The sequence below is a fragment of the Sphingomonas kyungheensis genome (assembly GCF_037120395.1).
Taxonomy (GTDB): Bacteria; Pseudomonadota; Alphaproteobacteria; order Sphingomonadales; family Sphingomonadaceae; genus Sphingomonas; species Sphingomonas kyungheensis.
In genome coordinates this window covers 510,677-626,019 of the sequence record NZ_JBBBDM010000003.1, presented here as the reverse complement: position 1 = coordinate 626,019, position 115,343 = coordinate 510,677, and the positions used below count along the sequence as shown (strand labels likewise).

Genomic DNA, 115,343 nt, shown 5'->3' with positions numbered 1-115,343 from the left:
GCCGCCCTATGTCCATGCCTATGGCCCGTGCGGTCAGCCGTTCGGCACCGCGTCGTTCCACCATCACTGGCTGCGGGCGGCGCGGGCGGGAACGGCGGCGCCGTTCGAGGCGCACGCGCCCGCGGCGGCACTGGCGCGCGCCGGGCGGATGCCGGTCCCGCCGGCCGGGCCGATGGCGGAGGTGCAGGCGGCGCTGGTGCTCGACGTGCCGCGCTATCGGGGGATGCTCGAGGCGTTCGGACGGCATCTCGGCGTCGTGGTGCGCGACGGCACGGTCGCATCGGTGCGGTTGCGCGGCGACGACGGCTTCGTCGCTGCGCTGGCGCTGGCCGATGGCGGCGAGGTGACGGCCGATGTCTTCGTCGATGCCTCCGGTCCGCGCGCATTCGTGCGGACCGCGATCGACGCGCAATGGGAGGATTGGCAGCCATGGCTGCGCTGCGACCGTCTCGTCACCGGAGAGGGCGCAGCCGCACCGCTGACCGCCCTCGATACGGTGTCGGCGCTGCCCGCCGGCTGGCGCTGGCGATCGGCAGCGGTGGGGCGGACGCTGCATGGGCTGTGCTATGCGGCGGAGTTCCTTTCCGAGGCGGAGGCGCAGCAGGCGCTGACCGCGGCGGGCGCGGCCATGGTGACTCCGGCGGCGTCTTTCCGGCAGGGGACGCGGCCTGCGCCGTGGGCCCGCAATTGCGTTGCGATCGGCGATGCGGCGACGGTGATCGAACCGCTCGACTTCACCCATCTCCACTCGGCGCAGAGCGCGATCGACCGGATCATCTCGATGCTGCCGGGGCGCGCCTGTCATCCGCTGGAAATCGCCGACTATAACCGCCAGGCCTCGGCCGAGGTGATGCGGGTGCGCGACTTCGTGCTCGCTCATTATGCCACGGCGCGGCGGCCCGAGCCCTTCTGGCGCGAGCCGGTCGCCTTGCCGCCGAGCCTCGCCGAGACGCTGGCGCTGTTCGGCGCGCGCGGGCGGCTGCCGTTCTTCGAGGAGGAGACCTTCTCGCGCGACGACTGGCTGGCGGTGCTGATCGGGCAGGGTGCGCTGCCGCGGCGGATCGACCCGTTGATCGACGGAACCGATGCGGCGGACAGCGACCGTGCGATGGCGTCCTATCGCGGCGCGATCGCAGAGGCGGTGATGCGCTGTCCGACGCTCGACGACTATTATCACTCACAGCGGAAACGGCTGAGCAGATGAACGAACATACGATCCGCAGCGTGGTGATCCTCGGCGGGGGAACGGCAGGCTGGATGGCGGCGGCGGCGTTGTCGCGCTTCCTCAACAATGGCGTCACGCGGGTGACGCTGATCGAATCGGAGGAGATCGGCACCGTCGGCGTCGGCGAGGCGACGATCCCGCCGCTGCGGACCTTCAACACCATGCTCGGCATCGACGAGCATGAGTTCATCCGCCAGACCGGCGGCACCTACAAATTGGGGATCGAGTTCGTCGACTGGGGCGGCCTCGGCGAACGCTATTTCCACCCGTTCGGCGCCCATGGTCACGACCTTGCCGGCGTGCATTTCCACCAGCTCTACCTGCGCGAGCGGCAGCGGCGGGTGATGCCCGACATCTCCGCCTGGTCGATGAGCGCGGTCGCGGCGCAGGCCGGCAAGTTCGCACCCCCGGCGGCGCAGGCGCAGTCGGCGGTCAAGGACCTGTTCTACGCCTATCATTTCGATGCGGCCCGCTATGCCGCCTTCCTGCGCCGCTTCGCCGAGCAGAATGGCGTGCAGCGGATCGAGGGCAAGGTGACGGCGGTGGCGCAGCGGCCCGAGGACGGTCACGTCACCGCGCTCAAGCTGGAGGACGGGCAGGTCGTCGGCGGCGACCTGTTCATCGACTGTTCCGGCTTCCGCGGCGTGCTGATCGAGGAGACGCTGGAGACCGGATACGAGGATTGGCGCCACTGGCTGCCGTGCGACCGCGCGGTCGCGGTGCCGAGTGCCTATCCCGGCGATCCCGATCCCTTCACCCGCGCGACTGCACGCGGCTCTGGCTGGCAATGGCGCATTCCGTTGCAGCAGCGGATGGGCAACGGCCTCGTCTATTGCAGCGACTTCCAGCAGCCCGAGCAGGCCGAGCGCGAGCTGCTCGCCAACCTGGAGGGCGAGGCGCTCGCCGCGCCGCGTCACCTGTCCTTCACCACGGGACGGCGCAAGCGGAGCTGGCATCGCAACGTCGTCGCGCTCGGGCTGGCGAGCGGCTTCATCGAACCGCTCGAATCGACTTCGATCCACCTCGTCCAGTCCGGCATCGCGCGGCTGATCGCGCTGTTCCCGGACCGCCGCTTCAACCCGGTCGAGCGCGACGAATATAATGCGCAGATGGACGAGCTCTATGCCGACGTCCGCGACTTCGTCATCCTCCACTATAAGGCGACGCGGCGCAGCGACACGCCGTTCTGGGATCGCTGCCGGACGATGAGCGTGCCCGACAGCCTCGCCCGCAAGATCGAGCTGTTCCGCGCCAAGGGCCGCGTTTTCCGCGAAAACCGCGAGCTGTTCGCGACGACCAGCTGGGTCAGCGTCTGCCTCGGCCAGCATATCGTGCCGGACGATCACGAACCCGCGGTCGATGCGCTCGACGAGGAGAAGGTGGCCGGCGCGCTGGAAGAGATGCGTCGCGGCTATCTCGACGTCGCCGCGCGGTTGCCGAGCCATGGCGACTTCCTGCGCCACATCGCCGGCCGGCCGGCCGCGCCGCCGCCGCCGCCGCCCACCTCGCCGGAGACGCCGACCTTCTCCTTCGCCTCCGAATCGCCCTTCGATTTCTCGGCCGATCCGCTGTGAGGCAGGACGCGATCCGCCGCGTCGTGATCGTCGGCGGCGGGACCGCCGGCTGGATGGCGGCAGCGGGGGTCTCCCGCATCCTCGGCGACATGCCGGGGCTGAGCATCGAGCTGGTCGAATCGGAGGAGATCGGCACCGTCGGCGTCGGCGAGGCGACGATCCCGCAGATCGTGCTGTTCAACACGATGCTCGGCCTCGACGAGGCGATGTTCATGCGCGAGACGCGGGCGACCTACAAGCTCGGCATCGAGTTCGTCGACTGGGTCCGTCCCGGCCATCGCTACGTCCATCCCTTCGGCAGCTACGGGCTCGACATGAAGGGGATCGAGTTCCACCATTTCTGGCTCAAGGGGCGTGAGCTCGGCGACACGACGCCGCTCGACGCCTATTCACTGGCGATCGTTGCCGGCCTGCAGGGGCGGTTCGGCCACCCGCGACCCGATCAGCCGGGATCGCCGCTGTCGAAGCTAGGCTATGCCTTCCAGTTCGACGCCGGTCTCTATGCACGGCTGCTCCGCCGGCTGGCGGAGGCGAACGGCGTGCGCCGGACCGAGGGGCGGATCGTCGGCGTCGACCGTGACGGCGAAAGCGGCCATGTCGCCGCGGTGACGCTCGCGTCCGGCGCGCGCGTCGAGGGCGATCTGTTCATCGACTGCTCGGGGTTTCGCGGGCTGTTGATCGAGGGCGAGATGCAGGCGGGGTTCGAGGACTGGCGCGACTGGCTGCCCTGCGACCGCGCGGTCGCGGTGCCGTGCGCCAATGGCGGCGAGCGGCAGCCGCTCACCCGGTCGACCGCGCGCGCGGCGGGCTGGCAGTGGCGCATCCCGCTCCAGCATCGCATCGGCAACGGCTATGTCTATGCGAGCGAGCATCTGTCCGACGACGAGGCCGCCGCGACCCTGCTGGCCAATCTCGACGGCGCGCCGCTGGCGGAGCCGCGCTTCCTGCGCTTCACCGCCGGGCATCGCCGCCGCGCCTGGGTCGGCAATGTCGTCGCGCTCGGGCTTGCCGGCGGGTTCCTCGAGCCGCTCGAATCGACCAGCATCCACCTCGTCCAGTCGGCGATCGCGCGGCTGCTGACCTATTGGCCGACGCGCGCGTTCGACCAGCGCGAGATCGACCGGTTCAATGCCGCGCATGTCGAGGACTATCGCGACATCCGCGACTTTCTGGTCCTCCACTATAAGGCGACCGAGCGCGACGACACCGCCTTCTGGGACTATTGCCGCACGCTGCCGCCGCCGCCCGGTCTCGCCGACAAGCTGGCGATCTTCGCCGCCAATGGCCGTATCTTCCGCGAGCATGAGGAATTGTTCACCGAGACGAGCTGGCTGTCGGTGATGGTCGGGCAGGGGGTGAGGGCGGGCGGCTATCATCCCGCCGCCGACCTGCTATCGGACGCGGAGACGCTGGCGCGGCTCGGCCATATTCGCACCGTCGTCGCGGAGACGGCGCACCTGCTGGCGCGGCAGGACGATATCCTCGCGCATTATGGCTGCACACTGACCGGAGCCGCCGCATGACCGCGCACCCCCTTCCCGAAATCACCGGCATCGACCGGCGTACCTTCGATACGGAGATCCGGCCGGCCGGGCGCCCCGTCGTGCTGCGCGGAATCGCGCGGGACTGGCCCGCGGTGCAGGCGGCGCAACGCTCGGCGGAGGAGGGCATCGGCTATCTGCGCCAGTTCAGCCATGCGGAGCCGGTCGCGGCGATCCTCGGCGAACCGTCGATCGGCGGGCGCTTCTTCTACACGCCCGACCTCGGCGCGATGAACTTCATGCGCGGCCAGACGCCGCTCGACCCGTTCCTCGAACGCCTGCTGCGCGATCGCGACCGCGCCGAGCCGTTTGCGATGGCGATCCAGTCGGTGCCGCTGCCGCAGCTGCTGCCGGGCTTCACCCAGGCCAATGCCACCGATCTGGTCGCGGCGGAGGTGGTGCCGCGCATCTGGCTGGGCAATGCGATCCGCGTCGCGACGCATTACGATCTGATGGAGAATGTCGGCGTCGTCGTGATGGGGCGGCGGCGGTTCACGCTGTTCCCGCCCGATCAGGTCGGCAACCTCTATATGGGGCCGCTCGAGCTGACACCCGCGGGCACGCCGGTCAGCCTCGTCGATCCGGACGCGCCCGATCTGGCGCGCTTCCCGCGCTTCGCCGAGGCCGCCAAGGTCGCGCAGACGGCGACGCTGATGCCGGGCGATGCGATCTACATCCCGTTCCACTGGTGGCATGCCGTCGAATCGCTCGATCCGGTCAACGCCTTCGTCAATTACTGGTGGAATCCGGCGCGCGCCGATCTCGGCAATCCCTATGATGCGCTGCTCCACGCGCTGCTGACGATTGCGCCCCTGCCGGCGGACCAGCGCGACGCCTTTCGCGCGATGTTCGAGCATCTCGTCTTCCGCGGCGAAGGCGATCCCGCCGCGCATCTGCCGGAGGCGGCGAAGGGCGTGCTCGGCACGATCCATCCCGCCGCCGCGGCGCGGATCCGCGCGACGCTGCGCGACAGTCTCGCGCGGAGCTAACGCCCGCCGCCGAGCAACCGGATGAGGAAGCCGCGCAGCCGTTCGGTGCGCGCCGGGCTCGCGGGCGAGAGGATGCCGCGCGCCGGCTCGGGCAGGTGGGCGGCGGCGTCCTGCGCGTCGTCGGCGAAGATGTAATGATCGAACCAGCCGCGCCACGCGGCGCGCTGCGCCGGCGGCAGGTCGCGCACCGCCAGCAGGCCGTGGACCAGCGCCCCGAACGGCGAGGGCGCCGCCGCATCCGCCCACCAGTAATTGACCAGCACGTTGAGCGGATCGAGCGCGGCGACATGATGCCACCAGAGCGCCGGCATGAAGATCGCGTCGCCGGGTTCGAGCTCGGCGACCTGCGCGTGGCGGAGCGCCTCGGCGAAGCGCGGATAGCGGGCGAGATCGGGCCGTTCGGGATCGACCATGCTCGACGGCGGGCCGGCCATCGTCTGGTCGAGCGGCCCGACATAGAGGTTGGCGATCTGGTCGGGCGGGAAGAGCGTGAACCGGCGGCGGCCGTGGACGACGCAGGCGACGTTGCTCGATTCGTCGTAATGCGTCGCGACGCGGGTCGCATTGCCGATCCACAGGCGCGCCGGAGCGTCGCCCGTCGGCAGGTCGAGCCAATTGTCCTCATCCCATCCCGGCAGATGCTCGGGCGCGGTCGCGGCATTGGCGTAGAGCGCATGCGCATCGGCCGCCGCCGCCTCGCTGTAGCGGACGAGCTGGCCAAGAAACTGGCCGAGCGCGACCTTCTGTTTGTGGAAGTTGAAGCCGCTGAGATCGTCGTTGTAGAAGAAGCGGCCGCCGATTTCCGGCGGGCCGATCATCACGTCGAGCGGCTGACCGCCGCCGAACCGGGCGAGATAGGTCGCCATCGCGCGGTCGCCACCGCGGCCGGCGCGCACCGCCGCCCAGTCGCGGACCTGCCCGCGCAGCACGACGGGGACGTAGCCGTTCGCGATCTCGCCGGCGAAGGTCGCGGCGTCGACGGCGGGCCGGTCGATGACGGCGGGCGTCATCGGCCGGAACGCTCGGCCAAAGCCGCCGTGCGTGGCTCTGTTCTCATGCAAAATGCGTAGGTTAGTCGGGTGGTCTGGTCAAAGTCATTCACTGGCGAAGCCACGATCCCGACCGCTGCCTTCCAATGCCGCAGCGCGACGAGCGGCAGGGCAGCAATCGACCGGGGCGCCGCTGTACCGACGCCCCTTCGGCGTCGGAAACGATTGTAGCGCTGTCGATTCCATCCGAACGTACCCGGATGTTGCAGCATCGCAAAACCGGCGACACAGACGCCGGTCAGCCTTAGACATGCTTCCCATCGCCGATCCCGTCTGGACCCCTGATCCCATGGCCGCTGACACCCGCCTGCTCATTGTCGATGACGATCCGGGCATCCGCGAACTGACCGCGGAATTTCTCACCACGCACGGCTATATCGTCGATACCGCGGCGGACGGCGCGGCGATGCGGGCGGCGCTCGATCGGCAGAGCTATGCGCTCGTCGTGCTCGACGTGATGATGCCGGGGGAGGACGGGCTCACCATCCTGCGCTCGCTCGACCGCAGCAGCGCGCCGCCGGTCATCATCCTGTCGGTGATCGGCGAGGAGGTCGACCGGATCGTCGGGCTGGAGATGGGCGCCGACGATTATCTCGCCAAGCCCGCCAACCCGCGCGAGTTGCTCGCCCGCATCCGATCGGTGCTGCGAAGGCAGGCGGGTCCCGCCGCGGTGGAAGCGGTGGCGGCGCGGCCGCTCAAGCGTTTCGCCGGCTGGCGGCTCGATCCGCTCGGGCGGTTGCTGTTCGATCCCGATGGCGTCGCGATCAACCTGTCCGACGGCGAGTTGCGGCTGATGATGACGCTGGTCGATCATCCCCGCCGCGTGCTGACCCGCGACTTCCTGCTCGACCACGCGCGCGGCCCGAATGCCGAGCATTTCGATCGCGCCATCGACGTCCAGATCAGCCGCCTGCGCCGCAAGCTCAGCCGGACCGACGGCAATGGCGGTGACGATCTGATCCGCACCGTGCGCAACGAAGGCTATATGTTCGTCGCCGATGTCGAGCAGCGCTGACCGCGCGGCGCCGGCGCGGTCGATCGCCCAATCGATCTTCGCGCTGGTCATCGCCTCGGTGCTGGTCGCCACGGCGGTGTTCTTCGTCGTCACCTTCAACGGGCCGCCGCCGCGCGACGCGCCGCAGTCGCTGTCGTCGATCGCCCGCACGCTGCGCACCGGCCGGTTGCCCCGTGACGGCGACAGGCCCTGGCGGCTGAGCATTGCCACGACCCCGCCGGTCGCGGACGAGCGATGGCATGCCGACCCGCGGCTGGCCGCGGCGCTCGCCGGTGAACTCGGCGTGGCGCGGGCCGATGTCGTCGCGCTGGCGCGGGCGGAGGGACAGGCCCCCGGACCGGGCGACGCGCTGTTCGGCGATTATCGCCTCGCTTCGCGGATAGGCGACCGCTGGCGACGGCTCGACAGCGTCGAACCGCCGCTGCTGCGCCGCTGGCATTGGGTCACGCTCGCGTCGATGCTGGTCGCGATCCTGCTGCTGGCGATCCCCGCCTGGTGGCTGGCGAACGCGATCTCGCAGCCGCTCCGCCGCCTCGCCGCCGCTGCCGATCAGGCGCGGGCAGGGGCACATCTGCCGGCATTGCCCGACAGCGGATCGCGCGAGGTGCGCGAGCTGGCGCGCGCCGTCGCGACGATGCACGCGCGGCTCGCCGGTCATGCCGAGGGGCGGACGACGATGCTCGCGGCGATCGCGCACGATCTCGGCACGCCGCTCGCCCGGCTCGCCTTCTGGATCGAGCAACTGCCCGATCACGCCCGCAACCGGGCCGCCGCCGATATCGACGAGATGCGCGCGATGATCCGCACCGCCCTGGTCTTCGCGCGCGACGACAGCGAGGCGCAGGCGCAGGACCGGCTCGATCTCGGCAGCCTGCTCGACAGCCTCGCCGACGACATGCAGGTGGCGGGCATGCCGGTGACGCTCGATCCCGGTCCGCGTGCGGTGATCCGCGGTGATTCGGCGGCGTTGCGCCGCCTGTTCGGCAATCTGATCGACAATGCGATCCGCTATGGCGGCTCCGCGGCGATCGGCTGGCGAGTCGATCCCGGCATGGTCGAGGTGACGATCGACGATCGCGGCGCGGGCATCGACGCGGCGACGGTCGAGCGGTTGTTCGAGCCGTTCGTTCGCGGCGATCCCTCGCGCAACCGTGCCACCGGCGGCACGGGCCTCGGCCTCGCGATCGTCCGCGCGATCGCGGCACGGCACGGCGGCGGCGCGACGCTGGAGAACGGCCCTACCGGCGGCCGCGCGCGGGTGACGCTGCCGCTCGCCTGACCGGCGCAACATCCTGCAACACTGCTACGATCGATGACATACGGCGGTGCGGTAGCGCGGTCATCCTGCTGCCACGCCAACAGGACAGCGGATGCCATGACCTTCCAGCACGACCAAGATCACGACCACGGCCACAGCCTCGCCGAAGACCTCGAACGGATGGAGGCGCTCGTCGCCCGGCGGCGCGCGCTCAAATGGTTCGCGGGGGTCGGCACCGCCGCGCTCGTCGCCGGCTGCGGCGGCAGCGACGGCAGTTCGAGCGACACCGTCGCCGTCACCACCGGCAGTACCGCCACGCCGACGCCGACCGCCACCGCAACGGCGACGCCGACACCGACCGCCACGTCGACCAGCACCGCCTGTATCGCCGATCCCACCGAAACCTCCGGTCCCTATCCCGCCGACGGGACCAACACGTCGGGAGGATCGACCTCGAACATCCTCACCGTCAGCGGCGTCGTGCGCAGCGACATCCGGCCGAGCTTCATTTCGAGCACCACGGTCGCGACCGGCGTGCAGCTGACGATCACGCTGACCCTGGTCAACGTCAATGCGAGCTGCGCCCCGCTCGTCGGCTATGCGATCTATCTGTGGCATTGCGACCGCAACGGCAATTATTCGCTCTATTCGGGCGCGACCGCGGAAAGCTATCTGCGCGGCGTGCAGGTGACCGACGCCAACGGGCAGGTGACGTTCACGACGATCTTCCCCGCCTGCTATTCGGGCCGCTGGCCGCATATGCATTTCGAGGTGTTCTCGAGCCTCAGCAACGCGCTCGGCGGCAAATATGCGGTGCTGACCTCACAGCTGGCGATGCCGGCGGCGACGTGCACGACCATCTTCGCGGACACCAGCGTCTATCCGACGAGCAAGACCAATTTCGGGCAGGTGACGCTCGCCAGCGACAATGTCTTCGGAGACAACAGCAGCGCGCAGCTCGCGGTGCAGACGCCGACGATCACCGGTTCGGCATCGGCCGGTCTGGTCGGGACCGCGACGATCGGCATTGCCACCTGAGTGCCACCATCGCCCGCCGCCGGCCGCCGGCGGCGGGTGATACCGGGTCGCGCCGGTCGGCGGCAGGCACCCTGAACGCTAGTGACGAAATCAGCCGGGAGCGCGGCTGGCCGGGCTGATGCAGGATAAGTTTCGAGGATCGGGACACAAAAAGTCACACACGCCGTTATGCGCTTGGGTCGACATTGGGTCGTTCCCGGCAAGGGATGACACCCTATGGACCAGACTGCCTTTCTCCTCGGATTCGCCATCATGTCGCTCGCCTCGCTGGCGATTTATGCGACGGGCAAGAAGACCCCGCCGTCGGGTCATCATACGTTGCTGCATTCGAGCGTGCCGTTCATCGCCGCGACCGCCTATCTGGCGATGGCGTTCGGCATCGGCACATTGCTCAAGGTCGACGGCTCGGCGGTCTATGTCGCGCGCTATCTCGACTGGTCGGTGACGACGCCGATCCTGCTCGCCGGGCTGGTGCTGCTCGCCTTCCACGAACAGGGGCGTACCGGCGAAGTCGGCGGCCACCTGACCGCGATCATCGTGCTCGACGTGCTGATGATCGTCACCGGCCTCGTCTCGGCGCTTGCCGGACCGCCGCTGATCAAATGGGTCTGGTATGCCTGGTCGTGCGTCGCCTTCCTGGGCGTGCTCTACCTACTGTGGGGACCGTTGCGGGCCAAGGCGGTGGAACGCGGCGCGGCGCTGGGTGGCGCCTATAACAAGAACCTCGCCTTCCTGACGGTGATCTGGTTCCTCTATCCGATCGTCTTCCTCGTCGGGCCGGAGGGGCTGAAGATCATCAGCGATCCCGCCTCGGTCTGGGCGATCCTCATCATGGATGTGCTCGCCAAGGTGGTTTACGCCTTCTACGCGGCGAGCAATCTCGAAAAGGCGCTGGCACAGCACGCCGACTCGCGCGGCGACCGGTGGTGAGCGGGCGCGCTCCGGCGATCGGCTGGAGCGCGCTCACCGTCGCGGCGGTGGTCGCCGCATGCGGACCGCTGCTGCTGCAACTCGCCTTTGCGGGCGTCGCGATCGGCGTCATCGGCATGGCGCACGGGGCTAGCGATCTGGCGATCGTCGCACCGCGGCGGCGCCCGCTGTTTCTCGCCTGTTATGGCCTGGTCTGCCTGATCTGCCTCGGCTGGTGGATCGCCGATCCGGCGGTGGCCCTGCCGGCCTTCCTGCTCGCCTCGGCGATCCACTTCGCGATGGAGGACGCACCGGAGGGGACGTGGGTGGAGCGGGTGGCGCGCGGCGTGTGCCTGATCGCCACCCCGGCGACGCTGCACGCCCATTCGCTGACGGTGATCCTGCAGCATGGCGGCATTACGCCGGCAATGCTGCCCGGTCTGGTCACCGGGTTGACGTGGCTCGGCGGGATCGCCGCGGCCGGATTGCTGGCGCTCGCCATCGTGCGGCGCCACCCCCGGCTGTTCGCGGGAACGGCGGCGCTGCTGCTGCTGCCGCCGCTGATCGGCTTTTCGCTCGGCTTCCTGATCCTGCATGCGCTGCCGCAGACGTGGCAACGGTGCGAGCGGATCGGATGCATGACGGCGCAATCCTATCTCCGCGCGATCGCGCCGGTGCTCGGCGCGGCGATGCTGCTGGTGCTGCTGATCGGCGGGATCGTCTGGCGGTGGGATGATAGCGGTGTCCGGCCGCTGTTCGCAGCCATCGCGGCGCTGGCGATGCCGCACCTGCTGGTGACGCCGTGGTTCGAGGCGGAGGCGGCGGATCCCGTGACGACCCCGGCGCGATCCGTCCCGGTCTGATGCAGCCGGGGCTGACCGGACATGCCGGTCATCCCTCCCAGTCTTTCGCATTGAGGCGGATCAAGTCGGCGGCGGAATCCCGGAACGCTGCCCTCCGCCGGGTCGTTTCCTACCCATGCTACCCTCGAAATCGATGTTCAATTGGGCGGATCCGCATGAGGACGAGGCCAAGACGATGCTGTCGGATTATATCGCCGACCACGGCTTTCCCTGCGTCGGGGCCAAGGCCGCGCTGGCCAAGGGGACGCTCGACGTGCTTGGCGCACGCGATATCGCCAGCGCCTGGGATGATCTGCGTATCCATGAGCGGCTGCGCTGCTTCGCCGCGCGCTATCGCGCCGAACCGTCGCTGTTCCGCAGTTTCGCGGTCGTCTTCTCGGGACCTGACGACCTCAGCGAAGAGGCGTTCGAACAGGCGATCTGGCAGCGTATCCAGTCGCTGTCCGACAAGGACGTCTGGCTGGGGCAGGAATGGGACGAGCGCGTCAGTCCCGATCCCGCCAATCCGCATTTCTCGCTGTCGTTCGGTGGCGAGGCCTTCTTCGTTGTCGGGCTGCATCCGCATGCCAGCCGCCCGGCCCGCCGCTTTGCGCGCCCGACGATGATCTTCAACCTCCACGACCAGTTCGAGACGCTGCGCGCGCAGGGACGCTATGAGACGATGCGCGAGAAGATCATGGTCCGTGACGAGACGCTCGCCGGTTCGCGCAATCCGATGCTGTCGCGCCACGGCGAGATGAGCGAGGCGCGGCAATATAGCGGCCGCGCCGTCGACGGTGACTGGCGCTGCCCGTTCCGGTATGCCGGCGAATGAGCGGCGCGGTGCACGAGATCGCCGAGCGCAGCGGCGTCGGTTTTCCGCTCAAGGCGGGGCAGCGGCTGACCGTGATCGACCCGCGCGGTTGTCAGGTCGCCGATCTGCTCGCGTTCAACGCAGCCGATCTCGGCGAGGTGCTGTCGTCGGGACGGACGCTCGATTATGCCGAGACGATCCGGCTGACCACCGGGCACAAGCTCTACTCAAACCGATCGAACGTGATGCTGGAGATCGTCGAGGATAGCGTCGGCGTGCACGACTTCCTGCTGACGCCCTGCTCCTATGCGACCTTCGACCATTTCTATCCGGACCTGCCGCGGCATCGCGGCTGTTTCGGCAACCTTGCCGAGGCGCTGGCACCCTATGGCGTGGTGCCCGACCAGATACCGGTCGCCTTCAACTGCTTCATGAACGTGCCCGTCGACGCCGGCGGGCGGCTGTCGGTGCTGCCGCCGGTCAGCCGCGCCGGCGACCGGATCGTCTTCGTCGCGGCGATGGATCTGGTGATCGGCCTCACCGCCTGTTCGGCGCCGGCATCGAACGGCGGATCGTTCAAGCCGATCCACTATCGCGTCGAGGACGCCGCAGCTTAGGCCGCCACCTCGACGAGATAGGGATGGGCGAGAACGCGGGCGGCGTTGCGGGCGCCGATCGCGGTATCGTTGACGAGCCGGCTACCCGGCACGGTACGATAGAGCGCTACACAGGCGTCGATGCGGACGAAGCGCGCGCCCGCCGCCGCGGCGCGGGTGTAGAAGTCCCAGTCGTTGCAATTGTGGAAGCTCGGGTCGAAGCCGTCGACCCGCTCGACGATCGCGCGGCGGACGATCGACCAGCTCGGTCCGATCACCCCGCCGCTGGCGAGGCCATCGCGGATGCTCGCCCCGTCCCAGCCGCATTCGGGCGGCTGCGGCGCGCCGTCGCCTTCGATCCGCGCGAAATGCCCGACGACGATATCATGGCCTCCGGCCGCGCCGCTCAGCAGCGACCGTGCCGCGCCCGGCAGCCAGATGTCGTCGCTGTCGAGGAAGGCGATCCAGTCGGCGCGCGCCAGCGCCGCGCCGCTGTTGCGCGCCTGCGATGCGCCGACGTTGCGCGGCAGGATCATCGCCACCACCGCATCATGCTGCGCCGCGAGCGCGCGGATCATCGTGGCGCTGTCGTCCGACGAGCCGTCGTCGACGACGATGACGCGCTGCGGCGGGTGATCCTGCGCGAGGACGCTGGCGACCGCGTCGGCCACGACATGCGCGCGATTGTGGCACGGGATAACGACGTCATACGCCGCGAACGGCGCGAAACACGATGAAGCATGGAGCATCGCCGCCCCATGCCCGATTTCACCGCCGCGGCAAAGGGGCCGGTCCGCGTCAGCGGCCGCCGAATCGGACCTTGGCGCCCGCGTAGAAATAGCGGCCGACCGGCGAGATCGGCACGTTGGTCTCGAAGCCGATATCGGGCTTCTGGTCGGTGACATTGTTGACGCCGCCGTAGAAGGCGAAATCGCGCCCGACCTCGACCTGCCCCTGGATATCGTGCTGCCACAGCGCCGCATGGCGGAAGTAGCGCGGATCGACATAGGTCGGATTGCCGTCGGTCTCGAAGCGGGTGAAGCGGCGGACGGCGTCCTGCCAGCGCAGATTGTAGCTCAGGGTGAACGCGCCGTTGATCCAGGTCGGCGACAGCGTCGCATTCCACTGCGGGCGGAAGGGCTGGTCGACATTGTCCTCCGCCTGCGCGCCCGGCGTGGCGATCTGTTCGAGCTTATGAAGATAGCCGCCGACCAGGCGCAGGTCGAAGGTGCCGGCGCTCGCCGTGGTGACGCGATAGGCAATGTTGAGCTCGGCGCCCGAGGTGCGGAACGCCGAGACGTTCTGCGGGCTGATCGTATAGCCGTTGATGAAGCCCGTGCCGGTCTGCCGGCTGATCTGGCCACAGAAGGCGTTGTCGAGCGACGGCTGGTCGACGCAGAGCGCGGCGATGCTGTTGGCGGCGCCGCCGTCCGGGTTGTTGATCGCATCGCGCAGGCGGATGTCGTACCAGTCGACGCCGATCGACAGATTGGGGATGAAATCGGGGCGGAGCACGATGCCCGCGGTCCATGTCCGCGCGATCTCCGCCTTCAGATTGGCGTTGCCCGAGACCGTGCCGGGGATGAAGATCGTCGCATTGGGATTGTTCTGCGCGGTGAAGGTCGCCGGATTGCCGCCCAGACCGTTGATCAGCGCGGCGCAATTGGCGGCACGGCTGCTGCTGCCGGCATTGCGGTTGCCGATATAGCAGGGATCGGAGAAGAAGGCGCTCGACCCGGTTGCCGGGCGGAACAGCTCGCCGATATTGGGCGCGCGGACCGATTGGCCGTAGGAGCCGCGGAAGCTGATCGCGCGGATCGGCGCCCAGATGCCGTTGAACTGATAGGCGCGCGTCGAGCCGACCGTCGAATAGTCCGAATAGCGCCCTGCCGCCCCGACCGACAGCAGGTGAAAGAACGGCTTGTCCTTGATCAGCGGCGCGTTGAGCTCGCCGAACGCCTCCCACACGTCGAATTTGCCCGACGACAGCGTCGGGATGATATATTCGTCGTATTGATAATAGAGATTGTCGACCAGCGATTGCGACGGCGTGAAGCGGCTCGTCTCGCGCCGGTATTCGCCCCCGACGGCGAAGGCGACCGGCCCGCCGGGCAGTTCGAACAACTGGCCGAAGTCGCCGGTGACCGAGGCGTTGGCGACCTGCTGGGTGATCCGCGCGTCGCTGACCGGATTGTCGAGATAATAGGCGTAGGACGCCGGATCGACGGTGTTGCCGCCGAAGGTGTTGACCGGCACGCAGCCCGCCGCCTGCGCCGCGGCCGAGCGGCAGACGATCGTGTTGTTCGGCCCGCGCACCGCGTCGAGCGCTTCAAGGAAGCGGCTGTTGAGCCGGTCGTTGAGCTTGGTCGCGCGGACGTCGGTCTGACCATAAGTGTACGACACGTCGTAGCTGCTATGATCGTTGATCCGGCCGGTGACCGCGACGACACCGCGATAGGTCCGGCGCCGGTCGGTCTCGCCGCGGCGCGGGATGTCGAAATTGTTGCGGTTGACGTCGACCGAGGTCAGCCCCGCCGCCTGTGCCGCGGCAAGGATGCTCGCCGGGATATAGGGGTTGTCGAGCGCGATCGTCGCCGGATAATTGCCGCCATAGCCGCTGAAGCTGGTGATCGTCGACTGGACGAACTTGCCCTCCAGGCTGATCTTGAACGCGTCGGAGGCATCGTAATGCGCCAGCGCGTTCACCGCATGGCGGCGGGTGCGGGGATAGATGTCGCCGATATAGCCGGCGACCGGAGTGTCGTCGCCGCCGATGCTATAACCGTCGTTTTGCAAATACCGGCCCGGCGTGTAGACCGCGCCGTCGCCCCGGAACGTCTGGTCGCCGATGTAGACGATACCCTGGTTCGAGCTGTACGGATAGCGAAGGTCGCCGAGCGGCGCCTTCTGGTAGCTGCCCGCGACCCCCGGTGTATAATTGTCGACATTGACGAAATAGCGGCGCTGACCGGCGGCGAGATAGCTGCGGCTGTCGTTGGCGAGCGGCTGGTCGGCGTTATATTCGTAGGCGAGGGTGACGTTGGCGCGACCGTCGGCGAAGTTGCGCCCGGCGACGATCGAGGCGAAGCGGTTGGCGGCGTCGCCGCGCTGCGAGATGCCGAATTGCGAACGCGCGGCGATGCCGTCGAAATCGCGCTTCATCACGAAATTGACGACGCCCGACACGCCATCGGCGCCATAGACGGCGGAGGCGGCGCCGGTGAGCACGTCAACGCGGTCGATCAGGTCGGTCGGGATCGCGTTGATGTCGACCGCGGCGGTGTCCGGCTGACCGGCGACATGCCGGCGGCCGTTGACCAGCACCAGCGTCCGGTTGGGGCCGAGCCCGCGCAGGTCGAGCAGGTTGAGGCCGACCTGTCCGAAGCTGCCGTCCGCCTGATTGCTGCCGGCGGTACGCGTGTTGTCGAGCGAGTTGGTGAGCGCCGGAACCCGCTGGAGGAAGGTGGTGACGTTGGTATTGCCCGATTGCTGCAGATCGGCGGCGCCGAACGAGACGATCGGATTGGGCGCGGCATAATCGGGCCGCTGGATGCGTGACCCGGTGACGACGATATCCGCCGCCGGGGCGTCTGCCTCCGCCGGGGTCGTCTGTGCGGGTTCGGCAGCGGGAGCGGCCTGCTGCGCCTGGGCGAGCGGGGCGACGAGCATGGCCGCGCCGGACAGCAGCCAGCGGCTGCGATGGAAACGCGACATACTCTTCTCCCTGTGTGCCGGCTCGGGCCCCCGCCGGCGTCTCGTCACCTATGTTGTACGGCCATGTTACAGGCCGACACAATCGGACATGCCGCCGCTAGTAGAAAAAACAGTCATGATCCTAGCGCTTTACCCGCTTGTACGGGTGGTGCGGCGGCGATGGATGCGCCATCGTCGCGGGGATGGCAGCGGGGATCAGCGAGGGCGGGTGGACGCGCAGGGCGATGCTCTCGGCGGTTCCGGTGATCGGCCTCGCCGGCTGTCAGGCCCGCGCCGACCACCGGCCGCTGTCCTTATGGGCGATGAGTTACGAAGGCGATTATTCGCCGCTGCTGATCCCCGCCTTCACCGCCGCGACCGGGCTCGATGTCGAGGTCCAGTCGCTGCCGACCACGGCGAGCCATGAAAAGCTGCTCACCGCCTTCGCAGGCGGCGCGCTCCCCGACGTGCTGATGCTGTTCAACAGCTGGGTGCATGAATTCGCGACGATCGGTGCGATCGCGCCGGTGACGCGGCCGGCGCTGCTCGCGCAGATGGTGCCGGGTATCCTCGCGTCGACACGCGTCGCCGGACGGGACTTCGCGGTGCCCTGGTCGGTCGCGCCGCAGGTGCAATTCTACCGCCGCGACATCCTTGCCGCGGCGGGATGGGACGCGGCGCCGAGCGACTGGGCGGGCTGGCGGGCGATGGCCAAAGCGGTCAAGCGCCGGCGGCCCGACGACTACGTCTTCCTGATGCTGCTCAACTGGCCGACCGCGCTGATCACCATGCTGGTGCAGGCGGGCGCGACGATGCTGCGCGACCGCGATACGCGCGGCGCCTTCCAGACGCCGGAGGCGCGCGCAGCCTTCGCTTATTATGTCTCGCTCTACACCGACGGCTATGCGCCGATGGCCTTGTCCACCGAGATACAGGACCCGGTCGCCGCCTTTGCCGCCGGCTATTGCGCTGTCTGGCCGAGCGGGCCGACGACGCTGGTCGATTTCACCCGCCGTGCCGATATCCTGCCGCGCGAGCGCTGGTCGACCGCGCGCCTGCCGGCCCCCGACGGCCCCGGCGCGGTGTCGGGCCTCGCCTCCAGCCTGTGCGTCTCGACGCAGACGCGCCGGCCGGATGCGGCCTGGGCGCTGGTCCGCCACCTCACCTCGATCCCGAGCGAGCTGCGGTATCAGCGGCTGATCGGCAACCTGCCGGCGCGGATCGACGCCTACCAGTCGCCACAACTCGCGACGGCGGTGCTGCGACCCTTTGCCGAACAGATGCACCAGCCCGCCGCGCTGCCGCCGGTGATCGAATGGGAGCGTATCCAGATCGAGATCCAATATGCCGCCGAACGCATCGTCCGCGGGGTGCAGACGATGGACGCCGCGCTCGCCGCACTCGACGACCGGGTCGACCGGCTGCTCGCCAAGCGCCGCGCGCTGCTCGACGCCGGTGCGATCGCATGACGCGGCAGGAGCGCGCCGCCTGGCTGTTCACCGCGCCGGTGCTGGCGATCATCGCGCTCGTCTTCGTGCTGCCGACCAGTCTGGCGCTGGCCCTGTCGGTGACCGATTATTCGATCTACGCGCTCGCCGACTGGTCGAACCTGCGCTTCGTCGGGCTGGGCAATTTCACCGAATTGCTCTCGACGCCTTTGTTCTGGCGCGCGCTGGGCAATACAATGCTGTTCGCCGGGATCGGCGTGCCGATGGCGATCGGCACCTCGTTGTTCACCGCCCTGCTGCTCGACGACGTCACGGTGCGGTGGAAACCATTGTGGCGCGTGCTGCTGTTCGCACCCTATGTCACCAGCGTCGTCGCCACCGCGGTGGTCTGGCGCATCCTGTTCAACGAGCGCTTCGGGCTGATCAACCGCGCGCTCGGCGCGATCGGCATCGCGCCCGTCGACTGGCTCGGCGGTCCGCATCTGTCGATCCCGGCGATCCTGATCTTCGTGACGTGGAAGATCTTCGGCTACAATATGATCGTCTTCACCGCGGCGCTGTCGGCGGTGCCGGGCGAGCTGATCGAGGCGGCGCGGCTCGACGGGGCAGGGCGGTGGGGGCGGTTCCGCCACGTCACGCTGCCGGCGATCGGGCCGACATTGCTGCTCGCCACGGTGATGAGCGTCGCCGGTTTCCTGCAGATCTTCGCCGAACCCTATGTGATGACGCAGGGCGGCCCGGCGCAGAGCACGACGACGGTGCTGTATTTCATGTTCGACGAGGGCTTCAAATGGTGGAACCTCGGCCAGGCGAGCGCGGTCGCCTTCATCCTGTTCCTGATGATCCTTGCGGTGACATTGGTGCAGACGCGGATCGGCAGGCGCTACGAATGGCTGTGAGACGCCTGCGCCCGCTTCTTTCGACCGCGCTCGTCGCGGCGATCACCGCGCTGACGATCGCGCCCCTGCTCTACATGGTCGTCGTCTCGTTCATGCCGCGCGGCGAGTCGACGACGCTGCCGACGCCGCTGTGGCCGTCGCGCTGGTCGGGCGAGAATTATTACGAGCTGCTGGTGCGGCGATCGATCGACGGCGCGTGGTTCGACTATCGCATCGTGCCCGCGCTGGTGAACAGCCTCGCCATCGCCGCGATCGCCACCGCGCTGGGGCTGCTGCTCACCGTCCCGGCGGGCTATGCCTTCGCCAAGCTGCGCTTCCGCGGGCGGGCGCGGCTGCTCCAGATCCTGATCGCCTCGCTGATCGTGCCAGGGCAGGTGGCGATGCTGCCGCTGTTCCTGATCTTCAAGGAGCTGGGGCTGGTCAACAGCTATGCCGGCGTCATCCTGCCGAGCCTCGCCGGGATCTTCGCGATCCTGTTCGTCCGCCAGGCGACGCTCGCCATTCCCGACGAGATGATCGACGCGGCGCGGATCGACGGCGCGGGCGAGGTGCGGATCTTCGTCAGCATCGTGCTGCCGCTGCTCACCCCGATCGTGGTGACGCTGGCGCTGTTCCTGTTCCTCGGCAGCTGGAACGACTTCCTCTGGCCGCTGATCGTGCTGGCCGACCAGCATCTCTATACGCTGCCGGTGGCGATCGCCGCGATCGGACGCGAACATGCCGCGGACGGCGAGCTGATGATGGCGGCGGCGGTGGTGACGACGATGCCGGTGCTGCTGCTCTTTCTTGCGCTGCAGCGTTATTACCTGACCGGGCTGCTCGGCGGCAGCATCAAGGGATAGGCGCGGCCGTCGCCGTCGAACAGATGCGTGTCGACCGGCGCGACGGTGAAGCGCAGCGTCTCGCCGAGGGCGACGGCGCGGTCGCCGGGCAGTTGCGCGACGATCGTGCCGACCGCGCCCTGCGCGCCGAGATGCGCGAAGGATAACGGCCCGAGCCGCTCGAACAGCTCGACCGCCCCGGCGAACGGGCCGTCCGCCGCGGCGACGAGATGCTCCGGGCGGACACCGAGCGTCGCCGTCGCGCCGGTCGCGGCGGCGGGAACTTGCGCATCGGTCTGCACCACGCCGCCATCGGGCAGGCGGACGCGCGCGCCCGCGTCGCTGGCCTCGACGATCGTCACCGGCAGCAGGTTCATGCCCGGCGAGCCGATCGCCGCGGCGACCGCGAGGCTGGCGGGCCGGCGGTAGACGTCGATCGGCGCGCCGACCTGCTCGACCCGGCCTGCGCTCATCACGACGATGCGGTTGGCGAGCGTCATCGCCTCGAGCTGGTCGTGGGTGACGTAGATCATCGTCGCGCCGAGCTGCTGGTGGAGCCGGGCGAATTCGTGCCGCATCCGCGCGCGCAGCGCGGTGTCGAGGTTGGAGAGCGGCTCGTCGAGCAGCAGCACGCGCGGCCTGCGGACGATCGCGCGCGCGATCGAGACGCGCTGCCGCTGGCCGCCGGACAGCGCGCGCGGCTTGCGATCGAGCAGCGCGACGAGGTCGAGCATCTCGGCGACCGCGGCGACGCGCGTCGCGATCTCCGCCTTGGCGACGCCCGCGACCTTGAGCGGGAAGCCGATATTCTGCGCGACGGTCATCTGCGGGTAGAGCGCATAGGATTGGAACACCATCGCGACGCCGCGGTCGGACGGCGCGGCATCGGTGACGTCGCGGCCGCCGATCGCGATCCGCCCGGCGCTCGGCTGTTCGAGACCTGCAATCATCCGCAGCAGCGTCGACTTGCCGCAGCCCGATGGTCCGACGAGGACGAGAAACTCGCCCTGTTCGACGTGCAGGTCGGTGGGGTGAAGCGCGACCGACTGGTCGAACCTTTTGGTCAGTCCGGCGATGTCGACCGTGCCCATGTCCTCTCCCTCACGCGCTCGCGTGGCGGGGGACTAAACCTATGTCAAACCTTAGTTATGCCGCGACCGGTCAGGCCGGGTCCTCGAGCGAGAACTGATCCTCGTCATCGTCGAAGGCGAACAATTCGGCATAGCGGCCCCATTCGATCACCGCGCGCAAGGTGGTCGCGGCGAAGTCCGGCGACATATGATCCTCCAGTTCGTCGCGGAAGCGCCGCGCCGGGGCCTGATGCGAGCGGCGCTCGTCGAGCACCTTGCGGATATGGCTGGCGAGGCGGACGTGCTGCTCCAGCGTGCGGCGGAAATTGGCCTTGCGCTGATCGACGCCCTGCTGCGCGAAGGCCGCACCGCGCTCGGTCAGCACGGCATCGCCGTCATCGACGTCGAGGAAGTGGAGCATCTGCAACGTTTCGATGATCGGGAACAGCTCGTCGATCTCAAGCTGCAACGTGTCGGCGAGCGTCGACAGCGGCGCGCGGCCCGAGAAGGGCGGCGCCTCGACCTCTTCGATCAACCCGGCGAGGCTGTTGACCGACACCTCGGGCAGCGGCCGGTCGAGGCCATGATCGACCGGCAGCGCCGGCGCCGCAGCGCGCTGCGTCATCCGCGCATAGATCTGCTCGACGAGATCGCGGAAGCGCGGATCGAGCCGGTCGCGCGGCTGCGGCAGGTCGACCCGGAACTCCGCCGCGATCCGGCCGGGGTTGGAGGAGAGGACGAGGATACGGTCGCACATCAGCACCGCTTCCTCGATATTGTGCGTGACGATCAGGATCGAGGCGATGCCGAGCTGTCCTTCGCCCCACAATTCGATCAGGTCGCTGCGCAGCGTTTCGGCGGTGAGCACGTCGAGCGCGGAAAAGGGTTCGTCCATCAGCAACAGCGACGGCTCGACCACCAGCGCGCGGGCGAGGCCGACGCGCTGGCGCATGCCGCCCGACAGCTCCTTGGGAAATGCATTCTCGAAGCCGTCGAGGCCGATCAGGTCGATCGCGGCGATCGCGCGGCGGCGGCGTTCGTCGGCGGGGACGTGCTGCGCCTCCAGCCCGAGCTCGACGTTCTGCAGCACGGTCAGCCAGGGCATCAGCGCGAAGGACTGGAAGACCATCGCGACCGAGCGCGGCTTGCCCGCGGCGTCGGGAACGAAGCGGAGCTCGCCGCGGCTGGGCTCGACCAGCCCGGCGATCGAGCGGAGCAGCGTCGACTTGCCCGAACCCGAGCGGCCGAGCAGGCCGACCACCTCGCCCTCGCGCACCTCGAGCGCGACATCGTCGAGGATCGGCGCGCCACCCTCGGCGCCGCCATAGCTGTGACCGAGTCCGGAGATGGTGACGACGGGATTCATGCGCAGGGGCTCCTTCACGACAGGCGCAGCCGGCGTTCGGCGATACGGTAGAGCGGTCGGAACAGCAGGCGGTTGATTGCGATGACGAACACCGACATCACCATGATGCCGAGGAGGACGCGCGCACCGTCCCCCGCCGCGGTCGCATCGGCGATATAGCTGCCGAGGCCGCGCGCGCGCAGGTGGGTGTCGCCCCACGATACCGCCTCGGCGACGATGCTGGCGTTCCACGATCCGCCCGACGCGGTGAGCGCGCCGGTGATGTAATAGGGGAAGATGCCCGGCAGGATCAGCCGCCGCCACCAGAGCAGCCCGCGCACCCCGAACATCCGGTGCGCCTCGAGCAGGTCGTTGGGGATCGCGCTCGCGCCGGCGATGACGTTGAACAGGATGTACCATTGCGTGCCGAGCACCATCAGCGGCGACAGCCAGACGTCGGGATCGGCATGCCAGCGGACGATCGCCACCACCGCGATCGGGAAGAGCACGTTGGCGGGGAAGGCGGCGAGGAATTGCGCGATCGGCTGGACGCGCGCGGTCCAGCGCGGGCGCAGGCCGATCCAGACGCCGACCGGCACCCAGATCAGGCTGGCGATGGCGATCAGCACGACGACGCGCAGCAGCGTCAGCAGACCCGATCCGAAGGCGGTCCAGGCATCGGCGGGCGTCAGCGTCGTGCCGAGGAAGCGCACCGCATAGACGGCGGCGGCGGATGCCGCGATCAGCACCAGCCCCGTCCATAGCCGCAGCCCGAGCGGACGCGCCGCGGCGCTGGTGGTGAAGCGACGATGCTGGACCATCAGCCGCGGCGCCGGCTCGGCGAGCGCGACGAGCGCGGCGACGCCGCGGAACGGCGCGGTCAGCGCGGGGAGCAGCCGCGCGCGGCGGAACAGGTCGAACACCCAGGAGCGCGGCGGATCGCCGCTTGCGGTCTGTTCGACGCGGAAGCGGTCCGCCCAGGCGATCACCGGGCGGAAAACGAGCTGATCGTAGAGCAGGATGACGATCGCCATCGCCGCCACCGCCAGCGCCACCGCGCCGAGATCGCGCCGGTCGATCGCCACCGCGAGCCACGATCCGATGCCGGGCAGCATCACCTGCGTATGGCCGACGCTGATCGCCTCCGACGCGACGACGAAGAACCAGCCGCCCGACATCGACATCATCGCATTCCAGACGAGGCCGGGCGCGGCGAAGGGCCATTCGATGCGCAGCAGCTTGCGCAGCGGCGACAGGCCGAAGCCGCGCGCCACTTCCTCCAGGTCGCCCGGCACCTGGCGCAGCGACTGGTAGAGGCTGAACGCCATGTTCCACGCCTGGCTGGTGAAGATCGCGAAGATCGCCGCGCACTCGACGCCGACGCGGCTGCCGGGGAAGAGCCCCATGAAGGCGGTGACGGTGAAGGTCATGAAGCCGAGCACCGGCACCGATTGCAGGATGTCGAGCGCGGGGATGATGACCAGCTCGGCACGGCGGCTCTTGGCGGCGGCGGTGGCGGCGACGAGCGTGAAGACGAACGAGGCGGCGAGCGCGGCGAACAGCCGCAGCGTGGTCAGCAGCGCGTAGCGCGGCAGCGCGGCGGCATCGAGCGTGATCGGTTCGACGCGCAGCCGGCTGAGCGGCTCGACCGCATCGCGCACGCCCGATACCGTTCCGACCGCCACCGCCGCGAGGATCGCGAAGACCGCAAGATCGGACCAGCCGAGCGTCGCCCCCAGCCGTCGTGGGCTGAAGCCGAGGAAACCGATGCGATGGAGCGCGCGTGCCTCAGACCCGGCCACGGCCGCACCCGATCGGCAGCGCCCCGGCGGGGGCGTCGGTTGACGAAACGCGCGCAGGCGCGCGAGCGAAAGCGAGTGTCATGCGACCTCCAAGGCGGTTCGGGCCCGGTGGATCGCTGGCGGTCAGCGTGTCGCTGGCGCGTGCGCCCCGTCAGGCCCGGGGAAGACGATCGGATGCAGAGACGCTGCAGCGTCTACTGTCTCCGTCGCCGGTGGTGGGGCTGGATCGGGGCATTGTCGTCCTGTGTCCGCCGGGCGATCCGCTCGCCCGGCTGTCGCGCCCATACACCCGGGCCGAAATGGATCAAGCTGGAATATGGACGTCGGCGACCGGCATCGGCACGGCGACGCCGAGGTCGGCCAGCGCGAGATCGAGATAGCGCCGCGCCGCCTCGCGCCACCGGAATCGCGCGGCGCGGGCGCGGCCTGCGGCCGACAGCGCGGCGCGTGCCTCCGGATCGGCGAGCAGGCGGCGGATCGCGGCGCGCCACGCCGCCGCATCGAGCGCGGGGACGAGCATCGCGCCGTCCGCGCACACCTCCGGCATCGCGCCGGCGTGCGAGGCGATCGTCGGGCAGCCGAGTGCCATCGCCTCGAGCGGCGGCAGGCCGAAACCTTCGGTGGTCGAGGGGAACAGGAACAGCGCGGCGTGGCGCATCAGGGCGGCGAGGTCGGCATCGTCGACGCGGCCGGTGAAGCGGACGCCGTCCGGGACGCGCAGCCCGCGCTCGCTCAGCGTTCCGCGATCGGGACCGCCGAACAGCACCAGCCGGCCGGCGAGATCCGCGTCGGGCGCGACCGCGTCGAAGATCGTCTGTACGTTCTTATGCGCATGGAAGCTCGAATTGGTCAGCACATAGCCGCCGGGCGTCAGGCCGAAGCGTGCGAGCACCGCATCCGACACCGGCTGGGTCAGGACGTGATCGATGCCGTTCGGTACCACCTCGATATCCGCGCGGTCGCAGACAGCATAGCGGACGAGCTGCTCGCGCGAGAAGTGCGAGACGGTGACGAGCCGCTGATAGTGCCGCGCGACATAGGGGGTGATCATCCCGTACAGCACCTTGCTGCGCAGCCCGTGCGAGGCGGGGCTCGACCGGAATTGCGCATCGTGGACGACGACGCAGCCGCTGCGGCGCACGACCGGCGCGGTATTGGTGAAGTTGATGCAATAGCGGCCGCGCAGCGCGCGCGGCAGGTCGAGCTGTTCCCACAGCAGGCCGGTATGACGGCCGACCTCTTCGACCGCGATCCTTTGAAGCGTGATCCGTTCTGCCCCGCCGGGCGGCGCGAGCAAGGTGACGGTGACGCCGCGATAGTCCGGCGTGGCGAGCAGCGTATCGATCGCGCCCGTCACCTCGCGCGCGACGCGCGGCATGCCCTCCAGCGTCGCGAGTAGGAATTTGCCGTTGATGACGATCTCGGCGGCGGTACGCCGGATGGGATCGTAGAACATGCCGCAGGCCCTCGCCAATGATCGTAGCGGCGTTCCTGTAGCGGCGGCGTTGTTAAGATTACGCTTCGGTCCCCATCACGTAGCGACGAGGGCGCTGGCGTCGAGCCGATCGATCGTGGTGCGACCGGTCAGCGCCATCGCGACGCGCATCTCGGCCTCGACCAGTTGCAGCATCTGCGTGACCGCCGCTTCGCCCCCGGCGGCGAGCGCATAGACCCAGGCGCGGCCGAGCAGCACGCCATGCGCGCCCAGCGCCAGCATCCGCACCACGTCGAGCCCCGATCGCACGCCGCCGTCGGCGAGCACGGTCAGGCGGTCGCGCACCCGCGCCGCGATTGCCGGCAGCGCCGCCGCGGTCGAGGGCACGCCGTCGAGCTGGCGGCCGCCATGGTTGGAGACGACGATGCCGTCCGCGCCGAGGCTGGCCGCCGCTTCGGCATCCTCGACGTCGAGGATGCCCTTGATGATCAGCGGCCCGGTCCAGCTCTCGCGGATGAATTCGAGATCGCGCCAGCTTACCGTCGGATCGAAATTGTTGCGCATCCAGGCGAAGAAATCCTCCAGCCCGGTGTTCTTGCCGAGCACCGGCGCGACGTTGCCGAGCTGATGCGGTCGGCCGCGCACGCCGACGTCATAGGCCCAGCCGGGCCGGCGCATCGCCTGCCACGTCCGCCGCGCCGCGCCGCGCAGCCCCGCCGCCCCCGCGAGACCGGACCGGTAATCGCGATAGCGCGATCCGGGCACCGGCATATCGACGGTGAAGACGAGCGCGCTGCACCCCGCGTCGCGCGCCTGCGCCATCAGCTCGCGCATGAAGCCGCGGTCGCGGATCATGTAGAGCTGGAACCAGAAGGGCGCGTCGGCGGCGGCGGCGACCTCCGGGATCGGGCAGGCGGAGACGGTCGACAGGCAGAAGGGGATGCCGGCCTTGTGCGCCGCGCGCGCCGCCTGCACCTCGCCCCGCCGCGCGTTGAGCCCGGCAAGGCCGATCGGGGCGAGGGCGAGCGGCAGCCGCTGAGTCGTGCCGAACAGGCGGGTCGAGAGATCGAGTGAGGAGACGTCGGTCAGCACCCGCTGGCGCAGCGCAATCGCTTCAAGATCTTCGATATTCCGGCGGAGCGTCACCTCCGCATAGGAACCGCCGTCGATATATTCGAACAGGAAATGGGGCAGGCGGCGGCGGGCAATCTCGCGAAAATCGAGCGTAGAGGCGGCTTTCATGCCGCGCGTTATGCCAGAGCACCGCCGCCGCGGCGAGCATCAACCGTCGTTCGCCTCGCGGATCCGCTCGCTGAGCACGGTCGCGAAGCCGAGCCAGGCGACGAGCGGCACCGCCGTCGCGGCGGCGGGGCGATCGATCTTCGCCGCGGTGGCGGCGAACCCTGCGCTGGTTACCAGCATCGCGCCGGCGGCGGCGGTGCTGCCGGCGAGCGCGTGGCGGCGGAAGAAGATCTCCGTCCATCCGCCGATCATCGCGCTGGTGCCGAGCCACAGCGCCACCGCCGCGGTGCGTGTGGGGCCCGCGGGCTGACGCAGGACCCGATAGCCGCCGATCGCCATGCCGGTCTCGAGCACCGGCCAGACCGCGCCGAACACCGCATCGGGCGGTGTGAAGCCGGGTTTGTCGAGGCGGCGATACCAGCGCCGGATCGCGGGATGGTCGCCGGCGGGCGAATTGCGGCGGCCGAGCCATGCGCTGGCGCCGAGCACGCCGGCGACGATCCCCAGAGCGGCGAGGCGCGGCAAGGCGGGCGGGCGGGGGGCGTCGGTCATGGCGGGTCCTCGTGGCGCGGCGCGGTAGGCGTCGTCATCGACATAGCGACGGGGCGGCGGCGAGGTTCCGGTATGAGGATGCTTGCCCGGCGCGCACCGGTCGCTACCAGCGCGGCGATGGACCTCGACGATCAGATCCGCCATTATTTCGGCAGCGACACGCTCAATGCCGTGCCGCCGCCGGCGCTCGCCGCCGGAATCGAGCGGATGACGGTCGACCTCTGGCTGGAGCGCGACCGCGCCCGCCGGTTCGCATTGTGGACACTGCTTTACATGTTCGACGCGGCGCCGCCGCTCGATGAGGTCTTCGCCGAGGCGGCGGATCGCGACGCGGCGCGAAACTGGATGGACCTGTCGGCGCGGCTGCTCCCGGAGGACTGAGCCTCAGCTGCGGGTGAGGGCGACGCCGAGCGCCACCATCCCCGCCATCGCGACGGCGAGGCAGACGATCGCCAGCAGGATGATGCGGCGCACGGCGGCGGCGTTGCGGTCGTCGGGCATCAGGGCGTCTCCTTGGCGGGGCTCAGCAGCTCGGCGAGCGTGACGGGGGCGAAGCCGCGCGGATCGACGCCGACATCGAACTGGCGCGGCATGGGCTTGAGGCGGCCATGGCTGTGGCCGTGCAGGTTGAGCGCACCACGATGCTGGCCGTTCCAGCTGCGGAAGGGATAATGGCAGAGGACGAGTGACTGGCCGTCGAGCGTCAGTTCGGCATAGTCGCCGACGCTCGCCCAGCCGGCGGCGGCGCGCGTCGCGTCGGGATCGTTGTTGCCGGCGAGCAGATGCTTGGTGCCGTTGAGTTGGGCGAGTAATGCGGCGACATCACCGGCGCGGCGCGCGACGTCGCCGAGATGCCAGACGGTGTCGTCGGGGGCGACGCGGGCGTTCCAGCGTGCGATCAGGCCTGCGTCCATCGCCGCGGTATCGGCGAAGGGGCGGCGCTGGATGTTGATCGTACGGTGATCGCCGAAATGGGTGTCGGCGGTGAAGAAGACGGCCATCAGCCGCCAACGCGCGCATCGTAACGGCGTTGCGCCGCCTGCACCTCGGGCATGCGCGTTTCCGCCCAATCGATCATCAGCCGCAGCGCCGTGCGCAGGTCGCTGCCGAGCGGGGTGGCGCGATAGCGGACGGTGACCGGCACCGTCGCCTCGGCATGACGCGTCACCAGCCCGTCGCGCTCGAGTGCCCGCAGCGTCTGGCTCAGCATCTTCTGCGAGATGCCGCCGATCCGCTGCCTGAGCTGGCCGAAGCGCAGCTCGCCATCGCCGAGCAGCAGCAGGATGAGCACGCTCCATTTGTCGCCGATCCGGTCGAGCAGCCGGCGCGTCGGACAATCGGCGGCATAGGCATCGCCGCGCAGGACAGCCGAGGTTACCTGCGGGATACCAACTATGGTCGAAGTGCCGTCTTGCGTCATCGGTCACCCATAGCGACGTTGGTCACCAACGGAAACCATGAGGTGAGTCGACATGACGGTGACGGTGCTGGGGGCGAGCGGGCGCGCAGGCGCGGCGATCACGCGGGAGCTTGCGCGCGGGGGCATCGCGTGCGCGGTGTCGCGCGCAGGCCGGAGGCGATCCCGGTCGCCGACGGGGTGGCGCCGGTGGCGGGCGATGCGCAGGATGCCGGGGCGCTCGCCGAGCTGGTGCGCGGCAGCGATGCGGTGATCAGCGCCCTGCATTTCGACGTGACCGCGGACACCTTGCTCGCCGCCTTGCGCAAGGCGGGGGTGCAGCGCCTGCTCGTCACCGGCGGGGCGGCGAGCCTGGAGGTCGCGCCGGGCCAGCGGCTGTTCGACACGCCCGACTTTCCGCCCGAATGGAAGCCGATCGCCGCCGGCGGCATCGCCTTCCTCGAATCATTGCGGCAGGAGCGCGCGATCGACTGGACCTTCCTGTCGCCACCCGCATGGATCGAAGAGGGGCCGCGCACCGGCTCCTATCGCACCGGCGGCGATCGCCTGCTTACCGATGCGCAGGGGCAAAGCCGGATCAGCTTCGCCGATTATGCCATCGCGATGGTCGATGAATATGAACGGCCGCAGCACAGCCGCAGCCGCTTCACCGTCGCTTATTGAGCGGCGCGCAGCGGCGCGAGGCGGCCGCGCAGCATCGTCGCGAAGCGGGCGAGGTCGCACCCGTCGGGCGCGCAGCCGGGGATGGCGAGCGGCGTCACATCGACCGCCGGCGACAGCGCGCGCAATGTGTCGGGGGATTGCGTGCGATAGCTCGCCCGGACGAACCGGCGGCCGCTTGCCGGATCGAGCACGCGTTCGAGCCAGATCGCGCCACCGGGGGCGACATCGCCTTCGGCATAGCCCGGCGCGCGCAGCGGCACATGGAGCACGGCTGCGAGAGCGGTGACGTTGGTATCGTGGCCGACGAGCACCGTCACCGCCGGCACCTCGGCGTCGGTCAGCGCGGCGAGCAGGGCGCGACCGAGCGCCGCGCTCTGGTGCGCCGCCATATAGGGGGGGCGGGTGAAGACGTCGAACAAGGCGGCGTGCAGCGCGCCGACGCGTTGCAGCGCGGCGGCATCGACCGGTGGCCAGCCGGGCAGCGCCAGCCCCTCGGCATATTGCAGCAGCAACACCTGCGCGGTACCCGAGGTGGTGCGGATCGGCCCGGTCAGGTCGATGCCGCGTCCGTCCGCCGAAGGCGTGACGCGGGACGGCAGCATCGGGCTGCATCCCTGCGGGTCACCGCAGCCGAGCAGCCGGTCGAGCGCGGCGATGTCCGCGGCATGGCGGCGGGCAAGCGCATCGACGCCGCCGGTGTAACGCCGGATATCGGCGACGGCCGCGGCGGCGTCGAAGCGGGTGACGCCGGCGCGCAGCGGCTCGAACAGCGGATCGGCCCGATCGGCCGACAGGTGCTCGACCGGAAGCGGACAGCCGGGCGCGAGGCCGCGCGCGAACGCCTTGCCGCTTGCGATCGTCCGCTCGGCGGTGTTGCTGTGGATGCGGATCGCCCCCGCCGCCGGACAGCCGTCACTCGGCAACAGGCCGTCGGCGAGCAGCACCGCACGATCCGCCGCGGCGAGCAGCGTCAGCGCCTGCGCACCGTGCGGGGTGAGATGCTCCGCCGGCACCGGCCAGTGCGGCCAGGGCGCGGCGGTGCGCGTCCCGGCGGGCGCCTCGCCGTCGATCGGCGCGCGCACGCCGTGGCGGATCAGCATCACCACCCGCTCGACCCGCAATGCCGGCTGTGCGGCGAGCGGGGCGGGGATCAGCAGCAGGGCGGCGGCGAGCAGGCGGGGCAGGGTCATGGCGCGCGCCTATCGCGGCTGTAAGTCAGCCCGGTGACAGATCAGAACAGCCCGTCCTCGTCATAAGCGGGGTGGCCGATCAGCGCCATGCCCGGCAGCAGGAAGTCGACGTGAATGTCGCGCTCGCTCGCCATCGTATAGAGATCGGCGATCGCCGGCAGCAGCGTCCGCAACGCGCCTTCGTCCGCCGGGGCGGGGACGGGCGCCGCCTCCGCCCATTCGCTGAGCAGCGCCTGCACCTGTGTGATCGGTCCGCCGAGTGCGAATTCGCGGCCCAGCTCCGCCGCGCTCGTCTCGAGCAGCGCGACCAGCCGGCGCGCATCCTCGCTGCCGTCGCGGACCAGCCGCTCGGTCCGCGTCACCGCGGTGCGGATCGTGGTCAGCGCGCGGCCGAGCCGCGCGCCGCCGTCGATGCCGGCACCGTCGTCGCCGAGCAGGCGTTGCGCGCTACCCAGTTCGCCGATCGTCCGGCCGACTTCGGTGGCGGTCGTGCCGAGTCCCGACGCCGACAGGTCGACCTCCTGCGCCACCACCGCGACGGCGCGACCGAAGTCGCTATGCTGCCGGCACAGCAGCCGGGTGTTGGTGGCGATCTCCTGCACGTCGGTGCGGATCGCGCCGAGCCCGTCGAGACGCGCGGTGAGATCGCTGACGGTCGCCGCGATCAGCCGGCCCATCTCCTCCGCCTGTCGCTGCGCCGCCCTGAGCGGGACGATGATCCGGTCGGCATCGCTGACGCTGCGGTCGAGCCGGATGAGCGTTCCGCGATCCACTCCACCCGCCTTATCGGCGAGGAGCGCGCCGAGCGCGGCGACGTCGGGGAGCAGACCCTGGAGATTGGCGATCAGCGCGCCGGTCTCGCGCTCGAAGTCGTGGACGATCTGGGCGAGCTGCGCGGCGAGCAGCCGCTCGACATGCGCGCGCGCCGCGGGCGGATAGGTGCGGGCATCGAGCAGCTCGAGCGCGGCGACGACATGGTCGAGCCGCTGGCGGGTGCGATCGCCGATCTGCATCGCGTGCAGCAGCCGCGCGACCTTCGCCTGGATCGCCCGTGCGATCGCGCCGACGCGCACGGCGATCTGCGCGTTGCCCGAACGATGCTCGCCAAGCGCGCGGGCGTCGGCGAGCAGCCGCTGCGGCAGCGCCGGCACCGCATGGGCGCAATCGCCGGCGAGCCGCCGGTCGGCCTGCTGCACGCCGACGACCGCCGCATCGAGCGCGTTGAGCGCGCGGATCACCTCGGTCAGCAGCGCCTCGCCCGCGGCGATCTTGTCCTCCATCCCCTCGACGAAGCTGACGAACTGCGCCTCGCCCGCGGCGGCGATCTTGATGTTCATGCCGTATGCGCGGAGCATGCGCAGCGAGCGGTGCATGTCGAGCACGTGCGCGCGAAGCAGCGCGGCGATGTCGGTGATCGTCGCGATCCGCCGGCCGCGTGCCGTCAGCGCGGCGGGCAGCGCGGTGATCGCCGCGGCGACCTCGGCAAGATCGTCGGTGGCGGCGTCGGCGTCGCGCGCATCGAGCGCGGACACGATCGCGTCGAGCCCGCCGACGATCTGCTCGCTCAATTCGATCGCCGCCGCCAGCGCGTCGCCGGCGCGGACGAAGCGCGCGTCGAGCTCGGCGGCGATCTGCGTCAGCGCGTAGCGGATCGGCGGGGGCGGGGGGCTGGCGACGACCAGCTCGCGCGTGCCTGGCGACATCATCGGCTCCTCCTAGCGGGTGGCGGCGAGCAACAGCTCCGCCGCAATCGATTCGAGCGGGACGACACGGTCGGCGGCGCCGCGCGCGATCGCCTCCTTGGGCATGCCGAAGACGATCGAGGTCGCCTCGTCCTGCGCGATCGTGCGGGCGCCCGCTTCCTTCATCTCGAGCAGGCCGCGCGCGCCGTCGTCGCCCATGCCGGTCATGATCACGCCGACCGCATTCGCCCCCGCACTGCGCGCCGCCGACCGGAACAGCACGTCGACCGACGGCCGGTGCCGCGACACCAGCGGGCCGTTGCGGACGGAGACGACATAGCGCGCGCCCTGGCGGTTGAGCATCGTATGGTTGAGCCCGCCGGGCGCGATCAGCACGCGGCCGCGCAGCACCGAATCGCCGTCCTCGGCCTCCTTGACGTCGACCTCGCACATACTGTCGAGTCGTTTGGCGAAGGCGCGGGTGAAGCTTTCGGGCATATGCTGGACGACGACCATGCCGGGCGAGTCGGCGGGCAAGGCGGTGAGCACCTCGCGCAGCGCCTCCGTCCCCCCGGTCGAGGCGCCGACACACACCACCATCTCGGTCGTGCGGCTCATCGCGCGGCCGCTCGGCGGCGGCAGCACCGCATCGGCGGTGAGCCGGCGCTGCGGCGTGCCGGTCGCCGCCGGTCGCCGGCCGAGCCGTGCGCGCGCCGCGCCCTTCACCGTCTCGCAGATCTGGGTATGCGCCTCGATCAGATGATCGGCGACGCCGACCCTCGGCTTGAGGATGACGTCGACCGCGCCCGCGTCGAGCGCCTGAAGCAACGTCTCCGATCCGTCCTCGATCAGCGAGGAGCACATCACCACCGGCGTCGGGCATTGCGCCATCAGCCGGCGCAGGAAGGTGATGCCGTCCATCCGCGGCATCTCGACGTCGAGCGTGATGACGTCGGGCACCTCCGCCTGGATGTAGCGCGCCGCGGCGAAGGGGTCGGCGGCGGCGGCGATCACCTCGATCCCCGGGTCGGCGGAGAGGATCTGCGTCATCGCCTGGCGCACGCTGGCGCTGTCGTCGATGATCAGCACGCGGACCGGTTTGGCGCCCATCTCAGCGCTTCCGGAAGATCGTATTGCCGACCAGTTCGAGCGGCAGGTCGAGATCGGCGAGCGATTCCGAATGGCCGAGGAACAGGTGGCCGCCCGGTTGCAACGTGTCGAGCAGCCGCCGCACCACCCGTTCCTGCGTCGGCCGGTCGAAATAGATCAGCACGTTGCGGCAGAAGATCATGTCCATTGGCACGCCGACCGGATAATGATCGTCCATCAGATTGAGCCGGCCGAAGCTGATCGCCTGGCGCAGCGCCGGGACGATCCGGACCTCCTCGCGATCGGGGGCGGTCGCCTGCAATATGTAGCGCTGGCGCAGCGCCGGCGGCACCGGGTCGACCGCGGCGCGCGGGAAGATGCCGCGCCGCGCGATCCCCAGCACCTCGGTATCGATGTCGGTGGCGAGGATGTCGAAGGCGGGGCCGCCGCGATCCTGCATATAGGCGTCGAGCAGCATCGCCAGCGTATAGGGTTCGGCCCCGGTCGAACAGCCCGCGCTCCAGAGACGCAGCCGCGGGCGGCGTTCGGCGGCGAGCACCGGCAGCAGCGTCCGCGTCAGAAAGTCGAAATGGCCGGGCTCGCGGAAGAAGTCGGTCTTGTTGGTGGTGACCGCGTTGAGCAGATGCTCCGCCTCGACCGCAAGGCCGTCGTCGTCGAACAGCCAGGCGCAATAGTCGCCGAGCGTCGCATGGCCGGTGGCACGCAACCGCCGACGCAACCGTCCGCTCAGCATCGTCGTCTTGTTCGAGGGCATCTTGATGCCCGACATGTCGGTGACGAAGGCGGACAGGCGGGCGAAGTCGCGCGCCGACAGCACATCCTCGGCGATCGGCTGCGAGGCGAGATCGTTCACGTCGCCACCACGCTCGCGCCGGGGGCGGTCGATTGCGTCAGCACCGCCTCCATGCCGTCGAGCACGCCCCGCAGGTCGAGCAGTCCGACGAAGCCGCCCTCGCGCCGCAGCACGCTGACGACGTAGCGCGAATGCCAGGCGGTGCCGGTGTCGGGCACCGCCTCGATCGCCTCGGCCGCCCAGGTACTGACGTCGAGGACGCGATCGACGACGAGGCCGATGACCAGCGGCCGGTCGGCAGCGGTCACCGCCTCGACCACCAGCACGCGCGTCGCCACCGTCGGCGGCACGGTCGGCAGGCCGAGGCAGGTGCGGAAATCGACCAGCGGGACCGACAGGCCGCGCACGTCGCACAACCCGATCAGCCAGTCGGGCGCGTTGGGGACGCGAAAGGCATTGGTGTGATCGAGGATTTCGCGGACGACGGCGATCGGCAGCGCGAACAGCTCTTCGCCGATGCCGAAGACGATCGTCTGGAGCGGCGCGGCGGAGGCGGGGGCGGGGGCGCTCATGCCGCGCGTCCGAAATCGGCATCCTCGGCATCCGCACCGCCGGCGCTGAGGTCGAGCGCATAGCCACGCACCTGCGTCGGATCCGACGCATCGGGGCGGGCATGGGTCAGCCGGGCGGTACGCGTCGTCCGCGGCAGGGCGTCGCGCGATGTCCGCTCGGCGCGGGCCGCTCGCCGCGGCGCGACGGCGGCGGTGGCGCCGCGGGGCCCTTCGACGCGGAAGAAGCCGATATTCTGCTGCAGGTCACCCGCCTGATCGGCGAGCGTCGCGGCGGTGGCGCTGATCTGGTCGGAGGCGGAGGCATTCTGCTGCGTCACCGTATCGAGCTGCTGGATCGCCTGGTTGATCTGCCCGGCGCCGATATCCTGTTCGCGGCAGGCGGCGCTAATCTCGGCGACGAGTTCCGCGGTGCGCGAGATTTCGGGGACGAGCCGGACGAGCATCTCGCCCGCCTCCGTCGCCGCGCCGACCGTATCGGCGGCCATCGCGCTGATCTCGGTCGCGGCGCTCTGGCTGCGCTCGGCGAGCTTGCGCACCTCGGCGGCGACGACCGCGAAGCCCTTGCCGTGGTCGCCGGCGCGCGCCGCCTCGACCGCGGCATTGAGCGCGAGCAGGTCGGTCTGCCGGGCGATCTCCTGGACGATGCCGATCTTGCCGGCGATCGTCCGCATCGCACCCGCGGCGCGCTGCACCGCCGCACCGCTGCGCTCCGCCTCCGCCGAGGACTGGCGGGCGATCTTCTCGGTCTGCATCGCGTTGTCGGCGTTCTGTTTGATATTGGCGGCCATCTGCTCCATCGAGGCGGAGGCCTGTTCGGCGGCGGCGGCCTGTTCGGTGGCACCCTGGCTGACCTGTTCCGAGGTCGAGGACAGCTGCTGGCTGCCGGCGGCGACCTGATCGGCGGCGACGGTCGCGTTCTGCGCGACGTCGCGCAGCCGCGCGGTCATCGTCATCAGCGCCTGACCCAAGCGGTCCTTGTCCGACAGCGGCCGATGATCGACGGTCAGGTCGCCGGCGGCGATCCGGTCGGCGAGCGTCGCGCTCTGGCGCAGCGACGTGACCATGCGGTTGACCGTGTCGACGAGGTCCTTGATCTCGTCGTTGCTGGTGACGACCACCTGCTGGTCGAGGTCGCCGATCGCCACCGCGTCGAGCGCGGTGCCGACCCGCTTCAAGCCGCGCGACACCGCGGTCGAGATCCATATCGCAGCGCCGCTGGACAGCAGCACCGCGATGAGGCCGACGCCGAGCAGCAGGTTGCGCGCGTCGGCATAGAGCACGTTGGTCGCCTCATCCGCGTCACGCATCGCCGCGCGTTGCCGTTCGACGATCGTCGCGACGTCGCGCACCAGCGCCTCGACCAGCTTCTTCTGCTCGATCTCGGTCAGCTCCGCGGCCTTGGCATTCTCGTTGTTGACGCCGAGCGTGCTGATCCGGTCGAACACCGGCTTCAGCGCCTGCCAATCCTGCGTGGTCTGCCGCCACAACGGCTTGTTCCTGTCGGGTGCGCGCGCTTCGCCGGCGGCGAGCAGAGCCTCGAACTCGCGCTGCCGGCGCGACGTGTCGGCGCTATAGTCGGCCATGATCCGCTGATCGGTGTTCAGCGCCAGCGCCTTTTGGTTCGACAGCATATAGCCGAGATCGGAATCCATCTGTCCGGCGGTATCGAGCTGTTTCGCCGGTCCGGCGACGATCGCGCTGATCGCGGTGTTGAGCGTGTTCGACCGGGATATGCCGAGGGTGACGACGACGAGCAGCAATATGGTAAGCAACGCAAAGGTGCCCGCCAGTTTCATTTTCAAAGTTGCACGCACGATATTGTTCCTTGTCTGTTCGGTGGCCGGTCGGCGGGTCATGTCGCGCGGAGGATCATCCCCGCGCGGGCGGCGGCGCTTATGCCGCGCGGCCGAAATCGGCGTCCTCGGCGTCGCCCGCGCCGTGGCTGAGGTCGAGCGGATAGCCGGAGCGCGACGGCAGCGGTGCCGGGATCGCCCGGGTCCGCGGCATCGGCGCCTTGCTGCCCTTGACCAGCTTGGCGGCGCGGCGCGGCGGCGCGGCGGGGGAGACGCGCGTCACCGTCGCCTCGCGGCGGCGGTCGTCGATCCGGAAGAAGGCGATGCTCGCCTGCAATTCCTCCGCCTGTTCGGCGAGCGAACCCGATGTCGCGCTGATCTGTTCGGAGGCGGAGGCGTTCTGCTGCGTCACCGTGTCGAGCTGCTGGATCGCCTGGTTGATCTGCGTCGCGCCGACGTCCTGTTCGCGGCAGGCGGCGCTGATCTCGGCGACCAGTTCGGCGGTGCGGCGGATTTCGGGGACGAGGCGGGTCAGCATCTCGCCCGCTTCGGCGGAGGCATTGACGGTGTCGGACGACATCGTGCTGATCTCCGCCGCGGCGGCCTGGCTGCGCTCGGCGAGCTTGCGCACCTCCGCGGCGACGACGGCAAAGCCCTTGCCGTGTTCGCCGGCACGTGCCGCCTCGACCGCGGCGTTGAGCGCGAGCAGATCGGTCTGGCGGGCGATCTCCTGGACGATGCCGATCCGTTCGGCGATCGTCCGCATCGCGGTGACCGCGCGGTTGACCGCGACGCCGCTGCGCTCCGCCTCGGCGGAGGATTGACGGGCGATCTTCTCCGTCTGCAACGCATTGTCGGCGTTCTGTTTGATGTTGGCGGCCATCTGTTCCATCGATGCCGAGGCCTCCTCGGCGGCGGCGGCCTGTTCGGTCGCGCCCTGGCTGACCTGTTCGGAGGTCGAGGAAAGCTGCTGGCTGCCGGCGCCGACGCTGTTCGAGGCGGCGATCGCGTCGCTGACCACCGCGGTCAGCCGGTCGATCATCAGCACCAGCGCAAGGCCGAGCGTGTCGCGATCCGACAGCGGACGATGCTCGACGGTCAGGTCGCCATTGGCGATCCGGTCGGCCAGCCCCGCGACGATGCCGAGATTGGTGGTCATCGTTGTCAGCAGCGTGCCGACCTCGCTGCTCAGCCCGCCATAGTCGCGCTCCAGCCGCTGCGACAGGTCGCCGAGCGATACCGCGCCGACCACCCGCGACACGTCGCGGAACGCCGCCTCGACCGCCTGCGCGCTGCCCATCATCCGGCCGACCTCGTCGCGGCGATCGCTGGCGAGGGGCGTTGCGAGCCGCCCGAGCATCTCGGCGACCCGTCCGACCGGGCGGGCGATCGTCACCGTCATGCCGATGCCGATCAGCACCACCGTCACCAGGGTGAGCCCGGTGCCGATCAGGATCGTCGTGACGATCGTCGCGAAGGCGGCGGCCTGCGTCTGCGACCGCTCCGCCATCAACCGATTCTCCTCGCCGATCACCGCGGCGATCTCGCTGCGCAGCGCGTCGAACACCTGCTTGCCGCTGCCGCTCGTCTCGATCGCGCGCGCCTGCGCGACGCTGCGCGGATCCTGCATCAGCGCGATCGCCCGTTCGGCGACGCGGCTGCGCCAGTCGTCGACCAGCCCGCGGATCGTCTGCAACCGCTGCTGCTGGCGCGGATTGTCGGCGGTCAGCCGCTGCGCTTCCTGGACGGCGGCGTCGAGCGCGCTGGCACCCTTGCGATAGGGATCGAGGAAGCGCGTGTCGCCCGACAGGAGATAGCCGCGATAGCCCGTTTCCTGATTGACCGCATTCTCCTGGATACGGTTCGCCGCGCCGATCACCGCGAAGGTGTGCTGGTTCATCTCGGTCGCCGCCCTGAGCGCGTTCGACTTGCTATAGATGACCGCATTCGCGCCGATCGCGCAGAGCAGCAGGACGGTGAAGCAGACGAACAGCTTCTGGGGTATCGACAGGTTGGTAAAGGCGTTCACGAGGCGGGTCCTCTCCGATACTTTGGTTTGGCGGGGCGGGATCAGGCGGCGGAAAAGATGAGGTCGAGGTCGGGCAGCACGACGATGCCGCCGTCACGCTGGACGAGGCCGCGGACGTGCTCGCGGCGCCAGCGCAGCCCGACCGCGGGCGGTGGCTCGCAATCGGTCGCCGACAGCGTCGTCACCTCGTTGACGCGATCGGCGCGCAGCCCGACGAGTTCGCTCGTGTCGCCGATCTGCTGCGAGATCACGACGATGCGATTGTCGCGCCCGGTCGCCGCCGGCGGCATGTCGAACGGCTGGCGCAGGTCGACCAGCGGGATGACGCGGCCACGGAAGTTGATGACGTGGCCGACCAGCGGATCGGCACCCGGCACCACGGTTTCGGGCATCAGATCGAGGATTTCCTGCACCTTGACCGCTTCGAGCCCGAAGGTCTCGCCGCCGACGTCGAACAGCAGCATCTCGAGGTCGCCATGGGCGGACCAGGGCAGGGAAGTCGTATCGGTCATGGCTTATACCGCGGCGTAGCGCCGCTCCTCCCGGGGCTGCGCGAGATCGACCAGATGGCCGATGTCGAGAATGAGCGCGACGTGACCGTCGCCGAGGATCGTCGCGCCGGAGAAGGCGCCGACGTTGCGGTGGAGCATCGACATCGACTTGATGACGGTCTGATGGTTGCCGATGATCTGATCGACGACGAGGCCGACGCGCTCGCTGCCGATCGAGACGACGACGATCTTCTGATAGGGGTCGGGTTCGGTGCCGGTGGCGAACAGCTCGCGCAGCCGGACGAACGGCACCAGCCGGTCGCGCAGGCTGATCAGACTGCGGCCGTGCGAGCGGCGGTCCTCCTCGGCACTGAGTTCGAGGCATTCCTCGACCGCGCCGAGCGGCAGCACGTAGCGCCCGTCGCCGACCCGGACGAGCAATCCGTCGATGATCGCCAGCGTCAGCGGGATGCGCAGCGTGATCGTCGAACCCTCGCCCTCGATGGAGGCGAGGTCGATCGTGCCGCGCAGCGTCTCGATCGTCCGCTTGACCACATCCATGCCGACGCCGCGCCCCGACAGGCTGGTGACCTGCGTCGCGGTCGAAAAGCCGGGCGCGAAGATGAGCGCGAGCAATTCGTTATCGGTGAGCGGCTGGTCCGGCTGGATCAGGCCGTTCTCCTCGGCGCGGGCGCGGACGCGGGCGCGGTCGATGCCGCGGCCGTCGTCGTGGACGGTGATCACCACCTCGCCGCCGGCATGATGCGCCGACAGGCGGACGGTGCCGGTGGCAGGCTTGCCGGCGGCCTGGCGCACCTCGGCGGGTTCGAGGCCATGGTCGCAGCTGTTGCGGACGATATGGACGAGCGGATCGAACAGCCGCTCGATCACCGTCTTGTCGATCTCGGTCGCCTCGCCCTCGGTGATCAGATCGATCGTCTTGCCGGTATCGCGGGCGAGGTCGTGGATCAGGCGGCGGAAGCGGCTGAACAAGGTGCCGACCGGCACCATCCGCAGCCCCATCATCGTCGCGCGCAATTCGTCGGACAGCCGCTCGATCTCCTCGGAGACGGATCGCAGCGCGACGCCGCCGTCCTGCTGCGCGAGCTGCGACAGCCGGCTCTGCGCGATGACCAGTTCGCCGACGCGATCCATCAGCAGGTCGAGCCGGTCGGCGGGGACGCGGACGCTCTGCGCCGCGGTGCGGACGAGGAGCTTGGCGGCCGGCTCGCCGTCGTCGTCGTTCGCCGCCTGGCCTTGCGCCGCGACGACGGGATCGGGTTCGTGCGCGACCGGCGCCTCGTCGACCGGCGCCTCGTCGATCGGCAGGGCGTCGGCCCCGGCCGGCACCGCCTCCGCCGCGATCGGCGCGATCTCGAGCAGCATGTCGTCCATGACGAACAGGAAGACGTCCTCGATCGCCTCGCGGCCGACGTCACCGATCAGCGTCACGTCCCAGCCGAGATAGCAGTCGCGCACGTTGAGCGCGGGCAGCGGCGGCACGCGATCGGTCCGCACGGTGACGGTGCAGTCGCCGAGCGCGCGTAACTCGTCGAGCAGCATCAGCGGATTGGTGCCGTTGCGCATCGAGTCGCGCGGCAGCTGGAAATAGAGGCGCCAGCCGCGGCGCGACACCGGCGTGGGCGGCTCGGCACCGGCGGCGGCGCTGACCGCGGCCTCCAGTCGCGCAAGGATCGCCGCATCCTCGCCCGGCGCGGCATCGCCGTCGAGCAAAGCGCGCATATGGTCCGCCGCCGACAGGATCACCGCGACCAGCGCGGCGGTCGCCGGCACGACGCCCTTGCGCACCTTGTCGAAGGCGCTTTCGCAATGGTGGGTGAAGGCGGCGAGCGCGTCGAAGCCGAACATCGCGCCCGACCCCTTGAGCGTGTGCAGCCCGCGGAACACCGCATCGACCAGCGTCTTGTCGCCGAGCTGATGGTTGAGATCGAGCAGATCCTGCTCGAGCCCGTCGAGCAGTTCCTCCGCTTCGACACGGAAGGCGGCGGCGGGATCCTCGCTCACCGGCCCAGCACCTTGCGCGCGGTCTTGATCAGCTGCTCGGGCTCGAACGGCTTGACCAGCCAGCCGGTCGCGCCCGCCTCGCGCGCCTGCGCCTTGATGTCGCCATCCGATTCGGTGGTGAGGAACAGGATCGGCACGCCGGCCTGATCGGGCTGTTTGCGCAGCTCGCGGATCATCGTCAGCCCATCCATGTTGGGCATGTTGAGATCGGTGACGATCAGGTCGAACCGCGTCTCCGCCGCTTTCGCCAGCCCTTCGAGCCCGTCGCCCGCCTCGGTCACCGCATAGCCCGCGCCGGTCAGCGCGATGCGGATCGCCATGCGCAGGCTGGCGCTGTCATCGACGGTGAGGATGGAAGCGGTCATTGCGGCAGATCTCCGTGGAACCAGAATGTTGCGTCGGCAGGGACGATGGCGGTGAGGAAGCCCGCGGCATCGAGCAGCGTGGTGAGGCGGGCGTCGGCGGGCTGGGCGAGGCGCAGATCGTGGCCGATCTGATCGGCATGCCGCCGCGCCGAGACCAGCAGTTGCAGGATGCTGAGGTCGATCCGCGTCGCTTGGCTGAGGTCGATCACCGTATCGGCATGCGCGTCGATCGACTCGAGCAACGGACCGGCGATGTCGCCGATCGATTGCAGGCACGCATTCTCATTGAACACCAAGCTATTGGTGGCCATCATCTTTGCCTCACTGACCCGATCCTACTGTCGCCCCGCGACTGCGACGAAGCGTCAGCCGGAAGCGGGTGTAAGAGAAACTATGTCGGATATGGACAGGATGAATTGATGATAGGTTAACGCTGCCGCGCGCGCGGCGGAAAAGCGCAGCCGGCGCAGCGGCGTGCCGCCCGCTGTCGGGGGGCAGGCGGGCCGCATCGTCACCCGATGCGGCCGGAGCAAGACTTAGCGGTGGGTGCGGATCTTGGTGCCGAGCAGCACCAGCCGCGGGCCGCGGATGCCGAACCAGTGCGGCACCCCGGCGGGGACGAGGAAGACGTCGCCGGTCTTGAGCGGCTGGGTCGTGCCGCCGGCGATGCGGCTGCCCTCGATCAGGTCGGCGCGCGTCGTCTTGGCATCGACGAGGCTGCCGCCCGAGATCATCTCGCCGGCGCCGTCGACGACCATGACATATTCGGCGTCATCGGGATGCACCGCCGGCCGGCCGGGCGCCTTCCAGATCTCCAGCGCCGCGATCTGGCCATCGGCCTCGACCAGCGGCTGATAGGCGAAGCCCTGGCCGGGCTTCATCGCGCGGTCCATCGCCGCGACCTGCGCGTGGAGCGCCTGACCCGTCGCATGGCGGGCGGGGGCGCTGCTCTGGGCCGCGAGCGGCACGGCGGCGACGGCCGCGCATAGCAGCGCGGCGGAGCGGGCGGCGATCACGCCCGGCCGTCCAGCCGGATCGTCCGCCCCTCGCGCGCCGACCGGTAGATCGCCTCGACGATCCGCATGTCGCGCAGCCCCTCTTCGCCCGAGACGATCGGCTCGGCACCGCTGCGGACGCATTGCGCGAGGTGATCGAGCTGGCCGGCGAATTGCGTCTTGGCGGGACCGGCGGGCGGCGTCACCTCGCGCTCGCGGCCGTCGCGGCCGGTCCACATGTGATTGCCGTCGTAGCGCGTCGCCGGTTCGAGCTCGATCCGCCCCTTGTCGCCCATCAGCAGGATATGGTTCTGGTTGGCGCTGTACATCGACTGGCAGCCGGCGATCGCGCCCGAGGGGAATTCGAGCGTCCACTCGATCATGTCCTCGACCTCGGTGAAGCGCGGATCGCGCCGGTCGGTGGATTCGCGGGCGGTCACCGCGATCGGCTCCTCGCCGGTCATGTAGCGCGCCGCCTGGAGGCTGTAGACGCCCATGTCCATCAGCGAGCCGCCGCCGGCGAGCGCGCGCTTGAGCCGCCAGGCCGAGGGGCTGCCCTGGGTGAAGCCGTGTTCGGTGCGGACGTAGCGGATCTTGCCGGCCGCGCCGCTGCGGGCGAGGCGCATCGCCTCGAGGTTGAACGGCTCGAAATGGCAGCGATAGCCGATCATCAGCTTGCGATTGGCGCGCTTGCACGCGGCAATCATCGCCTCGCATTCCGCCACCGACACCGCCATCGGCTTTTCGCACATGACGTGCTTGCCGGCCTTGGCGGCGCGGATTGTATATTCGGCGTGCATCGAATTGGGCAGGCAGACATAGACGATGTCGACATCGGGATTGTCGCGGATCGAATCGAAATTGGCGTAGGAATAGACCGAGCGCGCGGGCAGGCCGTGCTCCGCGGCGACGCGCTGCGCCTTGGCGGGATCGCCGCTGACCACCGCGGCAAGGCGGCTGTGCGTGCAATTGGCGAATTGCGGGATGATGACGCCGAGCCCGTAGGTGCCGAGCCCGACGATCGCATAGCCGAGCGGACGATCGGGCGCGGCACGCGCGATGCCGCTGGCGCCGACGGTCAGCGCAGCGGCCGAGAGCAACAGATCACGACGGGCGATATCCAAGCGCTTCCTCCCCTGGCGAAGTCGCGCTCCGCCGTTTGACGTCGCTCCGGCGAGCGATCTGTCCCGGGCCGCGATTCACGACCCGGCCTTGTGGTAGTCGAGGCGGTCGGACAGATTCAAGCGCGATTATCGCGGTTTTCGCGAGGGTTAGCAGAAAGGCGGCGGTTGCCGCGGCCGCCTGTCGGACAGGATCAGAAATTCAACCCGACGCGGATGCCGCCATAGCGGCGAAAGTCGCGCGGCAGCAGCGCGGCGGTGGCGACGTTGAGGCCGAAATTGCCCGCAACGTTGACCATCGAACTGTAGTGGCGCTGGTCGAAGACGTTGTCGAGGAAGGCGACCGCCTCCCAGCGATGATGATCGTCGCGCATGCCGAGGCTGCAATTGACGATCTGATAGGCGGCCTGGGCGACTTCGGGATCGCGCGGTGCATAGGTCATCGCGCCCTGATATTCCCACGTCACCTGCATCACGCCGCGACGGTTGCCGCCGATCGCCGGCGCATAATCGGCGGTGGCGTTGAGCCGCCAGGTGGGCGCCTGCGGAAGACGCTCGCCCGACAGGTCTTGCCGGCGCGTCCGGTCCGGACAGCCGCCCGCGCTCGTCTGGAGCGGATAGCAGGGCGCGTCGGCGAATTTCAGATAATTGGCACGCAGGTAGCTGGCATTGCCGTTCAGGGTGAGGTCGCCGGTCGGACGCGCGACTCCCTCGACCTCGATCCCGCGGGTCACCAGGCTGCCGACATTGGTCAGGCGGTTGATGAACCGCCCGTCGGCGAAGGTCTCGATCGTCTGCGCCTGCAGATCGCGATAATGGGTGTTGAAGAAGGTGACGTTGACCGTCAGCCGCCGATCGAGCCACTGGCTGCGGATGCCGATCTCCTTGTCGCGCGAGCGTTCCGGACGGATCGGCCCGGAATCGGCGCGCGCCTGATCGAAGCCGGTCGACAAATCGTAGGATTGGCCCTTGTAGCCGGTGGCGTAGCTGGCGAACAGCATCAGGTCGCGCGTCGCCTGATAGTTCATCCCGAGGTGATAGGTGAAGGCGTCGTCGCTGTCATGGCCGGCATAGCTCTTGCCGGTGAGCTGGGCGTCATAGGTATAATGGACGCGTTCGTTCTGGACGCGGGCGCCGGCGGTGGCGGTGAGATCCGGAACGAATTGCCAGTCGATCTGGCCGAAGCCGGCGATCTGCCGCGAGCCGGCGGTGGCGTGGAGGCGCGACAGGGCGAAGCCGGGGCCACGGTAGAAGGGGCGATCGAACCCGGTGTCCGCATAATAGACGCCGAGCGCGTAGCGGAAGGCGGCATCGTCGGGGGACAGCAAGCGGAATTCCTGCGTGAACAGTTCCGAGCGGAAGATGCCGATCTCCTGCGAGATGCCGGTGAATTTGGTCGCCGCGGTATCGTCATAGTCGAAGTAATCGTTGAGCTTGAACCGGTCGACGTTGGTCAGGCTGAGCAGGCTGATCTTGCCGAGCTCGAGCTCGCTGCGCAGCAACGCGCCGCCGCCGTGATAGCGCGTCGCGGAGGGCGAATTATAGGCGACGGTCTGATTGTCCGGGCCGATCGCGACGCCGGGAAGAACGAATGCTCGGGTCAGCTCGGGGTCGCCGCGCAACCGTGCCTCGGGCGACAGGCGGATGAGCGGGCGTGCCGCCGTCGTGTCGCCGGTCAGATAATTACCCGACAGCGTGAAGGTGAGCTGCGGGCTCGCCTTCCAGCGTAATTTGGCGCGGCTGTTGAGCGTGTTGCGGCCGTTGACCCGCTTGCCGTTGATGACGTTCAGCGCATTGCCGTCCCAATGCGTATAGCCGCCGGCAAAGACGAAGCCGAGCGTATCGGTCAGCGGACCGGTGATGCTCAGCGATTCGCCGAATTCATGGTCGCCGGTGACGCGGGCGTTGGCGCGGATGTTCAGATCGTCGGTCGGTTGCGTCGTCATGATCTTGATGAGGCCCGCCGACGCCGCCTTGCCGTAGAGGGTGCTTTGCGGGCCGCGCAGCACCTCGATCTGCGCGACATCGGGCAGGTCGTTGATCGCGCGGGCGAGGAAGGCGACGGGCGCACCGTCGATGGTGACGGCGACGCTCGATTCGACGCCGATCGCATAGGCGAACGTGCCGATGCCGCGGATCGATACGTTGGTGTTGACCGGGTGATTGGCCGGCCGCACGACCAGCGACGGCATCACCCTGTCCAGATCCTGGAAGTGGTGGATGCCCTGCGCCTCGAGCTGCGTCGCGGTGATCACCTGCACCGGCAGCGGCACGCGCTGCATATTCTCGAACCGCTTCTGCGCGGTGGTGGTGACGATGATCTCGCCGTCGTCGCCGGTCGTGACGACGCCGAACTGGCCGGGCTTCTGCGGCGCCGGGGTCTCGGCCGCCGCCACCTGCGCGGTGGCGAGCGCGGCGATGGACAAGGTGAGGCGGCTCATCGTCCGCGTCGACATCGAAACGTTCACCCTATCCCCCTGTGGTGTTACTGATCCTCATGAGCATTGTAGAGGGGGATGCGGGGGCGCCGCCGTCGCGGCTGCGTTTCGCCGGCGCGCGCTAGAAATCGACGCCGACGCGGATGCCGCCATAGCGCCGGAAGTCGCGCGGCAGCAGCGCCTCCGTCGCAGAGTGTCGGCCGAAGTTGTTCGCGACGTTGACCAGCGCGGTATAATGCTGCTGATCGAAGACGTTGTTGAGGAATGCCACCGCCTGCCAGCGATGCTGTCGGTCGCGGACGCCGAGATCGACGTTGACGATATGATAGCCGCGCTGGAACAGTTCCGGGTCGCGCGCGGCGAATTGCATCGCGCTCTGATATTGCCAGGCGATCTGCATCACGCCGCGGCGATCGTGACCGAGCGCCGGGGAATAATCGGCGCTGGCGTTGAGCCGCCAGCTCGGCGCCTGCGGCACGCGTTCGCCGCTGAGGTCCTGGCGCAGCGGATTGCCCGTACAGCCGAGCGCAGGACTTTGCAGCGGATAGCAGGGCGCGCCGGGGAAGGAGAGATAATGCGCACGCAGATAGGCGGCATTGGCGGTGAGCGTCACCGCGCCGCTCGGTCGTGCCGCCGTCTCGATCTCGATGCCGCGGGTCAGCAGCCGGCCGACGTTGGTCATCCGGTTGATATAGGTCCCGCCCGGCAGGAACTCGATCGTCTGCGCCTGCATGTCGCGGTAATGCGTGTTGAAGAAGGTGAGATTGGCGGTCAGGTGACGATCGAGCCACAGGCTGCGGATGCCGATCTCCTTGTCGCGCGAGCGTTCCGGGCGGATCGGCCCCGCATCGGCCCGCGCCTGATCGAAGCCGGTCGACAGGTCATAGGCTTGCCCCTTGTAGCCGGTGGCATAGCTGGCGAACAGCATCAGGTCGGGCGTCGCGCGATAGTCGAGGCCGAGCCGATAGGTGGCGGCATCGTCGCTCGCCGCACCCGCCCAGCTGGTCGTCGCCGCCGGGTGGCGGCGCGCGGCGAGCCGGTCGGTGAAGGTGTAGGCGACGCGCTCGTTCTGCAGCCGCCCGCCGACGGTGGCGGTGAGCCGCGGCGCGAACGCCCAGTCGATCTGGCCGAAGCCGGCGATCTGCCGCGAGCCGGCGGTGAAATGATAGTCGGACAGCGCGAAGCCGGGACCGCGCGTCGCCGGCCGCTCGAATGCGGCGTCGGCATAATAGAGGCCGAGCGCGTAGCGGAACGGCGCGTCGTCGGGCGACAGCAGCCGCACCTCCTGCGTGAACAGCTGCGAGTGGAAGGTGCCGCGTTCGACGACATAGCCGGTCGGCGCGGTCGAGGCGGTGTCGTCGAAGTCGAGGAAATTGTCGAGCCGGAAGCGGTCGACGCTGGTCAGGCCGAGCAAGGTGATCTTGCCCAAGGCAACGTCGGTGCGCAGCAGCCCGCCGCCGCCGTGATAGGTGGTGCCGGCCGGTGAATTGTAGGTCACGGCCCGGTTGGTCGGGCCGACGCGGACGCCGGGGAGCACCACGTCCGCGCGCTCGCTGTCGACGCCGCGCAGCCGCGCCTCGGGCGCCATATGGACGAATGGCCGGCCGACGCTGGTGCTGCCGGTCAAATAATTGCCCGACAGCGTGAAGGTCAGCGCCGGGTTGACCTTCCAGCGCAATTTGGCGCGTGAACTCAACGTATCGTGACCACCGACGTGTTTGCTGGTGACGAGATTGGTCACATTGCCGTCCCAATGCGTATAGCCACCCGAGAAGACATAGCCGAGCCGATCGGTGAGCGGCCCGGTGATGCTCAGCGTCTCGGCGAATTCGTGATCGCCGGTGAGCCGGGCATTGGCGCGGATATGCAGATCGTCGGTCGGCTGCACCGTCATGATCTTGATCAGGCCGGCCGACGCCGCCTTGCCGTACAGCGTGCTCTGCGGCCCGCGCAGCACCTCGATCTGCGCGACGTCGGGCAGGTCGGTGTTGGCGCGCGCCAGGAAGGCGACGGGGGCGCCGTCGACGGTGACCGCGACGCTCGATTCGACCGCGACGGCATAGGCGAAGGTGCCGACGCCGCGGATCGAAACGTTGGTGTTGACCGGATGCTCCGCCGGACGGACGACGAGAGAGGGCATCACCCGGTCGAGCTCCTGGAAATGGTGGACGCCCTGCAGCTCGAGCTGCGCCGGCGTGACGACCTGCACCGGCAGCGGCACCGACTGGATGTTCTCGAACCGCTTCTGCGCGGTGGTGGTGACGACGATCTCGCCGTCCTTGCCGCTGGTGACCGAGCCGCTCTGACCGTGCTGCGGCACGGGCGCCTCCGCCCGGGCGATCTGGCTGGCGGCGAGGGCGGCGGCGGCGAGCGTGCAGCGGCTGATGGCGTGGCGATCGATACAAAAAGGCACTGGAACCCCCGGCGACGAGAAGCGTCGCCCCCATTGTAGAGGGAGGGGGAAGCGCCGGAGGCGAACGGCCGGTTATTCCGTGATTTATGTACCGCTAACCACATGCGCGCTCAGCGTCCGCCGGACCGCATCGTGCCAGCCGGCGGCGAGCGGCGCGCGCGTCGCCGCGTTCATCGCCGGGGTGAAACGCCGTTCGCGCGACCAGAGCCGGGACAGTTGGTCGAGCCCCGACCAGACCCCGGTCGCGAGGCCGGCGTGGAAGGCGGCGCCGCGCGCGGTCGTCTCGAGATCGAGCGGCCGTTCGACCGGCGTGTCGATCATGTCGGCGAGGAAGGCGCACAGCCAGTCGTTCGCCGCCATGCCGCCGTCGACCCGCAGCGTCGCCGGCCGACCGCCACCGTCCGCCGCCATCGCGCCGATCAGGTCCATCGTCTGGAACGCCACCGCCTCCAGCGCCGCGCGGGCGAGATGCGCCGCGCCGGCGCCGAGCGTCAGGCCATAGATCGCGCCGCGCGCGTGCGGGTCCCAATGCGGCGCGCCGAGCCCGGCGAAGGCGGGGACCATATAGACGCCGTGATTGTCGGGCACGCGCGTCGCCAGATCGTCGGTCTGGCTGGCATGGGTGATGACGCCGAGGCCGTCGCGCAGCCATTTGACCGCCGCGCCGGCGACGAAGATCGAGCCCTCCAGCGCATAGACCGTCTCGCCGCCGAGCCGATAGGCCGGGGTGGTGAGCAGGCGGTGGTGCGAGGCGACCGCCGTCGCGCCGGTGTTGAGCAGCATGAAGCAGCCGGTGCCATAGGTCGATTTGGCCATGCCCGGCGCGAAGCACGCCTGACCGAACAGTGCCGCCTGCTGATCGCCGGCGATCCCCGCCACCGGCACCGCCGCGCCGAGCAGGTCGGGCAGGGTGGTGCCGTAGACGTGCGCATTGTCATGCACCTGCGGCAGTATCGCCGCCGGCACCCGCAGCAGCCGGCACAGATCGTCGTCCCATTGCTGGCGGTGGATGTCGAACAGCATCGTACGCGCGGCGTTGGTGATGTCGGTCGCATGGACCGCGCCGCCGGTGAGTCGCCAGAGCAGGAAGCTGTCGATCGTGCCGAAGGCGAGTTCGCCCCGCTCCGCCCGCGCCCGCGCGCCGGCGACGTGATCGAGCAGCCAGGCGATCTTGGTCGCGGAGAAATAGGGATCGATCAGCAGACCGGTGCGCGCGCGGATCAGCGGCTCGGCACCGTCGGCTCGCAATCGCTCGCACTCGCCCGCGCCGCGCCGGTCCTGCCACACGATCGCGCGGTGGATCGGCACGCCGGTGGCGCGATCCCACACCACCGCCGTCTCGCGCTGGTTGGTGATGCCGATCGCGGCGAGATCGTGCGCGGCGACGCCGCTGTCGGCGAGGGCGGCGCGCGCGGTGGCGAGCACGTCGCGCCAGATGTCGTCGGGATCATGCTCGACCCAGCCGGGGGCGGGATAATGCTGCCGGAACTCCGCCTGGGCGATGCCGACCCGGCGCGCCTCGCCGTCGAAGACGATGCTGCGCGTCGAGGTCGTGCCCTGATCGATGACCAGGATATGCGTCTTGGCCAATGCGATCCCCTCCTTCGACTGACCGGCTGACGCTCCGCCGCTTTGGCGTGACGGTCAAGCCTGTCGCGCCACGGCTATAGCCGCTAGGCTATGCTGCGGAAGGACAGGCATGGAAACGGTCGATCTGCTCGTCGTCGGCGGCGGCATCAACGGCACCGGCATCGCGCGCGATGCGGCGGGGCGTGGACTGTCGGTGCTGCTCGTCGAGCAAGACGATCTCGCCAGTCATACCTCGTCGGCATCGACCAAGCTGATCCACGGCGGTCTGCGCTACCTCGAATATGGCGAACTGCGGCTGGTCCGCGAGGCGCTGATCGAGCGCGAGCGGCTGTGGGGAATGGCCCCGCACATCATCTGGCCGCTGCGATTCGTGCTGCCGCAGACGCATTCGCCGCGGCCGGCGTGGCAGGTCCGGGCCGGACTGTGGCTCTACGATCATCTCGGCGGGCGCAAGCGCCTGCCCGCGACGCAGACCGTCTCGCTGGCCGATACGCCGTTCGGCGCGGGGCTGGCGGATCGCGACGGGCGCGGCTTCGTCTATTCGGACTGCTGGGTCGAGGACAGCCGGCTCGTCGTGCTCAACGCGCGCGACGCGGCGGATCGCGGCGCGACGATCTGCACGCGGACGCAGTTGCTCAGCGCCGAACGCGAGGGGGAAGGCTGGCGCGCGCAGCTGCGCGATGCCGCCGGCGGCTCGCGGCAGGTGGCGGCGCGGGCGCTGGTCAACGCCGCCGGACCCTGGGTCGGCGCGGTGCGCGCCCGCAGTGGCAGCGTAAGCGGGGATCGCGGCGTCCGCCTCGTCAAGGGCAGCCATATCGTCGTGCCGCGGCTCTACGACGGCGACCATGCGCTGATGCTGCAGAACGCCGACCGGCGGATCGTCTTCGCCATCCCCTATGAAGGGCGGTTCACGCTGGTCGGCACCACCGACGTGCCGTGGCAGGCCGCACCCGGCCCGGCGGCGATCGACGCGGCGGAGACGCGCTACCTGCTCGACACCATCGCCCGCTATTTCGCGCGCCGCGTCGGGGAGCGCGACATCGTGTGGAGCTATGCCGGCATCCGGCCGCTCTACGACGATCATAGCGCGAATGCGTCGGCGGTGACGCGCGACTATAGGCTCGACCTCGACGCGGGCGAGGGTCGGGCACCGCTGCTCAGCGTCTACGGCGGCAAGATCACCACCTATCGCCGGCTTGCCGAGCAGGCGCTGCACGACCTCGCGCCGTTGCTCGGCAATCGCGCGCCGGCGTGGACCGCCGGGGCGGTACTGCCGGGTGGCGACCTGCCCGACCGGGATATCGCCGGGCTGGTGGCGTCGCTGGTGGCGCAGGCGCCGGACGTGCCGGAGGCGCTGCTGCGGCGGCTGGCGCGCGCCTACGGGACGTTGGCGATGCGAATCCTGGCCCATGGCCTCGGTGGCGACCTCGGCGGCGGGCTGTGCACCGGCGAGGTCGATTATCTCGTCGCGCGTGAATGGGCGCGGACGGCCGAGGACGTGCTGTGGCGGCGCAGCAAGCTCGGGCTGCATGTCCCGGCAGGGACGGAGGCGCGGCTGGCCGCCTATCTCGCTGCGGGGACCCGCGATCTACTACCATGAAGGCGTTGCCCGACCGGCCGCCGCCGTGTCATCGGGAGTCGTAATCGATAATCCGGAGAGCGGTGTATGACATGGAGAGCAGGACTGGCGCTGGCGGCGCTGATGAGCGCCGGCGCGGCGTCGGCGCAGCAGGGGCCGGTGGTGCGGACCACGGCGGGTCCGGTGCGCGGCGTCGCCGATGCGTCGGTGATCGCGTTCAAGGGCATTCCCTTCGCCGCGCCGCCGGTCGGCGCGTTGCGCTGGCAGGCGCCGCAGCCGCCCAAGCCGTGGACGGCGGTGCGCGACGCGAGCAGCTATGCCGCCGATTGCATGCAATTGCCCTTTCCGAGCGATGCGGCGCCGCTCGGCACGGCGCCGGCGGAAGACTGCCTCTACGCCAACGTCTGGCGCCCCGCGGGCAGCGCGAAGCGGCTGCCGGTGATGGTGTGGATCTATGGCGGCGGCTTCGTCAACGGCGGCTCGTCGCCGCCGACCTATAGCGGCGCGGCGCTGGCGCAGTCGGGCATCGTCGTGGTCAGCTTCAATTATCGGCTCGGACGCTTCGGCACGTTCGCTCACCCTGCGATCCGCCCGGCCGATGCCGATTACGGGCTGCTCGACCAGCTCGCCGCGCTGCGCTGGGTCAAGGCGAACATCGCGGCCTTCGGCGGTGACCCTGATCAGGTGACGATCATCGGCGAGAGCGCGGGCGGCATGTCGGTCCATGCCCTGGTCACCTCGCCCGCGGCGCAGGGTCTGTTCCGCCGCGCGGTCGTGCAATCGGGCGGCGACGGATCGTCCAACGGCAAGACGGTGGCGACCGCGCAGCAGGCGGGTGTCGCCTTCGCCACCGCCCAGGGCATCGCCGCCGACGATCCGCAGGCCGCCGCCAAGCTGCGCGCGCTGCCGGCCGAGCGGGTGATCGACGGCCTCAATCTCGCGGCGATGAACCGGCCGGGCTATAGCGGCCCGGTACCCGACGGCCGCACCTTCGTCGACGCGGGCGAGGCCTATCGCGCCGGTCGGTTCGCGCACGTGCCGGTGATGATCGGCGCGACCAGCGCCGACATCGGCGGCCCCGACGGCTATATGATCGCCGGTGCGCGCGATCTGGCCGGGGAGCTGACGCAGCAGGGCGTGCCCGTCTATCATTACCGCTTCGACTATGTCGCGACCTCGGCGACCACGCCCGATACCAAGGGTGCGGGCCATGCCACCGACATCCCCTTCTTCTTCGACACCGCGGCGATCAAATATGGCGCGGCGACGAGCGCGACCGATCGCGCCGCGGCACGGACGATCAGCCGCTATCTGGTCAATTTCGTCAAGACCGGCGACCCGAACGGCGCCGGGCTGCCGACGTGGCACCGTTATGACGCCAAGACACAGCCGCTGCTGACGCTGACCCGCGCCGGCACCGCCGAGGAGACGAGCCGATGACCTGCCCCGACCGTCGCACCGTGATCGCCGGTGGTCTGGCGCTGTTCGCCATGCCGGCGGCGGCGCAGACCCCGGATGCTCCGCGCGTGCGGCGCCTGTCGCCGGCGCTCGACCGGATGATCGCCCCCGGCACCGAGCCAGAGGTGATCGCGACCGGCATCCGCTGGGCGGAGGGGCCGGTATGGGTACCGAAAGGCGGCTATCTGCTCTTCTCCGATCCGCCCGCCAACCTCATCCGCCGCTGGCAGCGCGGGCGCGGTGCGGTGCCGTTCCTCAACCCGTCGGGCGCGGCGGGCACCGATCCCAAGCTGGTGCGCGAGGCGGGGTCGAACGGTCTCGCGCTTGACGCCGGGGGAGGGCTGCTGATCGCCAACAGCGGCGGGCGCAGCATCGACCGGTTCGACCTCGTCACCCGCAAGCGCACCGTGCTCGCCGATCGCTATGACGGCAAGCGCTTCAACAGCTGCAACGACCTGCACGTCGGCCGCGACGGCAGCATCTGGTTCACAGATCCGCCCTACGGCTTTGCCGACGGCGACGCCTCGCCGCTCAAGGAACAGTCGGTCAACGGCGTCTACCGGCGCTTCCCCGATGGCCGGGTCGTGCTGATCGAGGGCGGGCTGACCCGCCCCAATGGCATCGCGCTGTCGCCCGACGAGCGGCGGCTCTACGTCTCGGTCTCCGACGAACAGATGCCGCGGATCATGGTCTATGACCTCGACGCGGCGGGCAAGCCGGGCGGCGGCCGGGTGCTGCTCGACGCGCGGGCGATGAAGGCAAAGGGCGGCGCCGGCCTGCCCGACGGGATGAAGGTGGCGCGCGACGGCACGCTCGTCTGTTCCGTGCCGGGCGGGATGATGCTGATGACCCCGGCGGCGGAACCGCTCGGCCTGATCGAGAGCGGCGCGGCGATCGCCAATTGTGCGTTCGGGGAGAATGGCCGGGCGCTCTACATGACCGCCAATGATCGCGTGCTGCGGCTGGCGCTCCGGCCGGGGTGGCAGGGCTAGGGGGTCAGCCGCCAGGCTCGGTCGGCGAAAGCCGCCACGTGCCGCGGCCCGAACGTTTGGCATCGTAAAGGGCGAGGTCGGCGAGCTTGTAGACCGCTTCGGTCGACAGCCCCTCGGCCCGCGCCACCACTGCGCCGATGCTGAGCATCACCTGCAACCGGTGCGGCCCGGCGATCACCGGATCGGCGAAGGCGGCGTAGAGGCGGCGGCACATGTCGCCGATCGCGCGGGAGCTGTCGAGACTGGCGATGATGATCGCGAATTCGTCGCCGCCGAGGCGGAAGATACTGTCCTGCTGGCGGATCGCCGCGGTCAGCCGGTCGGCGACCTCGACCAGCAGGGCATCGCCGACGTCATGGCCCAGTTCGTCGTTGACCTGCTTGAACCGGTCGAGGTCGATGAGCAGCAGCGCGAACGGCGCATGCCGCGCCGCGCCGAGATGGCGGCTCAGCGTCTCGCCATAGAGCCGGCGGTTGCCGAGGCCGGTGAGCGTATCGGTATAGGCCAGCTTCTCGAGCTCCGACTGGCTGGCGAGCAGTTCGGCGGTACGCCGTTCGACGAGTCGTTCGAGATGCTTCTGGCGCGCGCGGGCGTGACGCAGCCGCAGATGGACCAGCATATAGACGATCGCGAATGCGGCGACCGCGGCGAGGATGCGGAACGCGATGGTCTCGAACCACCGCCGCGCGACGTCGATCTCCAGCGTCAGCGGCGGTGCGGCGATGCGCCAGCCGCCATGCGCGCCCGGGGTCACCGTCGCGATCATCAGCGTCGCGCGGCCGGGCGGGATATTGGTGTAGCGCGCGACGCGGTGCAGCGCGTCGGTGCGCGTCCAGCCGGTCTCATAGGGCAGCAGCCGATAGGCGTAGATCTGGTCCCGCGCGCCGGCATAATCGAGCCGCGCGAATTCCGCGGTGAGGCTGCGCTGCCCGGTCGGCACGGTCAGCGGCTGTCCTGCCGGTGCGATCACCGGCTGGCCATTGGCGCGGATCGCGGTGAAGCGCAGCGGGGCGGTGGTGGCGGGGCGGGCCGGGGCGGCTGGATCGACCAGGGTCAGGCCGCCGAAGCCGGCGAACATCAGCCGCCCGTCGCCCATCGTCGCGCCGCCGCCGGTCCAATAAGCGGTGAACGGCACGCCGTCCGCGGCACGCAGCGGCGTCACCGTCAGGCTGGCGGGGTCGATCTGCGCGATGCCGCCGTCGGTGCTCGCCCAGATCGTGCCGCTGCGGTCGGTCAGCAACTTGTCTACCGTATCGTGCGGCAGGCCGTCGCGCCGTCCGATATGCGCCACCGCCCGCCAGCCCGCCGGTCCTCGCGCGAGGATGGTGATGCCGCCGCCGACGGTGCCGGCCCACAGCCGCCCCTGCCGGTCGGCGAGCAGGGTGGACACGTAATTGCCGCGCAGGCCGGACATTGCGTCGCCGCGGACCAGCCGCGTCACCGCGCCGCTGGCGAGATCGACGCGATTGAGGCCGCGCGCGGTGCCGACCCAGAGCAGGTTGCCGGGCATCATTGCCAAGGAGCGGACGCGTGGATCGGTCAGCCGGCCGCTCCATGGCGTCGGCACCGGCGCACCGGGGTGCCGCAAATCGACGGTCGCGACGCCGCCGCTGCGCGCGCGTCCATTGTCGCTGCCCCCGCCGACGAACATCTGCGTCCCCCGGATCAGCAGCCGCGACCAGGGCAGCGACGACAGCATGCGGCTCCGCTGCCCGTCGCGCGACACCTGATACAGGCCATCGCCCCCGGCGACGAAGCCGTCGCCGGCCGGGGTGAAGGCAAAGCTCTGCGCGTCGCGGCGCGCGCCGGACAATCGCCGGACAGCGCCGGGCTGGCCCTTGCCGGTCGGCGCCAGGCGGGACGCGGGACCGTCGGGCGAGCCGTACCAGATCGCGCCGTCGGGTGCGGCGCCGAGCGTCCAGGCGACATCCACCGCCTGCGTCGGCGTCGGACGCAGCGCGCCGACCAGCCCGAGCACCCGGCGCGGCGCTGGATCGACGTAGCTCAGCACGGCATCGCTTGCGACCCACACCAGCCCCGATCGATCGCGGAACAGGTGGTTGATGCCATTCTCGGGCAATGTCGCGGCGAGATTGGCGTCGTGGACGAGCCGGCCGATCCGCGCGCGAACTGGATCGATCGTCACGATGCCCGCGCGCGAGGTGACCCAGAGCTGGCCCGCGCCGGCATCGATGATCGCGCCGAGCGGCGGCGACCGGCCATCGACGCGCAGTGGCCAGTGGCGCACGGCCCCGGCGGCGAGCCGATGCAGTCCCGATCCATGCGTCGCCAGCCACAGCCCGCCGGCGGCATCGTCATGCAGCCCGGTGATCTCGCCGTCGACGCCGGCGAGCGCGATCGGGACGAAGCGTGCGCCCGCCTGACGGAACAGCCGCGTGCCGACGGCGACCCATAGCGCGCCGCTGCGGCTGCGGTGGAGCGCGGTGATCGCGCCGGCGGGCAGGTCGCGAACCATCGTGGCGCGATGATCGGGACCGCGCACACGGCCGAGCCCGACGTCACTGCCCACCCACAGGCCGTCACCGCCGTCGTCGACGATCAGCGTGATATGCGCCTGGTCGAGTGCGGTGCGGTTGAGCGGGCGTCGGAACCGGTCGCTCTGCGGATCGCGCCACCACAGGCCGTCGGCGCTCATGCCCAGCCAGAGCAGCCCGGCACGGTCGGCGTAGACCATGTTGACCATCAGCTCGGGCAATGCGCCCGACCCGTCGGTCGGATCGGTCACATAGCTTTTGAAGCCGGTGCCGTCCCAGCGCGCCAGTCCGCCATCGGTGGCGAGCCAGATGAAACCCTCGCCGTCCTGCGCGACCGCGCGCGGCACGCCGGCGTCCGGGATCGCATCGTCGCGCGCGGCGATCTTGAAGAACAAATCGGCGGCGGCGACCCAGGGATCGGTGCGCGCGGCCGCCGCGGCCGTCGCACGCACCGGCGCAGCGATCATCGCGACCGCGACCATCATCGCAGAGAAACCATAGCGCCACGCCATGATGCTTCATTGCTGAGAGGCGGTTGAAGACTGCTTAATGTAAGTTACGTGATCCGTTTGGGATCACTTTGTTTCTTATCATCAGAACCAGCTTCGCACGCCGAGCACCAGAGCCGCGCCGTTGCCATCCCCGCGACGATGCTCCCAGCTGATGCCGGCATAAGGCGCAAACTCCCGCCGGATCTCGTAGCGCAGCCGCACCCCCGCCTCGGCCTGCGACAGGCCCGCTGCGATTTCGTCCTGCGGCACGGCCTGGGCGGCGAGGTTGAGCTCGACACGCGGTTGCAGGATCAGGCGCTGGGTGATGCGCTGGTCGGTATAGGCTTGCACCCGGCCGAGCAGGTCGCCGCGATCGGACAGGAACAGCGCGCCCTCGACCTGGAACCAATAAGGGGCGAGGCCCTCGACCCCGATCGTCGCATAGCTGCGTCGCGACGCGGCGCCGACGTCTTGGCGCAGGCCCGCCTGAAGATCGAAATAGGGGCCGATCGCACGCGAATAGAGCGCCTGCACCTCGGCGCGATCGATCCGGTCGATGCGGCCATCGCCTTCGCTCTTGACGACGAGCCGGTCGCGATCGCCGCCGAACCAGCCTTCCCCGTCCCAGCGCAAGCCGTCGCGGCCGTCGCGGATCTGCACCTCGGCGAGATCGAACATCACTTGCCCGAAACGCATCCCGCCATGGTCGCGGCGCATCTGCCGATCCGCCGCCGCCATCGCTGCCGGATCATAGAAGCGCGCGGCGGCGCGATCGCCGGGCGGGGCGGGTGGCAGCGCATCGCCGGCGGGCTGATCGGTACCGATTGTGGCGGCGGCTGCGGGCTTCGCGGGAGCCATGGCCATGTCCGGCATGGCGGGCGCTATCCGGGGTGGCTGGCCGGCGGCGGCGCAATGGCCCATCGCCGCATGCTCCGGCGGGCAGGGGGCCGGTGTCGCCGGGGCAGCCTTGTGGAGAGGCGCGGCTTTCGGCCGGGGCTTCGGTTTGGCGCGGGCGGGCCTGGCCGGCGGCATCGGCATCGTCATGCCGGGCATGTCATGCATCTGCATCTGCGCGACCGGTGCAAGCAGCAGGGCGAGCGCGATCATGCCCCCGCCACCGCGCCGTCGGGGCGGACGCTGACCACCTGCATCATGCCCGCATGCATATGATAGAGAAGATGGCAGTGGAACGCCCAGTCGCCGAAGGCGTCCGCGGTCAGGTCGAAGGTCACCGTGCCGCCCGGCGCGACGTTGACCGTGTGCTTGCGCGGCGCGTGATCGCCATGGCCGGTGACCAGCTCGAAGAAATGACCGTGCAGGTGGATGGGGTGCGCCATCATCGTATCGTTGACCAGGGTGACGCGGACGCGCTCGCCCTGACGGAAGGGGATCGGCGCGGTGACGGCGTTGAGCTTCACCCCGTCGAACGCCCACATATAGCGTTCCATATTGCCGGTGAGGTGGATGCGCAGCTGCCGCGACGGCGCGCGGGTATCGGGATTGGCGGCGAGCGCGACGAGATCGCGATAGACGAGCACGCGGTGGCCGGTATCGGCGAGGCCCTGCGGCGGTTCGCCGGTGCGATCGGTCGGCATCGGCGCGATCGTCTGGACTGCGGGCGTGCGGGGCAGTTCGGGCGCGGTGGCGAAGTCGCGCATGCCATGCTGCATCGGCGCCGCGTCGTGCGTCATCCCCGGCATGTCGGTCATCGCCGCCATGCCGCTCATGCCGCTCATCGCGCCCATCCCCATGTCGCGCATCGTCGCGAGCGGCCGGGCGCGGAGCGGCGGCACCGCGGCGGTCAGGCCGGGACGCGGGGTCAGCGTCGCGCGTGCCATTCCCGAGCGGTCCCAGGCCTCCGCGACCAGGGTATAGGCGCGATCCTCCGGCGTGACGATCAGGTCGTAGGTTTCCGCCACGGCGATCTGCAGTTCGTCGACCGTCACCGGCCGCACATATTGCCCGTCCGCCTGCACGACGGTGAGCGCAAGGCCGGGGATGCGCAGGTTGAAGTTGGTCATCGCCGCAGCGTTGATGACGCGCAGCCGGACGCGCTCGCCCGGCGCGAACAGGGCAGTCCAGTCGTCCTGCGGGCCATGGCCGTTGACGAGATAGGTATAGGTCGCGCCGGTGACGTCGGAGACGTCGGTCGGGTCCATCCGCATCCGGCCCCAGTCGCGTCGCTCGGCAGCGGACTGGTCGCGCCCGGCGATTAGGCCGGCAAGCGTCTGCTTCTGATAGTTGAAATAGCCGCCCTGCTGCTTGAGCTTGGTGAAGATGCGGTGCGGATGCAGCGGGCTATGATCGGACAGTACGACGACATGCTCACGCTCCGCCGCGACCGTCTCGGGCCCGGCCGGGTCGACGACGATCGGGCCGTAATGCCCCATCTGCTCCTGCAACCCCGAATGGCTGTGATACCAATAGGTCCCCGACTGGACGACGGGGAATTCATAGGTGAAGGTCTCGCCCGGAGCGATGCCGGGAAAGCTGATCCCGGGCACGCCGTCCATCTGGAACGGCACCAGCAGCCCGTGCCAGTGGATCGAGGTCGGCTCGGCGAGGCGATTGGTCACCGCCAGCCGCGCCGTCTGCCCCTCGCGGAGCCGCAGCAGCGGCGCCGGCCAGCTGCCGTTGACGCTGATCGCATGGCCCGTGCGGCCGTCGATCGTCGCCGGGACATGGTCGACGGTGAGCGCGATGTCCGGTCCGGCGAGGGTCGGCCGGGCGGCGAGGCCGGACGAGACCCGCTGCGCCCAGCCCGGTACCGCGATCGCAGTGAGCCCCAGGCCGGCGTGACGCAACAGCCCGCGACGCGACGGACGAAGAGGGGATGTCATCGCTGACATCTGCGCATCGCGACGGCCGCTGGCAAGGTGTGTCACGTCGCGCGCGCGCGATGGCGATGCACCGCCACGGAACATCGACACGCGCCTTGCGCTATCCGGCGATCCCCGCCAATCGCGGGGCAGTCAGAACCAAAGAGGTATCCCGTGGCCGCAGACAAGCTCGACATCGACACCGCATCCGTGCTCGACAATCCGAACGAACGGCAAGTGGAGTTCTCCGGCGAGGTCGACGCCGAAGAATTGCAGTTCGCGGTGCAATATGACGTGCTCGAGGCGCTGAGCGGCGATGCCCCCGAAGACGACGATGCGGTCGAGATGTTCAACCGCTTCTCGGACGAGATCGCCGAGGCGGGGCTGGCCGCGCTGGCGCGCAATCCGGACCAGTCGCTGATCGTGATCAGCGAGAACGATCTCGAATAGGCGGAATTTTCGGCGCTTGCGGGACCTCCCGCAGGTGCCCGGCCTGTGGCGGCGGTGACCGCTTCGGGTTCGGCCGGAGGCGGCACGGTCCTTTTTTCTGCTTCGGCTGGTTCAGGTTTCGGCCGAAGCAAGACGGTCGCAGACCTGCCAGTGCTCCAGCGAAGGCGGGCGCCCAGTGTTCTTCGGCCCGCAAGCGGTGGGTCTGATTGGCCACTCGATTCCCGCCTGCGCGGGAATATTGGAGTGGCTTGGTGAAGCGCCCGATCATCGACCAGGCGGAAAGCCTAGACGCCGCGTGCGCGGGGCAAGGGGCGGCAGCGATAGCGGTGCCGCCCCGACTGTCTTATTCTTCGGTGCCGAGCGTATCCTTGGCGGCCTGCAACGCCGCCTTGGCGTTCTTGCGCGGTGCCTTGGGGGCGTCGGTGCCGTCCTCGCGCTTCTGGCCGGACTTGCGGCCGAGGCCGATCGTCTTGGCCATCGCGCTGCGGCTCTCGCTGTAGGAGGGCGCGACCATCGGATAATCGGACTTCAGGCCGTAGCGTGCGCGATAGTCGTCCGGCGTCAGGCCGTGCGTGGTCAGGTGGCGGCGCAGCGTGCGATAGGGCTTGCCGTCGATCATCGAGATGATGTGATCGCGCGAGGCGAGCGACTTGCGCACCGACACCGCCGGCACATGCTCGGGCGAGGCCGTATCGCCGTCACCGGCTTCTGGGCTGGCGAGTCGTTCGACCGCGGCGTGCATCGACTGGAGGAAGGCGGGCACGTCATCGGCGGTGGTGCGGGTGTTGGGGTTGCTGAGCCAGGCGATCGTCAATTCGGTGGCCAGCTCGACCGTGTTGGTTTCCGTCGTCATCGGGGGGTTCTCGCTTAGTCGGACATATCGCGCCGACGTCTTGGGGGAGACGCGGCGACAAGCGTTCATGCAGTTGATCGAGGTAAAGTCAAAGGTCAATTTGCGAAAAACGGTGGACCGCGCAAATCTTGAAACATTTGTAACACACGTTTGCCGTTTTCGCCTCTTGTCGGAGCAATGTATCGGCGCGGACCGGCAAGTGGCAGCGCGACGAACGTGGGTTCGATCAGGCGGCGGGGAACGCATGGCGGCGCTTAACCGTATCGATAACGTCCGCTTGGCAAACAGGATTATCATGGCTCTCAACCCCCGCCTGTCCGGGCGTGTCGCGGCACGGGCGCACCATTCGCCCGCCGCGGCGATTTTGCAGAAGATGGAGCCGTTCTTCGCGATCGGGCAGGTATCGGGTGGGCCGTTGCTGATCGCCACGATCATCGCGCTGGTCGCGATCAACTCCCCGATCGGGGCCGATTATGCGCGGATGTGGGATCGGCCGCTGCGACTCAGCTACGGCGCCTGGAGCGTCGCCCGACCCGCCGCCGAATGGATCAACGATGCGCTGATGCCGTTGTTCTTCCTGATCGTCGGCACCGAGGTGAAGCGCGAATTCGTCAAGGGCTCGCTCGCCTCGCTGCGTACCGCGGTCTTCCCGATCGCCGGCGCGATCGGCGGCCTCGTCGTTCCCGTCGCGCTCTACGTCGCCTTCAACCACGGCACCGATGCGGCGCATGGCTGGGGCGTGGTCGCGGCGATGGATACCGCCTTCAGCCTCGCCATCGTCGCGATGTTCACCACCCGGCTGCCGATGGCGGTGCGCGCGGTGCTGCTCGCCTTTGCGGCGATCGACGACGTGTTCGGGCTGCTCATCATCGCCTTCGCCTATACCACGTCGATCGCATGGGGGTTCCTGGCGCTCGCCGGCTGCGCCTATCTCGGCATCCTCGCGCTGCTGCGGCTGCGCTGGGTCGCATCGGTGCCCTATGTGCTGCTGGGACTGGTGGTGTGGATCGGCGTGTTCGGATCGGGCGTGCATCCGACGATCGCCGGCGTCGCGGTCGGGCTGCTGCTGCCGACCAGCTCGCGCCTGTCGGAGGCGGTGTTCGCGAAGCGCGTGCAGGATCCGGTCGACCGCTTCAAGGAAGCACAGGCCGCCGCCGAACGCGCCGACGATCCGGCGGAGGAGGAAGAGCAGCGCGACAAGGCGCAGCGCCGGCTGGGCTATATCCACGAGATGGCGGCGGCGACCGACGAGGCGGCGGACCGGCTGGTGCGGCTGCTCACGCCCTGGGTGTCCTATGTCGTGCTGCCGCTGTTCGCGCTGTCGAACGTCCGCATCCACTTTTCCGCGGAGCTGATCGGCAAGGCGGTGCACTCGCCGCTGACCGGCGGCGTCGTCGCCGGGCTGGTGATCGGCAAGCCGCTCGGCTTTCTCGGCGCGAGCTGGCTGGCGACCAAGATCGGTCGCGCCGCCTTGCCCAAGGACGTGACCTGGCCGATGGTGCTTGGCATCGGCGGCGTCGCCGGCATCGGCTTCACCATCTCGCTGTTCATCGCCGAGCTCGCCTTCACCGATGCGGTGCAGACCGAAGAGGCGGCGCTCGGCATCCTGGTCGCCTCGATCGTGTCGGGGCTGTTCGGCTATGCGATGTTCTGGAAGGTCAGCCGCCCCGCCGCCGACGCCGGCTGAACGCGCTCAGCGCCAGCCGAGCGCCGGCGCGACGTGGCGCAGGATCGCCTCGATCACATGCGTGTTATAGGCGACGCCGAGCTGGTTGGGCACGGTGAGCAGCAGCGTATCGGCCTCGGCGATGCCCTCGTCGGCACGCAATTGCTCGATCAGCGCCTCGGGCTCGGCGGCGTAGGACCGGCCGAAGACGGCACGCATATTGTCGATCACGCCGATCTGATCGCTGCTGTCGCCGCGGCCGAAATATTGCCGGTCGCGATCGGTCATCAGCGCGAAGATCGAGCGTGAGACCGATACGCGCGGGGTGCGGGCATGGCCGGCCTCCGCCCAGGCGGCGCGATAGGCGCGGATCTGCTTCGCCTGCTGGACGTGGAAGGGCTCGCCGCTCTCGTCCGCTTTCAGCGTCGAGCTTTGCAGGTTCATCCCCTTGCGCGCCGCCCAGATGGCGGTGGCGTCATTGCCCGAGCCCCACCAGATCCGCTCGCGCAGGCCCGGCGCATGCGGTTCGAGCCGCAGCAGCCCCGGCGGATTGGGGAACATCGGTCGGGGATTGGGCTTGGCGAAACCCTTGCCGGCGAGCAGCTCGAAGAACAACTCGCCGTGGCGCCGGCCCAGGTCCGCATCGCTTTCACCCGCCGCCGGTCCATAGCCAAAATGCCGCCAGCCCTCGATCACCTGCTCGGGCGACCCGCGGCTGATACCGAGTTGCAGGCGACCGCCGCTGATGAGATCGGCCGCACCGGCATCCTCGACCATGTAGAAGGGATTCTCATAGCGCATGTCGATGACGCCGGTGCCGATCTCGATCCGCTTCGTCCGCGCCGCCACTGCGGCGAGCAGCGGAAAGGGCGAGGCGAGCTGCTGCGCGAAATGGTGGACGCGGAAATAGGCGCCGTCCGCGCCGAGTTCCTCCGCCGCGACGGCAAGGTCGATCGACTGGAGCAGCACGTCCTGCGCGGTGCGCGTCGCCGAACCGGGGGCGTCCGACCAATGGCCGAAGGATAGAAAGCCGATGTTCTTCATCGCACGAAGCTGGGCGTTGGCGCCGCCGGCCGCAAGGCTTCACCCGGAATGGCAGCGTTTCGCAAATCAGCCCGGCGCGGAGCCGGTCTCCGGATCGAACGCCGGATTGGTGAAGTCGAGCGGCTCGGGCGTGATCCGTGCGGGCGGCGTCGCGCTCTCCGCCCAGGCGCGGCACAGCATGTCGCGCAGCATCGCCGCCCCCGCGCCGGTGCGTTCGTAGACGAGCGCGCGCACGTCCGGATCGGCGAAATCGTGGAAGCCGTTGCGCTGTTCGAGCCGGTAGACCTCCTCCATCCGGTTGCCGGCGGTATCGAGGAAGGCGAGGATCGCGTCGAACATGTCGCCGGTGCGATGGCCGGGCGTGCCGAGCCGCGGCGCGATGTCCGCCACGGTCAGCTTCATGCCGTCGACGAAGCCGCTTTCGAAGCGGCCGTGGATCGAACGGTCGGTCGTATAATGCCGTGGATTGGGGCCGCGCCAGCCGTCGCTGTTGACGGAATCGTGCAACGGTTGCGCGCCGTCGCCGATATAATGGCCGAGGCGGATGACGTCGAAGGCGCAATGCTGTTCGGCGAAGGCGGGGTCGCCGCCGGTCGCCTGCGCGGCACGGACCTGGCGCATGCAGACGATGATCCGCTGATAGGCCTCCATCGCCGCATAGGGCAGGGTGCCGGTCCAGCGTACGTTGGTGCGCGCCGCGGTGGCGGGGTCGCTCGCCTTGATCGCCTCATAGCGTTTGAACAGCGCGATCACGAAGGCGTAGCGCGAGCGCGGGATCGGTTTGAGGAAGGCGAATTGCTCGCGGAACCAGCCGTGGTTCGGGTCCTCCTCGATCTTGGCGAAATTCTCCGCATTGTTGCGCCAGCTGTCGGGCAGCGCGGCGGAGGCGGCGATATAATCGACGTGGCGGCGCAGGAAGACCGGGCCATCGGCGGGAATCGCCTCGATCGCGGCGCGGTCGATCACCGCATGCGCGGTGCCGCCCCAGGCGAAGGCCGGGGTGGGCAGCAGCGCGAACGCGAGGGCGAGGAGGGCGGGGCGCATCGGCAGGCTCCGGGTCAGGGATCGAGCGGGTCGCGCGGGTCGATCCGCAGCGACGACGGCGAGGGGCGGAATTCGACTTCGGTCGGCGACAGCCGTGCACCGATGCGGCCCGGCATGTAGCCGAGCTCGCTCTGATTGCGCTGTGCGAAGGCGGCGCTGGTGATCATCTCGCTTTGCCCGGGATTGCAGACGATCAGCGCCTCGCGATCGAAGGGCGCACCGACCGCGGCGAGCAGCCGCGCGGCATTACGCAAATTGGTGGTGGTGTGCCGCGCATAGGGCTCGATCAGGATCGCGTCGGCGGGAATGCCATAGCGGTCGATCAGCGCCTGACGCATCTGCTCGGCCTCGGTGAAGCGCGTCGCGCGCGGATGGGCGCGGCCGCCGGTGACGATGATCGTCGCGATATCGCCGCGCGCGAACCGCTCGGCGGCGAGGCGGATATGGTATTTGCCATAGGGGCTGAGCGGCATGTCGGGCGTTTCCGGCCCGACGCCGGTGAGGATCAGCGCGGTATAGTGCCAGCGTGTCCAGTCCAGCCGCCTCGCGCGCGCGGTCGCCGCGGCGTTGCGCCCGCCGGTGAGCGGGTCGAAGCCGATCGCGTCGGTCCGGTCGCTACCGTCGAGCAGGGCGAGCGCGAAGTCGACGCTGGGGTCGATCGCCTGCGCCGATCGCGCCCGCGGGGTCCGCGCCAGCCAATCGGCGGCCTGCACCCGCGCGCGCAGTTCGAGCGGATCGATCGGTCCGGCGCCGTCGATCTGCGGATAACGCGGCACCTGCGCTAAGCCGTAATCGCGCAGGATCGTGTTGATCCCGCCCGTCTCGCGCAGCGCCTGGGCCGCCGCGCCGTCATCGGCATGGCTGAGCCCGGCGGGCAGCGCGGCGGCGAGCGTCGCGCTCTCCTCCGGCGTCCAGACCAGCGCCTGCACCAGGCAGGCGAGGTCCGCGGTGCAGGCGGTACGCCGCGCCGCACGGCCGGCGAGCATCGCGGCGATCTGCGGCTGCGCCGTCAGCCGGGCGGTGGCGGCCGGATCGGCGCCGACCGCGTCGAGCAGCGGGAACAGCCGCGCCGACAGCGCCGCGGTGACGCGATCGCCGACCGGCGCCTGCGTCACGGCCTGCGGCGCGCCGGCGACGGCCGGTGTCGCCAGCATCAGCGCGGCCGCCAGCGCGGCCCGCCTCACCACGACCGACCGACGACGAGGCGGACGTTGCGGCCGAAGATCGGCCGGCCATAAATGGCTTCGGGGCTGCCCTGGCCGCTGACCTGATCGGTGCGCGTATTGCCCTCGGTCAGGCCATGCGCGTTGAACAGATTGTCGCCGACCACCTGCAACTGCCAGCTGCCGTGCCGCACGGTCACACCCGCGCCGGTCGTGCCATAAGCGGGCAGCGCCGTGCGATTGTAGAAGTCGACATAGCGCTTCCCCATATAGGTGTAGCGGCCGTAGAGCGAGATCGCATTGTCCCCAAGATCGAAGTCGAAGCTCGGGCGGATGTTGCCGTAGATCTTGGGCTGGCGGATGATCTGCTTGCCCTCGGCGAGGGCGGGGTCGGCGCCGTTGGCGTTCTGGAAGTTGCGATAGGTCGGATCGCTGACGGTGAGCGCGCCGTTGAGCATGAACCATTTGGTCACCGCCAGCGCACCGTCGAACTCGACGCCCTTGACCTTCGCCTTGCCGATGAACGGCACGTTGACGTCGTTGCGTCCGGTCGTCGGGTCGAAGGCGAGGAAGGAGGCGTTGAGCGGATCGAAATTGGTATAGAAGCCGGTGACGTAGAGGTAGGACCGGCCGGCGGCGAGCTTGAGCCCCGCCTCATATTGGTTGGCGATTGTGGTGATGATCGTCGGGTTGATGCTCATCACCGTCTGCACGCTCGGCGGCGTTTCGAGGTGTGCGGCGCGGCCATAGATGCCGATATGGCGGTTGAAGTCGTAATTGGCGCCGACCGTCCAGTTGGTCGCATGCGTGCGCAGCCGCTGGTTGAGGATGCCGCCGGTGAAGGCGCGCGTCGAATCATCGGCGAGCGTCGTCGGGTCGCCGAGATTGGCCGCGCCGGTGAGCAGCGCATAGCCCTTGTAGCTATAGCCTTCGTAGCGGATGCCCGCGTCGATGCGCAGGCCGGGGATGATCTCCCACGTGTCGTTGGCGAACACCGCCGCCATCTTGGCGTCCGAGTCGCCCTGGGTCAGCGTCGCGGCATAGTTGAGCGCACCATTGTCGGTGACGCGGCCGATCCGCGCGCCGGCGGCATTATAGGCGACGAGATCGAGCAGGCGCGGGCGGCTCGCCACCTCGATCAGATAGTTCTGATAGATCGTGCGGCTGTCCTCACCGTACAGGCTGCCATAGACGCCGAGCTTGAGGTCGTGGCTGCCGATCGGCGTGTCGAACTTCTTGGCGACCGACAGATTGGCCTGGTTCGAATAGAAGCGCGAGCGCACGTCGCGATACTGGCCCTGCATGACGAGACCGGAGGCGGCGGCGGGATCGTAGATGGTGTTGGTGCCGGCGAGGACATAGCCGAACGAGGCGACCGGGCCGAAGGCCGCGGCGGCCTTGCTCGCATAGCTGCTCGGGAAGGCGGTCGCATCGGCCGGATTGGTGGTCGAATAGAAAGCGGTGAAGTCGAGCCGCCCCATGGTGAAGCCCGCCTTGGCGGAAACCAGCCAGCCGTCGAATTCGGCATCATATTGCGTGCCGATGTTGACCATCCGCATATGCCGGCCGTCGCCGAGGTCGCTCGCCTCGTTCTGCACGACGCCGGCGCCGTTGCGATAGCGCAGATCGACGTTGCGCAGCGCCGGCGAATTGAGCGTGCCGCTGAAATAATCGATGTAGCGATCCAGCGACACCGCCGGGTTGCGCGGATCGGCGGTCGGGATCGGCAGATAGAAGACGTTGTGATCGTTGACGTAGTTGACGCTCAGCCGCAGCGAGCCGTTGGCGAGGTCGTGCTTGATGTTGGCGCGGAACTGGCCGCCCTTGTCATTGGGGAAGCCGTTGTCGCGATAGCCGTCGTGATAGCGGACGAAGCCGCCGAGCGCATAATAGGTATCGTTGCCGAGCGGGCCGGACTGGACGACGTCGCCACGATAGAGGCCGGTGTCGCCGAGCGTCAGCTGCGCCTTGCCGCGCACCGTGTCGCGCCCGGTCACCTCGATCGCGTTGACGATCGCACCCGAATAGCTGGCATAGATCGGCGCCGGGCCGCCGCGCACCACCTCGACCCGCTCGGTCATCAGATCGGGCTTGAGGATGGCGTCGCCGCGGAAGAAGACGCCGTCATTCTCGTGGAACAGCGGCAGGCCATCCTGCTGGAAGCTGACGAAGCCGCCGTCATTGGGCAGGCCGCGGATGCGGTAGATGTTCTGCACCTCGCCGCCGGTGATCTCGGTCTGGAAACCGGGAAGCTGGCCGATCAGGTCGGCGAAATTGACCGGCGCGATCTTCTCGATATCGGTCTGCGTCACCGTGTTGATCGCATAGGAGGCATCGAAGCGGCGCTGCGCGCGCGTCGATCCTGTGACGATGATGTCGCGATCCGCAGGCTCGGGCGTGGTCGCGCCGCTCTGCTCGGCCGGTGCGGCGGCGGTGTCGGCGGGTGCGCTGGTCTGCGCGGTGGCAGGCGCGGCGAGCGCGACCGACAGCGATGCGAGCGCCGAGCCGGCGGCGAGAGCGGATGTCAACATAAGGCCCCATTGATGATGATCGTCTGATCGGTGCCGCCGTTGCGGCGTGCAGGGGCTCTTTGGTCATTGTTTGTGACATTTCCGCGCAATCACGCGGAAAAAGTCGGGCGGCGCAGGATCTTCACCCGCGCCGCCGGTCACCGTTCAATAACGGATCGCGTCGAAGTCGCTCGCGTCATGCCGTTCGCGCAAGGTGGCGGCGGGATCGCCGTTCACCTTGTTGACGATTCGTCCGCGCCGCACCGCGTCGCGCGCGCTGAGCTCCGCATGCCAGCGGCGCAGGTTGGGGTAATCGTCGAGCGACAGGAAGGTGCGCGCCGAATAGATGTCGTCGAACAGGCCGCCGTACCAGGGGAAGATCGCCATGTCGGCGATCGTGTAGGTGTCGCCGACCATGTAGCGTCGCTCGGCGAGGTGCGTGTCGAGCACGTGGAGCTGGCGCTTGGTTTCCATCGCATAGCGGTCGATCGCATATTGGATGCGGAACGGCGCATAGGCGTAGAAATGGCCGAAGCCGCCGCCGAGGAACGGTGCCGATCCCATCTGCCACATCAGCCAGTTCATCGTCTGCGCCCGCGCCTGTGCGTCGCGCGGCAGGAAGGCGTCGAACTTCTCGGCGAGGTAGAAGAGGATCGAGCCGCTCTCGAACAGCGGGATCGCCGGATCGACCGAGCGATCGAGCAGCGCCGGGATCTTCGAATTGGGATTGAGCGCGACGAAGCCGCTGCCGAACTGGTCGCCCTTGGCGATCTCGATCAGCCAGGCGTCATATTCGGCGCCGCTGTGGCCGGCGGCGAGCAGCTCTTCGAGCAGGATCGTCACCTTCTGGCCGTTCGGCGTCGCTAGCGAATAGAGCTGGAGCGGATGCTTGCCGACCGGCAGCGCGCGCTCGTGCGTCGCGCCGGATATCGGGCGGTTGATGCTGGCGAATTGACCACCGTTGCCGGGCTCCCACGTCCACACCTGGGGCGGGACATAGCCGGCGGGCTGATTGGCGGATGCGTCGTCGCTCATCGTGATCTCCTTTGCTCCCTTGATAGGAAGCGGTGGAGCGGTTCGCAAAGCGTCACGCCGGATGCGAGCGGAGCAGCGCGAGGCCGAAGCCGACGAAGATCACCGCGGTGACGCGGTTGAACGCCCGCTTGACCCGCGGCGCGGCGAGATGCGCGGCGAGCGAGCGCCCGCCGAGCGCATAGACGCCGTACCAGAAGCATTCGAGCGCGGCGAAGGTGACGACGAGGATCGCGAACTGCGGCGCCTGCGGCGCGACGCGGGTGACGAACTGCGGCAGGAAGGCCGCGGCGAACAGGATCAGCTTGGGGTTGCTGATGCCGATCGCGAAGCCGCCGCGGAACAGCGCCGCGAGCGAGACGGTGCGGGGCAATTGCGCCGCGCCGACGTCGATCGGTGCGACCTCCGCCCGCCACGCCCGCCAGCCGAGGTAGAGCAGATAGGCGACGCCGGCATAGCGCAGCAGCGTGAACGCGCCGGGCACCGCCAGCAGCAGCGTGGTGAGGCCCGCGGCGGAGGCGGCGAGCACCAGCACGAGGGCGGTCAGGCACCCCGCCATCGCCGCGACGCTGCGCCGGGCGCCGAGCTCGACGCTGCGCGACAGGATATGCAGCATGTTCGGGCCCGGCGTCCCGCACAGCAGGAACACCGCGCCGACGAACAGCCACCAATGATGCAAGGTCATGCGCCGCTCCCTCCGGGGCCGACGCCTATAGCGCCCAGTCGAGCTGGAGCCATAGCTTGCGCGTATCGACAGCGAAACGGTCGGCGCGATAGTCGGCATAGCGCAGGCCGGCGACGGTATGGCCGATCGTCGCCTGAGCGAGCAGGTCGATCTCATTGCCGTAATGGCGGCTCAGCCGGTCGCTGTCGAAACGGTGGTAGATCGCCTGCACGCTGACTGCGCGCAGGCCGGCCAGCCGGGGCCAGCTCCAGCCGGCGCTGCCATAAGCGTCGCAGACTCCGTCGGCCGGGGTGGTGGTGAACTTGTCCGCCCAGCCCTGGAACTTGAACACCGAGGCGACCGGCGTCTGGAAGCTCGCCAGCGCCGCGCCGCGGCTGCGTCCGCGTCCGGCGCCGAGCACCTCGTAGCCGCCGCCGAGCTTCGGCCCGGCGAGATCGAGCGCGACGTCGGCGAGCCAGTAATCGGCGGCATAGGCGTTGGGGTTGCGGTGATAGTCGGATTGCCGCGCGTGGCTGGCGCTCCAGGCGAGCGTCGTGCCGCCGATGCGGCGCGAGCCGACGAGGCGCGCGCCATAGGTCTGGCTCGACAGGCGATAGCCCTGGACGAGCCGCTCGTCCTGATCGACGAGATAGCCGAAGCCGGTCAGCGTGCCGACCGGCGTCGCGACGCCCAGCGTCGCGAAGACGTTGTCGCCGGCGACCGCCTGCTGCCGCGCACCGGCGCCGTCGATCCCCCAGATCGTGCGGACGCTCCACGCATAGGTCAGGTCCGCCTTGACGCCGCGCAGCGGTCTGAGCTCGGCGCGCACGGCGTCGAACGTCTGGCCGTTGTTGCGGAAGCCGGCGGCACCGACGAAACGCTCGTCGTCGATCTGCAACCGCTGGCGTCCCGCGGTCACGGTCAACGGATCGCTGCGATATTGCAGCTGGGCGCGGTAGAGCGCGATGTTCTGCGGATCGCCGATCTGCGGACGCTGCGTCGCCGATCCGTGCAACCCGTCATAATAATCGCCGACGATCGCGAGATTGCCCTGCGCCTCGGCCAGCGCGGTCCAGGCGCCGCGCTTCGCCTGCACGCCGGCGCGGATCCGCGCGGTCACCGCATCGGAGCTGTCGGGCAGGCCGTCCTGCACGACATGCTCTTCGCGCAGCCGCGCCTCGACCAGCGGCGTCAGCGTCTGTGCCGCCGCCGGCATCGCGATCCCCGCCAGCACCGGCAGCGCGCAGGTTAAAGTGATGCGTCTCAACGCCTTAGTTCCCCTATCTGCTCGTCCGCCGCCCCTAGCGTCGCGAGGGCGTGCGCGGCCAGAGCGGCGATGTTACAAAAGATGGCCCGGGCGGCGATCGCGATGGGCGCCGCGGCACGGGCTCCGCCGCGATATAGATTTTCTTCGCCCGCAAACTCAGCCCGACCGGTCTATGCTGCGCTGCACGCGTAATAGCGCACCAGTCCAAGGGGTTGTTTGTGACGATCATCAGCGAACTATTGCTCGCGGCAAGCTCCGCCGCGCTCGCCGCCCAGGCTGCGCCGGCGCCGGCCGGTCAGGAGCAGCCGCCCGCGATCGATCAGGCCGCGCAGGCCGCGCCGGTCGCCGATGCCGCGGCTCAGCCGAACGAAAGCGACGATATCGTCGTCACCGGTACGCGCACCGCCGGCCGCAGCCGCCTCGACAGCGCCGCGCCGGTCGACGTGCTGAGTGGCGCGACGCTGCAGCGGCAGGGCACGACCGAACTCGCCAGCGCGCTCGCCGCCGTCGCGCCGTCGATCGATTTCCCGCGGCCGTCGGCGACCGACGGCACCGACGCGATCCGCCCGGCGACGCTGCGCGGCCTGTCACCCGACCAGACGCTGGTGCTGATCAACGGCATCCGCGGCCATGCCTCATCGCTGGTCAACACCAACGGCAGCATCGGCCGCGGTTCGGCGGCGGTCGATCTCAACACGGTGCCGACCGCCGCGCTCGACCGGATCGAAGTGCTGCGCGACGGCGCCTCGGCGCAATATGGCTCCGACGCGATCGCCGGCGTCGTCAACCTGCGCCTGCGCGAGGCACGCAGCGGCGGCGGCGCGTCGGTCACCTACGGCTTCTACGACACGCAGATCGACACCGCCAACAACCGGCGTAACGTGAAGGGCGAACATGCCGTCACCGCGAGCGGCTGGCAGGGGATCGGCTTCGGCGACGACGGCTTCATCACCGTGTCGGGCGAATATACCAAGCGCCAGCCGACCAACCGCGCCGATATCGACCTGCGCGTCGCGCCCAATCGCGTGACCGGCCGCTATGGCGATCCCGAGGTCGAGCAATATACCGGCTTCGTCAATGCCGGCACCTCGCTCACCGACAATCTCAAACTCTATGCGTTCGGCGGCTATCAGGATCGCGACAGCCGCAGCGCCGCCTTCCCGCGCATCAGCCCCGCGGCGCAGACGGCCGCCGCCGCCGCCACCCGCGCCCAGCTCGCGCTTGCCGGCTATGCCGACGGCTTCCTGCCGATCATCAACACCAAGTCGCGCGACATCAACTCGGCGGTCGGGCTGAAGGGTGACGTGTCCGGTTTCACGGTCGACCTGTCGCTGAGCTACGGCCGCAACAAGATCGACTATCGCACGCTCAACTCCGCCAATTATGCGTATGGCTCGGCAACGCCGCGCAGCTTCTACGACGGCGCGACGATCTACGACCAATATGTCGCCGGGCTCGACGTCAGCCGCCAGTTCGACGTCTTCCAGTCGCTGAACGTCGCCTTCGGGCTCGAAGGACGGCGCGAGGGCTATCGGATCGTCGCCGGCGAGCTTGCGTCCTACGGCTATCCGGCGGCGGGCACCGTCACCGGTGCTCTGGCGTCGGCGGCGCCCGGCGCGCAGGGCTTCGGCGGCTTCTCGCCGGACAACGAGACCAAGCGCAGCCGCCGCAACGGCAGCGCCTATCTCGACCTCGAAGCGCAGGTCACCGACAAGCTGCTGGTCGGCCTCGCCGGTCGGTTCGAGGATTATTCGGACTTCGGTTCGACGGTGAACGGCAAGGCCTCGCTCCGCTATGACCTGACGCGCTGGTTCGCGCTGCGCGGCACCGCCTCGACCGGCTTCCGCGCGCCGTCGCTCCAGCAGCAATATTTCACCCAGACCGCGTCGGTGGTGACCAACGGCGTGCCGATCCTCACCGGCACCTTCCCCTCGGTCAGTTCCGTCGGCAGCGCCCTCGGCGGCCTGCCGCTGCAGCCGGAGAAGTCGACCAACTTCTCGGTCGGCACGGTGATCCGCGCAGGCGGCTTCGACCTGACGGTCGACGGCTATCTCATCAAGATCCGTGACCAGATCGGCCTGTCGGAGAATATCCAGGCGACCGCCAGCACCCAGGTCGCGGCACTGCTTGCACCGTACAACGTCTCGGCAGCGCGCTTCTTCCTCAACGGCCTCGCCTCGACCACGCAGGGCATCGACGCGGTCGCGCATTACCGGCTCGCCACCGACGGCGCCGGCGCCTTCGACTTCACGCTCGCCGGCAACGTCAACACGATCGACGTCACCCGCGTGCCGACCTCGACCGCGACGCTCGATCCGGCACCGACCCTGTTCGCGCGCAGCCGCATCCTGACCCTCGAACAGGGGACGCCGGGCGAGAAGGTGACGGGGCAGATCGACTGGTCGCTCGACCGGCTCGGCGCGCTCGCCCGCGTGACCTATTACGGCGACGTCAACCAGCCCGGCACGCTCGCCAGCGGCACCGCCGACGTCCACACCGGCAAGCATGCGATCACCGACCTCGAACTGCGCTATGCCGCTCCCAAGGGCGCGCAGATCGGGCTCGGCGTCAGCAACCTGTTCGACGTCTATCCCGACCAAACGATCGCGGCGAACAACACGACCGGCGTGCTCGGCTTCCCGTCCTATTCGCCGTTCGGCTTCAACGGCCGCTATCTCTACGCCCGCGTCGGCCTCAACTGGTGAGGCGCGCGGGTTAGAGGCCCTCGCCGCCGACCCATTGCGCATGGGCGAGGCGGCGGGCCAGCGTCCAGTTCTGCTGACGGATGTCGGGGACGGCGACGACCTCCCACAGGCCACCGCGGGTCATCGGCCCGATGCAGAACACGCGCGGATCGGCCCGGCCGTCGGCGTCGATCACCTGCGACTGGGCATCGACGTCGAGGCCGATGCGCAGTGGATCGGGCCGGATCAGCCGCTGGCGCAGCAGGTCGCGCAGCAGCGGCTCGTCCGAGCGAAGCAGATCGCCCTGGGGGCCGGTGCAGTTGACGATCCGCGCGACGCGCGTCGTCGTCACCGCGTCGCTGCCGCGCGGTCGCCAGTGGAAGAGGGCGTGATCGCCGTCGGTCGCCGCTGCCACCGATTTGCCGGCGACGAAGTGCAGCCGCCCCGAGTCGCGCAACGCCGCGATCTTTGCGGCGACCGAGGGGGCGAGGCGATGGCGATGCACGTCCCAATAGGGGCGGAGGTGCCGCAGGAAGCGGCGGCGCGTCGCCGCATCCGCCGCGCCCCACATGATCTGCGTCATCGGTCGCAACGCGTCGACCGCGGCGCGCCAGCCGATCGCGGCGGCGCGGGTGCGGAGCTGCGCGACCTGCTGCGCGAGCCCGCCCGCGGGGCGTTCGCGTAGGCCCGGTTGCGCCGGCGTATCGGCATGCGCACGCGGCACCAGCCCGCGGCGCGACATGGCGACGATCTGCCCGGTGAAGCCGGCCGCATCGAGCAACAACGCCGCATCGATCGCGGTCAGCCCGGTGCCGATCAGCAGCACGCTGTCCTCCGCCGCCAGCCCCTCGCTGATATCGCCGGCCCAGGGGTCGGCGCGGTAGCAGCCCGGCGGCAGTGCGGCGGGATCGAGCCCGGGCGGCGTATGCGGCGGCAGATTGCCGATCGCCAGCACCGCGACATCGGCGGCGACATCGCGGCCGTCGTCGAGGCGCACCGTCACGCCGCCATCGTCCCGCGCCAGTCCGACGGCTTCCCCCTCGATCAGCGTCAGTCGCTTCGGATACGCGGCGACCGCGGCATCGAGCATCTCACGAAGATACGCGCCGTAGATGCGCCGCGACACGAAGGTGCGCGCATCGCCGAGCGCCTTGCCCTCCAGCCAGCGGACGAAATGGTCCGGATCGTCGGGGAGGGCGCTCATATTGCCGGCGCGGACGTTGAGCAGGTGATCCTGATGCGCGGCGCTATAGGCGACGCCGCGCGCCATCTGGGTCGGGCGGCGCTCGATCAGCGTCGCGCGCGGCCCGTCGTGCCGCATCAGGTTGATCGCGAGCAGGCTGCCCGAAAATCCGCCGCCGACGATCGCGACATGATCGCCCTGCACTTCGTCGCTCCACGTCTCGCTTGTCGTCACCGCCGGTCTCCTGTCCGCCGCCCGTAGGCGCTCGGCGGCGTCGCGGCAACGGGCCGGCGGTGGACATGCGCGGGGCCGGTGGCCATGGTGCGACAGAGACGGATGCAGCACGACGGAGCAGGGCAGGGACGGATGACGGTGACCATCGACGACCAGGGCCGCGACAGCGGCGCGGCGACGGTGCAGCGGCGCGCCGGTCGGCCGAGCCGTGAGGAAGCGCTGGCGATCGAGGCCTTGATCCTCGACGGCACGATCGATGCGATGCGCGACGCCCGCTATGCGACGCTGTCGATCGACGCGCTGGCGCAGGATATCGGCGTCACCAAGCAGACGATCTATCGCCGCTTCCCGAGCAAGGATGCGCTGATCGACGCGGCGATCCGGCGCAAGATGGACCAGCTCCACGCCTTCGCGCGCGATACCGCCAGCGCCGCTGCTGATCCGATCGAAAGCCTGCGCGCCTTCGCCCGCCATATGTTCGATATGATGCGCAAGCCCGAGAATGTCGGTCTTGCGATCTTCATCGATCATGCCTCGCTCACCGATGTCGCCTTCGCCCGCCGCCGTCAGCAATGGCACGTCATGCTGATGGAGCCGATGAAGACCGCGATCGCCACCGCCCAGGCGCAGGCGCGGCTCGCACCCGGCGATGTCGAGGTGATGGCCAATATGCTGTTCGATCTGCTCGCCGGGCCGGTCAACCGCATGCGCTATTGCGTCGCGCCCGACACGGCGCTCGCCGGGATGTGCGAGGACCGGGCGTTCTCCGCCCGCTTCGACGTGTTCCTGCGTCTCTACGCTCTGCCGCCGGATTGCTGCGCTGCAATAAAATAAAGGAACCGGGCGGTATTGTAATCGTTCAGGATCGCAGCCTAAGGGCAGCGCCCCGCGTCACTCATTGTGCGCGCGTCCCGTGTCGAGAGTTCCGCATGACCACCGCCGCCCTGCTGCCAGACGTGTCGACCGAACGCGGCTTTGTCGCGGCGATCGACGCGGTGCTTCCCGCGCTGCGCCGCTATGCGCGGCAGCTCAGCCGCGATCAGGGCGACGGTGACGATCTGGTGCAGGAGACGATGGTCCGCGCCTGGGCGGCGCGCAGCCGCTTCCAGCCGGGCACCAACTTCCGCGCCTGGCTGTTCCGTATCCTGCGCAACCTGTTCCTCAGCGGTCGTCGCCGCGCCGGTCGCAGCGTATCGTGGAATCCGGCGGTCGACGACGACCGGCTGGTCACGCCGGCGGATCAGGAATCGGGCGTGATGCTCGCCGATCTCGATGCGGCGCTCGACAGCATCACGCCGGGGCAGGCCGAGGCGCTGGTCCTCGTCGCACAGGAGGGGCTGTCGTATGAAGAGGCGGCGCTGCGGCTCGGCGTGCCGATGGGCACGGTGCGCAGCCGCGTCTTCCGCGCCCGCGCCGCGGTGATCGACCGGCTCGGCGGCAGCATGCCGGTCGCGTCGCTCCCCACGCCGGTCGTGGCGGCGTCGGCGGGTCATGCCTATCAGCAATGGAAACAGGCCGGCACCGGCCTGATCGGCTGATCCGGCGCTAGGCGTTGGCGCCGTCGCCGAATGGCGGCGGCATCGTCACCCATTCGACCCGCTGCGGCACCGTGCCGAGGTCGATGCCTTCCTCCCGCATCCGTCGCAGCAGCGTCAGCAAGACGTTGCTGCGCGCCTCGCCGGTGCTGCGCGGGCTGGAGACATGGGCGAGGCAGTTGAAGACGATCCGCCCGTCGGCGATGCCGTCGACCAGCGCCACCGGGCCCGGCGTATCGAGCACCATCGGCTCGATCGCGAACGTCTCCAGCACGATCGTGCGGACCCGATCGGCGTCGGTGGCGATCGGCACCGAGAAGTGGATCTGGATCCGCCCCATCGGCCCGGCGAGCGTCTTGTTGAGCACCGACTTGGTGATGAGCTCCGAATTGGGGACGATCAGCGTCGAATGATCGGCGAGTTCGATCTCGGTCGAGCGCACGCTGATCCGCTTGACGTCACCCTCGTCGGTGCCGACCCGGATCAGGTCGCCGATCTTGATCGGCCGCTCGGCCAGCAGGATCAGGCCCGACACGAAATTGGAGGTGATCGCCTGCAGGCCGAAGCCGATACCGACCGACAGCGCCGAGAGCAGCAGCGCGATCCGCTCCATGCCGATACCGAGCGAGGCGAGCGCCCAGACAACGGCGAGCGCGATCGCCAGATAGCGCGCGACCAGCCGGATCGAGTTGCGCACGCTCATGTCGAGATCGGTGCTCGGCAGATAGCGCTGGTCGAGCCAGGCGGTGAACTGGCGCACCAGGAACAGGCCCAGCGCGAGTACCGCGACGAATTTCAGGATCGTCCCCGGCGATATGGCGATGCCGCCGACGGTGACGCCGCGCGCCAGCCCGCCGACCCGGTCGAGCAGCGACCCGAACCCCGCGCCGAACGGGTAGAGCAGCAGCCCGAGCGCGACGACGATCACGGCGAGCCGCAGCACCGCCGACAGCAGCACGCCGAACTGATCGACCGCGCTGCCGCCGATCCCCATGCCGTGGCGCAGCGTCAGCCCAATGCGGCTGTCCCGCTGGAACAGACTGGTGGCGACATCGTCGATCACCACCATCAGCAGATAGGTGCTGACCGCGAGCAATGTCGCCCACAGCACCGCCTGCACGGTGACGATCGCCAGCCCGATATAGCCGATCAGCAAGGCGATGGCGGCGCCGGCGACGACCAGCCACAGCGCCAGCGTAATCGCGCCGACCCCCGCGCTCGCCGCCGCTTCCGCCGCGCTCTCGCCGTCGGCCGCCTCGGCGGCGCGCAGCCGGCCGATGACGATCAGCGTGCCGGCGATCAGTATGAGGTGGAGGATGATCTCGATCACCTGCGTCGTCACCAGCGCGGTCGGGCTCACCCCGGCCGCGGTGTTGAACGCATTGACGAGGATGACGAAGAAGGTCAGCGCCGCGCAGCCCCAGGCGACCGGACGCAGCGCCGCCGCCGTCGCGTCGGTCAGCGCCACCACCCGCCAGGACGGCTGCCGCGCCATCAGGAACGCTGCACCGACCGCGGCGATCAGGCCGCTGAACCCGGCGGCGGCGACGAGCGCGTCGGCGAGCCCGTTCCACGACGGCGCGAGCAGCGACGACCAGCGCAGCCCCTGGACGAACAGGAAGGCGGCCCCCATCGGCATCACCGTGCCGACGAACACCCGCCACAGGGCATTGGCGGAGCGGCGGACGCGATGCCCCGGCGCATCGGCCACCAGATAGCGCTGGCCGAGCCGCCGCAACGCCTGCCGCACCGGCAGCAGCAGCGCGAGCGCCGCGAGGCCGCCGAGCAGCGCGCCGATCGGGAAACCGCCGCGCAGGCCAATCTGCACCTGCGACCAGCCGCGCCCGACGAAGCTCGACACGCGCCGTCCGTCACGGGGCAGCGCCGAGACGATGTCGCTCCAGAAATGCGGCGAAAGCGGCGAGGGCGTCCGCGCGGCGATGCGCTGGTTGATCTCTTCCGCCTGCGTCTCGTCGATCTCGGTGACGAGCTGTCCCGCCTCGACGGTGACGAGCTGACCGCGCTTGACCTTCGAATCGAGCGAACTGCGCGCCTGCGCGAGCAAACGACGTTCGGCGCGGATGTCGGGAGCCTCGACGACGCCGGCGACCGGCGGCCCGAGCCCGGCGATACGCGCGTCGATCAGCGCGAGCTGGTCGCGGAGCTGTTCGGCCGCGTCGCGCGCATCGCTCTGCGCACCGAGCGCCTGGTCGCGCAACTTGCCGCGCGTCTCGCGATCGACCTTGGTGTCGAGCGCCTTGTCGACCGCATCGAGCGCCGCCTCGGCGGCGGCGAGCTGCTTCGTCGCGGCATCGACCGGCGAAGTCTGGGCGGCGGCGGGGAGGGCGAGCGCCAGCATTACCAACGCCAGCAAACCGATCCACCACCGCCGCGCCAATGCCGTCATCACGCCCTCCGTTCGATCGTCCGTCTACGGAGAGATGAGCGACAAAGCGAGGGATCGAACAGCGCAGGGCTCCGATCCGTGCCCGGCCCGGCCAACCACCCAAGTCCAGCCCCCGCAGATGCGATCGGCGAGCTATCCCGCCTCTCGATTGCCGTTTACGAGTGTCTACTTCTCGCGACGAAGGGCTATGTCGTGATACCCCTGCGGATGGAATGCGAACCAAGCGATTGAAAAATCTTCAACGTGTCCAAGTTGAAACTCGCATACCGCCTGCATCACGCCGTACGGGATCATTTCCAAAGGCGACCATGATGTAAAGTCGTTGAATATGAGATAGCCCCCCGGTTTTACTTTGTCCCAAGATGCAACGATATCCTTGGTTACGCTCTCGTAGTCATGACCGGCATCAATGTAGATCCAATCAAAGCTATCTTGTTCAAAATCGTTGACGATAGACCACGATACGCCTTCATGGAGGATTACTTGAGACGATGAAATGTAGTTGTCGAACCACGGCTTGTCGAAAAGATCGTAAGTTATATCGACGAGATGAAGTTGTTCAGGCTCGGCAACCTGGAGCATATGTTTGGCGAAATTCCCCCGTTGCGTACCGATCTCCAGTCCGCGGCCGCCTTTTGGCAGCCGAGCGATGATGGCTTCCCGATTCGGCAGTAGCTGAGCCTTCTCCATGACGGCTTCTGGGAGAGTCGGTGGCGAATTTCCATAGTATTGCAGGATAGGAAGCTGCTTTGTGCACGCGTAATAAGCTGATATCGCCGTTTGCGAGCATGTGATGGAAGCATGTACCGCCTCGCCCAGTCTTCGCTCAAGCTGTTCTATATAGTTGTTTAGGTCATCCCGACTAATTTGATCTGTCATTATGCTGTTCCGTCATCCACGCCTAATTGGCAGGCAAGAAACGCGGTCGCCCGTCAACGGCCACCAAGATGGCCGGGTTACAATTTGGAGCGACCACGCTCTGCTGCATTATAGGGCGATCAGGAACGCTATCGCGTAATCGAATCAAATTGCACAATCCGCCGGTATGGTAGCCGGAGGCGCATTCGGGGTGCTTATCTGTTGGGTGAGGCGGTGCCCGTCCGCCCTCACCTTTGAACGGTTCACCGCCAGCCGGCGTCCATCCAGTAATTGTGCGCCGTGCACATCCTCGCGTCGTCCGAGGCGAGGAACAGCACCAGTGCCGCGATGTCCGCCGGCTCGATCCGGCCGTCGAGGCATTGCGCGGCGACGATCTCCGCCTCGCCCTCGGGCGTGTACCATTTCTCCTGGCGGGGCGTCTTGACGTTGCCGGGCACCACCGCGTTGACGCGGATATTGTCGCGGCCGAGGTCGCGGGCGAGGCTGCGGGTCAGGCCTTCGATCGCCGCCTTGGCGGTCTGGTAGAGGACGAGGTCTTCGAGCCCGAGATGCCAGCTGATCGAGCCGAAGTTGATGATCGATCCGCCGCCGGCGGCCTTCATCGCCGGGATCACCGCCTGCGCCGCGAAGAACTGATGGCGCAGGTTGACGTTCATCCGCTCGTCCCAATAGGCCGGCGTCACGTCCGCGACGGTATGGCGATCGTCGTTGGCCGCGTTGTTGACCAGCACGTCGACACCGCCGAGCTCGTCCTGCAACTCGGCGAACACCGTCGCCAGCGCGGACAGGTCGGTGAGGTCGAGGCGGCGGAACAGCGGCGGATAAGCGGCGTCGCCGAGCCGCGCCACCAGCGCCTCGCTGTCCGCCACCGCCACGTCGACGAAGGCGACGCGCGCGCCCTGCCGCACGAACGCCTCGACCAGTCCGGCACCGATGCCCGATCCGCCGCCGCTGATGATCACGCGCTTGCCGCGCAGGGATGGGTAAACCGCACGCGCGTCGGTGGTCGTCAAGGTCGTCTCCGTCGTAAGGGTCATGCGAGCAGGCCGCGGCCGGCGAGGTTGCGGATCAGCGCCGATATGCCGAAGCGCCACGCCGGTGCCGCCTTGGAGGTGCTGACGGTGTTGATCAGCCGGCCGAGCCGCGGCGTCGCGATCGCCACCGTGTCGCCGACCTTGTGGGTGAAGCCCTGACCGGCGACGTCGCGATCCTGCGTCGGCGCGAACAGCGTGCCGAGGAACAGGACGAGGCCATCGGGATAATGATGCTCGCTCAGCGCCTGGCGGAGCAGCTCCTCGGGATCGCGGCTGATCTGGTTCATCGAGCTTGCGCCGTCGAGCGTATAGCCGTCGGTACCCTCGATGCGCAGCGTGATCTCCGCCTCGCGCACGTCGTCCATCGTATAATCGGCATCGAACAGGCGGACGAAGGCGCCGAGCGAACAGGAGGCGTTATTGTCCTTGGCCTTGCCGAGCAGCAGCGCCGAACGCCCCTCGAAATCGCGCAGGTTGACGTCGTTGCCGAGCGTCGCGCCCACCGCCTTGCCGTCGGGGCCGGCGAGCAGCACGACCTCGGGCTCGGGATTGTTCCAAGTCGAGTCCGAGCGGATGCCGACGTCCGCGCCCCAGCCGACCGTCGCCAGCACCGGCGCCTTGGTAAAGATCTCGGCGTCGGGGCCGATCGCGACCTCGAGATATTGCGACCACAGGCCTTCATCGATCAACGCCTGCTTGAGCGCCGCCGCTTCGGGCGAGCCGGGGACGACCGCGCGCATGCTGCCGCCGATCCGGCCTTCGAGCCGGCTGCGCACCTCGGCCGCCGCGCCGGCATCGCCGCGCGCGCGTTCTTCGATGACGCGCTCCATCGCCGAGACCGCGAAGGTCACGCCCGCCGCCTTGACGCATTGCAGATCGATCGGGCTGAGCAGCCGCGGCAAACCGTCGACGGACAGGCCGATCGCGTCGAGGGCGCCAACCGCCTCGCCCTGCGCCGCGTCGAAGCGACCGCCGGCGACGAGGTCGGCGACGGTCGGGGCGACGCGTGCCATGTCATGCACGATGCCGTCGACGATCAGCACCGGGCTGGGACCGGCGCCGAAGTCGATACGGCCGATCCAGCGCGCGCTGCGCCAGTCGCTGCCGAGCGCATCGGCGGGGTCGAAGGGGATCGGCATAAGCATCTGTCTCCGGATCGGTCGCGTCGACCGTCGGAGCGGCCGGCGCGGCGGTGGGGCTGGCCGCGACGGGATTGGCATCACCGCGGCGGGCGGGCAAGGTGCCGCGCGCCCGTGGCTGTTGCCCTCCATCCTCCCAGCTCGTTATCGCTACCATTACCTGCCGACTTCGCCGCCGCAAGCCGAAACCGCATACCATTTGTAGACGGGGCGCCCCGGATCGCAGCGGCCGGGGGCCGCGATCGGTCGCGCGGGTTGCCATTTTGCCCCCTCGCTGGTAGGGGCGGCGTTCGAACGGCGCGGACCATCGTCTGCCGCCGCTATTGCTATTGACCGAGGTGTTTCAGTTCCATGCAGATCGTCGTCCGCGACAACAACGTCGACCAGGCTCTTCGTGTGCTCAAGAAGAAGTTGCAGCGCGAGGGCGTGTATCGCGAGATGAAGCTGCGTCGTCACTTCGAAAAGCCGTCGGAAAAGCGCGCGCGCGAGCGTGCCGCGGCGGTCCGCCGTTCGCGCAAGCTCGAGCGCAAGCGCGCCGAGAAGGACGGCGCGCGCTAAGTACTGCCCGCGCCCCGTGGCCGCGCCGGTCGGGCGCAGCCGCGGGGCGCGACGTGAACCTCAACCGGTGACGGCCGGCCCGGCACCATAACCCTCAGGTGCCCCAACGATGTCGACTGTCACCGCCGTCCCGCTGCGCCCCGTCAAGCGCACCTATCTCATCTACCTCTGGGTAGGCATCGCGGTCGCGATCCTCGCCGCCTTCCTGCTGGCCCGGCAGGGCGACGATTTCCTCGCGCGGAACGCGCGCCGCAGCGACGTGGTGACCACCGCCTCCGGCTTGCAATATCAGGTGATCCAGCCCGGCGCGCCCGGTGCCGCCAAGCCGACCGACAGCGATGTCGCGCTCATCAACTATGAAGGCAAGCTGCTCAACGGCACCACCTTCGACAAGTCGCAGCAGCCGACGCCGATGCCGGTCGCCGGCGTCGTCCCCGGCTTTTCCGAGGCGCTGAAGCTGATGCCCAAGGGGTCGAAGTATCGCGTCTGGATCAAGCCGTCGCTCGGCTATGGCGCGGAGGCCAAGGGGCCGATCCCGGCCAATTCGACTTTGGTCTTCGATATCGAGCTGATCGACTTCCTGCCGGAGGCGGTGGTCCGCCAGATGCAGGCACAGGCCCAGGCGCAGCAGGGCGGCATGCCCGGTGGCCTGCCGCGCGGTGCGATGCCTCCCGGCGCGATGCCGCAGGGCGCTCCCGGCGGTCGCTGATCGATCCGCTCACGCCGGCGGCGGATCGTCCGCCGCCGGCGTCTTTTCCGCTCGCGTCGATCTGCGCCGGACAAAAAAATAGCGGCCCCGGTCGGGGCCGCCATCCTTTCCGCCGGAGCGGACGATCAGCTTAGTTGCTGTCCGAATTGTCGCTGCTGTCCGCAACCACGACGATGCCCGCGATCACCGCAGCCGCCGCGATCACCGCGACGATGATGCCGCCGCCGGCAAGCTCGTTCTTCTTCGCCGACGCCGAACCGGTGCGCACCGACTTGGCGACCGACAGGCTGGCGGCCGGATTGGCCGACGCCGCAGCGGCGGGGGCGACCGCCATGGTGGCGGCGGCGAGGGCGAGGATGGTCTTGCCGAAGGTCATGTCAAATCTCCCGAATAAGCTCGTCCGTTCGGCGCATGACAGATGATGGGAGCGCCAACAATCGTTAAGCCGCAGCGGCGCGGTTTCGTGCGACGCTGTTGCCGCCGCGCCACAGAGCAATATGTCAGCCGTCGCGCCGCGCCTGCACCAGCCAGCGCGCGGCGCCCTCCAGCCCCAGCGCGCTCAACACCCCGGTATCATAGGCCCCGGTATCGACCCCGATGCGATGCACCTGTTCGTCGAGACCGTCGCTGATCGTATGGCCATGGACGATCATCTTCTCCAGCGCGCGATCGTGGTCGAGGAACGGATTGCGGATCCAGCGCAGGTCGGCGCCGCGCTGCGAGGCGAGGTCGGTGCCGGGGCGCACCCCGGCATGGACGAAGGCATAGTCGCCGATCGTCACCATATTCTCGAACTGTTCGAGAAAGGCCTGATGGTCCGCCGGGATGCGTTCGCGCATCGCGACGTGCAGCTCCTCATAATCCATCCGGTCGTAATCGGCGGCGTCGATGCCGTAGCTCAGGATCGTCTCGCGCCCACCGATCCGGCAAAACATGCGCAGCGCCTTGGGTTCGCCCTTCAACGCTTCGAGGAACACCTCCTCGTGATTGCCGAGCAGGAAGTGCGTGTCCGGCCGTTCGGCGGCGAGCGTGCGCAGCCGTTCCAGCACACGCGCCGAGGCGGGGCCGCGATCGACCAGATCGCCGAGGAAGATCATCGTCGTCCGCGCCGGGGCGCGGCTGCGATCGTCCGCGTCGATCCGGTCGAGCAGATCGTCGAGCAGATCGGCGCAGCCGTGCACGTCGCCGATCGCATAGACGCGCTCGCCATTGGGAATGGCGGTGGTGGGCGCTACGGGAGCGCGGCCTACCTTGAGCAGCTTCTTGAGCATGGAATCCTGTCGATCGTGAGCCAAGGCAGGTAGAACGGCACGAGTCTGGCTGCAACCGTCTGAACGCGACGTGACGCTCAGCCGACGAGCCGCAGCGACTCCGTCTGCCGTGCCGCGGCGGGCTGGTCGGGCCAGATGCCGCGGGTGTCGAGCACCAGCTTGTCGCTGCGCTCCTCGACCGGCACCGATCGGAACACGTCATGATCGACCAGCACGATCATGATCGGGCAGGCCTCGATCGCGGTGTCGATGTCGATCAGCGTCGCACCGGTGCCGTCGAACGCCGCGGGCAGGCTGCTGGCATAGGGTTCGACGATCCGGACCCGCTCGCCGTAGCGCTGCGCCAACGCCTGCGCGACCTTGAGCGCCGGACTCTCCCGGAAATCGTCGATGTTCGCCTTGAAGGCGAGGCCGAGGCAGGCGACCGGCGCATCGGGGCGCGCCTCGATCATCGCGCTCGCCTGGGCGATGACGTGATCGGTCTTGCCGTCGTTAACCAGCCGGGCGGTGCGGATCAGCGGCGTATGGTCGGGGGCGGCATGGACGAGGAACCAGGGATCGACCGCGATGCAATGGCCGCCGACGCCCGGACCGGGCTGGAGGATGTTGACGCGCGGATGGCGGTTGGCGAGGCGGATCACCTCCCAGACGTCGACGCCCATCGTATCCGCGACCACGCTGAGTTCGTTGGCGAAGGCGATGTTGACGTCGCGGAAGGCGTTTTCGGTGAGCTTGGTCATCTCCGCCGCCCGCGCGGTGGTGGTGACGCAGGCGCCGCGGACGAAGCGGCGGTAGAAGGTCAGCGCCTTGCGCGCGCACCGCGGGGTGATGCCGCCGATGACGCGGTCGTTGTCGATCAGCTCGACGAGGATGCGGCCGGGCAGCACGCGCTCCGGGCAATAAGCGATGGCGACGTCGGCGGCCTCCCCGGCACGCCCCGGCACGCGCAGATCGGGGCGAAGCTGCGCGAGCAGGTCGCGGACGCGTTCGGTGGTGCCGACCGGCGAGGTCGATTCGAGAATGATCGTATCCCCCGCCTTGAGCACCGCGGCGATCGTCGTCGCGGCTTGCAGCACATAGGTGATGTCGGGCGCGTGATCCGCGGCGAAGGGCGTCGGCACCGCGATCACGAACACGTCCGCCGGCGCGATCTGCGTCGAGGCGCGCAGCGCGCCGCGCGCGACCACGCCCGAGACGAGCCCGTCGAGATCGACCTCCTCGATATGGACGCGCCCCGAATTGACCGTCTCGACGACCGACTCGGTGACGTCGACGCCGAGCACCTTCGCGCCGGTGCGGGCGATCACCGCCGCGGTCGGCAGGCCGATATAGCCGAGGCCGAGCACGACGACGTTCAATTCAGTGTCCGATAGCATCGGCGATGATCCTCGCGATCCGGGTGCTGGCGTGGCCGTCGCCAAACGGGTTATGCGCGCGCGCCATCGCGGCATAGGCCGATATGTCGTCGAGAAGCGTGAAGACTTCGGAAACGATGCGCTCTTCATCGGTACCGATCAGCCGTGCGGTGCCGGCGGCGACCCCTTCGGGCCGCTCGGTGGTGTCGCGCATCACCAGCACCGGCTTGCCGAGCGCCGGGGCTTCCTCCTGCACGCCGCCCGAATCGGTCAGCGCGAGATCGCACCAGCCGAGCGCGCGGATGAAATGCGGATAGTCGAGCGGCGCGATACGCGCGACATTGTCCGGTGTGCCGAGCCAGCGGTCCATCACCGCACCGACGTTGGGATTGGGGTGCATCGGGAAGAGGATGGCGACATCGTCACGCGCCGCGATCCGGGCGATCGCCCGTGCGATCGCCGCCATGCCGTAGCCGAAATTCTCGCGCCGGTGCGTGGTGACGAGGATGATCCGCTTGCCGGCGAACCGCTCCGCCAACGGGTCGAGCGTGGCGGCGAGGGCCGGGTCGGCGGCGATCCGCTCGCGCGTCCAGTGCAGCGCGTCGATCACCGTATTGCCGGTGACGTGCACCCCCGCGGTGACCGTCTCGCGTGCCAGCGCCGCCGCGGCGGTATCGGTCGGGGCGAAATGCAGGTCGGCGATCGGTGCGACGATGCGGCGGTTCACCTCCTCCGGCCACGGCTGGTAGATGTCGCCCGATCGCAGCCCTGCCTCGACATGCGCGACCGGGATCTTGCGGTAATAAGCGGCGAGCGCGCCGACCATCGCGGTGGCGGTATCGCCCTGGACAATGACGCGATCGGGCCGCACCGCGTCCATCACCTCGCCGAGCCCGGTGAGCAGCCGCGCGGTCAGCCGGTCGAGCGACTGGCCCGGCTCCATCAGGTCGAGGTCGATGTCGGGCGTCAGGCCGGCGATGGCGAGCACTTGGTCGAGCAGGCCGCGATGCTGCGCGGTGACGCAGGTCACCGTCTCGACTTCACCGGTCGCATCGAGCGCGCGGATCACCGGGAACAGCTTGATCGCCTCGGGCCGGGTGCCGAACACGGTCAGGATCTTGGGGCGGGCACGGGTCATCGGCGCTGACTAGCCGACCGGGCTTAATTTCGGGCTAAGCCGCAGGTCGGGCAGCCGGGGTCCTTGGGCAGGGTCAGCGTGCGGAAGCGCAGGCCCAACGTGTCGGCGAGCAGCAGCCGGCCAGCGCTGTCGTCACCGAACGGGTGCAGCGCGCGCATCACCTCGAGCGCGGCGAGGCTGCCGATCATCCCCGCCATCGGCCCGAGCACGCCGTCCTCGGCGCAACTGACGCCGGGCCGGTCGGGATCGGCGCCGACGAAGCAGCGATAGCAGGGCTTGTCCACTTCCCAACCGCGGAACACGCCGAGCTGGCCATCGAACTGGCCGATCGCCGCCGAGACGAGCGGGACCCGTGCCGCATAAGCGGCATCGGCGACGAGCAGCCGGGTGGTGAAATTGTCGCAGCCGTCGAGCACGACATCCGCCGTCGCGACCAGCGCCGCGACCGTGTCCGCTGCGACGCGCGTGGTCTCCGCGACGGCCGCGACATGCGGATTGAGCCGCCGCGCCGCCGCTGCCGCACGCTCGGCCTTGCCGGCGCCGATGTCGTCGCTGGTGTAGATCGTCTGGCGCTGGAGGTTGGAGAGGTCGACGTGATCGTCGTCGACGATGGTCAGGCGTCCGATACCGGCGGCGGCGAGATACTGAATCGCCGGCGAGCCGATGCCACCGGCACCGATCACCAGCACCCGCGCGGCGGCGAAGCGCTGCTGCCCGGCGCCGCCGACCTCCTTCAATACGATATGACGGGCGTAGCGGGTCAGCTCCGCGTCGGACAGCGTCACGCCGGCCAGGTGAAGGTCAGGCTGGTGCGATACCAGCTGTCGGCATCGGTATCGCCCGGGGTGACATTGCCGCGCGCCATGCTCGACACCAGCCCGGCGGCATATTGCTCAACCGAAGGACAGGCGATGGCGCGGGGCACGACCCGCTTCGGCGTGCCGCCGGGCCCGACCAGCACCGCCAGATCGACCTTGAGCACATAGCCCTGCGCCGACAGCGTCGCCGCGTTGCAGCGGCCGGCCTTGACCTCGGCGCGGACGAAGCTCGACAGAGTGCCGCCGTCATCGGGATCGCGGCTGTAGGGGAGGGGATGGAGCTGGCTCCAGTCCTGCGGCGGCATCGGCGGGGCCGAGACGCCGGCAAGTTGTGCCGCCAAAAGCCATGCTGTAATCATCGGTCGGTCGATCCAAATCCTCCGCTGCCGCGCGCGGTATCGTCGAGTGCGTCGACCAAGACCAGCGTGGCGCGCTGAACCGGGGCGGGGACGAGTTGGGCGATCCGCTCGCCGCGCGCGATATCGACCGGCGCGGCGCCGAGATTGGCGAGGATCACCTTGATCTCGCCGCGATAATCGCAGTCGATCGTGCCCGGCGTGTTGAGGCAGGTGATGCCGTGCTTGAGCGCGAGGCCGGACCGCGGCCGAACCTGCACCTCATAGCCTTCCGGGATCGCCACCGCGAATCCGGTCGCCACCGCCGCGCGCGCGCCCGGGGCAAGCGTCAGGGTTTCCGCGGCAACGATATCGAGCCCCGCCGCGCCTGCGGTCGCATAGACCGGCGGCGGGAGTCCCTCGCCATGGGGCAGGCGGCGCAGGCGAAGCTCGATGTCAGGACTCATCCGGGTTGAGCTACTCCGCCTTGTCGAACGGATCAAGAACCAGCGCCGCCGCGATCCGGTCGGCGAGCCGGCGTGCGACCGCCGCCTTCGGCAGCCGCTCCCATGATTCGACGCCATCGGCGGTGACGAGGTGGACCGTATTGGCCTCGCCGCCGAATACGTCGCCGGACACGTCGTTGGCGACGATCCAGTCGGCCCGCTTGCGGATGCGCTTCGCCGTCGCCTGTTCGACGACGCGTTCGGTCTCCGCGGCGAACCCGACGACGAGGCGCGGCCGCTGCAGCCCTTGCGCGAGCGTCGCGAGGATGTCCGGGTTTTCGGCGAGCACCAGCGCGGGCGGTTTATCGCCCTTCTTGACCTTCTGCGGCGCGGCGGCGACGTGCCAGTCGGCGACCGCGGCGACCATCACCGCGGCATCGGCGGGCAGCGCCGCCGCCACCGCCGCCGCCATCTCCGCGGCGGTGACGACGTCGATGCGGTGCACGCCCGGCGGCGTGGCGAGCGTCACCGGACCGGCGACCAGCGTCACCGCGGCACCCAGGTCGGCGAGCGCTGCGGCGATGGCGAAGCCCTGCCGCCCCGACGAGCGGTTGGCGATATAGCGGACCGGATCGATCGGCTCGTGCGTCGGCCCGGCGGTGACCAGCACGTGGCGCCCGGCGAGCGGTCGTTCGCGCGGGGCGAGCATCGCCGCCACCGCCGCGGCGATCGCCGCGGGTTCGGGCAGGCGGCCGGGGCCGAACTCGCCGCAGGCCATCGCCCCGGCATCGGGTTCGAGGATGGTGACGCCATCGGCGCGCAACTGCGCGACGTTGCGCAGCGTCGCGGGATGCTGCCACATCCGCACGTTCATCGCCGGCGCCGCCAGCACCGGCGTGTCGGTGGCGAGCAGCAAGGTGGTGGCGAGGTCGTCGGCGAGGCCGCCGGCCATCCGCGCCAGCAGATCGGCGGTCGCCGGCGCCACGACGATCAGATCGGCCTGCCGGCTGAGCTGGATATGCCCCATCTCGGCCTCGTCCTTGAGGTCCCACAGGCTGGTGTAGACCTTGTCCTCGCTGAGTGCGGCGAGCGTCATCGGCGTGACGAAGTGGCTGGCGCCCTCGGTCATCACGCAGCGCACCTGATGCCCCTGCCGGCGCAGCAGCCGGATCAGCTCGCAGGCCTTGTAGGCGGCAATGCCGCCGCCGACGATCAGCAGGATACGCGTCATCGCACCACCCTCTTCACCGTAATCCGCCGCCGGTCGCCCGCCGCCTCGATCAGGTCGCGCAGGCCGTCGGGCGCGAAGACGAGGCCGACGAGCAGCAGCGGCGCGATCAGCAGGCCCCAATAGAAGGTATCGACGCGGCCGAACACGCTCAGCACCACGGCATAGCCGAGCAGCACCGCGAGCACGCGCAGTCCCGTCCGGTCACGCCACGCCGCCCAGCCGAACAACGCGAGTCCGACCAGCGGTGCGGCCAGCCACAGGGGCGCGATCATCAGCGCGGTCGACACGGTCATCGTCCGTACGAAGAAGCCGAACCCGAGATGCCCCGACCAGCCCGGCGACGCCGGATCAAGCGGCCCGACCACCTGCGCCACCGCATGGGCATGCGCCGCCAGCGCCAGCGTCAGGATCGCCGCGGCGACCGCCCAGGCCGCCGCCTCGCGCCGCTCGCCCTCGACGAGCGCGCCGACCGTCATCAGGAGCAGGTAGAGTCCCGCGGTCTCACGGATCACCGCCGCCGACAGGCCGAAGGCGACCGCGGGCAGCCACTGGCCGCGCCGGTGCACGCCGAGCGACAAAGCGATCAGCAACCCCGCCCAGATCTCGTGAAAGGCGAGCAGTTCGCGCTGGACGAAGGCCATCAATCCGCCGGCAAGCAGCACCATCGCGATCACCCGCGGCGGCGGTCGCGCAAAGACGGGGGCAAGCCGCTGCCACCAGGCGAGCATCACCGCGGCGGCGAGCAGATACAGCAGCAGCACGACGATCGCATGGGGAACCGAGGCCTGGACGATCGCCAGCGTCGGCAGGCGCACGGTGACGAACGGCCGCAGCGGATAATTGCCGGCGCGCATCGCCTCGGTCGCGGTGTCGTAATAGCCGGCGCCATGGCGGACGTTGGCGACGATCGTCTCGTACAGCACGACATCGGCCTGATCATCGTCGCGCCGCCCGGCATCGCCGCTCGCGGCGGGCGGCGTCGGCGCGGCGAAGACGAGCAACGTCGCGAGCAGCAGCAGCGCCAGTGCCGCCAGCGCCGCCGCGGCATTGCGCGGCGACAGGCCGGCGAACCGCGACGGCTGCACCAGCCATAACGGGGCGGGGCCGCGCCGCATCATCGGCTCAGTGGACGACCAGCCAGGTCGCACCGACGCTCGCCACCGCCGTCGCGGCGGCGACAGCGGCATAGCGCCAGCCACCGCCGATCCGCACCACCTCGATCTCGCGCAGCGGCGGGGCGGGGGGCTCGCCGCCCGGCGCCGGGTAGCGCGCCTCGATCCGGCGGATGAGTTCGGGCAAAGCGGCGATCGTCTTGACGTCGGCGATCAGCCGGTCGGCAATCGCCGCCTCCGGCCCCAATTCGGTGCGGATCCATTCGCGTACGAACGGCGCGGCCGACTCCCACAGATTGATGTCGGGATCGAGCCGCGTCGCGACGCCCTCGACCATCACCATCGTCTTTTGCAGCAGCAGCAGATGCGGCTGCGTCACCATGTCGAAATCGCGGGTGATCGAGAACAGCCCGTCGAGCATCATCCCGATCGACATGTCCTTGACCGGCAGGCCGCGCATCGGCTCGCCGACCGCCCGCAGCGCGGTGGCGAATTCCGCGACATTGTGGTGGCTCGGGACATAGCCGGCCTCGAAGTGGATTTCGGCGACGCGGCGGTAATTGCCGGTGATCAGGCCATAGAGGATCTCGGCGAGCCAGACGCGCGCGCGCCGGTCGATCCGCCCCATGATGCCGAAGTCGATCGCGGCGATGCGGTTGCCGGGCAGAGCGAACAGATTGCCCTGATGCATGTCGGCGTGGAAGAAGCCCTCCGCGATCGCCTGGCGCAGGAACGCCTGAACCAGGGTGTTGGCGAGCTTGGGCAGGTCATAGCCCGCCGCGACCAGCGCGGCACGATCGGACAATTTGATGCCGTCGATCCACTCGACCGTCAGCACGCGCGCGGTCGACCGTTGCCAGTCGATCGCGGGAACGACGAAATCGGGTTCGGCGGTCATCGACTCGGCGAGTTCGGACGCCGATGCCGCCTCGCGTCGGAAGTTGAGTTCGCGCGCGGTCCAGCGTTTGAAGTTCTCGACCGTCAGCCGCGGCCGCAGCCGCCGCGCCTCGATGCTCATCCCTTCGAGCTGCGCCGCCGCCCATTCATAGGTGGCGATCGCGCGAGTGAAATCCGCCTCGACGCCGGGGCGCAGCACCTTGACCGCGACGGTGCGGCCGTCGGTGGTCACCGCGCGATGCACCTGCGCGATCGAGGCGGCGCCGACCGGCTGCTCCTCGATCTGGCGGAACAGATCGGACGGCGGGCGGCCGAGGCTTGCCTCCATCGCCGCGGCGATCGTCGCATAGGGCACGGGCGGCAGCTGGTCCTGCAGGCGCAGCAGATCCTGCGTCGCCTCCTCGCCGACCAGATCGGGGCGGGTGGCGAGCGTCTGGCCGAGCTTGATCGCGGCCGGCCCGATCGCCTGGAACGCATCGGCATAGCGCGGGGTCTTGGGCACGCGCGCGCCGAACCGGGCGACGCGGGCGAGCCGGCGCACCGGCGCGGGCGTGTTGGGATCGCGCTCGATGCCGCGCAGCGCGCCGTGACGGGCGAGGATACGGCCCCATTTGAGCAGCCGCCAGACATGGGTGACCGCCGCGGTCATCGGACGCGCCTTACGATCGTCAAATCTTCCACCCCGAATGGATCGCGACCAGCCCGCCGAGGATCGGCTCCGCCTTGGTGCGGACGAAACCGGCCTCGCCGATCATCGCCTGGAAGCGCGGCATGTCGGGGAAGCGGCGGATCGATTCGATCAGATAGCGGTAGCTGTCGGCATCCTGCGCGAGCAACTGGCCGAGCTTGGGGACGAGCTTGTGCGAATAGCTGTCGTAGACGTCCTTGAACCCCGGCCAGGTCGTCGTCGAGAATTCGAGGCAGAAGAAACGGCCGCCGCGGCGCAGCACGCGATGCGCCTCGCGCAGCGCCTTGGGAACGTCGGTGACGTTCCGGATGCCGAAGGCGATCGTATAGGCGTCGAAGAACCGGTCGGGGAAGGTCAGCGTCTCGGCATTGGCCTCGGTCCACACCAGCCCGTCGATGCCGCGCTTGGCGGCGCGCTGCATGCCGACCTCGAGCATTGCCGGATTGATGTCCGCCACCGTCACCGAGGCGCCCGATGCGGCAAGCCGGAACGCGATGTCGCCGGTGCCGCCCGCCATGTCGAGGATCTGCTGGCCCGGCTGCGGCTGCACGCGCCGGACGAAGCGGTCTTTCCACAGGCGATGCATGCCGCCGGACATCGCATCGTTCATCAGGTCATAGTTTTTGGCGACGCTGGAGAAGACGCCGCCGACGCGCGCGGTCTTTTCGTCGGGGGCGACGTCCTCATAGCCGAAGGAGACGGTTCCGGGGGGGGCGGTGTCGGTCATGGCTCTGCCCTAGCCGCCGCTTGTGGCGGGGGCAAACGCAACCTAGCTGTTTGACGTGCCTGAACTCCCCGAAGTCGAAACCACCGTCCGCGGTCTCACCCCGGTGCTCGCCGGCCAGCGGCTGACGCTGGTCGAACCGCGCCGCGCCGACCTGCGCAAGGCGATCCCGCCCGACCTGCGCCAGCGGCTCACCGGCGCCACCGTCACTGCGCTCGGCCGTCGCGCCAAATATGGCCTGATCGACACCGATCGCGGCGACACCCTGATTTTCCATCTCGGCATGTCGGGGCGCTGGCGCGTTGACCCGGCCGAGCCGCTCGCGCACGATCATCTGCTGATCGAGACGGCGGACGGGCGGAGCCTGGTGCTCAACGATCCGCGTCGCTTCGGCTTTCTCGATCTCGTCGAGACGTCGGCGCTGGCGTTCTATCCGCCGTTCCTGGCGATGGGGCCGGAGCCGCTCGGCGAGGATTTCACCGGCGCCTATCTCGACGCCGCGCTTGCCGGCCGCGCCGCACCGATCAAGGCGATGCTGCTCGACCAGCGGATCGTCGCCGGGCTCGGCAACATCTATGTCTGCGAGGCGCTGCATGTCGCCCGCATCGCGCCGACCCGCGCCGCCGGGCAGATCACCCGGCCGCGACTCGACCGGCTCGCCGTGGCGGTGCGCGAGGTGTTGCTCGCGGCGATCGAGGCGGGCGGATCGACGCTGCGCGACTATGCCCGGCCGGATGGCGAGCTCGGCTATTTCTCCAAACAGTTCCTCGTCTATGGTCGCGAGGGCGAGCCGTGCCATTGCGGCGGCACCGTCCGGCGCCGCGTCGATAGCGGCCGTTCGACCTTCTATTGCCCCAAGTGCCAGCGGAATTGAGGTGCGTCGCCATTTCGCCGCAAGACCGGGATGCTCGGAGGGTGAAGCAAGGAGCGAGGTTGACCTCGCACACCGCCTTCGCTAAGGGCGCTGCCTTCGAGAGGGCGTAGGGTGATCCGGCGCCGCTCTGACCAGACCCTATACTCGCAAGGACGTACCGAATGGCGAATACGCCGCAAGCCAAGAAGCGCATCCGTCGCAACGATCGCCGCGCCGAAATCAACGGAAACCGCGTCGGCCGTATCCGCACCTTCATCAAGAAGGTGGAAGCGGCGCTCGCCTCGGGCGACAAGACCGCGGCGACGACGGCGTTGGCGGCGGTGCAGCCCGAGCTGCAGCGTGGCGTTGCCAAGGGCGTGCTCCACAAGAACACCGCGAGCCGCAAGTTCTCGCGTCTGACCAAGGCGGTCAGCACGCTCGCCTGATCCTTCTGTTTCAGGTCGATTTCGACCCGTCGGGACACGCGTCCCGGCGGGTTTTTTGATGTCGATTTCGGGTCGATCGGGAACGAAAACGGAAAGCACGGACTTCCCGCGATTCGAGTGCCGCGGATTTGCGCCCTTCCGCGCGGTCCGCCCGAAAAATCGAGCAATAACAAACACTTGTCATTTTCCCGGACGCGTTTCTGCGGGGCAGGGGCTGTCAATCCCGTTTATTTCACCAATGTGACCCGGCGAGGGGTTGATCGACTCGCCCCAGGCCTCATAACTCCGCTCCACCGCAGCGATATTCATCGCCGGCGGGGACCTGAACAGCGTGGGCATGCCGAACGGCCGTTGGCCGTCAGGGGGATTTGTCTGTCTTGAATACGGCCGCCGGGCGACATGCGTCGCTTTCGGCAACGAAGGGGTATGCATTGAACGATCGGCAGGCAGTGGCGGTGACGGAGAGCGAGGCGCATCGCGCCTGGACCCGTGTCCGCAGCAACCTGCGTGAATCGGCCGGTGCGCGCCTGTTCGAACAATGGCTGAAGCCGATGGAGCTGATCGAGGACGGCGACGCCGAATCGATCCGCCTCGGCCTCCCTTCGGCGTTCATGACCAACTGGGTCCGCAACCATTATGCCGACCGGCTGCTGCTCGAATTCCGGGCATTGCTGCCGCAGGTGCGCGGCGTGTCGATCGAGACGCGGCTCGCCGCGCCCGCGGCGATCAAGCTGGTCGCCGAGACGCCGGCGCCGGTGCCGGCTCCCGCTCCCGTTGCGGCCCCGGTGGCCGCCGCCGCGCCAACGCGCCCGGCTGCCGAGCGCCCGCCGCTCGATCCGCGCTTCACCTTCGATCGCTTCGTCGTCGACGCGGCCAATCGCGTCGCCTTCAACGCCGCGCGGATGCTCGCCGAGCCGGGCGTGCCGCGGTTCAGCCCGCTGTTCCTCCATTCGGGGACCGGGCAGGGCAAGACGCACCTGATGCACGCGATCGGCCATGCCTTTCTCGCCGCGCATCCGGACGCCATCGTGCTCTGCATGTCGGCCGAGCGTTTCATGTTCGACTTCGTCGCGGCGATGCGCGCGCGCGACACGCACAGCTTCAAGCAACGGCTGCGCGGCGCCGACCTGCTGCTGATCGACGATCTCCAGTTCATCGCCGGCAAGGACGCAACGCAGGAGGAGTTCTTCCACACCGTCAACGAGATCATGAGTGCGGGCAAACGCCTCGTCATCTCGGCGGACCGGTGCCCGCAGGCGCTCGACGGGGTCGAGGCGCGAATCGTCAGCCGCATGTCGGTCGGCCTCGTCGCCGACATCAAGGCGCCCGACCTGACGTTGCGCCGCACGATACTGGACAGGAAACTTGCAGACCTGCCCGAGGCAAAGGTCCCCAACGACGTGCTCGACCTGCTCGCGGCACGCATCCACGCCAATATCCGCGAGCTGGAAGGCGCGCTCAACCGCGTCGTCGCCTATGCGCAGCTGACCGGCGACAGCATCGATCTCGACTTTGCGGTGGCGACGCTGGGCGAGGTGCTGCGCGGCGCGCAGCGGCGGGTGACGATCGACGAGATCCAGAAGCTGGTCAGCCAGCATTTCGAGCTCAAGCCGCTCGACCTCGTCTCGGCGCGTCGCAGCCGCGCGGTGGCGCGCCCACGGCAGATCGCCATGTATCTCGCCAAACGGCTGACGACGCGCTCGCTCCCCGAGATCGGCCGCAAGTTCGGCGGTCGTGACCATTCGACGGTGATCCATGCGGTGCGCAAGATCGAGGAATTGCGCGATCAGGACCGCGACATCGATGCCGCCGTGCGCACGCTGATGCGCGAGCTCGAGGCGTAACGCGGGCCTGGGGTTCGCGCAGAGGCGCAGAGGTCTCGGAGGCAGTGCCTGCCGCGACAGCGGCACTTCACCATGTCCCGTCGTGACGGGCACACTAGCCCCTCAACCGCCGCTTCTCCGCGCCTCCGCGTCTCTACGCGAACCCGTAAGCTCCGTCAGCGCCCCCGGCGCAGCACGATATAGAGCGCGCCCTGGCCGCCATGGCGCGGATGCGCGCCGCGGACGGCGGCGATCGCATCGGCATGGCGGGAGGCGGCGAGCCAGTCGGCGATTGCCGCGCGGATCGCGCCGCGGGCGTGCGGACGCTCGCTTTCGGGGCGCGGCGGCTTGCCGGTGACGAGCAGCAGCACGCGATCGCCGCGCGCGATCGCCCGGCCGAGGCCGTCGTCGAGCATCGCATAGGCGGAGCTCAACGTATGGCCATGCAGATCGAGCGAGGCGTCGGGATTGACGATACCGCGGGTCAGCCGCTTGTCCCAGCTGCCGTCGAGCGTGTTCTGGCGCGGCGGCGGGGACGCGACGAGCGGTTGCGGCGCCGGCGCGCGCGTCGCCATCGCGCGGGTCAGCGCCTTGGAGGCCTTGGTCGGCTTGGCGGCGGCGGCTGCCGTCGGCGGCGGCGGCGCGACCGGGCGGACCGGGGTCGCGACGGCGCGCAACGGCTTCACCGTCGCCATCACCCGCGCCCAGAGGTCGGCTTCGTCAGGGTTGAGCTGGCGCATCGCTGCCCGATCCATAGGGCGTATAGCGATCGGGCTGAAGCCGCGCGACCGTGCCGATCGGCAGCAGCAGGAAGGCGGTGCCGCGCGCCGCCATGCCGCCCGCCGTCGCCTCCGCCACCGCGCCGCCGCCCCAATAGGTATCGAAGCGGTTGGCGCCCTTGATCGCGCCGCCGGTATCCTGCGCCACCCACAGGCCGCTGGCATCCTGCCGGTCCATCGACAGGAAGACGGGCGCGCCGAGCGGCACGTATTTGACGTCGGCCGCCGCGCTGACTCCGCCGTTGACGACATAGCCCATCGCCCCCACCGGCGGCGTGTTCAGTTCGCGGAAGAAAACGAAGCTCTTGTTTTCCTGCATGATCGCTCGGCCCTCGGCGGGATGCTCGCGCAGCCAGGCGACGATGCCCTGCATCGAGGTCTGGCCGGGCTGGAGCAGGCCGCGTGCCTTCATCAACGCGCCGATGCCGGTATAGTCGCGCCCGTTCTGCGTGTCATAGCCGACGCGCATCACCGAACCGTCGGGCAGCCGCAGCCGGCCCGAACCCTGGATCTGGAGAAAGAACACCGCTGCCTCGTCGGCGCCCCAGGCGAGCACCGGAGCGCGGCCGTCGAGCGCGCCACCCTCGATCGCCGCACGATCATAATAGGGGACGAGGTTGCTGCCATCGACGCGGCCGCGGATCTTCTTGCCTTTGAGCGCATCGCTGAACTTGCCGAGATCGACGTCGATCAGATCGTCGGGCCGCGCGTAGATCGGGACGCTATAGCCGGTGCGGCGTTCGCGCGAGGCGGCGATCTCCGGCTCGTAATAGCCGGTGGCGAAGGCCTTGCCGTCGCCGACCTGCACCGCTTCGAAATAGCTTGCGAAGAAGGCGCGCGCGCCACCGCGCGGGACGCTCGCGGCGGCGGTGCAGGCCGCCTGCCAGTCGCTGCCGCGGGTCAGGCCGGAGGCATCGGTGCGCCGCATCAGGCCGGGGCAGCTGGTGACGAACGCCTGCCGTGCTGCCTCCGCCTGCGCCTCGGTGATCGGCAGCGACGCCAGTGCGGGGCCGGCGGTGATACCGGCGGTCGCGGCCGTGGTCGCGCCGGCGTTGGCGACGACGGGGGCGGCGGGAAGCGGGGAGGCGGGCTGGATGCGTCCATCGAAGGCGCGACCGCTGGCGATCGGCTGTGCGCCCGCACCGGCGCCGGGGCGCGGCGTGGGTCTGGCCGGCTGGCGCACCGGCTGACGACCGGGTTGCGCGACGGGGGTATGACCGGGGGCGAGCGGCACGACCCGGCCGCCGCAGGCACTGAGGGCAAGGGCCAGCGCGATGCTGGCGATTACGCGGTTACCGGTCATGCACATCCCCGTATGTCCGCATCGTGATTGCGGAAAGATGCGGCTGTGCCGAACCGCGGAGGAGACGACAAGGGCTATGCGGCTGATCGCAAGCGGCGCCGGTTTTGCGGAGCGCAGGCGGAGTCAGATACGAGCCGTACATCCGCCCCGGACGCCTGTCAGTCCCGGCCCACCCGGCGTGAAGATCGAGTGTGGCGATCAAATGACACTGATCACATGCGTCGGCTCCCGCGAAGCTGGTTCCGACACACGAACGCCCAAGCAGGCGGGAGCGAGCTTTAACAGTCTGCCATGCTGCGGCCCGGGTCGATCAAGGGCCGATCGGACCGATCAGGCCTCGTCGGTATCCGCCAGCTTCCAGTTCGGGTCGCGGCTCTTCAACGTACGGGCGAAGGTCCAGACGTCATGCGTCTCGACCGCATCGGTCAGCGATCCGGCGATGACATGCCCCTCGGCATCGCGCGTCACCGCAGCGATGTCGGCATCGAAGCGGACGGTGATCCGCGCCTCGCGCCCGTCGAGCGACGCATCGGCAATCGCCGCGCGCTCGATCGAGACGAGCCGGTTCTCCAGCGTCTCGCCGGCAGCGCGCCGCGCCGCGATCGCCTCGCCAAAGGCATGCGCCACGTCCGGCTCGGTAAGTTCGGCGAGCGTCGCTTCGTCGCCCGCCCAATAGGCTTCCAGCGTCATGCGATAGGCGCTCTGCGCCCCGGCAAGGAACTGATTGACGTCGAAGCCCTGTTCGCCGGCGATGATCGCCCGCAGCCCCGCCTCGGCGCGCGGATCGATGTTCCGGTTGACCGGCTCGCGCTGCTCGACCGTCGTATCGAGGGGACGCGGGGGCGCGGCGATCGCCGCGGGGCGATCCTCGGCGGCCCGCGGCAAAGGCTGCTGTTCGTGGCCGGTGCGCTTGCCGAGCACGCTGTACAGGCGCAGCGCCAGGAACGCCGCCACCATCGCGAGAAGAACTACGTAGAACACCGTGCCTCCGATCCAACCCGATACATAGGCGCAAAACCCCTTCGATTCAAACCTGCCCGCGGATCGGCCAGGTTTTGAGCCCAGCCCGTTGAAACCGCGTCGGCACGCTGCTAGCGCGGGCGCCATCGGCATCGAACGCCCGACCCCGGGCTTCGGTCCCCCTCTTTTCGTTTCATTCGAGGATCATCTCATGGCCGACCAGGACAACGGCACCACGATCGACACGCAGCCGCTCAGCAACGGCGCCGACGATGCGCCCGCTGCCGGCCTCATCTCGCAATATGTCAAGGATCTGTCGTTCGAGAACCCGAACGCGCCCGGCATCTTCCAGAACCCCAATCCGCCGGCGATCGACGTGCAGTTCAACATCGGCACCGCGCAGGTCGGCGAGGAAGTGCACGAAGTGCTGCTGAAGATCGACGTCAAGGCGGAGGCCGAGGGCCAGACCGCGTTCATCGTCGACCTGACCTATGCCGGCCTGTTCGGGCTGCGCAACGTTCCCGCCGATGCGATCCAGCCATTCCTGCTCGGCGAAGCGCCGCGGCTGCTCTTCCCCTTCGCGCGCCGCGTGCTCGCCGATTGCGTCCGCGACGGCGGCTTCCCGCCGCTGCTGCTCGAGCCGATCGACTTCGGCCAGCTCTACCTGCAGCAGGCCGAGCAGGGCGGCGCTTTCTCGGTCGGCGAGGTCGGCCACGCCTGATCACCGCGCGGGGGGCGTCGCGGCGTGAACCTGACCAAGGCCTTGGGCTCGGTCGGCGGGCTGACGCTCGCCAGCCGGGTGCTCGCGCTCGTCCGCGACACGTTACAGGCGACGTATGTCGGGGCGGGCTTTGCGTCCGACGCTTTTTTTGTCGCCTTCCGTCTTCCCAACATGTTCCGCGCCCTCTTTGCGGAGGGGGCGTTTTCCGCTGCCTTCATCCCGCTGTTCAATCGCAAGGTCGCAGAGGGCGGTGGGACAGCTGCGGGGATTGATTTTGCCGAACGGGCGCTAGCCGTACTCTTCCCGGTGCTGCTTGGCTTTACCTTGCTGATGCTGGCGGCCGCCTATCCAATCACCTGGGGGTTGTCCGGCGGCTTCGATCGGCAACATCCTACCCCTGAACAATTTGACTTCGCCGTGACGTTGTCGCGCTTTACTATTCCGTATCTGATGCTGATCAGCCTCGTTTCCTTACTCGGCGGCATTCTCAATTCAATGCACCGATTTTGGGTCAACGCAGCAGCTCCGATTCTGCTTAACGTTGCGATGGTCGCAGCACTTATTTTCTTTCACGGCGGTGATCCTTACGCGACCGCGCGGGCGCAAGCGATTTCTGTCACTGCGGGCGGCGCTTTACAGCTGGCATGGCTGTGGTTCGCGTGCCGCCGCGCCGGTGTGAGCCTCCGCCTCCGCCGCCCGCGTATCGATGACGACGTCAAGAAGATGCTCAAGCTGATTATCCCGGCGGCAACAGGCGCGGGTGCGGCGCAGATCAATCTCGCCATATCTACTGCACTGGCGGGGCATCTGCTTGCGGCCGGATCGATTTCCGCAATCTATTACGCCGACCGACTCAATCAATTGCCACTCGGATTAATCGGGATAGGATTAGGGACAATCCTCCTACCCGTCGTCTCGCGACAATTATCCGAGGGGCGTGAGGCAGAAGCGATGGAAATGCAGAACCGCGGTCTGGAACTTGCGCTGTTTCTTACGCTTCCCGCGACTGCTGCCTTTGTATTTGCTGCCGAGCCATTGGTCCGCGGTTTGTTTCAGCACGGTGCATTCGGTGCAGGCGATACGGTTCGCGCGGCACAGGCACTTGCCGCCTTCTCCCTGGGTCTTCCTAGTTATGTACTGGTTAAGGTGCTGACGCCCGGCTTCTATGCTCGGGCCGACACGCGCACGCCGGTGCGGTTGGCGCTTTATTCGGTCGCGATAAACTTCGTCGGCAATCTCATTTTAATCCCGGGCCTCGCCCATTGGAATATCGGTCAGATTGGTCCGCCCCTCGCGACGGCGATCGCCTCGACTATCAACGTCGTATCGCTCTATGTCGTGCTTGGTCGGCGTGGGCACTTCGCGCTTGATCCCGCGCTGAAACGTAAGGTGCCGCGCCTTGGCCTTTCCGCTCTGCTCATGGGTGGGGCCTTGCTGCTCGTCACGCCGTGGATCGAGCCTTACCTAGTCGGGTCGCTGCCCGTGCGTGCGATTGCCCTTGCCGTGCTTGTCGGCTCGGGCGTCGCGATATACGGGCTTGCCTGTTTCGTGACGGGTGCGTTTCGCGTCTCCGATCTCCGTTCCATTCTCCGTCGCAGAGCCACTTCATGACTACAAAGCGCGTCGTGTCCGGTATCAAGCCCACCGGCAACCTCCACCTCGGCAATTACCTCGGCGCGGTGAAGCAGTGGGTGGTGCAGCAGGACGATATCCAGGCGGAAGGGGGCGAGACGCTTTATTTCGTCGCCGATCTGCACGGGCTGACCGAGTGGATCAGCCCGGCCGAGCTGCGCGCCAATACGATCGAGATGACCGCGACGCTGGTCGCCGCGGGGATCGATCCCGACCGGTCGATCCTGTTCAACCAGGCGCGGGTCACCGCGCATAGCGAGCTCGGCTGGCTGCTCAACAATGTCGCGCGGGTCGGCTGGCTCAACCGCATGACGCAATTCAAGGACAAGGCGGGGAAGAACCGCGAGGGCGCCAGCGTCGGCCTCTACGACTATCCCGTGCTGATGGCGGCGGACGTGCTGCTCTACAACACCACGCACGTCCCGGTCGGCGAGGATCAGAAGCAGCATCTCGAACTGGCGCGCGACATCGCGACCAAGTTCAATGCCGATTACGAGACCGACCTGTTCACGCTGCCCGAGCCGCTGGTCAGCGCCGACGCGCCGCGGATCATGTCGCTGCGCGATGCGTCGGCGAAGATGTCCAAGTCCAACCCGTCGGAGCAATCGGTGGTCAAGCTGATCGACAGCGACGAGGTGATCGCCGACAAGTTCCGCAAGGCAAAGACCGATCCCGACCTGCTCCCCGACACGATCGAGGCCTTGGCGGAGCGGCCCGAGGCGCGCAATCTGCTGACGATCTTCGCGGCGCTCGCCGATCGCAAGCCGGCGGACGTGCTGCGCGACTATGCCGGCAAGGGCTTCGGCGTGTTCAAGCCCGATCTCGCCGATCTCGCGGTGGCGACGCTCGCGCCGATCCGAGACGAGATGGTGCGGCTGCTCGACGATCGTGCCGCGATCGACGCGATCCTCGAACAGGGGGCGGAGAAGGCGCGGGCGCTCGCCGCGCCGATGCTGCGCCGGACGCAGGAGACGATGGGGCTGATGCTCTAGGCGGCGAGGCGGGCGATCACCTCGGCATAGATGGCGGTGAGCGTGGCGAGGTCCGCCACCGCCACCGCCTCGTCGACCTGGTGCATCGTCGCATTGACCAGCCCGAACTCGACCGTCGGGCAGAGCTGCGACAGGAAGCGCGCGTCGGAGGTGCCGCCCGAGGTCGACAGTTCGGCGATGAGCCCGGTCCTGGCCTCGACCGCGCCGCTGACCACGGCGGTCCACGGCCCCGGCGGGGTGAGGAAGGCCTCGCCCGATACCTTGCCGGTCACGCTTGCCGCGGGCGCATGCTCGCGGACCACCGCGGCGACGCGTTCGATCAGCGCCTCGCCGCGTTGCAGATCGTTGAAGCGGATGTTGATCCGCGCCTCGGCGCGCGCCGGGATGACGTTATGCGCCGGATTGCCGACGTGGATGTCGGTGATCTCAAGGTTCGACGGCTGGAACCAGTCATTGCCGTGATCGAGCCCCAAGGTCTGGAGCGCTGCGAGTGCACGCGCGAGCTTGCCCGCCGGATTGTCGGCGAGATGCGGATAGGCGACATGGCCCTGCCGCCCCGGCACGCTGATCCAGATGTTGACCGATCCGCGCCGGCCGATCTTGATCATGTCGCCGAGCTGGCGGACCGAGGTCGGTTCGCCGACGAGGCAGACGTCGGGGGCGATGCCTCGCGCCGCCATCCGGTCGATCAGCGCCGGCGTGCCATAGGTCGCCGGTCCTTCCTCGTCGCCGGTGATCAGCAGGCTGAGCGTCGGTCCCTGCGCCTGCGCCGCCGCCGCGACGAAGGCGGCGACCGCGCCCTTCATATCGACCGCGCCGCGCCCGTAGAGCAGGTCGCCGCGGATCTCGCCCGACCAGGGCGAGCCGGTCCAGCCGTCGCCCGGCGGCACGACGTCGACATGACCGGCGAAGGCGAGATGCGGGCCCGCGCCGGGGCGCAGCGCGATCATATTCTCGACCGGCCCGTCGGGGGCGCTGCCGCTGACGAAGCGATCGACGGCAAAGCCGATCGGGCGCAGCGCGGCTTCGAGCAGGTCGAAGACGGTTCCGCGAGCCGGCGTGACGCTGTCCGCCCGCAACAAGGCCTGTGCGAGCGCGACGACGTCGGTCACGCGGGCTGCTCGAACTGCTCGATCACCCAATCCTCTTCCTGCGCGCCGGCGATCCAGTCCTGCATGAACGGATGGCGGATCATCGCGTCGAGATAGCCGGCGGCGAAGCGCGCGATCGGCAGTTGATAGGTGAGGATGCGCGTCACCACCGGCGCGTACATGATGTCCGCCGCGCCGAAGTCGCCGAACAGGAAGGCGCCGCCGCCGCCCCAGCGCGCGCGTGCCTGCGCCCACAGCTCCATGATCCGCGCGAGATCGGCGACCACGTCATCGTCGGGGCGGCGCGCGTCGAAGACCTGGCGGATGTTCATCGGATGCTTGCGACGCAGGGCGGTGAAGCTCGAATGCATCTCCGCCGCCATCGAGCGGGCCATCGCCCGCGCCGCCTCGTCGGTTGGCCAGAACCGCTCGCGCGCGGTCTTGTCGGCGAGATAGTCGACGATGGCGAGGCTGTCCCATACCACCGCCTCGCCATCCCACAGGATCGGCACCTTGCCCGAGGAGGGGGCGAACTCAGCGCCTTCGCGGCGGCGGTCCCATGCCGCATCGTAGAGCGGCACGACCACCTCTTCGAAGGCGAGGCCGGATTGCTTGCACGCCAGCCAGCCGCGCAGCGACCAGCTCGAATAGGCCTTGTTGCCGATGATGAGCTTCATGACCAAGGGCCTAGCCGCGGGCGGGCCACGGGTCCAGCCATCCACGCACCGGCGAACATGGACAAGTTGGACACCTTAACGGAAACGATCCGCATCGATCGTTTCCGTTTGCGACCGGTGGCGGCGCGGCGGCAGGGCAGGCGGATCATGCCGCATCCTATGCGCGGCGCGGGGGAGATAGGACAGGAGGCGTCATTCGGCGGCCGATCCCAACGGCTTGCGGCCGCGGGCAACCAATGGCGCCGATCAGCCGATCGCTTCGAGCACCGCGGCGCGCAATTCGGCGATGCCCATGCCGCCCTCGCTCGACGTCGCGAGGATATCGGGATGCGCGGCCGGGCGCTTGCGCGCTTCCGCCGCGACGCTGTCGGTCACCGCGGCGAGTTCGGTCGCCTTGACCTTGTCGGCCTTGGTGAGGACGAGCCGGTAGCTGACCGCCGCCTTGTCGAGCATTTCGAGGATCTCGCGATCGACGTCCTTGATGCCGTGGCGCGAGTCGATCAGCACCAGCGCGCGCTTGAGCGTATCGCGCCCGCGCAGGAAGTCGTTGACCAGGAACCGCCACTTTTTGACGACATCCTTGGGGGCCTTGGCGAAGCCATAGCCCGGCATGTCGACCAGCCGGAACGCAAGCGGTGCGCCGACGTCGAAGAAGTTGAGCTCCTGCGTCCGCCCCGGCGTGTTCGAGGTGCGCGCCAGCCCGTTGCGCCCGGTCAGCGCGTTGAGCAGTGACGATTTGCCGACGTTGGACCGGCCGGCGAAGGCCACTTCCGGCACCACCGGCGCCGGCAGATGCTCCAGCGCCGGCGCCGATTTGAGGAAGCTCACCGGCCCGGCGAAGGTCTTGCGCGCACGTTCGAGCAGCTCGGGCGAGAAGCCCTCGTCCTCGGGGATGATGACGTCCTCGCTCACTTGGCGGCCGCGATTCTGAGATCGGGGTGGCGCGCATAGAGCACCCGCTGCTGCAGGATCGCGAGGAAGTTGGAGGCGATCCAATAGACCTGCAGGCCGACCGGATAGCTCGCCATCACGAACATCAGCACCCAGGGGATGACCGCGAACACCTGCTTCTGCGTGTCGTCCATCGGCGCCGGGTTGAGCTTGAACTGGAAGTACATCGAGATGCCGAGGATGATCGGCACCACGCCGATCGCGATCATGTGCGGCGGGGTGAAGTGCAGATAGCCGAACAGGTTGAGCGGGGTCAGCGGATCGGGCGCGCTGAGATCCTTGATCCAGGCGACGAACGGCTGGTGCCGCATCTCGATCGTCAGCATCAGCACCTTGTACAGCGCGTAGAAGATCGGGATCTGGATCAGCGTCGGCAGGCAGCCGGCGACGGGATTGACCTTCTCCGTCTTGTAGAGCGCCATCACCTCCTGCTGCATGCGCGGCTTGTCGTCCTTGTAGCGCTCCTGGATCGCCTTCATCTTGGGCTGGAGCGCGCGCGTCTTCGCCATGCTGGCGAACTGGCGCTGCGCGATCGGGAACATCAGGCCGCGGATGGTGAGCGTCAGCAGGATGATCGCGACGCCGAAATTGCCGACCATGCGGAACAGCCAGTCGAGATAGGTGAAGATCGGCTTTTCGAGGATCTCGAACCAGCCCCAGTCGATCGCCTTGTCGAGCTTGGCGACGCCCGCATCATTCTCGTAATGCTGAAGCGCCTTGACCTCCTTGGCGCCGGCGAAGAAGCGGCTGGTCTGGGTCAGCGCGCGGCCGGCGGGGAGCAGCTTGGGCGCGAAGGCGTAATCCGCCTGATAGGCGGTGTTGGCGCCGGCGCGGAACTGGCCGTCGAACTGCGCCGCCTGATCGGGGACGAGCGCGGTCAGCCAATATTTGTCGGTGAAGCCGAGCCAGCCGCCGGTCGTCGTGAACTTCTCGGGTGCCTTGTCGAGGTCCTTGAACTTGGTGCTGTAATCCGCACCGCCGCCATGGACCGACATCGGGCCGGTGTGGATCTGCCAGGTGCCGGGGTCCTTCGACACGCCGACACGGTTGACATAGCCATAAGGCGCGACCGGCACCGGCGCGTTGCCCGCATTCTGCACCGACTGCTTGACGGTGAACATATATTGATCGTCGACCGACAGCTCGATCGCGAAGCGCTGGCCGGTCGCATTGGCGGCGGTCAGCGTCACCGGACGGCCGGGGGCGAGCAATGGCGACGAGGCGGTCCACACCGCATCCGCGGCGGGCGGCTTCAGCCCGTCGTCGCGCCAGCCGAAGCCGGCGAAATAGGCCTCCGGCGCGCCGGCGGGGGACAGCAGCCGGATCGGCGGCGAATCCTTGGTGATCGTTTCCTTGTACTTGACCAGCACGAGATCATCGATCCGCGCGCCCTTGAGGTTGATCGAGCCCTGCAAGGTCGGCGTCTGGATCCGCACGCGCGGCGATTCGGCGAGCACCGCCTGGCGGCTGCGCGTCGCGGCGGGGGCGTCGGCGGTCGGGTCGGCGGTCTTGGTGGTGACCGGCACCGACTTGCCGTTGACGATCTTCGTCACCGGCGGATTGGCGACGGGGAAGAATTTGCCCTGGATCAGCGGCCAGCCGAACAGGATCACCGCCGCGATGAGCGCGAACAGGACGAAATTCTGACGTTCTTTGTTCAAAGTACAGCCCCGTAGCTCAAGGGACGGGATCGGGTCCACACCCGCCCCAGGGATGGCAGCGCGCTATCCGCTTCGCCGCCAGCCAGCCGCCCTTTGCCGCGCCATAGCGGCGAAGCGCAGTGATTGCATAGGCAGAACAAGACGGTTGATACCGGCAGGAGGGCGGCAGGATCAGCGACGGCCCCAATTGCCAGCCGCGCGCCACCCAGATCAGCAGCCGCGCGATCACCGGCGCGGCTTTCGCGGCCCGCGCGGCCGCGCCGGCGCATCCTCGCCGCGGGCGATCTTGCCGAGCGCCTTGCCGAATTCCGCCTTCAGAAGATGGTGATCGCGCTCGATGCCGCCATCGCGGCCGATCAGCACATGGTCGGCGCCGCGGATGCCGCCGACGGGCAACAGCTCACGCGCCAAGGCACGCAGCCGCCGTTTCATGCGGTTGCGGACGACGGCGTTGCCGATCTTCTTGGTCACGGTAAAGCCGACGCGCATCGTCGGATCGCCGTCTTTGCGGTCATGCACGAGCAGGACGAAGCCCGGCATCGGTGCGCGCCGCCCGGCATTGGCCGCGAGGAAGTCGCGGCGCAACGTCAACGTCCGGATCGTGGCATCGGCGTGTGCCGCCGCGCCCGCGGACGTCTGGACGTCGGCAGCGCCGACGTCCGTCACGCAGATTACGCCGACAGCTTCTTGCGGCCACGCGCGCGGCGCGCGTGGATCACCGCACGGCCGCCGACCGTCGCCATGCGGGCGCGGAAGCCGTGACGGCGGGCACGCACCAGATTGCTCGGCTGAAAGGTCCGCTTCATGATTCATTCCCTGATCGTCTGAATAGAAAAGGGCCGCCACGCGGACGGCCTTGATGGGGCGCGCTTACCCAGACGGGCCGACGAAGTCAACGCGAGCGGGCTTTGTTCGGCCATGATCCGCCAGATAGGGCGCGTGTGTTACCGGAACAAGACGGTGCGGCGATCCTTGCGCGCCGCACCGTCGCGCCCCGCGACGCCGCTATGGTGGAAGGGCAGGGGGTGAGCGGATGGCGGCGATCGTGCAGACGGTGGCATATCTCGGGCTGGAGGCGCGCGGGGTCGAGGTGCAGGTGCAGCTCGTCCCCGGCGTGCCCGGCTTCTACGTCGTCGGGCTCGGCGACAAGGCGGTGACCGAAAGCCGCGAGCGGGTGCGCGCGGCGATCTCCGCGCTCGGGCTGGCGCTGCCGCCGAAGCGGATCGTCGTCAATCTGTCGCCGGCCGACCTGCCCAAGGAGGGATCGCATTTCGACCTGCCGATCGCCCTCGCGTTGCTCGCCGCGATGGCGGTGATCGACGTCACGCTGCTCGCCGACTACGTGGTGGTCGGCGAACTGGCGCTCGACGGGCGGATCGCGCCGTCGCCGGGTGTGCTGCTCGCCGCGATCCACGCCAATGGCGAGGGCAAGGGGTTGATCTGCCCCGCGGCGCAGGGGTCGGAGGCGGCGTGGGCGGGATCGCTCGACCTGCTTGCCGCGCCGGCGCTCCTGCCGCTGATCAACCATCTCAAGGGGCATGGCCGGCTCGCCCCGCCGACGCCGGGGGAGGTCGACGCCGCCGCCGCCGGTCCCGACCTGCGCCAGGTGCGCGGGCAGGAGACGGCACGCCGCGCGCTGGAGATCGCCGCGGCGGGCGGGCATAATCTGCTGATGATCGGGCCGCCCGGCGCGGGCAAGTCGCTGATGGCGTCGTGCCTGCCCGGCATCCTGCCACCACTCGACGCCGCCGAGGCGCTCGAAGTGTCGATGGTCCAGTCGGTGGCGGGGACGCTCGGCCAGGGGCGGCTGACGCGGGCGCGGCCGTTCCGTGCGCCGCATCACAGCGCGTCGATGGCGGCGCTGACCGGCGGCGGGCTGCGCGTCAGGCCGGGCGAGGTCAGTCTCGCGCATCTCGGCGTGCTGTTCCTCGACGAATTGCCCGAATTCCAGCGCGCGGTGCTCGATTCGCTGCGCCAGCCGCTCGAGGCCGGCGTGGTCAGCGTCGCGCGGGCGAATGCGCATGTCACCTTTCCGGCGCGCGTCCAGCTCGTCGCGGCGATGAACCCGTGCCGCTGCGGGCATCTCGGCGATGCCAGCCTGGCCTGCGCACGCGCGCCGCGCTGCGCCGCGGACTATCAGGCGAAGGTGTCGGGGCCGCTGCTCGACCGGATCGATCTGCATGTCGAGGTGGCGGCGGTCAGCGCCGCGGACCTTGCCCTGCCACCCGCGGCGGAAGGGTCGGCCGAGGTCGCCGCGCGCGTCGCCGCGGCACGCGCGGTCCAGCGCTGCCGTTATGACGCGGATGCGATCCGCACCAATGCGGAGGCGGACGGGCTGGTGCTCGACCGCGTCGCGACGCCCGATGCGGCCGGGCGCGCCCTGCTCACCGAGGCGGCGGGGGCGATGCGGCTGTCGGCGCGCGGCCATGGCCGGGTGCTGCGCGTCGCGCGCACGATCGCCGACCTCGCCGGATCGGCGACGGTGACGCGGGCGCATGTCGCCGAGGCGCTGAGCTACAGGCGGCGCGCGCCGAGCGGCTGATCGCTGGCTGCGGCGTGGCGCCGCTGGCGGATCAGCGCGAGGCATTGGCTGAGCAGTGCCGCGATCAGGCCATCGTGATCCGCATCCGCCCGCTGCAACGCGGCGACGACGCGCGCCTCGAGCGTGTCCTGTTGGTCCGACATTCCGGTCACCCCACCGGCCAGAGAGGCGGCGAGGAAACCACGGACCCTGATCGATCACAACGACATGGATCAGTCCGCGTCAAGCAGCTTGCGAACCGCCCGTCATGCCGCTACCGCCGCGACCTTGCCACCGACGCGCCGCGTCGGCGCGCGGCCGGTGTGCGGGCGTGGCGAAATGGTAGACGCAGCAGACTCAAAATCTGCCGTAGCAATACATGTCGGTTCGAGTCCGACCGCCCGCACCATCCCAGACCGTTGCATTTCGCCCCGCCGCGACAAAATGATGCGATCCGGAGGTTATCGTCTACCTGCCGGAAGTTGTTGGTGAAGTTGGCGCAGCTTGCGCCAGCGATCGGCCGCGATGCGGCAAGTCCCGTCCCACCCGTCATCATCGTGTCACCGTCCGCTGCTCTGGGCGGCACCATCGGCCGGGGGGTCGAGGTCGGATGAGCATTGCGACGCGCCCGCGGGGCGGCGTCCGATGACGCGCGCCGACGGGCAATGCTTGTGGAGGACGATGATGACGACGTGGCGTGGCGCATCGCGCGCGGTGATCGCTTTGGCTCTGGTGCTGAGCTCCTGCTCGTCCGATACGCCCGGCGGGTCGGGCGGCGCCACGCCCGCGCCGACCGCCGCGGCCTCGCCCGCGGTCTCCGAACAGAATGCGCTCGCCACCGCGACGCCGATCAAGCACCTCGTCGTCATCTTCCAGGAGAACGTCTCGTTCGATCATTATTTCGGCACCTATCCGCAGGCGGCCAATCCGGCCGGCCAGCCGGTGTTCACCGCCGCCGCGGAGACGCCGTGGGTCAACGGCTATCTCGCGAACACCACCCTGCTGACCAACAATCCCAACACGACCAGCGCCGCGAACCTCAAGACGTCCGTCGCGCCGGAGCTGATGAACCCGTTCCGCATCGATCGCGCGCAGGCCGATACGACCAGCCAGAACCACAATTATCTCGCCGAACAGCTGGCCAGCAACAACGGCCGGATGGACTCGTTCGTCGCCTATACCGGGCGCAGCAACCAGAATAAGCCGGGGTCGGGGGCGTTCGGCACCGCCGCGCAGGTGATGGCCTATTTCGACGGCAACACCGTCACCGCTCTGTGGAACTACGCCCAGAATTTCGCGATGAGCGACAATGCCTATACCGACACCTTCGGCCCGTCGACGCCGGGGGCGCTGCACGTCGTCGCGGGTACCAATGCCGGCGCGACGCAAGGCACCGGCACGGTCGCCGACGGTCAGGGCGGCTGGACGGTGATCGGCGATCCCGAGCCGGCGGGGGACGTCTGCACCAAGGACAGGACGCCGGTGTCGCTTGCCGGCAAGAATATCGGCGACCTGCTCAACGCCGCGGGGATCACCTGGGGCGGCTTCATGGGCGGATTCGACCTGACCGCCCATAATCCGGACATGACCACCGGCTGCCGGCGTTCGATGACCTCGCCGATCACCAGCCGCAGCGTCGTCGACTACAAGCCGCACCACGCCTGGTTCCAGTATTTCGCCTCGACCGCCAACCTCAAACATACGCGGCCGAGTTCGGTGGCGATGATCGGCCATACCGAACCGACGCTCGATGCCGCCGGGTCGGCCACCCCGGTCCACCACCAATATGACTTGAACGACTTCATCGCCGCGGTGAAGGCCGGCAACTTCCCCTCGGTCAGCTACCTCAAGGCGCAGGCGATCGGCGACGGCCATCCCGGCAATTCCAACCCGCTCGACGAGCAGACCTTCCTCGTCAACACGCTCAACTTCCTCCAGCAGCAGCCCGACTGGAAGAGCACCGCGGTGCTGATCCTCTATGACGATTCGGACGGCTGGTACGATCACCGCTCGCCCAACATCCTCACCTCGTCCTTCGACGCGACGGTCGATCAGATGACCGCCCCCGGCAAGTGCGACGGGCTCGGCGCGGTGCAGGGCGTCGGTCTGACCGGCAAGCCGGTCAACGGCCGCTGCGGGCCGGGATCGCGCATTCCCTTCCTCGTCATCTCGCCCTGGTCGCGGGTCAATTACGTCGACTCGACGCCGATCACCCAGTCATCGGTGCTGCGCTTCATCGAATATAATTGGCTCAAGGACGCGCGGATCGGTGGCGGGTCGAACGATGCCAATGCGGGCAAGATACTCAATATGTTCGACTTCACCAATGCGCCGCATCTGACGCCGCTGTTCCTCGATCCGACCACCGGCACGAAGGTCGCCGCCGCGCCGGCGATGTGACCATCATGACGCGCGACGCCGCGTCGCTGCGCCGGACCGGCCGCGTCGCCCTCATGCTCGCCGCAACGGTGTTGCTGGCATCGCTGGTCGGCGCGGGCGGTATCTTCGTGCAGCACCCCGAGCGGGCGCCGGCGCTGTTCGGCGACGTGCTGCAGGACGTCACCGGGTTCAATCCGCACCCGGTGACGCTGCTGCGTCCGCCGGCGCAGCCGCTCAGCGCACTCGCGCAGATCGGTCGGCGCATCTTCTACGACCGCAGCCTGTCGGCGTCGGGCCGCCAGTCCTGTGCCTCGTGCCACAGCCCGGCGCGCAGCTTCGGCCCGCCCGACGGCCAGCTGCTGCAGCCGGGCGGCATGACGATGGTGGCGCAGGGCCTGCGACCGCCGCCGTCGCTCGCCTATCTCTACCGGCAGGAGCCGTTCGGCATCGGCCCGGCAGTCGACGACGATGCGCCGCCGCCCGATCCAGCGGCGCAGCCTCCGGCGCCGGCCGGACCGCGCGCCCCCAAACAGGCGAGCGTGGCGGCCGGGCCCGCGATGGTGCCGCATGGCGGGCTGTTCTGGGACGGGCGTGCCGATACGCTGATGGATCAGGCCGCCGGGCCGCTGCTCAATCCCAACGAGATGGCCAATCCCGATACCGCGACGGTGGTCAACAAGCTGCTGCGCGCCGGTTATGGCGAGGCGCTGCGGCCGCTGTTCGGCGCTGCGATCGTCCGCAATCCGCCGCTGCTCTTCGCCGAGGCGATGTCGGCGGTGTCGCGCTATCAGATCGAGGACCCCGCCTTCCACCGGTTCGACAGCCGCTACGACCGTTGGCTGGAGGGCAAGACGCGGCTCAGCCGCCAGGAGATGCGCGGGCTGCGGCTGTTCAACGATCCCGCCAAGGGCAATTGCGCGGCCTGCCATATCAGCCGGCCGACGGCGGACGGCCTGCCGCCGCTGTTCACCGACAGCGAATATGAAGCGCTCGCGGTGCCGCGCAATCCGGCGGTGCCCGCCAATCGCGATCCGCATTTCGTCGACCTGGGGCTGTGCGGGCCGCTCCGTACCGATCTCGCCAGGCAGACGGATTATTGCGGCATGTTCCTGACGCCGACGCTGCGCAACAGTGCGCGGCGCGGTGTCTATTTCCACAACGGCCGCTATCGCAGCCTGCGGCAGGTGCTCGACTTCTACAATTGGCGCGACGTCGCGCCGCAGCGCGTCTACCCGCATGGCGTCCCCGACGATCTGCCGCGGCGCTACTGGGCGAATATCGATCGTGGCGACGCGCCGTTCGGCCGCCGTCGCGGTGACACGCCGCCGCTGACCGACGTGGAGATCGCGGCGATCATCGCCTTTCTCGGCACGCTCGACGATGGTGCATCCCCGCCGCCCTGAGGGGGTGTTCGCCTCTATAGTAGATTAAGATCGGGCGCGGCTGCGCGGGTGGACCGGTCGGGATGATGTTTTCGGCAGAGGCCGCGAACGCGGCGGGGGCAAGGCATGGATATTCAACGCAGATGCCAGATCGCCGGCACGATCGCGATCGTCTCGGTGATCGTGTGCGGCATCATCGCCGGGGTGGAGATCAACACGATCCGCGTCGGCGGTCCGATCCAGGCGCGCAATCACGAGATCAGCGAGCTGGATGCGGATGTATTGCCGCCGCCCGCCTATATCGTCGAAGCCTTTCTGGAGACGACGTTGCTGGCACGCAACCCGGCCGCGCTCGCCCGCCACGAAGCCGTGTTGGCGCGCAAGGAGCGCGACTTCCGGGTCAGCGTCGCGCGGTGGCAGGCATCGCAGCTCAGCACGACCGCGATCGGCGCCCCGTTCCAACAGGCAACGGCCGCCGCCGACCAATTCTGGACCAAGCTCGATCAGGTCATGCTGCCGGCCTTGCACCGCGGCGATCGGCAGGCCGCGTCGCAGAGCTATATGCGGCTGACGGCCCTGTACGACAGGCATCGCCATGCCATCGATCGGGTGGTGACGGCGGCGAACCGGGTCAGAAGCGACCTGATGGCGCATAATGCCTATACGCTCGGCCGGGCGATCGCGCTGCTGACGCTGATCGGGCTGTTGCTGATCGCCGCGACGATCGCCGGCATCCTGTATCTGTTGCGGGCGGTGTTGCGCCCGATTGGCGAAACCGCTCTGGCGATGCAGCGGATGGCCGGCGGTGACCTCCAGCTGACCCTCGCCGGCGGCGATCGCCGCGACGAGATCGGCACGATGGTGCAGGCGGTCGAGGTGTTCCGCGCCGCGGCGCAGGCGGAGCGCGCCAATGCGCGCAAGCAGGAGATCGTCGTACGCGAGCTGGCGACCGCGCTCGGCCAGCTCGGCGACGGGAATCTCAGCTATCGGATCGGCGACGGGCTGCCCGAGGAATATCGGGAGCTGGCGCGATCCTTCGATCGATCCACCGAACGGCTGACGCAGGCGCTGACCCGCGTCGCCGATGCGGCGATGCGCGTGAAGGTGTCGACCACCGAATTGCGCTCCTCCTCCGACGATCTGTCGATCCGCACCGAACAGCAGGCGGCGGCGCTCGAACAGACGGCGGCGGCGATCCACCAGATCACCGCCTCGGTCGGCGAGGCGGCGCAGGGCGCGACGCGCACCGACACGATCGTGCGGACGGTGCGCAAGCAGACCGAACATTCCAGCGACGTCGTCCGTCGCGCGATCGAGGCGATGGCGAAGATCGAACGCTCGTCCAACGAGATATCCGAGATCATCTCGGTGATCGACGGTATCGCCTTCCAGACCAACCTGCTCGCGCTCAATGCCGGGGTCGA

The 115,343-nt window shown here is 69.0% G+C and carries 101 protein-coding genes and 1 tRNA gene (2 of these 102 running past the window's edge); 37 read left to right on the top strand and 65 right to left on the bottom strand.

All coding sequences use genetic code 11. The annotated features are described in order from the left end of the window. The 4 genes in view from V8201_RS10690 to V8201_RS10675 are tightly spaced (each overlapping or abutting the next) and all read left to right on the top strand, a layout consistent with a single transcriptional unit that may run on beyond the window. Positions 1–1,204, top strand: partial view of a tryptophan 7-halogenase gene (locus V8201_RS10690; protein ID WP_336545269.1) — the 3' portion only. It extends 281 nt beyond the left edge of the window; only the last 1,204 of its 1,485 coding nucleotides appear in the window; its start codon lies beyond the left edge, outside the window; its stop codon occupies positions 1,202–1,204. After that, a complete protein-coding gene (locus tag V8201_RS10685; protein WP_336545268.1) occupies positions 1,201–2,799 on the top strand; it encodes a tryptophan halogenase family protein in 1,599 nt (532 codons plus the stop codon). The genes V8201_RS10690 and V8201_RS10685 overlap by 4 nt, the downstream gene beginning before the upstream one ends. After that, on the top strand, positions 2,796–4,322 hold the full coding sequence (locus V8201_RS10680) for a tryptophan halogenase family protein (protein ID WP_336545267.1): 1,527 nt from the start codon (positions 2,796–2,798) through the stop codon (positions 4,320–4,322). The genes V8201_RS10685 and V8201_RS10680 overlap by 4 nt, the downstream gene beginning before the upstream one ends. Beyond that, positions 4,319–5,329 carry a cupin-like domain-containing protein gene (locus tag V8201_RS10675; protein ID WP_336545266.1) on the top strand — a complete coding sequence of 337 codons (1,011 nt, stop codon included), beginning with the start codon at positions 4,319–4,321 and terminating at the stop codon, positions 5,327–5,329. The genes V8201_RS10680 and V8201_RS10675 overlap by 4 nt, the downstream gene beginning before the upstream one ends. On the opposite strand, the gene V8201_RS10670 is transcribed toward V8201_RS10675, so the two are convergent. Then, positions 5,326–6,339, bottom strand: a complete 1,014-nt coding sequence (locus V8201_RS10670; RefSeq protein ID WP_336545265.1) for a cupin-like domain-containing protein — start codon at positions 6,337–6,339, stop codon at positions 5,326–5,328. The two genes, V8201_RS10675 and V8201_RS10670, sit on opposite strands and share 4 nt — an antisense overlap. Positions 6,340–6,667: 328 nt before the next feature. Here V8201_RS10670 and V8201_RS10665 point away from each other — a divergent pair, with 328 nt between their 5' ends. The 7 genes from V8201_RS10665 (at position 6,668) to V8201_RS10635 (ending at position 12,871) form a co-directional block, all read left to right on the top strand. Continuing rightward, entirely contained in the window at positions 6,668–7,393 is a 726-nt protein-coding gene (locus V8201_RS10665; protein WP_037533719.1) for a response regulator, read from the top strand. Then, positions 7,377–8,672 carry a sensor histidine kinase gene (locus V8201_RS10660; protein WP_336545264.1) on the top strand — a complete coding sequence of 432 codons (1,296 nt, stop codon included), beginning with the start codon at positions 7,377–7,379 and terminating at the stop codon, positions 8,670–8,672. The genes V8201_RS10665 and V8201_RS10660 overlap by 17 nt, the downstream gene beginning before the upstream one ends. 96 nt (positions 8,673–8,768) lie before the next feature. After that, entirely contained in the window at positions 8,769–9,689 is a 921-nt protein-coding gene (locus V8201_RS10655; RefSeq protein ID WP_336545263.1) for a dioxygenase family protein, read from the top strand. 216 nt (positions 9,690–9,905) lie between these two features. Further along, entirely contained in the window at positions 9,906–10,619 is a 714-nt protein-coding gene (locus V8201_RS10650; RefSeq protein ID WP_271298985.1) for a bacteriorhodopsin, read from the top strand. After that, complete coding sequence (locus tag V8201_RS10645) at positions 10,616–11,461, top strand: Brp/Blh family beta-carotene 15,15'-dioxygenase (protein ID WP_336545262.1); 846 nt, start codon at positions 10,616–10,618, stop codon at positions 11,459–11,461. The genes V8201_RS10650 and V8201_RS10645 overlap by 4 nt, the downstream gene beginning before the upstream one ends. 133 nt (positions 11,462–11,594) lie before the next feature. Next, on the top strand, positions 11,595–12,275 hold the full coding sequence (gene gntA, locus V8201_RS10640; RefSeq protein ID WP_336545261.1) for a guanitoxin biosynthesis heme-dependent pre-guanitoxin N-hydroxylase GntA: 681 nt from the start codon (positions 11,595–11,597) through the stop codon (positions 12,273–12,275). After that, complete coding sequence (locus V8201_RS10635; RefSeq protein ID WP_336545260.1) at positions 12,272–12,871, top strand: DUF1989 domain-containing protein; 600 nt, start codon at positions 12,272–12,274, stop codon at positions 12,869–12,871. The genes gntA and V8201_RS10635 overlap by 4 nt, the downstream gene beginning before the upstream one ends. Here the strand turns inward: V8201_RS10635 and V8201_RS10630 are convergent. Both V8201_RS10630 and V8201_RS10625 read right to left on the bottom strand, forming a co-directional pair. After that, complete coding sequence (locus V8201_RS10630) at positions 12,868–13,599, bottom strand: glycosyltransferase family 2 protein (RefSeq protein ID WP_336545259.1); 732 nt, start codon at positions 13,597–13,599, stop codon at positions 12,868–12,870. The two genes, V8201_RS10635 and V8201_RS10630, sit on opposite strands and share 4 nt — an antisense overlap. Before the next feature lie 49 nt (positions 13,600–13,648). Continuing rightward, positions 13,649–16,564, bottom strand: coding sequence for a TonB-dependent receptor plug domain-containing protein (locus V8201_RS10625; RefSeq protein ID WP_336545258.1), 2,916 nt, complete (start codon positions 16,562–16,564; stop codon positions 13,649–13,651). A gap of 224 nt (positions 16,565–16,788) precedes the next feature. On the opposite strand from V8201_RS10625, the gene V8201_RS10620 reads away from it, so the two are divergent. From V8201_RS10620 to V8201_RS10610, 3 genes are read left to right on the top strand one after another with little or no spacing between them, the layout of a single operon-like run. Continuing rightward, on the top strand, positions 16,789–18,012 hold the full coding sequence (locus V8201_RS10620) for an extracellular solute-binding protein (protein WP_336545257.1): 1,224 nt from the start codon (positions 16,789–16,791) through the stop codon (positions 18,010–18,012). Then, a complete protein-coding gene (locus V8201_RS10615) occupies positions 18,009–18,890 on the top strand; it encodes a carbohydrate ABC transporter permease (RefSeq protein WP_336545256.1) in 882 nt (293 codons plus the stop codon). Before V8201_RS10620 ends, V8201_RS10615 begins: the two co-directional genes overlap by 4 nt. Beyond that, positions 18,881–19,732, top strand: coding sequence for a carbohydrate ABC transporter permease (locus V8201_RS10610; RefSeq protein ID WP_336545255.1), 852 nt, complete (start codon positions 18,881–18,883; stop codon positions 19,730–19,732). The genes V8201_RS10615 and V8201_RS10610 overlap by 10 nt, the downstream gene beginning before the upstream one ends. Here V8201_RS10610 and V8201_RS10605 read toward each other — a convergent pair. From V8201_RS10605 to V8201_RS10580, 6 genes are all read right to left on the bottom strand, one after another. Beyond that, positions 19,693–20,802 carry an ABC transporter ATP-binding protein gene (locus tag V8201_RS10605; RefSeq protein ID WP_037533731.1) on the bottom strand — a complete coding sequence of 370 codons (1,110 nt, stop codon included), beginning with the start codon at positions 20,800–20,802 and terminating at the stop codon, positions 19,693–19,695. The two genes, V8201_RS10610 and V8201_RS10605, sit on opposite strands and share 40 nt — an antisense overlap. Before the next feature lie 70 nt (positions 20,803–20,872). Next, on the bottom strand, positions 20,873–22,147 hold the full coding sequence (locus V8201_RS10600) for an ABC transporter ATP-binding protein (RefSeq protein WP_271298979.1): 1,275 nt from the start codon (positions 22,145–22,147) through the stop codon (positions 20,873–20,875). A 14-nt stretch (positions 22,148–22,161) separates the two neighbouring features. Next, entirely contained in the window at positions 22,162–23,811 is a 1,650-nt protein-coding gene (locus V8201_RS10595) for an ABC transporter permease (protein WP_336545306.1), read from the bottom strand. 421 nt (positions 23,812–24,232) lie between these two features. Next, positions 24,233–25,384 carry a glycosyltransferase family 4 protein gene (locus V8201_RS10590; protein WP_336545254.1) on the bottom strand — a complete coding sequence of 384 codons (1,152 nt, stop codon included), beginning with the start codon at positions 25,382–25,384 and terminating at the stop codon, positions 24,233–24,235. Between the two features lie 75 nt (positions 25,385–25,459). After that, positions 25,460–26,605 carry an FMN-dependent L-lactate dehydrogenase LldD gene (lldD, locus tag V8201_RS10585; RefSeq protein WP_336545253.1) on the bottom strand — a complete coding sequence of 382 codons (1,146 nt, stop codon included), beginning with the start codon at positions 26,603–26,605 and terminating at the stop codon, positions 25,460–25,462. A 39-nt stretch (positions 26,606–26,644) separates the two neighbouring features. Further along, entirely contained in the window at positions 26,645–27,157 is a 513-nt protein-coding gene (locus V8201_RS10580; RefSeq protein ID WP_336545252.1) for a TspO/MBR family protein, read from the bottom strand. 117 nt (positions 27,158–27,274) lie between these two features. On the opposite strand from V8201_RS10580, the gene V8201_RS10575 reads away from it, so the two are divergent. Continuing rightward, positions 27,275–27,538 carry a hypothetical protein gene (locus V8201_RS10575; protein ID WP_336545305.1) on the top strand — a complete coding sequence of 88 codons (264 nt, stop codon included), beginning with the start codon at positions 27,275–27,277 and terminating at the stop codon, positions 27,536–27,538. Positions 27,539–27,657: 119 nt separating this feature from the next. Here V8201_RS10575 and V8201_RS10570 read toward each other — a convergent pair whose 3' ends face one another. Further along, a complete protein-coding gene (locus V8201_RS10570) occupies positions 27,658–28,158 on the bottom strand; it encodes a metallophosphoesterase family protein (RefSeq protein WP_271298974.1) in 501 nt (166 codons plus the stop codon). Next, on the bottom strand, positions 28,158–28,577 hold the full coding sequence (locus V8201_RS10565; RefSeq protein ID WP_336545251.1) for a winged helix-turn-helix transcriptional regulator: 420 nt from the start codon (positions 28,575–28,577) through the stop codon (positions 28,158–28,160). The genes V8201_RS10570 and V8201_RS10565 overlap by 1 nt, the downstream gene beginning before the upstream one ends. Before the next feature lie 129 nt (positions 28,578–28,706). On the opposite strand from V8201_RS10565, the gene V8201_RS10560 reads away from it, so the two are divergent. Then, positions 28,707–29,237 (top strand): NAD(P)-dependent oxidoreductase, encoded by a 531-nt coding sequence (locus V8201_RS10560; RefSeq protein WP_336545250.1) that lies wholly within the window; start codon positions 28,707–28,709, stop codon positions 29,235–29,237. Here the strand turns inward: V8201_RS10560 and V8201_RS10555 are convergent. From V8201_RS10555 to glpK, 16 genes are all read right to left on the bottom strand, one after another. Further along, positions 29,231–30,427 (bottom strand): histidine-type phosphatase, encoded by a 1,197-nt coding sequence (locus V8201_RS10555; RefSeq protein WP_336545249.1) that lies wholly within the window; start codon positions 30,425–30,427, stop codon positions 29,231–29,233. The two genes, V8201_RS10560 and V8201_RS10555, sit on opposite strands and share 7 nt — an antisense overlap. A 41-nt stretch (positions 30,428–30,468) precedes the next feature. Continuing rightward, on the bottom strand, positions 30,469–32,133 hold the full coding sequence (locus V8201_RS10550; RefSeq protein ID WP_336545248.1) for a hypothetical protein: 1,665 nt from the start codon (positions 32,131–32,133) through the stop codon (positions 30,469–30,471). A 9-nt stretch (positions 32,134–32,142) separates the two neighbouring features. Then, positions 32,143–33,219 (bottom strand): protein-glutamate methylesterase/protein-glutamine glutaminase, encoded by a 1,077-nt coding sequence (locus V8201_RS10545; RefSeq protein WP_037533737.1) that lies wholly within the window; start codon positions 33,217–33,219, stop codon positions 32,143–32,145. Position 33,220: 1 nt separating this feature from the next. Next, positions 33,221–34,072, bottom strand: coding sequence for a CheR family methyltransferase (locus tag V8201_RS10540; protein ID WP_336545247.1), 852 nt, complete (start codon positions 34,070–34,072; stop codon positions 33,221–33,223). Next, a complete protein-coding gene (locus V8201_RS10535) occupies positions 34,069–34,584 on the bottom strand; it encodes a chemotaxis protein CheW (protein ID WP_336545246.1) in 516 nt (171 codons plus the stop codon). Before V8201_RS10535 ends, V8201_RS10540 begins: the two co-directional genes overlap by 4 nt. Then, positions 34,581–36,380 carry a methyl-accepting chemotaxis protein gene (locus V8201_RS10530; protein ID WP_336545245.1) on the bottom strand — a complete coding sequence of 600 codons (1,800 nt, stop codon included), beginning with the start codon at positions 36,378–36,380 and terminating at the stop codon, positions 34,581–34,583. The genes V8201_RS10535 and V8201_RS10530 overlap by 4 nt, the downstream gene beginning before the upstream one ends. Positions 36,381–36,477: 97 nt before the next feature. Further along, positions 36,478–38,406 (bottom strand): methyl-accepting chemotaxis protein, encoded by a 1,929-nt coding sequence (locus V8201_RS10525; RefSeq protein ID WP_336545244.1) that lies wholly within the window; start codon positions 38,404–38,406, stop codon positions 36,478–36,480. A gap of 41 nt (positions 38,407–38,447) precedes the next feature. Then, the gene (locus V8201_RS10520; protein ID WP_037535407.1) at positions 38,448–38,918 is read right to left on the bottom strand and encodes a chemotaxis protein CheW; all 471 of its coding nucleotides are present in this window, start codon (positions 38,916–38,918) and stop codon (positions 38,448–38,450) included. A gap of 3 nt (positions 38,919–38,921) precedes the next feature. After that, entirely contained in the window at positions 38,922–40,922 is a 2,001-nt protein-coding gene (locus tag V8201_RS10515; RefSeq protein WP_336545243.1) for a chemotaxis protein CheA, read from the bottom strand. Continuing rightward, on the bottom strand, positions 40,919–41,287 hold the full coding sequence (locus tag V8201_RS10510) for a response regulator (RefSeq protein ID WP_037535405.1): 369 nt from the start codon (positions 41,285–41,287) through the stop codon (positions 40,919–40,921). Before V8201_RS10510 ends, V8201_RS10515 begins: the two co-directional genes overlap by 4 nt. After that, entirely contained in the window at positions 41,284–41,598 is a 315-nt protein-coding gene (locus tag V8201_RS10505; protein ID WP_037535412.1) for an STAS domain-containing protein, read from the bottom strand. The genes V8201_RS10510 and V8201_RS10505 overlap by 4 nt, the downstream gene beginning before the upstream one ends. A gap of 225 nt (positions 41,599–41,823) precedes the next feature. Continuing rightward, positions 41,824–42,303 (bottom strand): cupin domain-containing protein, encoded by a 480-nt coding sequence (locus tag V8201_RS10500; RefSeq protein WP_336545242.1) that lies wholly within the window; start codon positions 42,301–42,303, stop codon positions 41,824–41,826. Further along, a complete protein-coding gene (locus tag V8201_RS10495) occupies positions 42,300–43,406 on the bottom strand; it encodes a Gfo/Idh/MocA family protein (RefSeq protein WP_037535404.1) in 1,107 nt (368 codons plus the stop codon). The genes V8201_RS10500 and V8201_RS10495 overlap by 4 nt, the downstream gene beginning before the upstream one ends. 191 nt (positions 43,407–43,597) lie before the next feature. Further along, positions 43,598–45,871 (bottom strand): TonB-dependent receptor, encoded by a 2,274-nt coding sequence (locus tag V8201_RS10490; RefSeq protein ID WP_336545241.1) that lies wholly within the window; start codon positions 45,869–45,871, stop codon positions 43,598–43,600. Between the two features lie 91 nt (positions 45,872–45,962). Next, positions 45,963–48,254 (bottom strand): TonB-dependent receptor, encoded by a 2,292-nt coding sequence (locus tag V8201_RS10485; RefSeq protein ID WP_336545240.1) that lies wholly within the window; start codon positions 48,252–48,254, stop codon positions 45,963–45,965. Between the two features lie 84 nt (positions 48,255–48,338). Continuing rightward, positions 48,339–49,844, bottom strand: coding sequence for a glycerol kinase GlpK (gene glpK, locus V8201_RS10480; protein ID WP_336545239.1), 1,506 nt, complete (start codon positions 49,842–49,844; stop codon positions 48,339–48,341). Positions 49,845–49,953: 109 nt separating this feature from the next. Between glpK and V8201_RS10475 the strand changes: the two genes are divergently transcribed. The 3 genes from V8201_RS10475 (at position 49,954) to V8201_RS10465 (ending at position 53,873) form a co-directional block, all read left to right on the top strand. Next, positions 49,954–51,444, top strand: coding sequence for a glycerol-3-phosphate dehydrogenase (locus tag V8201_RS10475; RefSeq protein ID WP_336545238.1), 1,491 nt, complete (start codon positions 49,954–49,956; stop codon positions 51,442–51,444). A 66-nt stretch (positions 51,445–51,510) separates the two neighbouring features. Beyond that, a complete protein-coding gene (locus V8201_RS10470) occupies positions 51,511–52,863 on the top strand; it encodes a carboxylesterase/lipase family protein (protein ID WP_336545237.1) in 1,353 nt (450 codons plus the stop codon). Beyond that, positions 52,860–53,873 (top strand): SMP-30/gluconolactonase/LRE family protein, encoded by a 1,014-nt coding sequence (locus V8201_RS10465; protein WP_336545236.1) that lies wholly within the window; start codon positions 52,860–52,862, stop codon positions 53,871–53,873. Before V8201_RS10470 ends, V8201_RS10465 begins: the two co-directional genes overlap by 4 nt. 4 nt (positions 53,874–53,877) lie before the next feature. Here the strand turns inward: V8201_RS10465 and V8201_RS10460 are convergent, their stop codons facing one another. The 3 genes from V8201_RS10460 to V8201_RS10450 all read right to left on the bottom strand — a co-directional run bounded on the left by V8201_RS10460 (position 53,878) and on the right by V8201_RS10450 (position 59,699). After that, entirely contained in the window at positions 53,878–56,880 is a 3,003-nt protein-coding gene (locus V8201_RS10460) for a diguanylate cyclase domain-containing protein (protein WP_336545235.1), read from the bottom strand. An 81-nt stretch (positions 56,881–56,961) separates the two neighbouring features. Continuing rightward, positions 56,962–57,717, bottom strand: coding sequence for a copper resistance protein B (locus tag V8201_RS10455; RefSeq protein ID WP_336545234.1), 756 nt, complete (start codon positions 57,715–57,717; stop codon positions 56,962–56,964). Positions 57,718–57,962: 245 nt separating this feature from the next. Further along, on the bottom strand, positions 57,963–59,699 hold the full coding sequence (locus V8201_RS10450) for a copper resistance system multicopper oxidase (protein ID WP_336545233.1): 1,737 nt from the start codon (positions 59,697–59,699) through the stop codon (positions 57,963–57,965). A gap of 153 nt (positions 59,700–59,852) precedes the next feature. Here V8201_RS10450 and V8201_RS10445 point away from each other — a divergent pair, with 153 nt between their 5' ends. Beyond that, entirely contained in the window at positions 59,853–60,128 is a 276-nt protein-coding gene (locus tag V8201_RS10445) for a DUF1488 family protein (protein WP_037534868.1), read from the top strand. A gap of 343 nt (positions 60,129–60,471) precedes the next feature. On the opposite strand, the gene V8201_RS10440 is transcribed toward V8201_RS10445, so the two are convergent. Further along, positions 60,472–60,981, bottom strand: a complete 510-nt coding sequence (locus tag V8201_RS10440; protein ID WP_037534867.1) for a Ros/MucR family transcriptional regulator — start codon at positions 60,979–60,981, stop codon at positions 60,472–60,474. Positions 60,982–61,276: 295 nt separating this feature from the next. Between V8201_RS10440 and nhaA the strand changes: the two genes are divergently transcribed. After that, positions 61,277–62,668 carry a Na+/H+ antiporter NhaA gene (gene nhaA, locus V8201_RS10435; protein WP_336545232.1) on the top strand — a complete coding sequence of 464 codons (1,392 nt, stop codon included), beginning with the start codon at positions 61,277–61,279 and terminating at the stop codon, positions 62,666–62,668. Between the two features lie 6 nt (positions 62,669–62,674). Here the strand turns inward: nhaA and V8201_RS10430 are convergent, their stop codons facing one another. The 7 genes from V8201_RS10430 to V8201_RS10400 form a co-directional block, all read right to left on the bottom strand. Next, complete coding sequence (locus V8201_RS10430) at positions 62,675–63,691, bottom strand: LLM class flavin-dependent oxidoreductase (protein ID WP_336545231.1); 1,017 nt, start codon at positions 63,689–63,691, stop codon at positions 62,675–62,677. 66 nt (positions 63,692–63,757) lie between these two features. After that, positions 63,758–64,735 carry a phospholipase C/P1 nuclease family protein gene (locus V8201_RS10425; protein ID WP_336545230.1) on the bottom strand — a complete coding sequence of 326 codons (978 nt, stop codon included), beginning with the start codon at positions 64,733–64,735 and terminating at the stop codon, positions 63,758–63,760. Positions 64,736–64,749: 14 nt separating this feature from the next. Beyond that, entirely contained in the window at positions 64,750–65,919 is a 1,170-nt protein-coding gene (locus V8201_RS10420) for a YdcF family protein (RefSeq protein ID WP_336545229.1), read from the bottom strand. Then, positions 65,916–68,429, bottom strand: a complete 2,514-nt coding sequence (locus tag V8201_RS10415) for a TonB-dependent receptor (protein ID WP_336545228.1) — start codon at positions 68,427–68,429, stop codon at positions 65,916–65,918. The genes V8201_RS10420 and V8201_RS10415 overlap by 4 nt, the downstream gene beginning before the upstream one ends. 144 nt (positions 68,430–68,573) lie before the next feature. Next, positions 68,574–69,443, bottom strand: coding sequence for a glutathione-dependent disulfide-bond oxidoreductase (gene yghU, locus V8201_RS10410; protein ID WP_336545227.1), 870 nt, complete (start codon positions 69,441–69,443; stop codon positions 68,574–68,576). Positions 69,444–69,495: 52 nt separating this feature from the next. Beyond that, a complete protein-coding gene (locus V8201_RS10405) occupies positions 69,496–70,125 on the bottom strand; it encodes a LysE family translocator (RefSeq protein ID WP_336545226.1) in 630 nt (209 codons plus the stop codon). 25 nt (positions 70,126–70,150) lie between these two features. Beyond that, entirely contained in the window at positions 70,151–71,371 is a 1,221-nt protein-coding gene (locus tag V8201_RS10400) for an alginate export family protein (RefSeq protein ID WP_373276473.1), read from the bottom strand. Between the two features lie 218 nt (positions 71,372–71,589). On the opposite strand from V8201_RS10400, the gene V8201_RS10395 reads away from it, so the two are divergent. Then, positions 71,590–74,076, top strand: a complete 2,487-nt coding sequence (locus V8201_RS10395; RefSeq protein WP_336545225.1) for a TonB-dependent receptor plug domain-containing protein — start codon at positions 71,590–71,592, stop codon at positions 74,074–74,076. A 10-nt stretch (positions 74,077–74,086) separates the two neighbouring features. Here the strand turns inward: V8201_RS10395 and V8201_RS10390 are convergent, their stop codons facing one another. Continuing rightward, the gene (locus tag V8201_RS10390; RefSeq protein ID WP_336545224.1) at positions 74,087–75,472 is read right to left on the bottom strand and encodes an FAD/NAD(P)-binding protein; all 1,386 of its coding nucleotides are present in this window, start codon (positions 75,470–75,472) and stop codon (positions 74,087–74,089) included. A 132-nt stretch (positions 75,473–75,604) separates the two neighbouring features. Between V8201_RS10390 and V8201_RS10385 the strand changes: the two genes are divergently transcribed. Beyond that, the gene (locus tag V8201_RS10385) at positions 75,605–76,306 is read left to right on the top strand and encodes a TetR/AcrR family transcriptional regulator (RefSeq protein ID WP_336545223.1); all 702 of its coding nucleotides are present in this window, start codon (positions 75,605–75,607) and stop codon (positions 76,304–76,306) included. 95 nt (positions 76,307–76,401) lie between these two features. Continuing rightward, entirely contained in the window at positions 76,402–77,010 is a 609-nt protein-coding gene (locus tag V8201_RS10380; protein ID WP_051583478.1) for an RNA polymerase sigma factor, read from the top strand. 7 nt (positions 77,011–77,017) lie between these two features. Here V8201_RS10380 and V8201_RS10375 read toward each other — a convergent pair whose 3' ends face one another. From V8201_RS10375 to V8201_RS10360, 4 genes are all read right to left on the bottom strand, one after another. After that, positions 77,018–79,414, bottom strand: coding sequence for a DUF3772 domain-containing protein (locus tag V8201_RS10375; protein ID WP_336545222.1), 2,397 nt, complete (start codon positions 79,412–79,414; stop codon positions 77,018–77,020). Positions 79,415–79,579: 165 nt separating this feature from the next. Then, positions 79,580–80,104, bottom strand: coding sequence for a class I SAM-dependent methyltransferase (locus V8201_RS10370; RefSeq protein WP_336545221.1), 525 nt, complete (start codon positions 80,102–80,104; stop codon positions 79,580–79,582). 431 nt (positions 80,105–80,535) lie between these two features. Beyond that, the gene (gene xylB / locus V8201_RS10365; protein ID WP_336545220.1) at positions 80,536–81,330 is read right to left on the bottom strand and encodes a D-xylose 1-dehydrogenase; all 795 of its coding nucleotides are present in this window, start codon (positions 81,328–81,330) and stop codon (positions 80,536–80,538) included. Then, complete coding sequence (locus tag V8201_RS10360; protein WP_336545219.1) at positions 81,327–82,466, bottom strand: fumarylacetoacetate hydrolase family protein; 1,140 nt, start codon at positions 82,464–82,466, stop codon at positions 81,327–81,329. Before V8201_RS10360 ends, xylB begins: the two co-directional genes overlap by 4 nt. A gap of 351 nt (positions 82,467–82,817) precedes the next feature. Here V8201_RS10360 and rpsU point away from each other — a divergent pair, with 351 nt between their 5' ends. Continuing rightward, positions 82,818–83,024, top strand: coding sequence for a 30S ribosomal protein S21 (rpsU, locus tag V8201_RS10355; protein WP_037534854.1), 207 nt, complete (start codon positions 82,818–82,820; stop codon positions 83,022–83,024). A 109-nt stretch (positions 83,025–83,133) separates the two neighbouring features. Further along, positions 83,134–83,733 carry an FKBP-type peptidyl-prolyl cis-trans isomerase gene (locus V8201_RS10350; protein ID WP_037534853.1) on the top strand — a complete coding sequence of 200 codons (600 nt, stop codon included), beginning with the start codon at positions 83,134–83,136 and terminating at the stop codon, positions 83,731–83,733. A gap of 130 nt (positions 83,734–83,863) precedes the next feature. Here the strand turns inward: V8201_RS10350 and V8201_RS10345 are convergent, their stop codons facing one another. From V8201_RS10345 to V8201_RS10295, 11 genes are all read right to left on the bottom strand, one after another. Then, the gene (locus V8201_RS10345) at positions 83,864–84,109 is read right to left on the bottom strand and encodes a hypothetical protein (protein ID WP_037534852.1); all 246 of its coding nucleotides are present in this window, start codon (positions 84,107–84,109) and stop codon (positions 83,864–83,866) included. A 124-nt stretch (positions 84,110–84,233) separates the two neighbouring features. Beyond that, complete coding sequence (locus V8201_RS10340) at positions 84,234–85,004, bottom strand: metallophosphoesterase (RefSeq protein ID WP_336545218.1); 771 nt, start codon at positions 85,002–85,004, stop codon at positions 84,234–84,236. A gap of 77 nt (positions 85,005–85,081) precedes the next feature. Then, a complete protein-coding gene (gene wecC, locus V8201_RS10335) occupies positions 85,082–86,380 on the bottom strand; it encodes a UDP-N-acetyl-D-mannosamine dehydrogenase (RefSeq protein WP_336545217.1) in 1,299 nt (432 codons plus the stop codon). After that, on the bottom strand, positions 86,364–87,497 hold the full coding sequence (gene wecB, locus V8201_RS10330) for a non-hydrolyzing UDP-N-acetylglucosamine 2-epimerase (RefSeq protein WP_336545216.1): 1,134 nt from the start codon (positions 87,495–87,497) through the stop codon (positions 86,364–86,366). The genes wecC and wecB overlap by 17 nt, the downstream gene beginning before the upstream one ends. Before the next feature lie 23 nt (positions 87,498–87,520). Further along, positions 87,521–88,282, bottom strand: a complete 762-nt coding sequence (locus V8201_RS10325; RefSeq protein ID WP_037534848.1) for a HesA/MoeB/ThiF family protein — start codon at positions 88,280–88,282, stop codon at positions 87,521–87,523. After that, positions 88,279–88,656: a hypothetical protein gene (locus V8201_RS10320; protein ID WP_336545215.1), complete on the bottom strand. Its 378-nt coding sequence runs from the start codon at positions 88,654–88,656 to the stop codon at positions 88,279–88,281. Before V8201_RS10320 ends, V8201_RS10325 begins: the two co-directional genes overlap by 4 nt. A gap of 14 nt (positions 88,657–88,670) precedes the next feature. After that, positions 88,671–89,117 carry a dUTP diphosphatase gene (gene dut, locus V8201_RS10315; protein WP_336545214.1) on the bottom strand — a complete coding sequence of 149 codons (447 nt, stop codon included), beginning with the start codon at positions 89,115–89,117 and terminating at the stop codon, positions 88,671–88,673. 10 nt (positions 89,118–89,127) lie between these two features. Then, positions 89,128–90,327, bottom strand: coding sequence for a bifunctional phosphopantothenoylcysteine decarboxylase/phosphopantothenate--cysteine ligase CoaBC (gene coaBC, locus V8201_RS10310; RefSeq protein ID WP_336545213.1), 1,200 nt, complete (start codon positions 90,325–90,327; stop codon positions 89,128–89,130). Further along, the gene (locus tag V8201_RS10305; RefSeq protein ID WP_271298938.1) at positions 90,324–91,442 is read right to left on the bottom strand and encodes a hypothetical protein; all 1,119 of its coding nucleotides are present in this window, start codon (positions 91,440–91,442) and stop codon (positions 90,324–90,326) included. The genes coaBC and V8201_RS10305 overlap by 4 nt, the downstream gene beginning before the upstream one ends. Positions 91,443–91,449: 7 nt before the next feature. After that, positions 91,450–92,985 carry a 2-polyprenylphenol 6-hydroxylase gene (ubiB, locus tag V8201_RS10300; RefSeq protein ID WP_037534843.1) on the bottom strand — a complete coding sequence of 512 codons (1,536 nt, stop codon included), beginning with the start codon at positions 92,983–92,985 and terminating at the stop codon, positions 91,450–91,452. Between the two features lie 19 nt (positions 92,986–93,004). Then, positions 93,005–93,751, bottom strand: coding sequence for a class I SAM-dependent methyltransferase (locus V8201_RS10295; RefSeq protein WP_336545212.1), 747 nt, complete (start codon positions 93,749–93,751; stop codon positions 93,005–93,007). A gap of 55 nt (positions 93,752–93,806) precedes the next feature. Between V8201_RS10295 and mutM the strand changes: the two genes are divergently transcribed. From mutM to dnaA, 3 genes are all read left to right on the top strand, one after another. Beyond that, positions 93,807–94,622 (top strand): bifunctional DNA-formamidopyrimidine glycosylase/DNA-(apurinic or apyrimidinic site) lyase, encoded by an 816-nt coding sequence (gene mutM, locus V8201_RS10290; protein ID WP_336545211.1) that lies wholly within the window; start codon positions 93,807–93,809, stop codon positions 94,620–94,622. A gap of 161 nt (positions 94,623–94,783) precedes the next feature. Further along, complete coding sequence (rpsT, locus tag V8201_RS10285) at positions 94,784–95,047, top strand: 30S ribosomal protein S20 (protein WP_037534840.1); 264 nt, start codon at positions 94,784–94,786, stop codon at positions 95,045–95,047. Positions 95,048–95,478: 431 nt separating this feature from the next. Continuing rightward, a complete protein-coding gene (gene dnaA, locus V8201_RS10280) occupies positions 95,479–96,891 on the top strand; it encodes a chromosomal replication initiator protein DnaA (protein WP_336545210.1) in 1,413 nt (470 codons plus the stop codon). Between the two features lie 155 nt (positions 96,892–97,046). On the opposite strand, the gene V8201_RS10275 is transcribed toward dnaA, so the two are convergent. The 3 genes from V8201_RS10275 to V8201_RS10265 form a co-directional block, all read right to left on the bottom strand. After that, on the bottom strand, positions 97,047–97,610 hold the full coding sequence (locus V8201_RS10275; RefSeq protein WP_336545209.1) for a Smr/MutS family protein: 564 nt from the start codon (positions 97,608–97,610) through the stop codon (positions 97,047–97,049). Further along, a complete protein-coding gene (gene mltA / locus V8201_RS10270) occupies positions 97,591–98,952 on the bottom strand; it encodes a murein transglycosylase A (protein WP_336545208.1) in 1,362 nt (453 codons plus the stop codon). The genes V8201_RS10275 and mltA overlap by 20 nt, the downstream gene beginning before the upstream one ends. Positions 98,953–99,282: 330 nt before the next feature. Further along, entirely contained in the window at positions 99,283–99,933 is a 651-nt protein-coding gene (locus V8201_RS10265; RefSeq protein ID WP_271298933.1) for a Tim44/TimA family putative adaptor protein, read from the bottom strand. Positions 99,934–100,123: 190 nt separating this feature from the next. Here V8201_RS10265 and secB point away from each other — a divergent pair, with 190 nt between their 5' ends. From secB to trpS, 3 genes are read left to right on the top strand one after another with little or no spacing between them, the layout of a single operon-like run. Continuing rightward, positions 100,124–100,633, top strand: coding sequence for a protein-export chaperone SecB (gene secB, locus V8201_RS10260; RefSeq protein ID WP_037534356.1), 510 nt, complete (start codon positions 100,124–100,126; stop codon positions 100,631–100,633). A 24-nt stretch (positions 100,634–100,657) separates the two neighbouring features. Next, positions 100,658–102,244: a murein biosynthesis integral membrane protein MurJ gene (murJ, locus tag V8201_RS10255; protein WP_336545207.1), complete on the top strand. Its 1,587-nt coding sequence runs from the start codon at positions 100,658–100,660 to the stop codon at positions 102,242–102,244. Then, positions 102,241–103,257 (top strand): tryptophan--tRNA ligase, encoded by a 1,017-nt coding sequence (trpS, locus tag V8201_RS10250; protein ID WP_336545206.1) that lies wholly within the window; start codon positions 102,241–102,243, stop codon positions 103,255–103,257. The genes murJ and trpS overlap by 4 nt, the downstream gene beginning before the upstream one ends. Here trpS and dapE read toward each other — a convergent pair. The 7 genes from dapE to rpmH all read right to left on the bottom strand — a co-directional run bounded on the left by dapE (position 103,254) and on the right by rpmH (position 108,443). After that, positions 103,254–104,369 carry a succinyl-diaminopimelate desuccinylase gene (gene dapE / locus V8201_RS10245; protein ID WP_336545205.1) on the bottom strand — a complete coding sequence of 372 codons (1,116 nt, stop codon included), beginning with the start codon at positions 104,367–104,369 and terminating at the stop codon, positions 103,254–103,256. The two genes, trpS and dapE, sit on opposite strands and share 4 nt — an antisense overlap. Continuing rightward, positions 104,366–105,025: a glutathione S-transferase family protein gene (locus tag V8201_RS10240; protein ID WP_037534350.1), complete on the bottom strand. Its 660-nt coding sequence runs from the start codon at positions 105,023–105,025 to the stop codon at positions 104,366–104,368. The genes dapE and V8201_RS10240 overlap by 4 nt, the downstream gene beginning before the upstream one ends. Positions 105,026–105,271: 246 nt before the next feature. Beyond that, on the bottom strand, positions 105,272–105,937 hold the full coding sequence (yihA, locus tag V8201_RS10235; RefSeq protein WP_051583435.1) for a ribosome biogenesis GTP-binding protein YihA/YsxC: 666 nt from the start codon (positions 105,935–105,937) through the stop codon (positions 105,272–105,274). Then, positions 105,934–107,637 carry a membrane protein insertase YidC gene (gene yidC / locus V8201_RS10230; protein ID WP_336545204.1) on the bottom strand — a complete coding sequence of 568 codons (1,704 nt, stop codon included), beginning with the start codon at positions 107,635–107,637 and terminating at the stop codon, positions 105,934–105,936. The genes yihA and yidC overlap by 4 nt, the downstream gene beginning before the upstream one ends. A 16-nt stretch (positions 107,638–107,653) precedes the next feature. Next, the gene (yidD, locus tag V8201_RS10225; RefSeq protein WP_081793046.1) at positions 107,654–107,866 is read right to left on the bottom strand and encodes a membrane protein insertion efficiency factor YidD; all 213 of its coding nucleotides are present in this window, start codon (positions 107,864–107,866) and stop codon (positions 107,654–107,656) included. Beyond that, positions 107,863–108,303 (bottom strand): ribonuclease P protein component, encoded by a 441-nt coding sequence (rnpA, locus tag V8201_RS10220; protein WP_268747116.1) that lies wholly within the window; start codon positions 108,301–108,303, stop codon positions 107,863–107,865. Before rnpA ends, yidD begins: the two co-directional genes overlap by 4 nt. A gap of 5 nt (positions 108,304–108,308) precedes the next feature. Next, positions 108,309–108,443 (bottom strand): 50S ribosomal protein L34, encoded by a 135-nt coding sequence (gene rpmH / locus V8201_RS10215; RefSeq protein WP_031393806.1) that lies wholly within the window; start codon positions 108,441–108,443, stop codon positions 108,309–108,311. Positions 108,444–108,670: 227 nt separating this feature from the next. Here rpmH and V8201_RS10210 point away from each other — a divergent pair, with 227 nt between their 5' ends. Continuing rightward, the gene (locus tag V8201_RS10210; protein WP_336545203.1) at positions 108,671–110,179 is read left to right on the top strand and encodes a YifB family Mg chelatase-like AAA ATPase; all 1,509 of its coding nucleotides are present in this window, start codon (positions 108,671–108,673) and stop codon (positions 110,177–110,179) included. Here the strand turns inward: V8201_RS10210 and V8201_RS10205 are convergent. After that, positions 110,152–110,322, bottom strand: a complete 171-nt coding sequence (locus V8201_RS10205; protein ID WP_153810802.1) for a hypothetical protein — start codon at positions 110,320–110,322, stop codon at positions 110,152–110,154. The genes V8201_RS10210 and V8201_RS10205 overlap by 28 nt on opposite strands. Before the next feature lie 161 nt (positions 110,323–110,483). Here V8201_RS10205 and V8201_RS10200 point away from each other — a divergent pair. From V8201_RS10200 to V8201_RS10185, 4 genes are all read left to right on the top strand, one after another. Next, positions 110,484–110,567 (top strand) — tRNA-Leu (locus tag V8201_RS10200). 275 nt (positions 110,568–110,842) lie between these two features. After that, complete coding sequence (locus V8201_RS10195; RefSeq protein ID WP_271298907.1) at positions 110,843–112,558, top strand: phospholipase C; 1,716 nt, start codon at positions 110,843–110,845, stop codon at positions 112,556–112,558. Between the two features lie 5 nt (positions 112,559–112,563). Beyond that, on the top strand, positions 112,564–113,940 hold the full coding sequence (locus V8201_RS10190) for a cytochrome-c peroxidase (RefSeq protein WP_336545202.1): 1,377 nt from the start codon (positions 112,564–112,566) through the stop codon (positions 113,938–113,940). 105 nt (positions 113,941–114,045) lie between these two features. After that, a protein-coding gene (locus V8201_RS10185) for a methyl-accepting chemotaxis protein (RefSeq protein ID WP_336545201.1) crosses the window boundary here: on the top strand, positions 114,046–115,343 show its 5' portion. The gene runs 523 nt beyond the window's last position; only the first 1,298 of its 1,821 coding nucleotides appear in the window; its start codon is at positions 114,046–114,048; its stop codon lies off the right edge, out of view.

Coding starts and splice junctions, on each gene's coding strand:
- gntA (WP_336545261.1), top strand. CDS start 11,595: ATGTTCAATTGGGCGGATCCGCATGAGGACGAGGCCAAGACGATGCTG.
- V8201_RS10530 (WP_336545245.1), bottom strand. CDS start 36,380: ATGAAACTGGCGGGCACCTTTGCGTTGCTTACCATATTGCTGCTCGTC.
- V8201_RS10430 (WP_336545231.1), bottom strand. CDS start 63,691: ATGAAGAACATCGGCTTTCTATCCTTCGGCCATTGGTCGGACGCCCCC.
- V8201_RS10415 (WP_336545228.1), bottom strand. CDS start 68,429: ATGTTGACATCCGCTCTCGCCGCCGGCTCGGCGCTCGCATCGCTGTCG.
- V8201_RS10685 (WP_336545268.1), top strand. CDS start 1,201: ATGAACGAACATACGATCCGCAGCGTGGTGATCCTCGGCGGGGGAACG.
- V8201_RS10600 (WP_271298979.1), bottom strand. CDS start 22,147: ATGAATCCCGTCGTCACCATCTCCGGACTCGGTCACAGCTATGGCGGC.
- xylB (WP_336545220.1), bottom strand. CDS start 81,330: ATGACCCTTACGACGGAGACGACCTTGACGACCACCGACGCGCGTGCG.
- coaBC (WP_336545213.1), bottom strand. CDS start 90,327: ATGACGCGTATCCTGCTGATCGTCGGCGGCGGCATTGCCGCCTACAAG.
- V8201_RS10205 (WP_153810802.1), bottom strand. CDS start 110,322: ATGTCGGACCAACAGGACACGCTCGAGGCGCGCGTCGTCGCCGCGTTG.
- V8201_RS10520 (WP_037535407.1), bottom strand. CDS start 38,918: ATGACCGATACGACTTCCCTGCCCTGGTCCGCCCATGGCGACCTCGAG.
- V8201_RS10295 (WP_336545212.1), bottom strand. CDS start 93,751: ATGACCGACACCGCCCCCCCCGGAACCGTCTCCTTCGGCTATGAGGAC.
- wecC (WP_336545217.1), bottom strand. CDS start 86,380: ATGCTATCGGACACTGAATTGAACGTCGTCGTGCTCGGCCTCGGCTAT.
- V8201_RS10625 (WP_336545258.1), bottom strand. CDS start 16,564: ATGTCGCGTTTCCATCGCAGCCGCTGGCTGCTGTCCGGCGCGGCCATG.
- V8201_RS10360 (WP_336545219.1), bottom strand. CDS start 82,466: ATGCCGATCCCCTTCGACCCCGCCGATGCGCTCGGCAGCGACTGGCGC.
- V8201_RS10195 (WP_271298907.1), top strand. CDS start 110,843: ATGACGACGTGGCGTGGCGCATCGCGCGCGGTGATCGCTTTGGCTCTG.
- V8201_RS10505 (WP_037535412.1), bottom strand. CDS start 41,598: ATGGCCACCAATAGCTTGGTGTTCAATGAGAATGCGTGCCTGCAATCG.
- V8201_RS10555 (WP_336545249.1), bottom strand. CDS start 30,427: ATGACCCTGCCCCGCCTGCTCGCCGCCGCCCTGCTGCTGATCCCCGCC.
- V8201_RS10590 (WP_336545254.1), bottom strand. CDS start 25,384: ATGTTCTACGATCCCATCCGGCGTACCGCCGCCGAGATCGTCATCAAC.
- V8201_RS10545 (WP_037533737.1), bottom strand. CDS start 33,219: ATGGGCGCCAAACCGGTCCGCGTGCTGATCATCGACGACAGCGCCAGC.
- V8201_RS10380 (WP_051583478.1), top strand. CDS start 76,402: ATGACCACCGCCGCCCTGCTGCCAGACGTGTCGACCGAACGCGGCTTT.
- V8201_RS10615 (WP_336545256.1), top strand. CDS start 18,009: ATGACGCGGCAGGAGCGCGCCGCCTGGCTGTTCACCGCGCCGGTGCTG.
- V8201_RS10610 (WP_336545255.1), top strand. CDS start 18,881: ATGGCTGTGAGACGCCTGCGCCCGCTTCTTTCGACCGCGCTCGTCGCG.
- V8201_RS10440 (WP_037534867.1), bottom strand. CDS start 60,981: ATGACGACGGAAACCAACACGGTCGAGCTGGCCACCGAATTGACGATC.
- yghU (WP_336545227.1), bottom strand. CDS start 69,443: ATGAGCGACGACGCATCCGCCAATCAGCCCGCCGGCTATGTCCCGCCC.
- ubiB (WP_037534843.1), bottom strand. CDS start 92,985: ATGACCGCGGCGGTCACCCATGTCTGGCGGCTGCTCAAATGGGGCCGT.
- V8201_RS10375 (WP_336545222.1), bottom strand. CDS start 79,414: ATGACGGCATTGGCGCGGCGGTGGTGGATCGGTTTGCTGGCGTTGGTA.
- V8201_RS10470 (WP_336545237.1), top strand. CDS start 51,511: ATGACATGGAGAGCAGGACTGGCGCTGGCGGCGCTGATGAGCGCCGGC.
- V8201_RS10370 (WP_336545221.1), bottom strand. CDS start 80,104: ATGGAGAAGGCTCAGCTACTGCCGAATCGGGAAGCCATCATCGCTCGG.
- V8201_RS10210 (WP_336545203.1), top strand. CDS start 108,671: ATGGCGGCGATCGTGCAGACGGTGGCATATCTCGGGCTGGAGGCGCGC.
- secB (WP_037534356.1), top strand. CDS start 100,124: ATGGCCGACCAGGACAACGGCACCACGATCGACACGCAGCCGCTCAGC.
- V8201_RS10510 (WP_037535405.1), bottom strand. CDS start 41,287: ATGACCGCTTCCATCCTCACCGTCGATGACAGCGCCAGCCTGCGCATG.
- V8201_RS10620 (WP_336545257.1), top strand. CDS start 16,789: ATGCTCTCGGCGGTTCCGGTGATCGGCCTCGCCGGCTGTCAGGCCCGC.
- V8201_RS10655 (WP_336545263.1), top strand. CDS start 8,769: ATGACCTTCCAGCACGACCAAGATCACGACCACGGCCACAGCCTCGCC.
- V8201_RS10450 (WP_336545233.1), bottom strand. CDS start 59,699: ATGACATCCCCTCTTCGTCCGTCGCGTCGCGGGCTGTTGCGTCACGCC.
- V8201_RS10670 (WP_336545265.1), bottom strand. CDS start 6,339: ATGACGCCCGCCGTCATCGACCGGCCCGCCGTCGACGCCGCGACCTTC.
- rpsU (WP_037534854.1), top strand. CDS start 82,818: ATGCAGATCGTCGTCCGCGACAACAACGTCGACCAGGCTCTTCGTGTG.
- V8201_RS10570 (WP_271298974.1), bottom strand. CDS start 28,158: ATGGCCGTCTTCTTCACCGCCGACACCCATTTCGGCGATCACCGTACG.
- V8201_RS10465 (WP_336545236.1), top strand. CDS start 52,860: ATGACCTGCCCCGACCGTCGCACCGTGATCGCCGGTGGTCTGGCGCTG.
- V8201_RS10565 (WP_336545251.1), bottom strand. CDS start 28,577: ATGACGCAAGACGGCACTTCGACCATAGTTGGTATCCCGCAGGTAACC.
- V8201_RS10190 (WP_336545202.1), top strand. CDS start 112,564: ATGACGCGCGACGCCGCGTCGCTGCGCCGGACCGGCCGCGTCGCCCTC.
- dut (WP_336545214.1), bottom strand. CDS start 89,117: ATGAGTCCTGACATCGAGCTTCGCCTGCGCCGCCTGCCCCATGGCGAG.
- rpmH (WP_031393806.1), bottom strand. CDS start 108,443: ATGAAGCGGACCTTTCAGCCGAGCAATCTGGTGCGTGCCCGCCGTCAC.
- V8201_RS10350 (WP_037534853.1), top strand. CDS start 83,134: ATGTCGACTGTCACCGCCGTCCCGCTGCGCCCCGTCAAGCGCACCTAT.
- V8201_RS10665 (WP_037533719.1), top strand. CDS start 6,668: ATGGCCGCTGACACCCGCCTGCTCATTGTCGATGACGATCCGGGCATC.
- V8201_RS10580 (WP_336545252.1), bottom strand. CDS start 27,157: ATGACCGACGCCCCCCGCCCGCCCGCCTTGCCGCGCCTCGCCGCTCTG.
- V8201_RS10650 (WP_271298985.1), top strand. CDS start 9,906: ATGGACCAGACTGCCTTTCTCCTCGGATTCGCCATCATGTCGCTCGCC.
- rpsT (WP_037534840.1), top strand. CDS start 94,784: ATGGCGAATACGCCGCAAGCCAAGAAGCGCATCCGTCGCAACGATCGC.
- V8201_RS10550 (WP_336545248.1), bottom strand. CDS start 32,133: ATGATGTCGCCAGGCACGCGCGAGCTGGTCGTCGCCAGCCCCCCGCCC.
- V8201_RS10385 (WP_336545223.1), top strand. CDS start 75,605: ATGACGGTGACCATCGACGACCAGGGCCGCGACAGCGGCGCGGCGACG.
- V8201_RS10605 (WP_037533731.1), bottom strand. CDS start 20,802: ATGGGCACGGTCGACATCGCCGGACTGACCAAAAGGTTCGACCAGTCG.
- V8201_RS10460 (WP_336545235.1), bottom strand. CDS start 56,880: ATGGCGTGGCGCTATGGTTTCTCTGCGATGATGGTCGCGGTCGCGATG.
- lldD (WP_336545253.1), bottom strand. CDS start 26,605: ATGAAAGCCGCCTCTACGCTCGATTTTCGCGAGATTGCCCGCCGCCGC.
- V8201_RS10455 (WP_336545234.1), bottom strand. CDS start 57,717: ATGGCTCCCGCGAAGCCCGCAGCCGCCGCCACAATCGGTACCGATCAG.
- V8201_RS10240 (WP_037534350.1), bottom strand. CDS start 105,025: ATGAAGCTCATCATCGGCAACAAGGCCTATTCGAGCTGGTCGCTGCGC.
- V8201_RS10305 (WP_271298938.1), bottom strand. CDS start 91,442: ATGCGGCGCGGCCCCGCCCCGTTATGGCTGGTGCAGCCGTCGCGGTTC.
- V8201_RS10575 (WP_336545305.1), top strand. CDS start 27,275: ATGGACCTCGACGATCAGATCCGCCATTATTTCGGCAGCGACACGCTC.
- V8201_RS10630 (WP_336545259.1), bottom strand. CDS start 13,599: ATGCTCCATGCTTCATCGTGTTTCGCGCCGTTCGCGGCGTATGACGTC.
- wecB (WP_336545216.1), bottom strand. CDS start 87,497: ATGACCCGTGCCCGCCCCAAGATCCTGACCGTGTTCGGCACCCGGCCC.
- V8201_RS10660 (WP_336545264.1), top strand. CDS start 7,377: ATGTCGAGCAGCGCTGACCGCGCGGCGCCGGCGCGGTCGATCGCCCAA.
- nhaA (WP_336545232.1), top strand. CDS start 61,277: ATGGCTCTCAACCCCCGCCTGTCCGGGCGTGTCGCGGCACGGGCGCAC.
- V8201_RS10275 (WP_336545209.1), bottom strand. CDS start 97,610: ATGCGCCAGCTCAACCCTGACGAAGCCGACCTCTGGGCGCGGGTGATG.
- V8201_RS10675 (WP_336545266.1), top strand. CDS start 4,319: ATGACCGCGCACCCCCTTCCCGAAATCACCGGCATCGACCGGCGTACC.
- mltA (WP_336545208.1), bottom strand. CDS start 98,952: ATGACCGGTAACCGCGTAATCGCCAGCATCGCGCTGGCCCTTGCCCTC.
- V8201_RS10535 (WP_336545246.1), bottom strand. CDS start 34,584: ATGAGCGCCCCCGCCCCCGCCTCCGCCGCGCCGCTCCAGACGATCGTC.
- V8201_RS10405 (WP_336545226.1), bottom strand. CDS start 70,125: ATGACCTTGCATCATTGGTGGCTGTTCGTCGGCGCGGTGTTCCTGCTG.
- V8201_RS10425 (WP_336545230.1), bottom strand. CDS start 64,735: ATGCGCCCCGCCCTCCTCGCCCTCGCGTTCGCGCTGCTGCCCACCCCG.
- V8201_RS10635 (WP_336545260.1), top strand. CDS start 12,272: ATGAGCGGCGCGGTGCACGAGATCGCCGAGCGCAGCGGCGTCGGTTTT.
- V8201_RS10345 (WP_037534852.1), bottom strand. CDS start 84,109: ATGACCTTCGGCAAGACCATCCTCGCCCTCGCCGCCGCCACCATGGCG.
- trpS (WP_336545206.1), top strand. CDS start 102,241: ATGACTACAAAGCGCGTCGTGTCCGGTATCAAGCCCACCGGCAACCTC.
- V8201_RS10340 (WP_336545218.1), bottom strand. CDS start 85,004: ATGCTCAAGAAGCTGCTCAAGGTAGGCCGCGCTCCCGTAGCGCCCACC.
- V8201_RS10475 (WP_336545238.1), top strand. CDS start 49,954: ATGGAAACGGTCGATCTGCTCGTCGTCGGCGGCGGCATCAACGGCACC.